The sequence below is a fragment of the Nonomuraea sp. WAC 01424 genome (genome assembly GCF_003947315.1).
In the GTDB taxonomy this organism is placed as follows: Bacteria; Actinomycetota; Actinomycetes; order Streptosporangiales; family Streptosporangiaceae; genus Nonomuraea; species Nonomuraea spiralis.
In genome coordinates, this window is the sequence record NZ_QHHZ01000006.1 from 396681 (window position 1) to 509052 (window position 112372).

General features: G+C 71.6%; 107 protein-coding genes and 1 pseudogene (2 of these 108 only partly in view). 63 read left to right on the top strand and 45 right to left on the bottom strand.

Features of this window, described 5'->3' with window-relative positions; all coding sequences use genetic code 11:
• From DMB42_RS19245 to DMB42_RS19255, 3 genes are all read left to right on the top strand, one after another.
• A protein-coding gene (locus tag DMB42_RS19245) for a GntR family transcriptional regulator (RefSeq protein ID WP_125636339.1) crosses the window boundary here: on the top strand, positions 1-54 show its 3' end. 693 nt of this gene lie to the left of the window's left edge; 54 of the gene's 747 nt are visible here — the last part of the coding sequence; the start codon falls outside the window, past its left edge; it ends in the stop codon at positions 52-54.
• Positions 55-133: 79 nt separating this feature from the next.
• A complete protein-coding gene (locus tag DMB42_RS19250; protein WP_185844741.1) occupies positions 134-400 on the top strand; it encodes a DUF6504 family protein in 267 nt (88 codons plus the stop codon).
• Positions 400-4041, top strand: a complete 3642-nt coding sequence (locus DMB42_RS19255) for a DNA polymerase III subunit alpha (protein WP_185844742.1) — start codon at positions 400-402, stop codon at positions 4039-4041. The genes DMB42_RS19250 and DMB42_RS19255 overlap by 1 nt, the downstream gene beginning before the upstream one ends.
• Positions 4042-4074: 33 nt before the next feature.
• On the opposite strand, the gene DMB42_RS19260 is transcribed toward DMB42_RS19255, so the two are convergent.
• On the bottom strand, positions 4075-4746 hold the full coding sequence (locus tag DMB42_RS19260; protein ID WP_260477779.1) for a DUF4328 domain-containing protein: 672 nt from the start codon (positions 4744-4746) through the stop codon (positions 4075-4077).
• Between the two features lie 115 nt (positions 4747-4861).
• Positions 4862-5509 carry a response regulator transcription factor gene (locus tag DMB42_RS19265; RefSeq protein ID WP_125636341.1) on the bottom strand — a complete coding sequence of 216 codons (648 nt, stop codon included), beginning with the start codon at positions 5507-5509 and terminating at the stop codon, positions 4862-4864.
• A 91-nt stretch (positions 5510-5600) separates the two neighbouring features.
• Between DMB42_RS19265 and DMB42_RS19270 the strand changes: the two genes are divergently transcribed.
• Positions 5601-6278, top strand: a complete 678-nt coding sequence (locus DMB42_RS19270; protein ID WP_125636342.1) for an ABC transporter ATP-binding protein — start codon at positions 5601-5603, stop codon at positions 6276-6278.
• Positions 6275-8209: an FtsX-like permease family protein gene (locus tag DMB42_RS19275; RefSeq protein WP_125636343.1), complete on the top strand. Its 1935-nt coding sequence runs from the start codon at positions 6275-6277 to the stop codon at positions 8207-8209. The genes DMB42_RS19270 and DMB42_RS19275 overlap by 4 nt, the downstream gene beginning before the upstream one ends.
• A 52-nt stretch (positions 8210-8261) precedes the next feature.
• On the opposite strand, the gene DMB42_RS19280 is transcribed toward DMB42_RS19275, so the two are convergent.
• The gene (locus DMB42_RS19280) at positions 8262-9263 is read right to left on the bottom strand and encodes an LLM class F420-dependent oxidoreductase (RefSeq protein ID WP_125636344.1); all 1002 of its coding nucleotides are present in this window, start codon (positions 9261-9263) and stop codon (positions 8262-8264) included.
• Between the two features lie 75 nt (positions 9264-9338).
• Between DMB42_RS19280 and DMB42_RS19285 the strand changes: the two genes are divergently transcribed.
• On the top strand, positions 9339-10769 hold the full coding sequence (locus DMB42_RS19285) for a sulfatase (RefSeq protein WP_260477781.1): 1431 nt from the start codon (positions 9339-9341) through the stop codon (positions 10767-10769).
• On the opposite strand, the gene DMB42_RS19290 is transcribed toward DMB42_RS19285, so the two are convergent.
• A complete protein-coding gene (locus tag DMB42_RS19290; protein WP_260477782.1) occupies positions 10763-11443 on the bottom strand; it encodes a FadR/GntR family transcriptional regulator in 681 nt (226 codons plus the stop codon). The genes DMB42_RS19285 and DMB42_RS19290 overlap by 7 nt on opposite strands.
• An 84-nt stretch (positions 11444-11527) precedes the next feature.
• Between DMB42_RS19290 and DMB42_RS19295 the strand changes: the two genes are divergently transcribed.
• The 3 genes from DMB42_RS19295 to DMB42_RS19305 are packed head-to-tail and all read left to right on the top strand — an operon-like array spanning position 11528 to position 14254.
• Positions 11528-12259, top strand: a complete 732-nt coding sequence (locus DMB42_RS19295) for a (Fe-S)-binding protein (RefSeq protein ID WP_125636346.1) — start codon at positions 11528-11530, stop codon at positions 12257-12259.
• Complete coding sequence (locus DMB42_RS19300; protein WP_125636347.1) at positions 12256-13650, top strand: lactate utilization protein B; 1395 nt, start codon at positions 12256-12258, stop codon at positions 13648-13650. Before DMB42_RS19295 ends, DMB42_RS19300 begins: the two co-directional genes overlap by 4 nt.
• Positions 13637-14254, top strand: coding sequence for an LUD domain-containing protein (locus DMB42_RS19305; protein ID WP_125636348.1), 618 nt, complete (start codon positions 13637-13639; stop codon positions 14252-14254). The genes DMB42_RS19300 and DMB42_RS19305 overlap by 14 nt, the downstream gene beginning before the upstream one ends.
• Here the strand turns inward: DMB42_RS19305 and DMB42_RS19310 are convergent.
• Positions 14244-15254, bottom strand: coding sequence for a Vms1/Ankzf1 family peptidyl-tRNA hydrolase (locus DMB42_RS19310; RefSeq protein WP_125636349.1), 1011 nt, complete (start codon positions 15252-15254; stop codon positions 14244-14246). The genes DMB42_RS19305 and DMB42_RS19310 overlap by 11 nt on opposite strands.
• A gap of 3 nt (positions 15255-15257) precedes the next feature.
• Complete coding sequence (locus DMB42_RS19315) at positions 15258-15665, bottom strand: DUF2795 domain-containing protein (RefSeq protein WP_125636350.1); 408 nt, start codon at positions 15663-15665, stop codon at positions 15258-15260.
• A 76-nt stretch (positions 15666-15741) separates the two neighbouring features.
• Between DMB42_RS19315 and DMB42_RS19320 the strand changes: the two genes are divergently transcribed.
• The 10 genes from DMB42_RS19320 to DMB42_RS19365 all read left to right on the top strand — a co-directional run bounded on the left by DMB42_RS19320 (position 15742) and on the right by DMB42_RS19365 (position 30138).
• Positions 15742-16821 carry a GNAT family N-acetyltransferase gene (locus DMB42_RS19320; RefSeq protein WP_125636351.1) on the top strand — a complete coding sequence of 360 codons (1080 nt, stop codon included), beginning with the start codon at positions 15742-15744 and terminating at the stop codon, positions 16819-16821.
• A gap of 81 nt (positions 16822-16902) precedes the next feature.
• On the top strand, positions 16903-18078 hold the full coding sequence (locus DMB42_RS19325) for a bifunctional cobalt-precorrin-7 (C(5))-methyltransferase CbiE/decarboxylating cobalt-precorrin-6B (C(15))-methyltransferase CbiT (RefSeq protein WP_125636352.1): 1176 nt from the start codon (positions 16903-16905) through the stop codon (positions 18076-18078).
• Between the two features lie 67 nt (positions 18079-18145).
• Complete coding sequence (locus tag DMB42_RS19330; RefSeq protein ID WP_125636353.1) at positions 18146-18991, top strand: sirohydrochlorin chelatase; 846 nt, start codon at positions 18146-18148, stop codon at positions 18989-18991.
• 14 nt (positions 18992-19005) lie between these two features.
• Positions 19006-20073: a nicotinate-nucleotide--dimethylbenzimidazole phosphoribosyltransferase gene (cobT, locus tag DMB42_RS19335; protein WP_125636354.1), complete on the top strand. Its 1068-nt coding sequence runs from the start codon at positions 19006-19008 to the stop codon at positions 20071-20073.
• A 37-nt stretch (positions 20074-20110) separates the two neighbouring features.
• Positions 20111-21124 (top strand): agmatinase, encoded by a 1014-nt coding sequence (gene speB, locus DMB42_RS19340; protein WP_125636355.1) that lies wholly within the window; start codon positions 20111-20113, stop codon positions 21122-21124.
• A gap of 79 nt (positions 21125-21203) precedes the next feature.
• The gene (gene cobA, locus DMB42_RS19345) at positions 21204-22436 is read left to right on the top strand and encodes a uroporphyrinogen-III C-methyltransferase (RefSeq protein WP_125636356.1); all 1233 of its coding nucleotides are present in this window, start codon (positions 21204-21206) and stop codon (positions 22434-22436) included.
• Positions 22437-23122: 686 nt separating this feature from the next.
• A complete protein-coding gene (locus DMB42_RS19350) occupies positions 23123-25558 on the top strand; it encodes a dynamin family protein (RefSeq protein ID WP_260477783.1) in 2436 nt (811 codons plus the stop codon).
• Positions 25555-27180 (top strand): GTP-binding protein, encoded by a 1626-nt coding sequence (locus DMB42_RS19355; RefSeq protein ID WP_125636357.1) that lies wholly within the window; start codon positions 25555-25557, stop codon positions 27178-27180. Before DMB42_RS19350 ends, DMB42_RS19355 begins: the two co-directional genes overlap by 4 nt.
• Positions 27181-27318: 138 nt before the next feature.
• Positions 27319-28050, top strand: a complete 732-nt coding sequence (locus tag DMB42_RS19360) for a single-stranded DNA-binding protein (protein ID WP_125636358.1) — start codon at positions 27319-27321, stop codon at positions 28048-28050.
• 972 nt (positions 28051-29022) lie between these two features.
• Positions 29023-30138 carry a GGDEF domain-containing protein gene (locus DMB42_RS19365; RefSeq protein ID WP_260477784.1) on the top strand — a complete coding sequence of 372 codons (1116 nt, stop codon included), beginning with the start codon at positions 29023-29025 and terminating at the stop codon, positions 30136-30138.
• 334 nt (positions 30139-30472) lie between these two features.
• Here DMB42_RS19365 and DMB42_RS19370 read toward each other — a convergent pair whose 3' ends face one another.
• Positions 30473-30685, bottom strand: coding sequence for a hypothetical protein (locus DMB42_RS19370; protein WP_125636360.1), 213 nt, complete (start codon positions 30683-30685; stop codon positions 30473-30475).
• The gene (locus DMB42_RS19375; protein ID WP_125636361.1) at positions 30682-31200 is read right to left on the bottom strand and encodes a carboxymuconolactone decarboxylase family protein; all 519 of its coding nucleotides are present in this window, start codon (positions 31198-31200) and stop codon (positions 30682-30684) included. The genes DMB42_RS19370 and DMB42_RS19375 overlap by 4 nt, the downstream gene beginning before the upstream one ends.
• 90 nt (positions 31201-31290) lie before the next feature.
• On the opposite strand from DMB42_RS19375, the gene DMB42_RS19380 reads away from it, so the two are divergent.
• Together DMB42_RS19380 and ettA are read left to right on the top strand one after the other, a co-directional pair.
• Complete coding sequence (locus tag DMB42_RS19380; protein ID WP_125636362.1) at positions 31291-31851, top strand: TetR/AcrR family transcriptional regulator; 561 nt, start codon at positions 31291-31293, stop codon at positions 31849-31851.
• 244 nt (positions 31852-32095) lie between these two features.
• A complete protein-coding gene (gene ettA / locus DMB42_RS19385) occupies positions 32096-33760 on the top strand; it encodes an energy-dependent translational throttle protein EttA (RefSeq protein WP_125636363.1) in 1665 nt (554 codons plus the stop codon).
• A gap of 74 nt (positions 33761-33834) precedes the next feature.
• Here the strand turns inward: ettA and DMB42_RS19390 are convergent, their stop codons facing one another.
• The gene (locus tag DMB42_RS19390) at positions 33835-35151 is read right to left on the bottom strand and encodes an MFS transporter (RefSeq protein WP_125636364.1); all 1317 of its coding nucleotides are present in this window, start codon (positions 35149-35151) and stop codon (positions 33835-33837) included.
• 169 nt (positions 35152-35320) lie between these two features.
• Here DMB42_RS19390 and DMB42_RS19395 point away from each other — a divergent pair, with 169 nt between their 5' ends.
• The 5 genes from DMB42_RS19395 to DMB42_RS19415 all read left to right on the top strand — a co-directional run bounded on the left by DMB42_RS19395 (position 35321) and on the right by DMB42_RS19415 (position 38726).
• Entirely contained in the window at positions 35321-35833 is a 513-nt protein-coding gene (locus tag DMB42_RS19395; RefSeq protein ID WP_185844743.1) for a VOC family protein, read from the top strand.
• A gap of 323 nt (positions 35834-36156) precedes the next feature.
• Positions 36157-36564 (top strand): Zn-ribbon domain-containing OB-fold protein, encoded by a 408-nt coding sequence (locus tag DMB42_RS19400; protein WP_125636366.1) that lies wholly within the window; start codon positions 36157-36159, stop codon positions 36562-36564.
• The gene (locus tag DMB42_RS19405; RefSeq protein WP_125636367.1) at positions 36561-37688 is read left to right on the top strand and encodes a thiolase C-terminal domain-containing protein; all 1128 of its coding nucleotides are present in this window, start codon (positions 36561-36563) and stop codon (positions 37686-37688) included. The genes DMB42_RS19400 and DMB42_RS19405 overlap by 4 nt, the downstream gene beginning before the upstream one ends.
• Before the next feature lie 134 nt (positions 37689-37822).
• Complete coding sequence (locus DMB42_RS19410) at positions 37823-38074, top strand: SCO4226 family nickel-binding protein (protein ID WP_125636368.1); 252 nt, start codon at positions 37823-37825, stop codon at positions 38072-38074.
• Positions 38075-38246: 172 nt separating this feature from the next.
• Positions 38247-38726 carry a hypothetical protein gene (locus DMB42_RS19415; protein WP_125636369.1) on the top strand — a complete coding sequence of 160 codons (480 nt, stop codon included), beginning with the start codon at positions 38247-38249 and terminating at the stop codon, positions 38724-38726.
• A 10-nt stretch (positions 38727-38736) separates the two neighbouring features.
• Here DMB42_RS19415 and DMB42_RS19420 read toward each other — a convergent pair whose 3' ends face one another.
• Positions 38737-40893, bottom strand: a complete 2157-nt coding sequence (locus DMB42_RS19420; RefSeq protein ID WP_125636370.1) for an acetate--CoA ligase family protein — start codon at positions 40891-40893, stop codon at positions 38737-38739.
• Positions 40894-40896: 3 nt separating this feature from the next.
• Positions 40897-42051 (bottom strand): acyl-CoA dehydrogenase family protein, encoded by a 1155-nt coding sequence (locus DMB42_RS19425; protein WP_125636371.1) that lies wholly within the window; start codon positions 42049-42051, stop codon positions 40897-40899.
• Positions 42052-42157: 106 nt separating this feature from the next.
• Between DMB42_RS19425 and DMB42_RS19430 the strand changes: the two genes are divergently transcribed.
• A complete protein-coding gene (locus tag DMB42_RS19430) occupies positions 42158-42769 on the top strand; it encodes a TetR/AcrR family transcriptional regulator (RefSeq protein ID WP_125636372.1) in 612 nt (203 codons plus the stop codon).
• On the opposite strand, the gene DMB42_RS19435 is transcribed toward DMB42_RS19430, so the two are convergent.
• Both DMB42_RS19435 and DMB42_RS19440 read right to left on the bottom strand, forming a co-directional pair.
• The gene (locus DMB42_RS19435; protein WP_125636373.1) at positions 42756-43580 is read right to left on the bottom strand and encodes a MaoC family dehydratase; all 825 of its coding nucleotides are present in this window, start codon (positions 43578-43580) and stop codon (positions 42756-42758) included. The genes DMB42_RS19430 and DMB42_RS19435 overlap by 14 nt on opposite strands.
• A gap of 1 nt (position 43581) precedes the next feature.
• Complete coding sequence (locus DMB42_RS19440) at positions 43582-44481, bottom strand: SDR family oxidoreductase (RefSeq protein ID WP_125636374.1); 900 nt, start codon at positions 44479-44481, stop codon at positions 43582-43584.
• A 76-nt stretch (positions 44482-44557) separates the two neighbouring features.
• On the opposite strand from DMB42_RS19440, the gene DMB42_RS19445 reads away from it, so the two are divergent.
• From DMB42_RS19445 to DMB42_RS19455, 3 genes are all read left to right on the top strand, one after another.
• Entirely contained in the window at positions 44558-45991 is a 1434-nt protein-coding gene (locus DMB42_RS19445) for an MFS transporter (RefSeq protein ID WP_125636375.1), read from the top strand.
• Positions 45992-46068: 77 nt separating this feature from the next.
• On the top strand, positions 46069-46452 hold the full coding sequence (locus tag DMB42_RS19450; RefSeq protein ID WP_125636469.1) for a thioesterase family protein: 384 nt from the start codon (positions 46069-46071) through the stop codon (positions 46450-46452).
• Positions 46453-46502: 50 nt separating this feature from the next.
• Positions 46503-47657: an MFS transporter gene (locus tag DMB42_RS19455; protein WP_312024747.1), complete on the top strand. Its 1155-nt coding sequence runs from the start codon at positions 46503-46505 to the stop codon at positions 47655-47657.
• On the opposite strand, the gene DMB42_RS19460 is transcribed toward DMB42_RS19455, so the two are convergent.
• The 4 genes from DMB42_RS19460 to DMB42_RS19475 all read right to left on the bottom strand — a co-directional run bounded on the left by DMB42_RS19460 (position 47652) and on the right by DMB42_RS19475 (position 51210).
• On the bottom strand, positions 47652-49160 hold the full coding sequence (locus tag DMB42_RS19460; protein ID WP_125636377.1) for a glycoside hydrolase family 13 protein: 1509 nt from the start codon (positions 49158-49160) through the stop codon (positions 47652-47654). The genes DMB42_RS19455 and DMB42_RS19460 overlap by 6 nt on opposite strands.
• A gap of 16 nt (positions 49161-49176) precedes the next feature.
• On the bottom strand, positions 49177-49557 hold the full coding sequence (locus DMB42_RS19465; RefSeq protein ID WP_185844744.1) for a globin: 381 nt from the start codon (positions 49555-49557) through the stop codon (positions 49177-49179).
• A gap of 9 nt (positions 49558-49566) precedes the next feature.
• On the bottom strand, positions 49567-50454 hold the full coding sequence (locus DMB42_RS19470) for a mechanosensitive ion channel family protein (RefSeq protein WP_260477785.1): 888 nt from the start codon (positions 50452-50454) through the stop codon (positions 49567-49569).
• Between the two features lie 543 nt (positions 50455-50997).
• Positions 50998-51210, bottom strand: a complete 213-nt coding sequence (locus DMB42_RS19475) for a hypothetical protein (RefSeq protein ID WP_229824284.1) — start codon at positions 51208-51210, stop codon at positions 50998-51000.
• 342 nt (positions 51211-51552) lie between these two features.
• On the opposite strand from DMB42_RS19475, the gene DMB42_RS19480 reads away from it, so the two are divergent.
• The 5 genes from DMB42_RS19480 to DMB42_RS19500 all read left to right on the top strand — a co-directional run bounded on the left by DMB42_RS19480 (position 51553) and on the right by DMB42_RS19500 (position 57611).
• On the top strand, positions 51553-53109 hold the full coding sequence (locus tag DMB42_RS19480; RefSeq protein WP_125636381.1) for a helix-turn-helix transcriptional regulator: 1557 nt from the start codon (positions 51553-51555) through the stop codon (positions 53107-53109).
• A complete protein-coding gene (locus DMB42_RS19485) occupies positions 53106-53594 on the top strand; it encodes a GNAT family N-acetyltransferase (RefSeq protein WP_125636382.1) in 489 nt (162 codons plus the stop codon). Before DMB42_RS19480 ends, DMB42_RS19485 begins: the two co-directional genes overlap by 4 nt.
• Positions 53595-53978: 384 nt before the next feature.
• Positions 53979-55250: a DMT family transporter gene (locus DMB42_RS19490; protein ID WP_260477786.1), complete on the top strand. Its 1272-nt coding sequence runs from the start codon at positions 53979-53981 to the stop codon at positions 55248-55250.
• A gap of 249 nt (positions 55251-55499) precedes the next feature.
• Positions 55500-57140 (top strand): tetratricopeptide repeat protein, encoded by a 1641-nt coding sequence (locus DMB42_RS19495; protein WP_260477787.1) that lies wholly within the window; start codon positions 55500-55502, stop codon positions 57138-57140.
• Positions 57141-57158: 18 nt separating this feature from the next.
• Entirely contained in the window at positions 57159-57611 is a 453-nt protein-coding gene (locus DMB42_RS19500) for a hypothetical protein (protein ID WP_125636384.1), read from the top strand.
• A 27-nt stretch (positions 57612-57638) separates the two neighbouring features.
• On the opposite strand, the gene DMB42_RS19505 is transcribed toward DMB42_RS19500, so the two are convergent.
• Genes DMB42_RS19505 through DMB42_RS19520 form a run of 4 tightly spaced genes read right to left on the bottom strand, consistent with a single transcriptional unit; the run spans position 57639 to position 61478 of the window.
• On the bottom strand, positions 57639-58658 hold the full coding sequence (locus DMB42_RS19505) for an ABC transporter ATP-binding protein (protein ID WP_125636385.1): 1020 nt from the start codon (positions 58656-58658) through the stop codon (positions 57639-57641).
• A complete protein-coding gene (locus DMB42_RS19510) occupies positions 58655-59479 on the bottom strand; it encodes an ABC transporter permease (RefSeq protein ID WP_125636386.1) in 825 nt (274 codons plus the stop codon). The genes DMB42_RS19505 and DMB42_RS19510 overlap by 4 nt, the downstream gene beginning before the upstream one ends.
• Entirely contained in the window at positions 59476-60396 is a 921-nt protein-coding gene (locus DMB42_RS19515; protein WP_125636387.1) for an ABC transporter permease subunit, read from the bottom strand. Before DMB42_RS19515 ends, DMB42_RS19510 begins: the two co-directional genes overlap by 4 nt.
• Complete coding sequence (locus DMB42_RS19520; protein ID WP_125636388.1) at positions 60393-61478, bottom strand: extracellular solute-binding protein; 1086 nt, start codon at positions 61476-61478, stop codon at positions 60393-60395. The genes DMB42_RS19515 and DMB42_RS19520 overlap by 4 nt, the downstream gene beginning before the upstream one ends.
• A gap of 230 nt (positions 61479-61708) precedes the next feature.
• On the opposite strand from DMB42_RS19520, the gene DMB42_RS19525 reads away from it, so the two are divergent.
• From DMB42_RS19525 to DMB42_RS19545, 5 genes are all read left to right on the top strand, one after another.
• Positions 61709-63166 carry an aldehyde dehydrogenase gene (locus DMB42_RS19525; protein WP_125636389.1) on the top strand — a complete coding sequence of 486 codons (1458 nt, stop codon included), beginning with the start codon at positions 61709-61711 and terminating at the stop codon, positions 63164-63166.
• Entirely contained in the window at positions 63151-64047 is an 897-nt protein-coding gene (locus DMB42_RS19530) for a CoA transferase subunit A (RefSeq protein WP_221762235.1), read from the top strand. Before DMB42_RS19525 ends, DMB42_RS19530 begins: the two co-directional genes overlap by 16 nt.
• Positions 64044-64829 carry a CoA-transferase subunit beta gene (locus tag DMB42_RS19535; protein WP_125636391.1) on the top strand — a complete coding sequence of 262 codons (786 nt, stop codon included), beginning with the start codon at positions 64044-64046 and terminating at the stop codon, positions 64827-64829. Before DMB42_RS19530 ends, DMB42_RS19535 begins: the two co-directional genes overlap by 4 nt.
• Positions 64826-65644 (top strand): citrate/2-methylcitrate synthase, encoded by an 819-nt coding sequence (locus tag DMB42_RS19540; RefSeq protein WP_125636392.1) that lies wholly within the window; start codon positions 64826-64828, stop codon positions 65642-65644. The genes DMB42_RS19535 and DMB42_RS19540 overlap by 4 nt, the downstream gene beginning before the upstream one ends.
• A 111-nt stretch (positions 65645-65755) precedes the next feature.
• Positions 65756-66907, top strand: a complete 1152-nt coding sequence (locus DMB42_RS19545; RefSeq protein ID WP_125636393.1) for a pyridoxal phosphate-dependent aminotransferase — start codon at positions 65756-65758, stop codon at positions 66905-66907.
• 7 nt (positions 66908-66914) lie between these two features.
• On the opposite strand, the gene DMB42_RS56000 is transcribed toward DMB42_RS19545, so the two are convergent.
• Positions 66915-68660 carry an NmrA family NAD(P)-binding protein gene (locus DMB42_RS56000; RefSeq protein WP_125636394.1) on the bottom strand — a complete coding sequence of 582 codons (1746 nt, stop codon included), beginning with the start codon at positions 68658-68660 and terminating at the stop codon, positions 66915-66917.
• Between the two features lie 82 nt (positions 68661-68742).
• Here DMB42_RS56000 and DMB42_RS19555 point away from each other — a divergent pair, with 82 nt between their 5' ends.
• Genes DMB42_RS19555 through DMB42_RS19565 form a run of 3 tightly spaced genes read left to right on the top strand, consistent with a single transcriptional unit; the run spans position 68743 to position 70915 of the window.
• Positions 68743-69369, top strand: coding sequence for a TetR/AcrR family transcriptional regulator (locus DMB42_RS19555; RefSeq protein WP_260477788.1), 627 nt, complete (start codon positions 68743-68745; stop codon positions 69367-69369).
• Positions 69370-69384: 15 nt separating this feature from the next.
• On the top strand, positions 69385-70164 hold the full coding sequence (locus DMB42_RS19560) for a hypothetical protein (protein WP_125636395.1): 780 nt from the start codon (positions 69385-69387) through the stop codon (positions 70162-70164).
• Positions 70165-70174: 10 nt separating this feature from the next.
• A complete protein-coding gene (locus tag DMB42_RS19565; RefSeq protein ID WP_125636396.1) occupies positions 70175-70915 on the top strand; it encodes an MBL fold metallo-hydrolase in 741 nt (246 codons plus the stop codon).
• Between the two features lie 7 nt (positions 70916-70922).
• On the opposite strand, the gene DMB42_RS19570 is transcribed toward DMB42_RS19565, so the two are convergent.
• Positions 70923-71372 (bottom strand): NUDIX domain-containing protein, encoded by a 450-nt coding sequence (locus DMB42_RS19570; protein ID WP_125636397.1) that lies wholly within the window; start codon positions 71370-71372, stop codon positions 70923-70925.
• Between the two features lie 113 nt (positions 71373-71485).
• Between DMB42_RS19570 and DMB42_RS19575 the strand changes: the two genes are divergently transcribed.
• Positions 71486-73051, top strand: a complete 1566-nt coding sequence (locus tag DMB42_RS19575; RefSeq protein ID WP_125636398.1) for an alkaline phosphatase family protein — start codon at positions 71486-71488, stop codon at positions 73049-73051.
• Positions 73052-73091: 40 nt separating this feature from the next.
• Here DMB42_RS19575 and DMB42_RS19580 read toward each other — a convergent pair whose 3' ends face one another.
• Complete coding sequence (locus DMB42_RS19580; protein ID WP_125636399.1) at positions 73092-73565, bottom strand: TspO/MBR family protein; 474 nt, start codon at positions 73563-73565, stop codon at positions 73092-73094.
• A gap of 30 nt (positions 73566-73595) precedes the next feature.
• Positions 73596-73952: a helix-turn-helix transcriptional regulator gene (locus tag DMB42_RS19585; protein ID WP_125636400.1), complete on the bottom strand. Its 357-nt coding sequence runs from the start codon at positions 73950-73952 to the stop codon at positions 73596-73598.
• Between the two features lie 32 nt (positions 73953-73984).
• Here DMB42_RS19585 and DMB42_RS19590 point away from each other — a divergent pair, with 32 nt between their 5' ends.
• Entirely contained in the window at positions 73985-74866 is an 882-nt protein-coding gene (locus tag DMB42_RS19590; protein WP_125636401.1) for a TIGR03620 family F420-dependent LLM class oxidoreductase, read from the top strand.
• A gap of 56 nt (positions 74867-74922) precedes the next feature.
• Entirely contained in the window at positions 74923-75882 is a 960-nt protein-coding gene (locus tag DMB42_RS19595) for an SDR family NAD(P)-dependent oxidoreductase (protein ID WP_125636402.1), read from the top strand.
• A gap of 3 nt (positions 75883-75885) precedes the next feature.
• Here DMB42_RS19595 and DMB42_RS19600 read toward each other — a convergent pair whose 3' ends face one another.
• Positions 75886-76518, bottom strand: a complete 633-nt coding sequence (locus DMB42_RS19600; protein ID WP_125636403.1) for a DUF47 domain-containing protein — start codon at positions 76516-76518, stop codon at positions 75886-75888.
• Positions 76515-77465: an inorganic phosphate transporter gene (locus DMB42_RS19605; protein ID WP_260477789.1), complete on the bottom strand. Its 951-nt coding sequence runs from the start codon at positions 77463-77465 to the stop codon at positions 76515-76517. Before DMB42_RS19605 ends, DMB42_RS19600 begins: the two co-directional genes overlap by 4 nt.
• A 139-nt stretch (positions 77466-77604) precedes the next feature.
• On the opposite strand from DMB42_RS19605, the gene DMB42_RS19610 reads away from it, so the two are divergent.
• From DMB42_RS19610 to purU, 4 genes are read left to right on the top strand one after another with little or no spacing between them, the layout of a single operon-like run.
• On the top strand, positions 77605-78705 hold the full coding sequence (locus DMB42_RS19610; RefSeq protein ID WP_125636404.1) for an alanine--glyoxylate aminotransferase family protein: 1101 nt from the start codon (positions 77605-77607) through the stop codon (positions 78703-78705).
• A 7-nt stretch (positions 78706-78712) separates the two neighbouring features.
• Positions 78713-79636 (top strand): LysR family transcriptional regulator, encoded by a 924-nt coding sequence (locus DMB42_RS19615; RefSeq protein WP_125636405.1) that lies wholly within the window; start codon positions 78713-78715, stop codon positions 79634-79636.
• Positions 79633-82017, top strand: a complete 2385-nt coding sequence (locus tag DMB42_RS19620) for an FAD-dependent oxidoreductase (RefSeq protein WP_221762236.1) — start codon at positions 79633-79635, stop codon at positions 82015-82017. Before DMB42_RS19615 ends, DMB42_RS19620 begins: the two co-directional genes overlap by 4 nt.
• Positions 82014-82868 (top strand): formyltetrahydrofolate deformylase, encoded by an 855-nt coding sequence (purU, locus tag DMB42_RS19625; protein ID WP_125636406.1) that lies wholly within the window; start codon positions 82014-82016, stop codon positions 82866-82868. The genes DMB42_RS19620 and purU overlap by 4 nt, the downstream gene beginning before the upstream one ends.
• 18 nt (positions 82869-82886) lie before the next feature.
• Here the strand turns inward: purU and DMB42_RS19630 are convergent, their stop codons facing one another.
• The 3 genes from DMB42_RS19630 to DMB42_RS19640 are packed head-to-tail and all read right to left on the bottom strand — an operon-like array spanning position 82887 to position 86102.
• A complete protein-coding gene (locus DMB42_RS19630; RefSeq protein ID WP_125636407.1) occupies positions 82887-83237 on the bottom strand; it encodes a glyoxalase/bleomycin resistance/extradiol dioxygenase family protein in 351 nt (116 codons plus the stop codon).
• Positions 83234-84034 (bottom strand): AraC family transcriptional regulator, encoded by an 801-nt coding sequence (locus tag DMB42_RS19635; protein WP_125636408.1) that lies wholly within the window; start codon positions 84032-84034, stop codon positions 83234-83236. Before DMB42_RS19635 ends, DMB42_RS19630 begins: the two co-directional genes overlap by 4 nt.
• A 10-nt stretch (positions 84035-84044) precedes the next feature.
• On the bottom strand, positions 84045-86102 hold the full coding sequence (locus tag DMB42_RS19640; RefSeq protein ID WP_125636409.1) for a prolyl oligopeptidase family protein: 2058 nt from the start codon (positions 86100-86102) through the stop codon (positions 84045-84047).
• A 280-nt stretch (positions 86103-86382) separates the two neighbouring features.
• On the opposite strand from DMB42_RS19640, the gene DMB42_RS19645 reads away from it, so the two are divergent.
• From DMB42_RS19645 to DMB42_RS19655, 3 genes are read left to right on the top strand one after another with little or no spacing between them, the layout of a single operon-like run.
• Entirely contained in the window at positions 86383-86892 is a 510-nt protein-coding gene (locus tag DMB42_RS19645; RefSeq protein WP_125636410.1) for an HNH endonuclease, read from the top strand.
• A gap of 43 nt (positions 86893-86935) precedes the next feature.
• On the top strand, positions 86936-87763 hold the full coding sequence (locus tag DMB42_RS19650; protein ID WP_185844746.1) for a GNAT family N-acetyltransferase: 828 nt from the start codon (positions 86936-86938) through the stop codon (positions 87761-87763).
• 10 nt (positions 87764-87773) lie between these two features.
• Positions 87774-87992: a zinc ribbon domain-containing protein gene (locus tag DMB42_RS19655; RefSeq protein ID WP_125636412.1), complete on the top strand. Its 219-nt coding sequence runs from the start codon at positions 87774-87776 to the stop codon at positions 87990-87992.
• 102 nt (positions 87993-88094) lie between these two features.
• On the opposite strand, the pseudogene DMB42_RS56005 reads toward DMB42_RS19655, so the two are convergent.
• From DMB42_RS56005 to DMB42_RS19670, 4 genes and pseudogenes are all read right to left on the bottom strand, one after another.
• Positions 88095-88853: pseudogene (locus DMB42_RS56005) on the bottom strand (serine hydrolase); the annotation flags it as partial.
• Positions 88854-88916: 63 nt separating this feature from the next.
• Complete coding sequence (locus DMB42_RS19660) at positions 88917-89414, bottom strand: YafY family protein (RefSeq protein ID WP_125636413.1); 498 nt, start codon at positions 89412-89414, stop codon at positions 88917-88919.
• A gap of 74 nt (positions 89415-89488) precedes the next feature.
• A complete protein-coding gene (ilvD, locus tag DMB42_RS19665; protein ID WP_125636414.1) occupies positions 89489-91327 on the bottom strand; it encodes a dihydroxy-acid dehydratase in 1839 nt (612 codons plus the stop codon).
• Positions 91328-91412: 85 nt separating this feature from the next.
• Entirely contained in the window at positions 91413-92222 is an 810-nt protein-coding gene (locus DMB42_RS19670; RefSeq protein WP_125636415.1) for a thioesterase family protein, read from the bottom strand.
• Between the two features lie 68 nt (positions 92223-92290).
• On the opposite strand from DMB42_RS19670, the gene DMB42_RS19675 reads away from it, so the two are divergent.
• Positions 92291-93052 (top strand): TetR/AcrR family transcriptional regulator, encoded by a 762-nt coding sequence (locus DMB42_RS19675; protein ID WP_125636416.1) that lies wholly within the window; start codon positions 92291-92293, stop codon positions 93050-93052.
• On the opposite strand, the gene DMB42_RS19680 is transcribed toward DMB42_RS19675, so the two are convergent.
• The gene (locus DMB42_RS19680; RefSeq protein ID WP_125636417.1) at positions 93049-93876 is read right to left on the bottom strand and encodes a nuclease-related domain-containing protein; all 828 of its coding nucleotides are present in this window, start codon (positions 93874-93876) and stop codon (positions 93049-93051) included. The two genes, DMB42_RS19675 and DMB42_RS19680, sit on opposite strands and share 4 nt — an antisense overlap.
• Positions 93877-94015: 139 nt before the next feature.
• Between DMB42_RS19680 and DMB42_RS19685 the strand changes: the two genes are divergently transcribed.
• From DMB42_RS19685 to DMB42_RS19695, 3 genes are all read left to right on the top strand, one after another.
• Positions 94016-95422, top strand: a complete 1407-nt coding sequence (locus DMB42_RS19685) for an amidase (RefSeq protein WP_125636418.1) — start codon at positions 94016-94018, stop codon at positions 95420-95422.
• 99 nt (positions 95423-95521) lie between these two features.
• Complete coding sequence (locus DMB42_RS19690) at positions 95522-95773, top strand: hypothetical protein (RefSeq protein WP_125636419.1); 252 nt, start codon at positions 95522-95524, stop codon at positions 95771-95773.
• 7 nt (positions 95774-95780) lie between these two features.
• Positions 95781-96152 carry a DUF5130 family protein gene (locus tag DMB42_RS19695; protein ID WP_125636420.1) on the top strand — a complete coding sequence of 124 codons (372 nt, stop codon included), beginning with the start codon at positions 95781-95783 and terminating at the stop codon, positions 96150-96152.
• Between the two features lie 30 nt (positions 96153-96182).
• Here the strand turns inward: DMB42_RS19695 and DMB42_RS19700 are convergent, their stop codons facing one another.
• The 3 genes from DMB42_RS19700 to pepN form a co-directional block, all read right to left on the bottom strand.
• On the bottom strand, positions 96183-97133 hold the full coding sequence (locus DMB42_RS19700; RefSeq protein WP_125636421.1) for a hypothetical protein: 951 nt from the start codon (positions 97131-97133) through the stop codon (positions 96183-96185).
• 29 nt (positions 97134-97162) lie between these two features.
• Positions 97163-98578, bottom strand: coding sequence for a serine/threonine-protein kinase (locus DMB42_RS19705; RefSeq protein ID WP_125636422.1), 1416 nt, complete (start codon positions 98576-98578; stop codon positions 97163-97165).
• Between the two features lie 94 nt (positions 98579-98672).
• Complete coding sequence (pepN, locus tag DMB42_RS19710) at positions 98673-101237, bottom strand: aminopeptidase N (protein WP_125636423.1); 2565 nt, start codon at positions 101235-101237, stop codon at positions 98673-98675.
• 90 nt (positions 101238-101327) lie between these two features.
• Between pepN and DMB42_RS19715 the strand changes: the two genes are divergently transcribed.
• Both DMB42_RS19715 and DMB42_RS19720 read left to right on the top strand, forming a co-directional pair.
• Positions 101328-101948, top strand: a complete 621-nt coding sequence (locus tag DMB42_RS19715) for a disulfide bond formation protein DsbA (RefSeq protein ID WP_125636424.1) — start codon at positions 101328-101330, stop codon at positions 101946-101948.
• A gap of 130 nt (positions 101949-102078) precedes the next feature.
• Positions 102079-103482 carry an aldehyde dehydrogenase family protein gene (locus DMB42_RS19720; RefSeq protein WP_125636425.1) on the top strand — a complete coding sequence of 468 codons (1404 nt, stop codon included), beginning with the start codon at positions 102079-102081 and terminating at the stop codon, positions 103480-103482.
• Between the two features lie 9 nt (positions 103483-103491).
• Here DMB42_RS19720 and DMB42_RS19725 read toward each other — a convergent pair whose 3' ends face one another.
• Positions 103492-104223 (bottom strand): SDR family oxidoreductase, encoded by a 732-nt coding sequence (locus DMB42_RS19725; RefSeq protein ID WP_125636426.1) that lies wholly within the window; start codon positions 104221-104223, stop codon positions 103492-103494.
• A gap of 9 nt (positions 104224-104232) precedes the next feature.
• Positions 104233-104718: a peptide deformylase gene (gene def / locus DMB42_RS19730; protein ID WP_125636427.1), complete on the bottom strand. Its 486-nt coding sequence runs from the start codon at positions 104716-104718 to the stop codon at positions 104233-104235.
• A 90-nt stretch (positions 104719-104808) separates the two neighbouring features.
• Here def and DMB42_RS19735 point away from each other — a divergent pair, with 90 nt between their 5' ends.
• Complete coding sequence (locus DMB42_RS19735; protein WP_125636428.1) at positions 104809-105276, top strand: ribose-5-phosphate isomerase; 468 nt, start codon at positions 104809-104811, stop codon at positions 105274-105276.
• Here the strand turns inward: DMB42_RS19735 and DMB42_RS53270 are convergent.
• Together DMB42_RS53270 and DMB42_RS19740 are read right to left on the bottom strand one after the other, a co-directional pair.
• Complete coding sequence (locus DMB42_RS53270; protein ID WP_185844747.1) at positions 105273-105419, bottom strand: hypothetical protein; 147 nt, start codon at positions 105417-105419, stop codon at positions 105273-105275. The genes DMB42_RS19735 and DMB42_RS53270 overlap by 4 nt on opposite strands.
• A 24-nt stretch (positions 105420-105443) precedes the next feature.
• Positions 105444-106676, bottom strand: a complete 1233-nt coding sequence (locus DMB42_RS19740; RefSeq protein WP_125636429.1) for a GNAT family N-acetyltransferase — start codon at positions 106674-106676, stop codon at positions 105444-105446.
• A 118-nt stretch (positions 106677-106794) separates the two neighbouring features.
• Here DMB42_RS19740 and DMB42_RS19745 point away from each other — a divergent pair, with 118 nt between their 5' ends.
• Positions 106795-107910, top strand: a complete 1116-nt coding sequence (locus tag DMB42_RS19745) for a PP2C family protein-serine/threonine phosphatase (RefSeq protein WP_125636430.1) — start codon at positions 106795-106797, stop codon at positions 107908-107910.
• Positions 107911-108041: 131 nt separating this feature from the next.
• On the opposite strand, the gene DMB42_RS19750 is transcribed toward DMB42_RS19745, so the two are convergent.
• The gene (locus tag DMB42_RS19750; RefSeq protein ID WP_125636431.1) at positions 108042-108638 is read right to left on the bottom strand and encodes a response regulator transcription factor; all 597 of its coding nucleotides are present in this window, start codon (positions 108636-108638) and stop codon (positions 108042-108044) included.
• A gap of 155 nt (positions 108639-108793) precedes the next feature.
• Here DMB42_RS19750 and DMB42_RS19755 point away from each other — a divergent pair, with 155 nt between their 5' ends.
• Complete coding sequence (locus tag DMB42_RS19755) at positions 108794-110110, top strand: RIP metalloprotease (RefSeq protein WP_125636432.1); 1317 nt, start codon at positions 108794-108796, stop codon at positions 110108-110110.
• A gap of 7 nt (positions 110111-110117) precedes the next feature.
• On the opposite strand, the gene DMB42_RS19760 is transcribed toward DMB42_RS19755, so the two are convergent.
• Entirely contained in the window at positions 110118-110759 is a 642-nt protein-coding gene (locus DMB42_RS19760; RefSeq protein WP_125636433.1) for a TetR/AcrR family transcriptional regulator, read from the bottom strand.
• 77 nt (positions 110760-110836) lie between these two features.
• On the opposite strand from DMB42_RS19760, the gene DMB42_RS19765 reads away from it, so the two are divergent.
• The gene (locus DMB42_RS19765; RefSeq protein ID WP_125636434.1) at positions 110837-111766 is read left to right on the top strand and encodes a zinc-binding dehydrogenase; all 930 of its coding nucleotides are present in this window, start codon (positions 110837-110839) and stop codon (positions 111764-111766) included.
• A 7-nt stretch (positions 111767-111773) separates the two neighbouring features.
• Here the strand turns inward: DMB42_RS19765 and DMB42_RS19770 are convergent, their stop codons facing one another.
• Positions 111774-112372, bottom strand: partial view of a hypothetical protein gene (locus tag DMB42_RS19770; protein ID WP_125636435.1) — the 3' portion only. The gene runs 355 nt beyond the window's last position; the window shows 599 of its 954 coding nt (coding positions 356-954); the start codon falls outside the window, past its right edge; its stop codon occupies positions 111774-111776.

The following is a 112372-nucleotide window of genomic DNA, read 5'->3' on the forward strand; positions in this document are numbered from 1 at the left end:
ATCGGCGCCAACCCGCTCACGAGACGGGCGGGCGACTTGCGCTTCGGGCCGTAAGAACATATGTTCGATACATAAGCGCCCGTCTTCCCCCGGGTGGCTCAGCATACGAACCAGAGCCGCGGGGAGAAGCGTCTTGAGCAGACTCTATGGCGATCCGATAGAGGTGTGGACCAGAGACGGCGAGCCGACCCAGTTCGTCTGGCGCGACCGGCTCTACCTCGTCCGCGGCGTGCTCGACCACTGGGTCGTGGCACGCGAGTGGTGGAAGACCGGCGAGGGCGACCCCGGCGAGCGCCGCTTCTGGCGGGTGGAGGCCAGCCCGGGGCGCGAGGTCGGCTCGTACGAGCTGCGTTACGACACCGCCGGCGACGGCTGGCTGCTGCTGCGGGCGTGGGACTGATGGCGCCCCCGTTCCCGCACCTCAACGTGGCCTCGGCGTACTCGATGCGGTACGGCACCGCCTTCCCGCGCGCCCTGGTGGACCGGGCCTCCGAGCACGGCATGGACATCCTCGCCCTGACCGACCGCGACGGGCTCTACGGCGCGGTCAAGCACGCCCAGGCGTGCGCGGAGGCCGGGATCGCCCCCGTGCTCGGCGTGAACCTGGCGCTCGACGTCCCGGCCTCCGCCCCGGTCGCCGGTCTCCGCCCGCCGCGACCGAGGACCGGGCCCGGCGCCGAGGACCGGGTCACCGTGCTGGCGCGCTCCGGCGGCTGGTCGCGGTTGTGCCGCCTGGTCACGGCCGCCCACCACACCGGCGAGCGGGGCACGCCCAAGGTGACCCGCGAGCTGGTCGGCGCCTGGGCCGGGGCCGACGGCGGCGACCACGGGTTCGGCGCAGAGGACGGGCTCGTCGTACTGCTCGGGCCGCGTTCCGACGTCGGCCGCGCGGTGGCCGAACGCCGCGACGAGCACGCCAGGACGCTGCTCGGCCTGTGGCGCGCCGCGGTCCCCGGCGTGGTGATCGAGCTGGTCGACCAGTACGGATTCCGCGACGCCACCACGGCCGTCCGCATGCTCGGCCTGGCCGAGTCCGCCGGCGTGCCGGCCGTGCTGACCAACGCCGCCCGCTACCTCGACCCGGCCGACCACCAGGTCGGGGACGTGCTCGACGCGGCCCGCGTGCTCGTCCCGCTGCACCCGCGACATCTGGAACGCACCACCTCGCACGCCTACCTCAAGAGCACCAAGGAGATGTGGCAGGTGGCGGCCAAGGTCTGCGGCGCCGACCGGGAACGGGTGGCCCGGCTGCTGTTCACCACCAGGCGCCTGGCCGAGGCGTGCTCGATGGACCCGCTGCGGCTGCTCGCGCTCAGGAACGACCCGCCCGACCTCAACCTGCCCGAGATCGGCCGCGACCCCGTGCCGCTGCTGCGCAACCGCGTCGAGGACGGCCTGGTCAGGCGCGGCCTGGACCGCTCGGCCGAGGCCAGGGAACGCCTGCGGGCCGAGCTGGACGTCATCGAGCGCAAACGCCTGTCGGGCTACTTCATCGCCGTGGCCGGCATCACCGACATGATCCGCGGCATGGACATCCGCTGCGCCATCCGCGGCTCGGGCGCGGGCAGCCTGGTCAACTACCTCATCGGCATCGGCGAGGTGAACCCGCTCGAACACGGCCTGCTCATGGAGCGTTTCCTGTCGGAGGGACGCATCGGCCTGCCCGACATCGACGTGGACGTGGAGTCCGCCCGCCGGCTCGACTGCTACAAGGCCATCTTCGAACGTTACGGCGAGGCCCGCGTGGCCTGCGTGTCCATGATGGAGACCTACCGGGCGCGCAGCGCCATCAGGGACGTCGCCGGCGCGATGGGCCTGCCGCCGCACGAGATCGACGCGATCGCCAAGGCGTTCCCGCACATCAGGGCCAGGCAGATCACCGCGTCCCTGGCCGACCTGCCCGAGCTGCGCGAGAGCCGGCTCGGCGAGGCCGGGCTCGACCGGGTGTTCCGGCTGGCCGAGAAGCTCGACGGGCTGCCCAGGCACATCGCGCTGCACCCGTGCGGCGTGCTGGTCGGCAACTCGGCCCTGCGCGACAGGACGCCGGTGGAACGCAGCCTGCTGGAGTTCCCCATGTCCCAGTTCGACAAGGACGACGTGGAGGAGGCCGGGCTGCTCAAGCTCGACGTGCTGGGCGTGCGGATGCAGTCGGCCATGGCGTACGCGCTGAGCGAGATCAGCCGCGTGGACGACATCGAGGTCAGGCTGGACGAGCAGAGCGGCGACGACCCCGGCATCGAGTACGTCCCGCACGACGACCAGGACACCTACGACATGATCTGCGCCGGCCGCACGCTCGGCTGCTTCCAGATCGAGTCGCCGGGCCAGCGCGAGCTGGTGGCCAAGCTGGAACCGCGCAGGATGCACGACCTGATCGTGGACATCTCCCTGTTCCGGCCGGGGCCGGTCAACTCCGACATGGTCACCCCGTACCTGGAGGCCAGGCACGGGTGGCGGCAGCCGTACTATCCGCACCGGCGGCTGCGCGAGGCGCTGAAGGAGACGCACGGCGTGGTGGTCTTCCACGAGCAGGTGCTGAAGATCATCTCGGTGATGACGGGCCGCGACCTGTCCTTCGCCGAGACGTTGCGGCGCACCCTCGCCACGCCGGAGGGCCGCGACCGGGTGCGTAAGACGTTCGTGCCGATGGCCAGGGCCAACGGCTTCGACGACGCGGCCGTGGAGCGGGCCTGGAAGGTGCTCGACGCGTTCGGCGCCTTCGGGTTCTGCAAGGCGCACGCGGCGGCGTTCGCGCTGCCCACCTACCAGTCGGCCTGGCTCAAACGGCACCACGCGGCGGCGTTCTTCGCCGGGGTGCTCACCCACGAGCCCGGCATGTACCCGCCGCGCGTCATCATCGACGAGGCCCGCCAGTGCGGGGTCGAGATCCTGCCGCTGGACGTCAACAGGTCGGGCCGCGACTGGCGGGTGGAACGGCTCGGCCCGCGCCCGGCGCTGCGGCTGCGGGTGAACCCGTCGGAGCTGAGGGAGGAACGACGCCCGGTGCGGCAGGAGTTCGAGGTCGGGGAGATCGGCCGCGGTTACGCGCTGCGGGTGCCGTTCTCGGCGATCAAGGGGGTGAGCGAGGCGGAGGTCGAACGCATGGTGGCCGGGCAGCCGTACACGTCGCTGGCCGACTTCTGGGACCGGGCCCGGCCCTCGCGCCCGACCATCGAGCGCATCGTCCAGGTCGGCGGCCTCGACGCGCTGCACGACCTGCGTCCGGGCGGGCCGCGCTGGCGGCCCGGCGAGCTGACCCGGCGCGACCTGATCGCCCAGGTGGGCGCGCTGGAACGGGCCTCCTCGATCGGGGTGCGCTCGGCCGCGCCCAGGTCCAGGCGCTACACCGCGCCGCCGCCCGGCCCCCGGGCCGAGCAGCCGTCCACGCAGCTCCCGCTCGGCTTCAGCGAGCACCTGCCGCCCGGCGAACTGCCCGAGATGACGGAGACGGAGATGGTCGAGGCCGAGCTGGAGATCCTGGGCATCGACGTCAGCCGGCACATCATCAGCTTCCATGACGAACTGCTCGACGCGCTCGGGGTGGTGCGCTCCAGAGACCTGCTCGCCCAGCGCAACGGCGCGGAGGTGCTGGTCGCCGGGGTGAAAGTGGCCACCCAGACGCCCGCCGTACGGTCGGGGCAGCGGGTCATCTTCACCACGCTCGACGACTCGACCGGGCCGATCGACCTGACGTTCTTCGAGTCGGTGCAGGGCAGGTGCGCGGCGACGGTGTTCGGCTCGTGGCTCATGCTCGCCAGGGGAGTGGTCCGGCGTACGGGGGCCCGCGCGGTCTCGATGCGCGCCGTGGACTGCTGGAACCTGGCCGACCTGGACGCGCTCTGGCGCGCGGAGGGCGTCGAGGCGGTCCGCGCCCTGCTCGACCAGGCCCCCGAACAGCGGGCGGGCGTCGGCGGACGCCGCATCGAGTACGCCAACGGTTTCAGGCTCTCGCCCTACTCCGACCTCGGCCCGGCCATCGCCACCCCGCCCCGGCAACTCTGGCACGCCAGCTCCGGCAGCTCCGGCCCGACAGCGGCCTGACCCTCCGGGCCGGCCCCCGGTTCGGCGCGATCGCTAGCCGGCGTGGCCGAACGGCGCCGACCCCTGGGCGGGACGGGTGGCCAGGCGGGTCACGACCTCAGGGCCCGCCGCCGCCTCCGCGACTGCCTCGCGCAGGCGGCCGGCCACGTCGAGCCGCTGGACGCGGTTGACCTCGCGTACGGTGGCGGCGCACAGCAGGGCGGCCACCACCGCCGCGCTCAGCTCCAGCACCCCCACCCCGGTCAGCCCGTCGGACGAGGAGTCGAGCGGCAGGCGGACCGTGACCAGCGTCAGCATGGCCAGCCAGCTCAGCCACCATGCCGCCAGCAGCGCGAGCCACCGCCCGCGCCGCCCGGCGGGCGGCTTGGCCCGCCGCCACACGTCGTGGACCAGCAGCGCGGGCGCGACCAGGTTGACGACGGGGATCAGCCAGGCGGCCGCGACCGGCCCGGTGGGGGTGGAACGGTCCTTCATCTGGCGGGCACGCACCAGCCAGGTCACGTACGCCGCCGCGGCCGCGACGGAGGTGCCCGCGACCAGCATCATCAGCACCGCGAACGTCGTCACCGCCCCCACGACCGCCTCCGCCTGCGCCCCTTGGGGACGGCCGCCGAACGAGGCGAGCTGAAGGGCGAGCTGACGGCCGCGGGAACGCTCGAAGACCACGAGGGCGCCCAGGGAGAGGACCTGCGCGGCAAGCGTCACGTATACGGCGGAAGCGGCTCTGGTAGGCGGTGCCTGGGCGTAGCGCACGATGTTCTCCCCCCGGGCCATGCGCTGAGGTTCTGATTCACTTGTATCCCGCGAGCACCGCTGTTAATCAGCTCACCACGCCGGATTCCCACGCCCAAGCTGCGATTCCCACTCGATTTCGGACACCGAGCTTGGCCTGGATGCTGCCGAGATGCGTCTTCACCGTCGACAGCGACACGAACAGCTCGGCGGCCACCTCCTGATTGGTACGTCCCCTGGCCACCAGGCGCACGACGTCCAGCTCGCGGTCGGTCAACGGGCCGTTCGGCGGCTCGGCCACCCGCTTGGGCTGGGTCAGGTGCTGCAACAGCCGTACGGTGACCGACGGCGAGACCAGCGCGTCCCCTCCGGCGGCGGCCCTGACCGCCTCGATGAGCAGCGTGGGCCCGCTGTCCTTGAGCAGGAAACCGGTGGCCCCGGAACGCAGCGCGCCGTAGACGTACTCGTCGAGGTCGAAGGTGGTGACGATGACCACCCGCATCGGGTTCTCCACGCCCGGCCCGGCCAGCACGCGGGTCACCTCCAGCCCGTCGAGCTTGGGCATCCTGATGTCGAGCAGGCAGACGTCCGGCCGCAGCCGCCTGGCCTCGGCCACGGCCTCGGCGCCGTCGGCCACGGCGGCCACGACCTCCATGTCCGGTTGAGCGTCCAAGATCATTTGAAAGCCGGTGCGTACCAGCTGCTGGTCGTCGGCGATGAGAACCCGAATAGTCACCTCACAACTCTAAGGATCAGCCGTTCGGCCGAGGCCGAAATGGACGCACGGCCGATCCGCCGGCACCCCCTCGACCACGAAGGTGGAGCCCATGAACGACGTGCTTGTTGGACGAGCCCTTGCCAAGCGGTTCGGGCAGACGGTCGCCCTGGGCGGCGTGGACATCTCGGTACGGGCGGGAGAGGCCGTGGCCATCATGGGCCCGAGCGGTTCCGGCAAGTCGACCCTGCTCCACTGCCTGGCCGGGATCATGAAGCCGGACGACGGCGAGGTCCACCTGCTGGGCCAGCGCATCGACGCGATGGGCGAGCGCAAGCGCAGCGCCCTGCGCCGCACCCGCTTCGGCTTCGTCTTCCAGTTCGGCCAGCTCCTGCCCGAGCTGCCCGCGGAGGAGAACGTGGCACTCCCGCTCATGCTGGGCGGCCTGCCGCGCGCCCAGGCCGTGCAGCGGGCGCGCGAGTGGTTCCCGCTGCTCGGCCTGCACCAGATGGAGGCCAGGCGGCCCGGCGAGCTGTCCGGCGGCCAGGCCCAGCGCGTGGCCATCGCCAGGGCGCTGGTGAGCAAGCCCGCCGTGGTCTTCGCCGACGAGCCGACCGGCGCCCTGGACCAGCAGACCGGACAGGACACGATGCGCCTGCTCACCGAGGCCACCAGGCACAACGGGGCCTGCCTGATCGTCGTCACGCACGACCCCAACGTGGCCGCCTGGTGCGACCGTACGGTCGAGGTCTGCGACGGCCGCCTGCTCGCCCACGGGGTGACCGCGTGAACCTCGACCTGACCTGGCGGCTGCTCAAGGGCGGCGGACGCAAGGGCATGCTGGGCACCTGGCTCACCTTCGGCGCGGTCGCCGTGGCCACGGCGCTGTTGTTGTTCGCCGTGGCCGCCAACGTCGCCTTCGACGCCAGGGCCGACCGGAGCGCCTGGCGCAACCCCGTGGCGGCACAGAAGGACGCGGTGGCCGTCGAGGCCACCCGCTTCGACTACGTGGGCGACCAGGCGATCACCGTGGTCGACCTGGCCGCGCTCAAGCCGGGGGTGCCCGCGCCGCCCGGCATGCCGCGCTTCCCCGCCCCCGGCGAGGCGTGGTTGTCGCCCGCCCTGTCCGAGCTGGCCGCGCGGCTGCCCGCCGACCGGCTCGCCCGGCGCTACCCGGCCCCGAAGGGCGTGCTCGGCCAGGAGGCGCTGCTCCATCCCGAGGAACTGGTGGCGGTCGTCGGCCACGCGCCGGACGCGCCGGAGATCACCGCCGCGCGCAGCGACGACTGGATCCTCGGCAAGCCGCCGGTCAAGGTCGCGACCCTGGCGGGCACGCCGAGCGAGGACGCCGAGGCGTACCGGGTGCTCGCGCTGATCGCCAGCGTGCTCATGGTGGTGCCGCTGCTGGTGTTCGGCGGCGCGGCGGCCAGGCTCACGGTCGCCCGGCGCGACCAGCGGCTGGCCGCGCTCAGGCTGGTCGGCGCGACGCCGGGCCAGGTGCTCGGCATGACGGTGGCCGAGGCCGTGATCGTGGCCTTCGCCGGGGCCCTGGCCGGGGCGGTCGCGTTCGGGGCAGCCGTGCCGCTGCTGGCACGCATCCCGATCCAGGGCGGCACCTGGTTCGTCGCCGACCTGTTCCCGAACCTGCTGATCCTGGCCGGCGTGCTGGTCGCGGTGCCGCTGCTGGTGGGGTTGTCGGCGGTGGCCGGGCTGCGTCGCGTCGTGGTCAGCCCGCTCGGCGTGGCCAAGCGGGAGACGCCGCCCGGCATGCGGTTCGTCCGCGTCCTCGCCCTGATCGCGGTGCTGGCCGCGTTCCCGCTGCTCACCAGGGGGACCAGCGTGGCGATCGTGGCCGTGGCGCTCGGGCTGGCGTTCCTGTGCCTGAACCTGGCCGGCCCATGGGTGGTCGGGATCATCGGCCGGATCGCGGCCGGGACCGCGCGCCGGCCCGCGCGGCTGCTGGCCGCCCGCCGCCTGATGGACGACCCCCGCTCGGCCTGGCGCACGGTGAGCGGCGTGGCCCTGACCGGCTTCGTGGCCGGCTTCCTCGGCCTGCTCAGCCCGGGGGCGTTCGGCGGGGACACCGGGCCCGCCCAGCTCAGCGTCGCGGCGCCGGCAGGCGAGACGGCTCAGGTGGCCGACCAGGCCCGCGACCGGCTCAAGCGGGCGGGCGTCACGGCCACGGTGAAGAACTCCGGGCGGACCGTGGTCGCGGCGCTCGGCAGCGGCGCCGACGACGCCGTCGTCGACCGGGCGCGGACCGCGCTGACCGGGCTCGTGCCGGGGCACACCCCGACGACGAAGGTCGACGAGCAGCGCTTCGGCCTCCAGATCTTCGCCGACGTGCGCGTGGGCACGATCGTGGTGTTGTCGGTGTCGTTCCTGGTGGCGATCGCCAGTGCCGGGATCACCGCGGCGTCGTCGGTGCTGGACCGGCGGCAGACGTACGCGCTGCTGCGGCTGGCGGGCACGCCTCTGGAGGTGCTGGACCGGGCCCGGCGGGCCGAGACGCTGATCCCGATGGCTGTGATGGGCGGCGGGGCGATCCTGGTGGGCGCGTTCTGCGCGGTGCCGTTCATGATCGGCGGGATCAGCACGACCGGGGTGGTCACGCTGGTGGTCTGCGTGGTCGCCGGCTTCGCGGGCGTGATCGGGGCGGGCGCGCTGAGCAGGCCGCTGCTGCGCTCGGTGACCGCCGACCCGGCCCCGCGGCCGGACTAGCCGCCGGCCCGGCCGCTCAGCCTGGCGCGGCCGCTCAGCTCAGCCCGGTCGCTCAGCCGAGTACGAGGTCGCGGATCGTGCGCAGTGACTGCTCGTCGCGCGGTCCCATGACCAGCAGGCTGGTGACCGGGCTCTTGTGCCACAGGTCGAGCCGTTCCCTGATCCGGCCGGGCGGGCCGACGAGCGAGATGCCGTCGGCCAGCTCGTCGGGGATCGCCTTGAACGCCTCGTCCTTGCGGCCGGCCAGGTAGAGGGCCTGGATGTGCTCGGCGGACTCGGCGAAGCCCATACGGCCGATGATGTCGGCGTGGAAGTTGCGCTGCTTGGCGCCCATGCCGCCGATGTAGAGCGTGAGCATCATCTTGACGCCGTCGAGCGCGGCCTGGACGTCGTCGGAGATGACGACCATCACCATGGCGGCGATCTCGAAGCCGGGGCTCCTGGCCGCCAGCGCGTCGCCGTACATCTCCTCGATCTTGCCGGGGAACGCGAACAGCGGCAGCCAGCCCTGCGCGACCTCGGCGGCCAGGGCGACGTTCTTCGGGCCCTCCGCGCCCAGGTAGACGGGGATGTCGGGGCGCAGCGGGCGGGTGATGAGCTTGAGCGGTTTGCCCAGGCCGCCGGGCAGGGGGAGCGGGTAGTGCTCGCCGTCGCTGGTCACCGGCTCCTCGCGTCGCCACACGCGGCGCATGATCTCGACGTACTCGCGGGTCCTGGCCAAGGGCTTGGCGAACGGCTGCCCGTACCAGCCCTCCACGACCTGCGGGCCGGCGACGCCGATGCCGAGCAGCAGGCGGCCGCCGGTCAGGTGGTCGAGCGTCATCGCGGTCATCGCGGTGGTGACCGGCGGGCGGGCCGAGATCTGCGCCACCGACGTGCCCAGCTTGATCCGGCTCGTACGCGCCCCGTACCAGGCCAGCGGCGTGAACACGTCGCTGCCGTACGCCTCCGCGGTCCACACCGAGTCGTAGCCGAGGCGTTCGGCGGCGAGGACCGTCTCCGTGGCGTCGTCGGCGTGGCGCTGCCAGTAGCCGAGGTTCAGACCGAGCTTCATAACCTACCTCCGGAATAAAGTTCCATTACCGAAGCCGCAGTGTCAATGTGTGATCCTCCGGGGAGATCAGACATTGTGCTCAAGAGTCTCTGCCGTCTCTTCTGCCTGCTGCTCCTGCTGTCGCCGGCGGCCGAGCCGACGATGGCCGTGAGCGCCGCGCGGCCGAACATCGTGTTCGTGATGGCCGATGACCTGGAGAGCGGCACGCTCCCGTACTTTCCCACCATCACCTCCGAGCTGGTCGCCAAGGGCATGTCCTTCGACCGCTTCTTCGTGACCAACTCCTGGTGCTGCCCGTCGCGCACGTCGATCCTGCGTTCCCAGTACGTCCACAGCCATGGCGTCCTGACCAACACCGCCCCCGAAGGGGGATTCGACCGCTTCCATTCGCTCGACCTGGAACGTTCCACGGTCGGCACCTGGATGCAGCAGGCCGGCTACCGCACGGCGCTCATGGGCAAGTTCCTCAACCACTACCCGGGCGCGACCGCCGACGCGGCGTACGTGCCGCCCGGCTGGAACGAGTGGGACGTCCCCGTCCGCAAGCTCTACGAGGAGTACGGCTACCGCCTCAACGAGAACGGCGACCTGTACGACTACGGCTGGGGCGAGCAGGACTACCTGTCCGACGTGCTGGCCGCCAAGGCACGCGACTTCATCACCGGCACGGACGAACCGTTCTTCCTCTACCTGACCCCCATCGGCCCGCACAACCCGTCCAATCCCGCCATCCGGCACGTCACCGACCTGCCCGAGGTCCTCGCGCCGCGCACGCCGTCGTTCAACCAGCCCGACGTGAGCAAGGAGCCGCTGTGGCTGCGCTCCCTGCCCTTGATGACCCCGGAGGACGTCGGCCGGGTCGACGAGCGGCACCGCAGGAGGCTGCGGTCGATGCTGGGCGTGGACGACCTGGTCCGCTCGGTCGTCGACGCGCTGCGCGACTCCGGCAAGCTCGACAACACCTACATCGTCTTCACCTCCGACAACGGCTTCCATCTCGGCACACACCGGCTCACCCAGGGCAAGACGACGCCGTTCGAGGAGGCGATCAAGGTGCCGTTCGTGGTGCGCGGGCCGGGGATCCGGCCCGGCTCCACGATCGGGCAGCTCGGGGCCACCGTGGACATCGCGCCGACGATCGCCGAGCTGGGCGGGGCCGTCGTGCCGGACTTCGCCGAAGGGCGCTCGCTGGTGTCGCTGCTGCACGGCAAGCCGCCCGCCCAGTGGCGCAAGAACGTGCTGGTCGAGTTCAACAGGCCGCTCAACCGGTCGTCGGGGGCCCAGACGCCGGTGCCCGCCTACCAGGCGCTGCGCACCGAGCGCTACACCTACGTCAAGTACGACACGGGGGAGAGGCAGCTCTACGACCTGACCGTCGATCCGTACCAGCTCGACAACCTCGCGGCCACCGCCAACCCCGCGCTGCTGCTCGGCCTGGACACCCGGCTGGAGGCGATGCGGGCCTGCTCCGGCGGCGGCTGCCGGGAGGCCGACGCGCGTCAGTGAGCGGGGAACAGGGTGGGGTAGGCGTGCGCCAGATGGTCGGCGACCGCCCGCTGGGCCTCCTCCGGGTCGCCCGCCTCGATGGCCGCGCGGATGCGCTCGTGATCGGCGCGCAGCACGGACGGATCGCCGAGGCGTTCGACCGCCTCTATGGCGTTCCTGCGCATCGCGTCCCGCAGTGAGCGCATGATGGCGGCGATGAGCCGGTTGCCCGAGGCGTCCGCGATCGCGCAGTGGAAGGCCGTGTCGTGCTCCACGAACTCCTCGGCCGAGCCCGCCCGGTCCATGCCCTCGATGGCGGCGGACAGCGCCGAGGTGCCGGCCCGGGTCGCCGCCGCGTGCGCGGCCGACCAGCGTTCGATCATCAGCCGGGCGTCGACGACCTCGCGCGCCTCCAGGGTGGCCAGGCCCAGGTTGAGCCTGAGCAGGTCGGGCGTCGCGGTGTCGGGCCGCGAGGTCAGTACGGCGCCCGCGTCGGGCCCCCGTCCCGCCTGCGAGGACACCACGCCCAGGGTCTCCAGGACGCGCAGCGCCTCGCGTACCGACGAGCGGCCGACGCCCAGTTGCTCGGCGAGCTGGCGTTCGCCCGGCAGCCGGTCGCCCACGGTCAGGCCGTCCTCGGCGATGCGCCGTTCGATCTGGGCGAGCACGTCCTCGAACGCCCGCGTACGTTTCACCGATGCCTCCCCGGTACTGGCCCCGAACTGTGTGGTTGGGTATGGTCTGACCATACAGTGGTCGGACCATTCATTGGGAGAGTCGTGCGAGTCGCCCTGTTCATCACGTGCGTGAACGACACGCTCTTCCCGGGCACCGGCAAGGCGGTCGTGTCGCTGCTGCGCCGGCTGGGCTGCGACGTGGACTTCCCCGCCGCCCAGACGTGCTGCGGGCAGATGCACGTCAACACCGGCTACCGGGCGGAGGGCGTACGCCTGGCCAGGCGGTTCACCGAGGTGTTCGCCGGCTACGACGCCGTCGTCGCGCCGTCCGGGTCGTGCGCGGCCATGGTGCGCGAGCAGTACCCGAAGCTGGTGCGGCCGGGCAGCAGGGGCGCGGCGGCCGTGGCCGAGGTCGTCCCCAAGGTGTACGAGCTGAGCGAGTTCCTGCTCGACGTCCTGAAAGTCGACGACGTTGGCGCATATTTCCCGCACCGGGTGACATATCACCCGACGTGCCATTCGTTGCGTGGGCTGCACCTGGGCGACCGGCCCACCCGGCTGCTGCGGAAGGTCCGAGGTCTGGAGCTGGTGCCGTTGCCCGGCGCGGAGGAGTGCTGCGGCTTCGGGGGCACGTTCGCGGTCAAGAACCCGGCCGTCTCCGCCGCCATGGGCGCCGACAAGGCGCGCGGGATCCTGGACACCGGCGCCGAGGTGATCTGCGCGGCCGACAACTCGTGCCTGATGCACATCGGCGGCACGCTGAGCCGCCAGAAGACGGGAGTCAGGACCATGCACCTGGCGGAGATCCTCGCAGCCACGGAGGAGACCCCATGAGCGCGACATTCCTCGGCATGCCCGGAAATTTCCCGCAAAATGCGGCGAAGGCCGTGCAGGACTCGCAACTCCGCTTCAACCTCCGGAAAGCCACGCACACCATCCGGGGCAAGCGCGCCGGCGTCGTCGGCGAGCTGCCCGACTGCGCCGGGCTGCGCGAGGCCGGCAAGGCCATCAAGGATCACACCCTCCGCCACCTCGACCGCTACCTGATCCAGCTTGAGGAGGCCGTCCGGCGGGCGGGCGGCACCGTCCACTGGGCGAGGGACGCCGACGAGGCCAACCGCATCGTCGGCGACCTGGTCGCGGCCACCGGCGAGACCGAGGTGGTCAAGGTCAAGTCGATGGCCACCCAGGAGATCGGGCTCAACGAGGCACTGGCCCGGCGCGGGATCACCGCGTACGAGACGGACCTGGCCGAGCTGATCGTGCAGCTCGGGGACGACTTCCCCAGCCACATCCTGGTCCCCGCGATCCACCGCAACAGGTCGGAGATCCGCGAGATCTTCCTCGACCGCATGCCAGGCGCGCCCGCCGACCTGACCGACGAGCCGCGCGCCCTGGCCGAGGCCGCCCGGCTCCACCTGCGCGAACGTTTCCTGCGGAGCAAGGTCGCCGTCTCCGGCGCGAACTTCATGATCGCCGAGACCGGCACGCTGGTCGTGCTGGAGTCGGAGGGCAACGGCCGGATGTGCCTGACCCTCCCCGAGACGCTCATCAGCGTCGTCGGCATCGAGAAGCTCCTGCCGTCCTGGCGGGATCTGGAGGTCTTCCTCCAGCTTCTACCGCGCAGCTCCACAGGTGAGCGGATGAATCCGTACACCAGCACGTGGACCGGCGCCACCGAGGGCCAGGACTTCCACCTGGTGCTGCTCGACAACGGCCGCACCGACGTGCTCGCCGACGAGGTCGGCCGCCAGGCCCTGCGCTGCATCCGCTGCTCGGCCTGCCTGAACGTGTGCCCGGTCTACGAACGCGCGGGCGGCCACGCGTACGGGTCGGTCTATCCCGGGCCGATCGGGGCGATCCTCACGCCGCAGCTCAGGGGCATGTCCTCGGACCTGGACGCCTCGCTGCCGTTCGCCTCCAGCCTGTGCGGGGCGTGCCTGGAGGTCTGCCCGGTGGCCATCGACATCCCCGAGGTGCTGGTGGACCTGCGGGCGAAGGCGCCGCACGCGGCCGCCGAACGCGTGGGCATGAAGGCCGCCGGCTGGGTGCTGGGCGACCAGGCCAGGCTCGCCAGGGCGCAGCGGCTGGCCGGCAAGCTGCGCCGGCTGGTGCCCAAACGGCTTCCCGGCCCGCTGTCGGCCTGGACCGACACCCGCGACGTGCCGGACATCCCGGAAGAATCCTTCAGAGACTGGTGGGAGCGTAACGATGGGCGCGCGTGAGGAGATCCTGGCCAGGGTCCGGGCGGCGGTCGCGGGCGCGCCCGAGGTGGAGATCGTCCGCGGCTACCGCACCGGCGGACACGTGGACGACGTGGTGGAGCTGTTCGCCGAACGGGTGCGCGACTACCGGGCCGTCGTGCACGTGATCCCGGACGCCGAGGTGCCCGCCAGGCTCGCCGAACTGGCCGCGGGCCGCCGGATGATCGTCCCGGACGGCTTCGCCTCCGCCGACGCGACCCAGGACGGCTTCGTCCCGGCGTCCGGCACGGCCCCGCGGCAGGCGGCCGACCGGCGCTGGGACACCCTGGACGCCGCCGACGGCGTGATCACCGGCTGCGCCGTGGCCATCGCCGAGACCGGCACGATCGTCCTCGACCACGGCCCCGGCCAGGGCGCCAGGGCCCAGACGCTGGTCCCCGACCACCACGTGTGCGTGGTGCGCGCCGATCAGATCGTCGCGGGCGTCCCCGAGGCGGTGGGCAGGCTCGACCCCGCCCGCCCGCTCACCTGGATCAGCGGCCCGTCGGCGACCAGCGACATCGAGCTGAACCGGGTCGAAGGCGTGCACGGCCCCAGAACGCTCGAGGTGATCATCAGTACCTGAGCACGGCCGCCACGTCGCGCACGTCGTCGGTGAACCACACCTCGGCGTCCGTCATGGCGGCGGCCCTGACCACGGCCGAGTCCGCGCGCTCCTCGACGGGCTCCTCGACGCCCCAGCGCCGCAGCTCGGCCCGGTCGGTGGAGAGCTGGGTGCCGCCGTCGCCGGTCCACATGTTCCGCTCGAGCGGGCCGGGCATGAGCACCGCGTGCACCCGGCCCTCCCGCAGGGCGTGCGCGACCTGCGACAGGCCCACCGGGCCCGACGACTCCTGGTGGCGTTCGAGCAGTTCGGCGCGGCGGCGTTCGAGCCAGTCGTCCAGGGCGCGTTCCACGTCCTCCTCGAACTGCCCGTGGTCGGCGCGACTGCCGTGCTCGACCATCATCACCCGGTCCGCGGACTTGGTGCTGAGATGTTGCAGCAGGTACGAGCGCGACTTCGGCTCCCCGGCCACGATGATCAGCTCCGCGCCGATCCTGCGGACCTGCTCGTCGATCTCGTGGGCGACGGCGACCGCGTTCTTCTCCCACGTCTCCTCGGCGCCCCGCTCGTACCGCTTCTGCGACCAGCCGCCCTGGGCGGTCTTCTGCAGCGGCCAGTCCGCCGCCTCCACGGTGGTCGTGCGCGGCGCGCCGCCGCCGAAGTCCAACAGCTCGGCCCCGGCGTGGTCCACGATGACCCGCAGGTGCGGCACGTTCTCGCCGCGCTGCACGAGCAGCGGCGTGACGTGCGGCAGCGGCGACACGGTGGCCAGCTCGTACGGCGGCCGCGCCAGCGGCTCGGCCAGCACCACGTCCCCGTGCGTGGCGAACAGCGCCTGGCCCGGCGCGGGCCGGTTGGCGGCCACCTCCAAGGCGTCGATGGTGGCGGCGTCGGTCCCGTCGAGCTGGTCACGCACGCTGTGCCAGTGGGTCTCCCGCTGCGGCTCGGTGAGCGCGCCCAGGTAGACCGAGGCGTACGGGCCGCGGCGCTCGTACAGCGGCCGGATGAAGTCGAGACGCACAGGTCACCACCTCCTCTTCTCCACGCCGAGCCCCAGGGCCTTGGCCACCGCGGCGATGTTCACAAAGCGGCGGTCGGGTAGGGATCGCACCATGTCGGCCACCTCGTCCGGCGCCGCCACGTCCTCGGCGTGCTGCACCAGATCGTCCTTGGACGCCGGCCAGGAGGTGTCGCTGAGCCAGCGGGCGAGGTCGCTGCGGATGTCGACGCCGCGCCGGGTGATGCCTTCGGGGGTTCCGGGCTCGTGCCCTGGGGGGTACGACTGCAATGACTCCTCGCCGGGCCAGGGCATGGACTCGGTCTCTTTCCACTCCTCGGCGTGCGTGCTGCCGCCGCCGCGGACCATGCCCTCGGTCTCGTGTTTCTGCTGATCGTCCAGGCGGGGACCGTGCTTGTCGCTCCCACGTTCCATAGTTCCCTCACTCCTCTCAGGTCGGCCCCTACCCCCGCTTTCGTGGGCAAACATCGTGAGTGTGTAGGGTGCGCACGTGTTCGATCCCGATGCGCGCATCGCCGCCGGGCGGCTCACGCTGCGCCCGTTCGGCCCCCATGACGCCGATCGCGTACGGTCCGTGGTCGAGTCGGGAAACCGCTTCCTCCCGCCGGGCGCGCCCGTCCACGCCTCCGGCGTCGGCCAGTGGCTCTCGCACGGCGTGCACGAGCTGTACCGCTCCCAGCAGGGCCTCCACCTGGCCATGACCGACGCCGACGACCGCATCGTGGGCGCCATCAGCCTGTTCAGGACGTCGTGGAACGCAGGCACCACCGAGGTCGGCTACGGCGTGCACCCGGCCTACCGGGGCCGCGGCTACGCCACCGAGGCCGTACGCGCCCTCACGGCCTGGGTGTTCGCCACCACCGGCCTGCGCCGGATCGACCTGACGGCCAACCTGGACAACCCGGCCTCCCTGCGCGTCGCCTTCAAAGCGGGCTTCACCTGGGAAGGCGTGCTGCGCGCCGCCGTGCTGGAGGAGGACGGCCCGCACGACCTGGTCGTACTCGGCCTGCTGCGCGAGGACTCCGGCGAACCCGCCCCCGCCCTGCCGAGGACCGAACTGCGTACGCCCCGGCTGCTGCTCAGGCCGCCCGCGCCCGCTGACGTCCCCGACCTGGCCGCCACCGGCGCCGACCCCCTCACCCAGGCCAGGACCGGCGTGCCCCGCGACTACACCGAGGACGACGCCCGCGCCTTCATCGACATCTCCGAACGTATGCGGATGAGGGGCGCGGGCATCGCGTTCGCCGCGGAGGAGTTCACCACCACCCGTTTCGTGGCCAACGTGGACCTCAGGGACCTCGACTGGCGCAACCGTACGGCCGAGGTCGGCTACATGACCGCCCCCTGGGCCCGCGGCCAGGGGTACGCGGGCGAGGCCGTGACCGCGATCGCGCGCTGGCTGTTCGAACGCCAGGGCTTCCGCCGGCTGCAACTGCGGGCCGCGGTGTCGAACCCGGCCTCCCAGCGCGTGGCCGAGAAGGCCGGCTTCACCCGCGAGGGCGTGGCCCGCGCCGTGCTCGGCGGCGAGGACCTGGTCGTCTACAGCCTCATCGCGTCCGACCTGGCCTGAGGGCACAGCGGACTGGCCGTCGCGGACCATGGTCAAACCCGCCGTGAACCGTCACCCTGGTGATGAGGACGGTGAGCATTGATGATCACGGTTGTCGGCTGGGACGGCGTCGAGCTGCCGGCCAGGGCCGCGGACAGGCTGCACGAGGCCGAGCTCGTCGTGGGCCCGGCCGCCATTCTCGGCCGGCTCAGGATCGACGGGCGCGCCGCGGACGACGGCGACGTGCTCCAGGCACTCGACGGCCATCTCGAACCCGGCCGGGGCCCGGCCGTCGTGGTCGCCGAGGGCGATCCCGGCTTCTTCGGGGTCGTCCGCGCGTTGCGGGCGCGCGGCCTCCAGCCGGACGTGCTCCCGGCCACCTCGCTGATCACCCGCGCCTTCGCCTGCGCCGGGCTCAACTGGGAGGACGCCCTCGTCGTCGCCCCCACCGGCCCCGCCCAGCTCGGCCGCGTGGTGAACGCCTGCCGCGCCCACCCCAAGGTCGCGCTGCTCGTCGCGCCCGGCGTCGGCCCCGCCGAGATCGCCAGGGAGCTGGCCCCCACCACGCCGCGCGCCCTCATCGTCTGCGAGGACCTCGGCGGCCCCGACCAGCGCGTCACGCACAGCCGCATGGGCGAGGCCACCACCCGGCCGTGGAAGGACCCCGACGTGGTCCTCGTCATCGACCCCCTGCACCGGCCCGGACAGCCGGGCTGGGTGGCCGGGGCGCAGCCGGGCCCGCGGGAGTGGGCGCTGCCGTCCGCGACCGGGCTGCCGGCCGAGGCGCGGGCGTTCATCCTGGCCAAGCTCGGCCCCCGGCTCGGCGACCTGGTCTGGGACGTCGGCGCGGGCGAGGGCCAGATCGCCGTCGAGTGCGCCAGGATGGGCGCGGCCGTCGTGGCCGTCGAACGCGACGAGTCCGCCTGCGCCCGCCTGCGTACCAACGTCCTGGCCCACGGCGTCAAAGTGGCCCTGACCAGGGGACAGGCGCCGCCCGCACTCGAACCGCTGCCCGACCCCGACGCCGTCTTCGTGGGCGGCGGCGGCACCGACGTGGTCGTGGCCTGCGCCGCCCGCCGCCCCCGCGCCCTGGTGTGCGCGCTCAGCACGGTCGAGCAGGTCGCCGCCGTGCTCGACCTGTTGCGCGAGCACGGCTACCGCGGCGAGGGCACGCTGATCCAGGCGTCCGGGCTGACGCTCAACGCCGACGGTTCCCACCGCCTGACCGCCCGCGACCCCGTCTTCGTCGTGCATGCCGGGCCCGTGCACGCAGCGTGACCTGTCCCCCACGGGCACGCATCGGTTATCCTCGCGTGACTTTGTCTACGCACCGGAGAATCCCTCAATGAAGCCGCCGCTCCTGCTGATCGGGCAGGGCTCGAACGATGACGCCTACGCCGCGGAGTTCGGCAGGTTCGTACACCGGCTGCGCTGCCGCCTCGACCACACGGCCGTGGACGTCTCCGGCGGCTACCTCGAACGCTCCACGCCGCGGCTGAGCGACTCCGTGTCGTCCCTGATGGCCAGGGGCCACCACCGCCTCGTCGCGCTGCCGCTCAGCCTCAGCAGGGTGGGGGAGGAGTTCCCCGCCGCGATGGCGCTCGAACAGCAGCGCCACCCCACCCTCATGTACGACTACGGCCGCCCCCTCGGCCCCGACCCGCGCGTGCTGGCGCTGCTGGCCGACCGGCTCGCCGAGGCCGCCGCCGAGATGTCCAGACCGCGGCCGCTGGAGCTGGTCGGCGCCCGTCCCCGGCTGCGCGCCGTCGACGCGCCGGCCGCCGACGACGTCCCCGGGCACGTCGAGCCGGGTGAGACGGCGGTCGTGCTGGTCGGCGAGGGCTCGACCGACGCCGCCGCCAACGCCGAGGTCCACCGGGTGTCGCGGCTGTTCTGGGAGACGCACGCCTACGACTACATGACCGTCGAGACCGCGTTCGTCTCGGTGACGCCGCCCGGCGTGCCAGGTGGGCTCGAACGTTGCCGCCGGCTGGGCGCCAAGCGCGTGATCGTGGTGCCGTACCTGCTGTTCGCCGGCGGGCTGCTGGAGCGCGTGTGGGCGCAGGCGCTGGCCTACGGCGCGGGCCACCCCGACCTCGACATCCGCTGCGCCGAGGTGATCGGCGACTGCGAGACGCTGGCCGACGTCGTGATCGACCGGTACGAGGAAGCGCTCCAGCTCGTTCACTAAGTGGAGGTACGCCCGTGCTCGCCGAGACCCTGGCAGCCATCCGTCCCGCCGATCCCCAGGCACTCGCCGACGCCCGTGCCCACCAGGACCGCCTCACCAAGCCGCGCGGCGCGCTCGGCGCGCTCGAAGAGGTCGCCGTACGCCTCGCCGGGGCGGCCGGCGTCTGCCCGCCGCCCATGCCCGAGCCGGCCGCCCTGGCCATCTTCGCGGCCGACCACGGCGTCCACGCGCGCGGCGTGAGCCCGTGGCCGCAGGAGGTCACGACGCAGATGGTCGCCAACTTCCTGGCCGGGGGCGCGGTCGCCAACGCCTTCGCCGCCCAGGTCGGGGCGTCCGTGACGGTGGTCGACGTCGGCGTCGGCCCCGACCTGCCCGACGCGCCCGGCCTGATCAGCCGCAAGGTCGCGTACGGCACCGCCGACCTGTCCCGCGGCCCCGCCATGAGCGTCGACCAGGCCGTCAGGGCGCTGGAGACGGGCATCGCCGTGGCCCAGGACCTCATCGACGCGGGCGCCCGCTGCCTGATCACCGGCGACATGGGCATCGCCAACACCACCGCCTCGGCCGCGCTGATCTCGGTGTTCACCGGCGCGGACCCGGCCGACGTGACCGGCAGGGGCACCGGGATCGACGACGCGACGCACGCGCACAAGGTGGACGTCGTCCGCGAGGCGCTGCGCGTGAACGGCCTGCCCGGCGGCACCGGCCCGAGCGACGCCCTGCGCGCGCTGGCCGCCGTGGGCGGGTTCGAGCACGCGGCCATCGCCGGGTTCGTGTTGTGCGGCGCGGCCAACCGGGTGCCGGTGATCCTCGACGGCGTCATCGCCGGCGCGGCCGCCCTGGCCGCCGCCGCCCTCGACCCCCACGTCACCGGTCACTGCGTGGCCGGACATCGCTCGGCCGAGCCCGGTCACGCCGCCGCCCTCGACCACCTCGGGCTGCGCCCGCTGGTGGACCTGGAGCTGCGGCTCGGCGAGGGCACCGGCGGCCTGCTCGCGCATCCGCTGGTGTGCGCGGCCGTACGGGTGATGCACGACGTCGCGACGTTCGACTCGGCGGGGGTCACCGAGAAGCCCGTGTGATGATGGGGGACACTCGGAACAGCACGTGAGGTGAGCAGTGTCCCGGTACGGCCCCATGTTCGGCCCCGACATCACGTTCCTCGGCGTCGACCGCTGCGACGTCACGGACCCGGGCAGCTACGCGGACGCCGACGTGGTGATCGTCGGCGCCCCCTTCGACGGGGGCACGTCCAACCGACCGGGCGCCAGGTTCGGGCCGCAGGCGCTGCGCCAGGCGTGCTACCTGCCGCACGACGGGTCCCGGCCGAGCCTGGCGCTGCGCGTCGACGCCCTGCGTGACCTGCGCGTACTCGATGCGGGCGACGTCGAGTGCTACTCCGGCGACGTCGAGGGCTCGCTGGCCGCGATCGAGGACGCCGTGCACAGGATCGCCGCCTCCGGGGCCGTGCCGGTGGTGCTCGGCGGCGACCACACCGTCGCGCTGCCGGACGCGCGCGGCATCGCCAGGGCGTACGCGCCCGGCCGCACCTCGATGATCCACTTCGACGCCCACGCCGACACCGGCGACATCGAGTTCGGCCACCTGCACGGGCACGGCCAGCCGATGCGGCGGCTCATCGAGTCCGGCGCCATCCGCGGCGACAGGTTCCTGCAGATCGGCCTGCGCGGCTACTGGCCCGGCCCCGAGACCCTCGACTGGATGGCGGCGCGGCGCATGCGCTCGTACGAGATGACCGAGATCGTGACGCGCGGGCTGGAGGAGTGCCTGACCGAGTCGTTCGCGATCGCGCTCGACGAGTGCGACCAGATCTTCCTGTCCGTGGACATCGACGTCTGCGACCCCGGCCACGCCCCCGGCACCGGCACCCCCGAGCCCGGCGGCCTGTCGGCCAGGCAGCTCCTCGACGCCGTACGCAGGATCTGTTACGAGCTTCCGGTGGCCGGGATGGAGGTGGTCGAGGTCTCGCCGCCGTACGATCACGCCGACATCACCGCGTTCCTCGGGAACCGCGTTATCCTGGAGGCACTCTCGGCGATGGCCAGACGCCGCAAGGACGATCAGGGCGGGCCTCGCTGGGACCCTTCGCAGCCCCTTCTCGACGGTCGTTGAGTCATGCGCAGCCAACGACACACGGGGAGCCGGTAGGTTTACCTCCGAACACAACCTTCGCGAACGGGAGATTTCCCCCATGGGTCCCTACCTCCTCGGCCTGCGGCTTTCCGGCCGCCGGGTCCTCGTCGTTGGCGGCGGCCGGGTCGCCCAGCGGCGCGTTCCCGCGCTGCTAGAGGCCGGTGCGGAGGTCACCGTCGTGTCGCCCGGTGTCACGCCGGCCCTCGACGACCTGATCGCGGCGGGCCGGGTCACCTGGCATGCCCGGCCGTACGCGGTCGGCGACTGCGACGGCGCGTGGCTCGTCCAGGCCTGCACGGACGACAGGTCCGTCAACACCGCGGTCGCCGCCGAGGCGGAGGCCAAGCGGGTGTGGTGCGTACGCGCCGACGACAAGGACGCCTCCGCCGCCTGGACCCCGGCCTCCGGCCGGGTCGACGAGATCGGCGTGGCCGTCACCGCGGGCGGCGACCCGCGCCGGGCCGCGGGCATCCGCGACGCGATCGTCGAGGCCCTGCGCGACGGCACGGTCGACGCGCGGCGCAGCCGCACCAAGCCCGTCGGCGTGGCCCTGGTGGGCGGCGGCCCAGGCGATCCCGGCCTGATCACCGTACGCGGGCGGCAGCTCCTCGCCCAGGCCGACGTGGTGATCGCCGACCGGCTCGCGCCCCGGGCGCTGCTCGACGAGCTCGCCCCCGACGTCGAGCTCATCGACGCCGCCAAGGTGCCCTATGGCAGGTCGCTGTCGCAGGAGAAGATCAACGAGCTGCTGGTCGACCGGGCCGGACAGGGCAAGTTCGTCGTCCGGCTCAAGGGCGGCGACCCGTTCGTGTTCGGGCGCGGCGGCGAGGAGATGATCGCCTGCGCCCGGGCCGGCATCCCCGTACTCGTCGTGCCCGGCATCACCAGCGCCGTCGCGGTCCCGGTGGCGGCCGGGGTGCCGGTGACGCATCGCGGCGTGAGCCAGGAGTTCCACGTCATCTCCGTGCACGTCGCGCCCGACGACCCCGCCTCCACCGTCGACTGGCCAGGCCTGGCCCGTTCCCAGGGCACGCTGGTGCTGATGATGGCCGTCGAACGGCTGCCGAAGGTGGCCGAGGCGCTGCTTCGAGACGGACGTGCCCCGGAGACTCCCGTAATGGTGGTACAGGACGGTACCCTTCCGACCCAGCGGGCGGTAATCGCACCGCTTTCCGCCGTGGCCGACCGCGTGTCCGCGGCCGGGATACGGCCGCCTGCGATCGTCATCGTCGGCGACGTCGTGCGGGTCGGCCAGGAGGTCGAAATGGTTCGAGCGGAGCGATTGCCGTGAACACGGCCATGGATGACGGGCGGCACGAGTCGCTGGGGGAGCAGACGTTGAGCTTCCGCCCAGTGACGGACGACGACCTGCCCGAACCCGGGAACACCCCGTCCCCGCCCCCCTCACCCGACCCCGAACCCCCCGCGCCCCCGGGCTCCCCTCGTCCTTCCCCGTCGCCTTCCGCCGGTGGCGCGTTCGCTCCGTCCGCATCCTCCGGTCCCGCCGGAGGTCCGTCCTCTCCGGACGCGCCGTCCGCGGGCTCTCCCGGGGGGCGGCCCTCGCTCTTCCAACGACCGTCGTACGCCGCTGATCCCGCCGTACCGAGGGAGCCTGCTGCTGCACCGCGGGAGCCCGCCGCCGTACCGAGGGAGCCGACCGCTGGCCCGCCCACGGGCCCCAGCCTGTTCACCCCGGCCCGCCCCGCCGACCGCCCCAGCCTCTTCACCCCGGCCCGCCCCTCCAACACCCCACCCGGCCGCCCCACCGCGCCCGGGTCACCTGGGTCACCTGGGTCGTCCGGGTCGTCCGGGTCGTCCGAGGGGGACGAAGGGCGTCCGAGGGCGTCCGCCTTCTGGGAGCGCGCCCCCCAGCCCTCAGCCCCCCACCAGGCACCCTCCCCTCAGGAGCCCTCTGCCCACGCGTCCCCGGACGCGGAGCCCGAGCCGGAGGCGCCCGCCGACGCCGCCACGGACGTCGTGCCCGAGCCGGGGCCCCTGAGCGCGAACCCCGAGTCGAACGCCCCGCAAGCCGCCTCCGACCCACCCGCCGCCGAAAACGCGGAACCCCCTGCCGACACCGACGCCGACGTCGCCCTCGACCTCACCCCCGAGCCCGACGCCAACGTCGGCCTCGCCTCCGAGTCCGAGCCCGTCTCCGAGCCGGAGCCGGAGCCGGAGGCCGACCTCGGCCTCGTCCCCGATGCTGGTCTCAGTGGCTTCGACCTCGGCGACTCCGGCTTCGGCGCCCACGCCGACGCCGAGCCCTACGTGTCCGCAGCCGCCTTGGAGACCGCCTCCGACGCGGAGCCCACCGCCGAGACGCATGCCGACTCGGACCCGAGCGCCGATCTGGACGCTGATCCCACCGCCAGCATCCCCGCCGACCTCCAACCCGACGCTGACGCCGTCGCCGAGTCCGCCGATGCCGATCTCGTCGCTGAGTCCGGTGGCGCTGTCGGGTTCCGCGCTGAGGGCGTGCCCGCTGCCGACGCCGACGACAACCCCGCTGCGGTTGGCTCTGGCGGTAGTGCTGAGCCAGAGGGCGCCGACGCCGACCGTACGGACGTTGACGTGGATGCGGCGCTCGGGGACGCGGACCCCGAGCCGGTGGTCGTCGCTGACGGGGGCCCCGGCGTTTTCGCTGACGCCGACTACCCCACCGACCCGGGTGACCCGGCGGACGACGAGGACGGGCGAGCGGACGCGGACGACGTACCGACGTCGGGAGATCCTGAGAGCGGGACCGCCGAAGCGCCTCAGCGGGTCGAGGAGCTGGCCGCCGAGACCGTCGAGGCGTTGACGTCGGCGCTGGGCGCGCTCCGCGAGAGCGTGTCCGACCTGCGGTTCGGCCTCGACCTGCCGGGAGCCGACGAGGCCAGGCAGGCGCGCGCCGACCTGCTGGCCCAGCTGGAGAACTACGTGCTGCCCCGGGTGCGTACCAACACCGCCCCCGCGCTCATCGTGATCGCGGGCTCCACCGGCGCGGGCAAGTCCACCCTGGTCAATTCCTTGGCCGAACGGAACATCTCCCGCACCGGCGTACGCCGCCCGACCACCGGCACGCCCATCCTGGCCTGCCACCCCGACGACAGGAAGTGGTTCACCGAGGGTGAGCTGCTCAGCGGCCTCGAACGGCTGGAGCGGCCGTCCCCCGAGAGTGGCATGGACAGTCTGGTCGTCGTGGCGACCGAGAAGCTCCCGCAGGGCGTCGCGCTGCTCGACACCCCCGACATCGACTCGGTCGTCGAGGAGCACCACGAGATCGCCCACCGTATGCTCGACGCCGCCGACCTGTGGATCTTCGTGACCACCGCCGCCCGCTACGCCGACGCCCCCGCCTGGAGCCTGCTGCGCCTGGCCAAGGAGCGCGGCGCCCGCCTGGCCATCGTGTTGTCGCGGGTGCAGCCCCGGTCGGCCGACGTCGTGCTCAAGCATTTCGTACGGATGTTGACCGAATACGGCCTGGGCGACATCGACCGGTTCGTGATCCACGAGGCGCCCGTCAGCGACGGCAGGCTGCCCGACAGCGAGGTCACCGACCTGCGGCTCTGGCTGGCCGAGCTCTCGGTGGACGAGTCCCGCCGGGCGCAGGCCGTGCACGAGACCCTCAACGGGGTGCTCAACAGCTTCCGCACCCGTGTGCCCGCGCTGGCCAGGCACCTGGAGGGCCAGGTCGCGTTCCGGGGCGAGCTGCGCAGCGACGTGGAGGCCGCCTACCTGGGCGCGCTGGCCGAGATCGACAAGGCGTCCAAGAACGGTTCGCTGCTGCACGGGGAGGTGCTGGCCCGCTGGCAGGACTTCGCGGGCTCCGGCGATCTCATGCGCTCGCTGCAGTTCCGCAAGGGCGGGAAGGCGGCCGGGCAGACGCCCGAGCGGGTGCTGGCGTTCAAGGCGGCGATCCGGACCGGGCTGGAGTCGGTGATCGTCGCCGCCGCCAACCGCGCCGCCGAGGAGGTGGTGGCGCGCTGGCGCCACCGTTCGGAGCTGGGCGTCAAGCTCGCCGAAGGGCTCGACAGCCCGTCGGACAACCTCCTGCGGCACGCCGGGCGCGCCATCGCGTCCTGGCAGGATCACCTGAACGAGCTCGTACGCACCGAGGGTGTGACCAAGCGCTCGGTGTCGAAGCTCGTCTCGTTCGATCCCGACGCGCTCTCCCTGATCTTCACGGTCGCCATGTTCAGCGGCGGCGACGGATCGGGCGTACCGCACCGGCTCGTCAACGCGCTGCTCGGCGCGGAGTCGCTGCGGGGCATCGGCGCCAAGGCGCTCAGTGACCTGCGAGCCAGGATCGGCATGCTGTTCGACGAGGAATCCATGCGTTACGTACACGCGCTCGACTCCGCGGGCATCCCGGACGAGTCCGTCGCAACCCGTCTCTACCAGGCGGCGTACAACCTTGAGGTCGCCCGATGACCACCACCACGCCCCCGAGGGCGGGGCTCGCCCCCAGGCTGTCCGCGCTGAGCAAGGTGGTGGAGCTCGGTCCGGGCCGGCTCGACCAGAAGCTGCTCACCGAGGCCGGCGCGCTGCTGATGCGGGCCGGCGACCGGCTCAAGCTGTCGTCCGAGCACACCGTGGTCGCCCTCGCGGGCGGCACCGGCAGCGGCAAGTCGTCCCTGTTCAACGCCATTTCCGGGCTTGAGTTGTCGCCCACGGGCGTACGCCGTCCGACGACGGCCCGTACCCATGCCTGCGTGTGGGGGCTGGAGGGCTCGGCGCCGCTGCTCGACTGGCTGCAGATCCAGTGGCGTCACCGCTTCTCCCGGGCCAGCGCGCTCGACAAGGGCGACAGCCAGCTCCACGGCCTGATCCTGCTCGACCTGCCCGACCACGACTCGATCCGGGCGCTCACCGACACCGAGGCCGACCGGCTCATCGGGCTGGCCGACCTGGTGGTGTGGGTGCTCGACCCGCAGAAGTACGCCGACGCCTCGACGCACCGGCGCTACGTCACCGAGCTGGCCGGGCACGACGCGGTGACCGTGTTCGCGCTCAACCAGGCCGACAAGCTGTCCGCCGCCGAGCTGGCCGAGCTGGTCATCGACCTCAACGACCTGCTGCGCCGCGAAGGCGTCGAGCATCCGAGCGTCGTACCCACCTCGGCCGTCACCGGGCGCGGCGTCGAGAGCCTCAAGAGCGTGATCGCGACCGCCGCCAGCCGCCGCCGCGCCGCCATCCAGAAGCTGGAGGCCGACCTCCAACGGCTGGAACAGCGGCTCGGCGAGGCCATGCCGCTCGGAGAGTCCCTGCTCGCGCCGTCGTCGGTCGACGAGGCGCGCAGGATGGGGCTGACGGACGCGCTCTGCGACGCGATCGGCGTCCCCGCCGTCGGCGAGGCCATGGAGAACGTCTACGCCGAGCGTTCCAGCCACTGGGTCGGCTGGCCGTATCCGAGGTGGTTCGCGAAGTTCCGTCCTGATCCGCTGAAGAGCCTGCGTCTCGACGACGTCAGCGACGAGATCCGGGGCATCACGACCGGATCGGTGAGCGCGCAGTCCGCCGAGGTGGCCAATGCCGTACAGGCGCTCGCCGACGGGCTGTCGGCCGGGATGGACCCGGTGTGGCGTACCGCCGTCCACCAGGCCGCGCGTTCCAATGCCAGACAGCTTCCGAAGGCGTTGACCGAGGACCTCTCGGAGGTGGCGCCGCGCCTGGACCAGGTGCCCGGCTGGTGGAGCCTGCTCAAGGTGTGGCAGTACCTGCTGGTGGTGGCGTTCGTGGCCGGGGTGGTGCGGCCGGCGGCCGGGCTGACCGTGCCCGCTCAGCTGCCCGCCGCCCTGCAACTGGTCGGCGACGGCGCGGCGCTGCCGTGGGTGGCGCTCATGATGGCGTCCGTACTGGGATTGGGTGCCTTGTCCGGCATCGCCTCGCGCAACTTCGTGGAGCTGGGTGCTTCGCGGGAGCGCGAACGGCTGGAGCGGGAGATGCGGCGCCGGGTGGCGGCGGTGTCGGCGACGATGGTGGTCGAGCCGGTCGAACGCGAGCTGGGCCGTCACCACGCCTTCTACACGGCCCTGCGGGACCTGTCGGGCTGACCGGCCGGTCCGTCCACAGCCTTCCGGCGTCCCGCCGCCGTCATCCACAGAACGGCGTTCGGCCTCGTTGTGGCCGGCCTGCCTCAGGCACCGTGTTCCCAGGTCGCGGGCAGCAGGCCCGCCGCATGGGAGGCACGGATGAACGACATCTACATCACGCTCACCGGCAACGTCGCAGCAGAGCCACGGCAGTACAGCTTCGACGACGGCACGAGGGTCACCTCGCTGAAGGTGTTCACCTCACACCGCTACTTCGACCGGAAGACAGGGCAATGGACGGACGGTGAGCGGGTCTGCTTCACCGTCCGCTGCTGGCGCGCTCTGGGCGACAACGTCGCCGACTGCGTACGGGCGGGGCAGCCCGTCGTCGTGTCCGGCAAGCTCCGCATCCGTGAGTTCGGCGCGGAGGGCGACCGCCGGTTCATGCCGGAGATCGAGGCCAGCGCCGTGGGCCACGACCTGCGCTGGGGCACCGGCGTCTTCACCAAGCCGGAGCGCGGCGGCGGCCTGGGCTCGATGACCAAGGAGATGCGCGAACGCCTCGACGAGGAGACCCAGGATTGGGCCATGGGCGCCAAGCCCGTCCGCACCCCTTCCTCAGCCCTGACCAGCGAGACCGACGACAAGGGCGACAGCCCCGCCCTGGAGCCGTACGTCGAGGCTCTCGTGCCGGACGCCGCTCAGCTGACGACGGCGCCTGCGACAGCGGACACGCCTCCCATCCCTGTAGCAGATGACCCTCATGGCACGGGCACACGAGAGCACCCAGGCCGTGGATCGGGAACGAAGACCGGCACGGTCCGCGTCCTGGGCCCGACCAGCAAAACCCGAACGAAGACGACACAGGTCCCCGAAAAGGCAGCGGCCTGACGTTCCGTGGGCGGTAGGCGCTCGCGTTCACGTTCACAGTGAGCGCCCGCGGACGGCTATCACCCCTGAAGAGGCGCGCGTCCACTGGTGACCTGCTCGGTCGCCGGCAAGACGCGCGCCTCACCGGACCGCACGTATCAGCCCAACCGCGCAGCAGCCGGTCCACGCTGGTGTCCGTCCAGAGGGGTGTGACTCCAGCCGGCGGCGGGGTGATGGGGGGACTACGGCCCGGCAGGTCGCTCTCACCGGCCGCCGAACGCGGTCCACGCCGATGCGCTCGTCAATCGGCAGGACACGTGCCAGGTCCGGCCGGGACACAAGCACGCCTGGACGATTCCCACGGGACGCGAAGGGGTGAACGTCCGGTGAGACAGTCGGCCAGACCTGCGGTGAGGTGCGCCTGCCTGCGGTGAGGTGCGTACGCCCTGCCTGCGGTGAGAGCCCGGCTCGCGGTGAGGGTGCGCGTTCGGAGGGCGGGCCGGGAGGCGGTCGGGCGCAGAGCAGCGGCCGATGAGGTCGGCGTCCCACGTGAGGGGGACAGCCAAGGGGATGGAGGAGGAGGGGGCATCGGCCGTGGCGCGTCTCACCCCTAGGGGGCCGATGGAGTGTTGCCCGAGTCAGATACCCAGGGCATGGGTCATGTCCAAGTCACGCCCCGCACCATGGCTGCTCCTTTCCGGCGCTGCCCGCTCGCGGAGTGAGCAGGCGTAGTCAGTGTCAACGTAGCGGTTCCCATCGCATAACGCACACTCCGCAATTATTGTGTTACACATCGTTAGTCAGGGAGGAGACGAGATGGCGGCGACCAGTCACGCCTCGATCAAGTCTCGCGACGGTGTGTCAAGATTGGCCGGTCGCTGGCCCTTGCTCGGGCAACGCCGCCCGCTTGTGGCTTATTTGTGCGCCATTGTTGCCCTAGATCTCGTCGCGATCACCTTGTTCACGAGATCCACCGATTTCTACTGGCCTGATTTGCTCACTTTCACGGCTCTCATGGCCTGCGGAGCGGTCTGCATCGAGGCCAGCAGGCGACTGGGCATGCCCGCCGGGGTCTCGCGTGACCTGTTGTCGGCGTGGTGGCTGCCGGTCGCACTCCTCCTGCCGCCGGTCTACGCCCTCTTCGCGCCGATCGTGTTGCAGATCCTTCTCCAGGTGCGCGTGCGCGCCACAGTTCTGTACCGCCGGGTCTTCAGTTCGGCGGCCATCGGCCTCGCCGGGTGCACGGCGTCGGTGGCCTTCCATTGGGTCGTCCCCGACCCGTGGGTGCTGACGCGGGGGACCGGGCCGCCGATCGCCTACGCGGTGGCGGCCGCCGTGCTCTTCTCGCTGCTCAACATCGGGCTCATCGCCATCGCGGCGCACACGTCCGACCCTGACGGCTCGTGGCAGGAGGTGTTGTGGAACCGGGAGAGTGTCCTGCTGGACATCGTCGAGCTGTGCCTCGGGGTCACGGTCTCGATCGGCTGCGGGCTCAACCTGGCTCTGCTGGTGCTCGCGTTGCCGCCGGTCGTCCTGCTGCAACGCAGTCTGTTGCACGCGCAGTTGCAGGCCGCCGCCCGTACCGACTCCAAGACCGGGCTGCTCAACGCGGCGGCCTGGCAGCGGGAGGCCGACACCGAGATCCTGCGGGCGCGCCGCAGCGGTGACACCCTGGCGCTGCTGATCATCGACATCGACCACTTCAAGCGCGTGAACGACGCCCACGGTCATCTCGTCGGCGACGAGGTCCTCGCCGGGGTGGCGGCCATGTTGCGCAGGGAGTTGCGAGACTCCGACGTGGTGGGGCGGTTCGGGGGTGAGGAGTTCGTCGTCCTGCTGCCGGGGGCGGACGTCGACGAGGCCCGCCATGTCGCCGAACGTCTTCGCACCCACATCGGACACATGGCCACCCCGGTGGATGATGTGTTGATCAGGATCACGATCTCGGTGGGGGTCGCGCTGATGAGCGTGCACGGTGACGACCTGATCGACTTGCTGGCCGCCGCCGACCTGGCCCTCTACCGGGCCAAGGAGCTGGGGCGGGATCGTGTCTGCATCCCCGTCGTCCAGCCGCCGCAACCACCGTCGCCTGAGGATCAATCGGTCTGACCTGTTTGTCGCCTCGCGTGGGCCTTCGTGATCGTGGCGGTGTACGCCGGACGCCTGCAAGGGAGCTGCGGACGCGCTTGGGGGAGGGGGCTGGCGGTTTCTCTGGGATGGTTCTCGCTTGGGTGGGACGCCCCGTCGGGTCCTCGTGGTGGTTCTCGTTGGGTGGGGTGTTCTGTCGGGTTCTCGTGGTGGGTCTGCCTGAGGTGGGGCGTTCTGGCGGGAGGAGGGGCGGGGCAGGAGTTTAGGGGCGGGGGCAGGCTCCTGGGGGCGTCGCAGGTCAGGGGCCTGCCCTCGTGGTGTTGGTCCGGGAAGCCGGGACGTGCGCCTCGGAGCGTCAGGATGTGAGGACGCCGTCGCAGGTGACGAGCCGTACGGCGGGAGCCGAGACGATCTGGACGTGGGGGACGCCGGGGACCTCGACGTTGAGGTATCCGCCCTCGATCGCGAACCGCACCCCATGCACGGTGGACGTCCGGCGGCCCTCGGAGTCGGTCAGCGTGTAGCCGTCGAGGAGCTCGACCGTGCCGCTGCGCCAGGTGGGATTCATGCCTGTACCTCCGGGAAGTCCAGCTCGGGCTGGGCGAGGTGGTTGAAGTAGTTGGACAGGGTGTTGAGGGCGATGTGGCCCACGATCTCGGCGAGCTCCTCGTCCGTGACGCCGGCGGCCCGTGCGGCGTCAAGGTCGTCGTCGCTCACCGCGCCACCCGTGTTCATGATCGCCCGGGTGATCGCCAGTACGGCGCCCGCGTGCGGGTCGTCGTCGACGCCCTGGCGGGTCCTGGCGAGTTCCTCGTCGGTCATGCCCATGCGCCGGCCGCGCATGGTGTGGGCGCTCACGCAGTAGGTGCAGTGGTTCTCCTGGGCGACCAGAAGGGCGAGCTGCTCCCTGAGGCGGGGGTTGAGCGCGCCCGAGCTCAGGTGGTCGCGTATCGCGAGGTAGCCGGCAAGGGCGGCGGGACCGTTGGCCAGGGCGGCGTACAGGTTGGGGACCCGGCCGAGCTGGCGTTGGGTCTCCACGAGCAGGCCGGCGCTGTCCTCGGTCAGCTGGGGAAGGCGGGGCATGATGTCTCCAAAACGGTACTGGTCGGTTCCATCTGACCAAGACGATACCGAACGGTTCCGTTTTAGGGAAGTTCGGGATAGCGTGGAGGCATGGCCACTCGCGCACGTGAACGACTGCTCGACGCCGCCGAGGACCTCTTCTACGCGGAGGGGATCAGGGCGGTCGGCGTCGAGCGGATCCTGAGCGTCTCGGGGGTCGGACGCGCCTCCTTCTATCGGCACTTCCCGAGCAAGGACGACCTGGTCGTCGCGGTGTTGCGGCGGCGGGACGAGCGGTGGCGGGCATGGCTGGCCGAACGGGTGGACGCCCTCGGCGGCGAGCCGCTGAACGTCTTCGACGCGCTGGCCGAGCGGTTCGCGCGTGCGGATTTCCGTGGTTGCGCCTTCATCAACACCATGATCGAGACGGCGGATCCGGACAGTGCGGCCCATCGGGTGGCGGCCGAGCACAAGGAGCGCGTGCGGGCGTACGTCGCGGGGCTGATCGAGCGGGACGGGCGGGGCGACGCCGGTGAGCTCGCGCACCTGTTCGTGCTGCTGGTGGACGGTGCGATCGTCACGGCGGTACGGGAGCGTTCGATCCAGCCGGCGACGCGGGCGCGCGCCGCCGCCGCGGCACTTCTCGCGACAGCGGGGGCCGCGGTCGCCTGAAGCGGACGCGAGCCCTCGCTCCTCGAGCCCTCGCACCTTGCGAGGTGAGGCGAGGTGAGGGGCGGGCTCCCGCGGCAGGTTCCCGCGGCGGGTTCCCACAGCGGGTTCCCACAGCGGGCTTCTGTGGTGGGCTGCCGCGGCGGGCGTGGGTTGTGGGGGCGGAGGGGTTGCGTGGGGGGAAGTCTGAGGGGCGAAGGGGCTGGGGCGGCGGAAGCCTGTGTGCGCAGCCCCTAAGCTAGGGAGCATGCCGGAGTACATCTACACGCTGCAGCGCGTGCGCAAGGCGCACGGCGACAAGGTTGTCCTTGACGACGTCACGCTGTCGTTCCTGCCCGGAGCCAAGATCGGTGTCCTGGGGCCGAACGGCACCGGAAAGTCGACGCTGCTCCGGATGATGGCCGGCCTGGAGCAGCCGTCCAATGGCGACGCCAAGCTGATGCCGGGCTTCACGGTCGGCATGCTCCAGCAGGAGCCGCCGCTCAACGAGGAAAAGACCGTCCTGGGCAACGTTCAGGAGGGTGTCGCCGAGACCATGGCGATGCTCGAGCGCTACAACGAGATCGCCGAGCAGATGGCCACCGACTACAGCGACGAGCTGCTGGCGGAGATGGGCAAGCTGCAGGACCAGCTCGAGCACCGCAACGCGTGGGACCTCGACAGCCAGCTGGAGCAGGCGATGGACGCCCTGCGCTGCCCGCCGCCCGACGCCGAGGTGAGCAAGCTGTCCGGTGGTGAGCGCCGCCGCGTGGCGCTGTGCAAGCTGCTGCTTGAGGCCCCCGACCTGCTGCTGCTCGACGAGCCCACCAACCACCTCGACGCCGAGAGTGTGCAGTGGCTGGAGTCGCACCTGGAGAAGTACCCCGGCACGGTGCTGGCCGTCACCCACGACCGGTACTTCCTGGACAACGTGGCCACCTGGATCCTGGAGCTCGACCGCGGTCGCTGCTACCCCTACGAGGGCAACTACTCCACCTACCTCGACATGAAGGCCCAGCGCCTCAAGGTCGAGGGCCAGAAGGACGCCAAGCGCAAGAAGCGCCTGGAGGACGAGCTGGAGTGGGTGCGCTCCAACCCCAAGGCCCGCCAGACCAAGAGCAAGGCCCGTCTCCAGCGGTACGAGGAGATGGCGGCCGAGGCCGACAAGTTCCGCAAGCTGGACTTCGAGGAGATCCAGATCCCGCCGGGCCCGCGTCTGGGCACCACGGTGATCAGGTCCGACGAGCTCACCAAGGGCTTCGGCGACCGCCTGCTGATGGAGAGCCTGTCGTTCGACCTGCCGCGTAACGGCATCGTCGGCGTCATCGGCCCCAACGGCGTCGGCAAGACCACGCTGTTCCGCATGATCACCGGTGGCGAGACGCCGGACACAGGGTCGATCACGGTCGGCGACACCGTGAAGATCTCCTACGCCGACCAGAGCCGGGGCGGCATCGACCCGAACAAGAACGTCTGGGAGGTCGTCTCCGACGGGCTCGACCACATCAAGGTCGGCAACGTCGAGATGCCGTCGCGGGCGTACATCGCGGCGTTCGGGTTCAAGGGGCCTGACCAGCAGAAGAAGGCCGGGGTGTTGTCGGGTGGCGAGCGCAACCGGCTCAACCTGGCGCTGACCCTCAAGCAGGGCGGCAACGTGCTGCTGCTGGACGAGCCGACCAACGACCTCGACACCGAGACGCTGTCGTCGCTGGAGAACGCGCTGCTCGACTTCCCGGGCTGTGCCGTGATCACCTCGCACGACCGGTGGTTCCTCGACCGGATCGCCACCCACATCCTCGCCTGGGAGGAAGGGTCCAACTGGTTCTGGTTCGAGGGCAACTTCGCCGACTACGAGAAGAACAAGATCGAACGGCTTGGGGCTGACGCGGCTCGTCCGCATCGGGTGACGTACCGGAAGTTGCACCGCGACTGACGGACCAAGGCGACGAAGAGCGGCGGGCCCCTGGCGGGGCCGCCGCTCTTCGGCTTTTTCGGGGTGGCGGCGGGTCAGCTTTCGGCGTTGCTCAGGGTGGCGGTCGCGGGGGCCGGGGCGGTACGGCGCCAGGGGCCGTTGAACAGCAGGATCGCCGGGATGAACAGCACCAGGCAGCCCAGCGCCACGAACAACCACGTCTGCCAGCTCGTGGCCTCCACGACGTGCGGGATGACCAGCAGCCCCACCACCGCGATGGCCTTGGTCAGGAAACCGAACAGCCCCCAGGCCGTGCCTTGCAGGCGCGGGTCGGCGTCCTCGGCGTCCTCGGAGTAGTTGGCCATCCAGGGGGCGTACGCGACGCCGAGCGAGCCGCCGAGCAGGGCGCCGATCACCATGAGCGTGCCGGTGGAGACGCCTTCCTGGCCGAGCGCGACGGCGAGGTACGCGGTGACCGGCACCGCCGCGATCGTGCCGCCCAGCGAGAACGGTTTGCGCAGTTGCAGGCGGTCGGACAGCCGTCCGGTGACGATCAGCGTGATGAGGTTCAGGCTCCAGAACGCGGCCATGATCGTGGACGCCTGGGCGCTGCTGATGCCGAGCGCGCCTACCAGCATCGTCTGGCCGAACAACGACAACGTGATGTAGAGGACCAGCCAGAGCGAGATGCCGACGACGTGGGCCCAGATATTGCGCCGGGCGAACAGCGACCGGATCGTCGGCGGGCGCTTCAGGTCGACGACCTCCTCGGCGGCCCGTTCGGTGTGCTGGATCCGGGCGCGCAGCTCGGGGGACAGGTCGGCGATGTTGAACGCGATGACCGCCGAGATCACCAGCGAGAAGCAGCCCATGATGACGAACTGGGACCGCCACGACTCGTTGAAGATCGGCAGCGTCCAGCCGGCGACGGCGGCGGCCAGGAAGTTCGCGCCGACCGGGCCCCACGTCCAGAACCCGAACGCCTGCGCCCGGCCGAGCCGCGGCGAGAAGTCGCGGATCAGCGGCGCGGTGGAGGCCATGGCGACGCCGTCCACGAAGGCCAGCAGGATGCGGGCGATCAGCAGGTCGCGTGGGCTGTGCACGAGGGTCATGGCGAAGCAGCACACGGCGGTGAGGGCCATGAGCGGGATGAGCAGGCGGACCCGGCCGACCCGGTCGGTGAGCCGGCCGCCCAAGATGGAGGCGATCGCCCCGGCCACCGCCGCCGCCCCCGACACCGCGCCGTACGTGGCGAGGGACATGTTCAGGTCTTTGAGCAGGAGGGGTACGACGGGCGCGATCTGCCCTTCGTAGGAGCCGATGAGGATGGCCAGGACGGCCATGGTCAGGATCTTCATGCGGCGGGCGCCGGTCGGGTATTCGTCGAGCTCGCGGACGTAGGACAGCCTCATGGCAAGCCTTTCTGGTCGAGCTTAGGCTCCCCGTACTGAGTTCTAGAAGCTAGCTCTAGAATCCATTTCTGAGATGCTGCTCCTCGTATCCGCCGACGTCAAGAGTGCGTACCCGGGATGAGGTGATTAGAATCAAATTCTAGGATTCGCTCTTAGTGAGGAGCCGTGCGTGGACCTGGAACTTGACGGCCTCGACGTGACCTTCGACCACACGGCCGTGGCCGCTCCCCGGATCAGGGATCTGCTGCCGATCTACCGTGACCTGCTCGGCGGACGCCATCTGGGAGGTGGCGGCGACAACCGGGTCGGCGGGTATCGCACGCTGCAGCTCACGTACCGGAACGGGAGCAAGATCGAGCTCATGGAGCCGCTGGCCGGCTCGACGTTCTTCGACAGCTTCTTCGAGCTGACCCGGGGCCGGGGCGGCGTCCATCACCTGAACTTCCACGTCGCCGACATGGACGCGGCCGTCGCGCGGCTCACCGGGCGCGGCTATCGGCTGCACGGGCTCAACAGGGCCGACGTTCGCTGGCAGGAGGTGTTCCTGCACCCCAAGGAGGCGCACGGTGTACTGATCCAGCTCGCCTGCCCGGGTGTGCGCGACCCGGGCGAGCCTCGTCCGACGCTGGACGAGGTCCTGGCCGGCCGCGGCCACAACGGCAATGGCACCCCCAGCCCCTGAACCCCGACCCTCATCCCTTGAAACGCAGGTCCCCCAGGTCCTCAGGTCTCCGGGTGGCTGAGCGTCTGAGGGGCTGAGCGTCTGGGGGCCCGAGCGTCTGGGGGTATTGGGCGTCCGGAGGATCCGGGCGCCTGAGGGGTTCCGGGCGTCCTGGGTCGATGGCCGAGGCTCCGGGCCGCAGGTCGCGGCGGCCTCTGAGGGTGTTCCCGATGGGCGGCCGTCCGGAGTTTCGGGGTGTGGTGACCGGTGGGGTTGATGGATGGGGTTTCCAGGAGGTGAATGGCACTCTAGAGTCACGTTCTAGAAATAGAAGGGGGAGGCTGATGAAGCCGGTACCGAAGCCCACGCCTGAGACCCAGCCGTTCTGGGACGGCACCGCCGCGGGAGAGCTCAGGATCCAGCGCTGCCGGACGTGTGAGCGGCACTACTTCTACCCCCGCCCGAGCTGCCCCCGCTGCGGCGGCGGCGACGTGGAGTGGGTACGTGCGACGGGCCGCGCGACCCTGTACTCGTACGTGATCAACCACCGGCCCGCGCCCGGTTTCGAGGCCGAGGGGCCCTACGCCATCGCCGTCGTGGAGCTGGAGGAGGGCGTGCGGATGATGACGAACATCGTGGGCGTGCCCAACACCCCCGAGGCCCTGCTCCTGGACATGGAGCTGCGGGTGGTGTTCGAGCGGCGCGGCGAGGTGCACGTGCCGCTGTTCGAGCCCGCGGGAGCCGGGCGATGAACATCGTGATCGCCGGCGCGGCCGAGACCGACGAGATCGGCCGCCTGCCGGACCGCTCCACCGTGCAGCTCCACCTGGAGGCCGCGCGCAACGCCCTCGCCGACGCGGGCATGACCAAGCACGACATCGACGGCATCGCCACGGTCGGCACGCCCGGCCCGATCCAGATCGCCCACGCCCTGGGCATCACGCCCTCCTGGCTCGACGGCACCGGGGTGGGCGGGTCGTCGTTCCTGTTCCACGTACGGCACGCGGCCGCCGCCGTCCGGGCGGGTCTGTGCCGTACCGTGCTGATCACCCACGGCGAGTCGGGGCGGTCGCGCGTCGGCGCGGGCCGCTGGGGGCTGGGTGCGGACTCGCTGCTGGGGCAGTTCGAGTTGCCGTACGGGGTGGCCGGGCCGCCGACGTCGTTCACGATCACGGCCCTGCGCTACATGAAGGAGACCGGCCTCACCCACGAGCAACTGGCCGAGGTGGCGGTGGCGCAGCGCCGCTGGTCGCACCGGAACCCCAGGGCGATGTACCGCGACCTGCTCACGGTCGAGGACGTGCTCGCGTCGAAACTCGTCGCCTACCCCTTCCACCTGCTGGAATGCTGCCTGGTGACGGACGGCGGCGGCGCGCTGGTCGTCACCTCGGAGGAGCTGGCACGCCGCTCGCCGGTGTACGTGCTGGGCTCCGGCGAGGCCATGGACGCCCCGATGATCTCGCAGATGGAGGACTTCACCACCTCCAAGGGCTTCCGCCTGTCCGGCGAGGCCGCCTTCGCCGAGGCCAAGATCTCGCACGAGGACGTCGACCACCTGATGGTGTACGACGCCTTCGCCCACGTGCCCATCTACGGGCTGGTGGACCTGGGGTTCGTCGGCCGGGGCGAGGCGGGCGCGTTCATCGCCGAGGGGCACACCTCGCCCGGCGGCCGGCTGCCGATGAACACCAACGGTGGCGGCCTGTCCTACACCCACACCGGCATGTACGGCATGTTCGCCATCCAGGAGTCGGTGCGCCAGCTCCGCGGGGAGGCGGCGGCGCAGGTGCCGGACGTGGAGGTGAGCGTGGTGCTGGGCAACGGCGGCATGTTCGCCTCCGCCGCCACGCTCGTCCTGGCCTCCCGGTTGCCGTAGCGGCCGGCGGCGACCCGCGGAGGTTTCCCGTTCGCACGCCGGGCAGGCGAGCCCGGACGGCTGGTGGAACGGGATGGAACGGAATGGAACGCCTCTCCATCGGAACCGAAACACCATGAGGAGAGGAGACGGCGATGCCGAAGTTCATGGACGTGCACAGTGGTTTCGTCGGTGTCACCGAGGAGCAGTTGCGTGAGGCGCACGAGCGTGATCTCGCGGTCGAGGGCGCCGAAGGGGTGCACTTCGAGCGGGCCTGGCTCGATCCGGACTCGGGCAAGGTGTTCTGCCTGTCCTCGGGGCCGTCGAAGGAGGCGGTGATGCGGGTGCACGAGAAGGCCGGTCACCCCACGACGGAGGTCTACGAGCTGCCGATCGAGGTCGAGTAGCCCTTGAGGTGACGTCCTGACCCGGGGGCGGCGCCCGCGCGGCTGCGGACGCGGGCGCCGTCCCCGAGGCGCCCCGGGCCTCGACGACCCGGTGCCGGGGCGCCGCCAAAGGTTGTCCAGGTGGGCGCGTCGGGGGGGGGGGCGTGGGTGGGGGGCGTACTAGATTTGCCGGGTGAGAGCGGGGGCCGCGCAGTGGCTGGGGCGGTTCGTCAACGGCGAGGCCGTCTACGGGACCATCCTGACGGCCGGGGTCGTGGCCGGGCTCTCGCACTTCATCGACGACGCTTCTGAGCTGCTGCTGACCTCGATCGGCACGGTGATCGTGTTCTGGATCGCGCACGCCTTCGCGGAGATCGTCGGCGACCGGTCGCCGGACGTGCGCCGGGCGGTGAAGGGCGCGGTGACGCGGTCCACGGGCATGTTGTGGGGGCTGGTCCCGCTCACGGTGATCTTGTGTCTGGCGATGACGGGCGTGATGTCGCTGGACGTGTCGGTGAACGTGGAGATCGGGGTGTCGATCGTCCTGCTCACCGTGCTCGGCTTCTTCGCGGCGGTGCCGAAGACGGACCGGCTCTGGATCCGGCTGCTGTGCGGAGCCGGGGCGGGGGCGCTGGGGGCCGTGATGATCGTGCTCAAGGAGTTCGTGCACTGAACGGCGGGTCTCATACCAGGGCGGTCCAGGTGATCAGGGCGTCCAGGGCCTCGATGTGGGAGCCGGTGACCAGCAGCGGGTTGACCTCCAGGGACTCCAGGTTGTCGCCCAGGCTCTCGGCGAATGCGGCGATCCCGGTCACCACGTCGGCCACCGCGTCCAGGTCCGCGGGCTCGGTGCCCCTGGCGCCGTTCAGCAGGGCCGCGCCGCGCAGTTCGGACAGCGCCCGGCGTACCTCGGCGGCGTCCACCGGCAGCACGCGCAGAGCCGCGTCGCGCAGGACCTCCACCCAGACGCCGCCGAGCCCGACGGCCAGGGTGAGCCCCCAGGCCGGGTCGCGTACCACGCCGACGAGCAGTTCGATCCCGCCGCGGCGTTGCGGCTGGATCAGGGCGCCGGCGTCGGGGGCGTGCGTCCGCGCCGCGGCGACCACCTCCTGGTAGGCCCGCCGTACCTCCTCGGGGCCGGACAACCCGAGCCGCACCCCGCCGATGTCGCTCTTGTGCCCGAGCCCTTCGGCGGCGGCCTTGAGCACCACCGGATAGCCGAAGCGCTCGGCCGCGGCCACGGCCGCCGCCTCGTCCGCGGCCGTCTCGGACGGCACCACGGGCAGCCCGGCCGCGGCGAGCAGAGCGGCGGCGCGCCGCTCGGCCCACACACCGCGCGCACCTTCGGGCGCTCCGGCCCACACACCCCGAGCCGCCTCGGGCGCGCCGGTGACCTCGGCCCACGCGCCGCGCGCCACCTCGGGCGCGGCGGGGGCCGCGGTCGCGGCCCTGCGGTGGGCCTCGGACCAGCGCACCGCCGCACCGATGGCGGTCAGGCCGTGCTCGATCCCGCCCGCCACGTACGGGAAGCCGGTCTCCCGCTGCACCCGCCGCCCGAACTCCGTGACGTCGGTCAGTACGTTGCTCACCACCACGACCGGCACCGGCGACTCGGCGATGCGCCGGCTGCTGGCCCGGTACATGGCCAGGACGGGCGCCGGGTCGGGCGGCGCGGCCCTGGGCGGCTCCGACAGGAGCATGACCAGGTCGATGCCGGGATCGGCGGTCACCGCCTCCAGGGCCCGGCCGAGCAGGGTGCGGTCGACGAGGACGTAGCCGGTGACGTCGAGCGGGTTCTGCACGGTCCCGAACGACGGCACGATCGCGGCCAGGCGTTCGACCGTGGCGGGCGCGAACGGCGGCAGCTCCAGGCCCTCGTCCTCGGCGCGGTCGGCGATGATCTCGGAGGCACCGCCGGACGGGGTGACCACGCCCACGCGGCGGCCGGGCAGCGGCCCGGTGGCGGCCAGCAGCCCCGACGTGATGATCAGGTCCTCCAGCGAGCGCACCCTGATCACGCCGAGCTGGCGCATCGCCGCGTCGATGACGTCGTCGTCGCCCACCAGCGCGCCCGTGTGGGCCTGCGCGGTGTGCGAGGCCAGCCTGCTGCGGCCGATCTTGAGCGCCACGATCGGCTTGCCCGCGGCCAGCGCCCGGCGCGCGACCCGGGAGAACTCGGCCGGGTTCCTGACCGTCTCAAGGAACAGCGCGATGACCCTGGTCGCCGGGTCGTCCACGAGGTGGTCGACGACGTCGGTGACCGTGACGACCGACTCGTTGCCCATCGAGGTCAGCAGGCTGACGCCGACGTTGCGGGCCTGGGCGAAGGCCAGCACCGAGCTGGCCAGCGCGCCGCTCTGCAGCACCACGCCGACCGAACCGCGCAGCAGCGGCTCGGGGATGGGCAGTCCGTACGGGGTCACGCCGGCGGCGGCGTTGATGTACCCGTTGCCGTTCGGCCCGAGGATCGTCAGGCCGTTCTCGCGGGCGAAGGCGGCGATCTCCGACTCCAGCCGCGCGCCCTCCTCGCCCGCCTCCCCGAACCCCGCCGTGAGGATCACGTAACAGCGGATCCCGAGCTTGGCGCCCTCCTTCAGCACGCCGAGCACGGCCGCCGTCGGCACCATGACGTAGGCCAGGTCGACCGGGGAGGGGATCTGGCTAAGGCTGCGGACGGCGGGGGAGCCGTGCACGACCCCGCCCCTGGGGTTGACCAGGTGGACGGGCCCGGAGAAGCCGTGGGTACGCAGGTTCAGCAGCGTGCTGACCGACCAGCCCGACTTGTCCGTGGCCCCCACCAGGGCGATCGAGCGCGGGTTGAACAGTGCCTCGACCGACATGGATCACTCTCCGATCAGGCCGAGCCTGGCGTGGCCCTTGATGAGGTTGCGGGCGATCGTGCGGCGCTGGATCTCGTCGGTGCCCTCGAAGATGCGCAGCAGGCGCAGCTCGCGGTACCACCGCTCGACCGGCAGTTCCTTGGTGTAGCCCATGCCGCCGTGGATCTGCAGCACCCGGTCCACGACCTGGTTGGCCATGAGGGCCCCGTTGAGCTTGGCGATGGAGGAGGCGTGCCGGGCGTCCATGCCCTGCTGCACCTGCCAGGCCGCGTACAGCGTGAGCCACTTGGCCGCCTCGATCTCCACCTGGGAGTCGGCGATCATCCACTGGATGGCCTGGTACTCCGAGATCGTCCGGCCCATCGACTTGCGTATCTTGGCGTAGTCGATCGCCATCTGGAGCATGCGCTCGGCGGAGCCGATGGCACGGGCCGGGATCATGTAACGGCCCTGCCCGATCCACTGCATGGCAAGCTCGAAACCCTTGCCGAGCTCGCCCAGGATGTTCTCCTCCGGCACCCGTACGTCCTCGAACACCAGCGCCGCCGGGCCCCACTCGCCCATGGTCGGGATCGGCTCGGACTTCCAGCCCATGTCCCGGTCGACCAGGAAGCAGGTCACGCCGTGGCCCTCGGCGACCGCGAAGACCATGACGAAGTCGGCCTCGCTGCCGCCGGTGATGAACGTCTTCTCGCCGTTGATCACCCACTCGGCGCCGTCGCGGGTGGCGCGGGCGCGGATGTTGCGGGCGTCGGAGCCGGCGCCCGGCTCGGTGATCGCGAAGCAGGAACGCCGTTCGCCCTCGATGGTGGGGATCAGGTAGCGGCGCTTCTGCTCGTCGGTGCCCGCGTACAGGATGTTGTCGGCGCTGCCGCCGAACGAGAACGGCACGAACGTACGGCCCATCTCCATGGCGATGATCGCGGACATGGTCGGGCCGAGGGCGGCGCCGCCGTACTCCTCGGGGGTGTTGATGCCCCAGAATCCGGACTTCCTGGCCTTGGCGCGCAGATCGCGTACGACCTCGGCGTCGAGCCCCGGACGCCCGTCGCGCTCGTTGCGCAGCACCTCGGGCTCCAGCGGCATGATCTCTTTCTCGACGAAGGAACGCACGGTGTCGCGGATCTGCCGTTCTTCCGGGCTGAGTGAGAAGTCCACGGCCGCCTCCTGAATTTCTAGAATCGTTCTCTAGTAACAGATTCTAACTCCGGTGGCGACCTGTCAAGAATCTAATTCTAGAATTCGGCGGGATAGAATGGCCGTCATGGCACGCAAGTCCTCATGGGAATGGAGCCGTACGGCTCAGACGCGCAAGAGCATGTTGCAGGCCGCCCGTGAGGTCTTCAGCGAGCACGGCTTCGCCGACTCCAACGTCTCGGAGGTGGTGGCCCGCGCCGGTTCCAGCGTCGGCAGCCTCTACCACCACTTCGGCGGCAAGACCGAGTTGTTCCTCGCCCTCTACGAGGACCACCAGGCGGCCCACGAGCAGGCGTCGGCCGCGAGCGTCGCCAAGGCCAAGAAGGCCGGTGTCAGCGACCCGCTCGAGCTGCTGATCGCCGGCGCCCGCGCCTACCTCGACGGCGCCTGGCACCGGCGCGACCTGGTCAGGCTCTTCATCGACGGCGACGGCCCGCCCGGCTTCGAGCTGATCCGCCGCACCCGCGGCCGCGAATGGGTACGCCAGAACGCCGTCCTGCTCGGCGCCGGGGGCGACCCGCTCGACCGGTTCACCGTGGCGGCGCTGACCAGCATCATCGGCGAGGCCGCCCGCGAGGTGGCCACCTCCGACACCGAGGAGGAGGCCAGGGAGATCATCGAGGCGGCGATGAAGCTCATCCACCGCCTCGATCCCCTCAGGGGGCTCAGCGACGACTGATCGTCGCCCGCCCGCGGTCGATCACCACCGTCCCGTCGTCCTTGGCGGTCCTGAACAGCACGTCGTCGCCGTCCGTCCAGATGGAGACGGTCAGCGGCTCGCCGGGGAACACCGGGCTGCTGAACCGTCCCGACATCGCCCTGAACCGGGACGGGTCCGACCCGGCGAGCGTGTGCAGCAGCGCCCGCCCGGTCACGCCGTACGTGCACAGCCCGTGCAGGATCGGCCGGTCGAACCCGGCCCGCGCGGCGAACTCCGGATCGCTGTGCAGCGGGTTGCGGTCGCCGGACAGCCGGTAGATCAGCGCCTGGTCCGGCCGGGTCGGGTAGGTCACCTTGTGGTCGGGCGCCCGGTCCGGGACCGTCCACTCGTCGCGGGGGCCCCGGTCGCCGCCGAAGCCGCCCTCGCCCCGGATGAAGACCGAGCCGCGCGAGGCGATCACCAGCTCGCCGCTCTCCAGGTCCACGGCCCTGGCCTCGGTGGTCACCAGCGCGCCCGAGCCCTTGTCGTAGATGCCGGTCACCTTCGACACGGTCCGTACGCCGCCACCGGCCGGCCGCTCCCGGTGCAGTTCGAAGCCCTGCTCGGCGTGGACCAGCAGGGCCGGGTCGAAGTCGCCGAGCCGCCGCCCCGGCGACTGCGCGGCCAGCACCGCGAACGTCGGCAACACCCGCTGCCCCTTCTCGGTGGCGAACTCCAGCTCCTCCAGGCCCGAGCCGCCGCCGAGCGCGTACAACATGGTGTCCTCGGCGGTCCACGTACGCTCGTGGGCCGGGCCCTCGACGCCGATCAGCGAGTGGTCGAGCGGCATGTCAGTCCTCCCGCCCGGGAACACGGCCGTTGGTGAGGGCGTTCGGGGCGGCCTTGTCCACCAGGGCGGGGATGACCGCGCCCAGCTCGGCCGGGTCCCAGCGGCCGCCCTTGTCCACACCCGGACCGGCGTGCCAGCCCTCGGCCACGCTGATCATGCCGCCGCGCACGTTGAACACCCGTCCGGTGACGCCCCGCGCCTCGGCGCTGGCCAGCCAGACCACCAGCGGCGCGATGTCGTCGGGGTCGGCGCCGGTCGCCCCGGCCGGGATCAGGTTCTCCGTCATACGGGTGAGCGCGGCGGGGGCGACGGCGTTGACGGTCACGCCGTAGCGCTCCAGCTCCCTGGCGGCGATCACGGTCAGCCCCGCGATGCCCGCCTTGGCCGCGCCGTAGTTGCCCTGCCCCGGGTTGCCGTAGATGCCGGAGGACGACGTCGTGTTGATGATCCGGGCATCGAGCCGCTCGCCGGACTTCGCCCTGGCCCGCCAGTACGCGGCGGCATGACGCAGGGGCGCGAACGTGCCGCGCAGGTGCACCCTGATCACCGCGTCCCATTCGTCGGCGGTCATGTTGACCAGCATGCGGTCCCGCAGGATCCCGGCGTTGTTGACCAGGACGTGCAGATCGCCGAAGTGGTCGACGGCCGACCTGATCAGGCGCTCGGCGCCGTCGAAGTCGGAGACGTCCTCGCCGTTGACGATCGCCTGGCCGCCCATGGCCTCGATCTCGGCCACCACCTCGGCGGCGGCCCCGGACGACCCGGTGCCGTCCACCTCCGCGCCCAGGTCGTTGACCACGACCTTCGCGCCCTGCCTGGCGAACTCCAGCGCGTGCCCCCGCCCGATCCCTCTGGCCGCACCCGTGACGATCACCACGCGACCTTCGACAATCCCGCTCATCCGACACCTCGATCCTTGACCGGCCGACGTCTTGAATTGGATTCTAGTATTAAAATCTAGAAAGGACAGGCCCTTGGTGACGACGACCACCACCGCCGCCGCCGGCCACGCCTGGCGCACGCTGTCGGTCGTGAGCCTGGCCAGCGTGCTGACCGGGCTCGGCGGCAGCTCGATCAACGTCGCGCTGCCCGAGATCGCCCGGCACACCGGGGCCGACGCCACGGCCGCGGGCTGGATCCTGCTGGGCTTCCAGTTGACCACGACCGTCCTCATGGTGGTGTTCGGTCGTCTGGCCGACATGTTCGGCAGGCGCAGGATGTACCTGCTGGGGCTGGCGGTCTACACCGGGGCGGCGTTATCGGCCGGGTTCGCGCCCGGCGCGTGGGTGATCGTGGCCCTGCGGGTCGTACAGGCCGTCGGCGCCGCGATGTTGCTCACCAACAGCGCCGCCCTGGTCAGCGACGCCTTCCCGCGCGAGCGGCTGGGCGAGGGCATGGGCGTCTACGTGGCCTCCTTCTCCATCGCCGGGCTGATCGGGCCGACGCTCGGTGGCGTGCTCGCCGCGAACCTGGGCTGGCGCTGGGTGTTCTGGTTCAACGTGCCCATCGGGCTGATCTGCCTGGCGTGGGGCGCCGTCACGCTGCGGCGGGTCGAACCGGCCGGGCGCGAACGCGGGCTCGACCTGCCGGGCAGCGTGCTCGTACTGGTCACGCTGGGCGGGTTGCTGCTGGCGCTGTCGGAGTTCGGCAGGCTGGGCTGGGGGCATCCGGCCGTGCTCGCCGGGCTCGCCGCGTTCGCGGTCGGGCTGCCGCTGTTCCTGGCCAGGGAGAGGCGGGCCGCCCATCCGGTCGTGGACCTGCGCCTGTTCCACGACCGCGCCTTCGCCTTCGGCACGCTGGCCTCCTTCCTCAACGCCGTGGCGCGGATGGGCATGGTCTTCCTCGTCGCGCTCTACTTCCAGGCCGTTCGGGGGGACGATCCCGTACAGGCGGGGCTGAAGGTGTTGCCGCTGGCGGTGGCGGCCATGATCGCCTCGGCGACGTCGGGCTTCGTCCAGCGGCTGACCAGCGCGCGCACCCTGGCGGTGGCCGGGGCGGCCACCACGACCTGCGGGCTGCTGGTCCTGCTCGCCACGATGTCGCCGGACACGCCGTACGTGGCGGTGACGGCCGGGCTCGTGCTCATCGGGCTCGGCTCGGGCGTCTTCCTGCCCTCCAACACCACCGCCATCCTGGACGGCCTGCCCTCCGAGCGCCTCGGCATCGTCAACGCCATGCGCCTCATGCTCCAGAACACCGGCAACGTGGTCGGCACCGGGCTGGTGTTGTCCGTCATCACCGCGCCGCTGCCCGCCGTGCTGCACCAGCGTGTCTTCGCCGGCACCCTCTCGCAGGTCTCCGGCGAGGCGGTCGGCCTGCTCGTCACCGGCTACCGCTGGGCGCTGGCCTGCATGGCCGCCGTCTCGGTGCTGACCGTGCTGGCCTGCCTGGCCCGCCGCAAGGCCCGGTGACCAGCGGGTCGAGCGGTACGGGTACGGTGGCGGACGTGGCAGAACCCTCCCCGGCGTACCGGCATGTCTTCCCCCGCATGGTCAGATTCGCCGACATCGACTCCCAAGGGCATGTGAACAACGTGCGTTTCCTCGATTATCTGGAGGACGCCCGCTTCGGCATGTTCGCGATCGATCCGGCCAGGGCGGGAGACAAGCCCTTCGGAGGGCTCGTGGTGACCCGCCACGAGATCGACTACCGGCGTCCGCTCGGCCTGCGCGCCGAGCCGGTCCGGGTCGAGACCTGGGTGACGCAGATCAGGCCGGTCCGCTTCACGCTGGCCTACGAGATCCGCGACGACGACGAGGTCTACGTGACCGCCACCTCCGTGATCGTGGCCTACGACGTCGAGCGGGCCGCGCCGCGCAGGCTCGCCGAGGACGAACTCGTCCTGCTCAAGCGTTACGCGGTTCAGAACTGACCGCCCCGGAACCACAGCGTTCCTCCGGCCCCGGCAGGAAGCGCTGGGTGATGCTCGGGCTGGGCGTCAACGCCCATGCGAGCGTCGCCTTAGGACTCTTCGGCCTGCCGCTCGTCATGCCAGAAATTGAGCGACATTTCGGTGTTCCGCTGGCAGTGGCCGGAATCATTGGGAATGCCCCGGGAATCGGGGTTCTGGTGGCACTCGTCGCCTGGGGCGCGCAGGCCGACCGGCACGGCGAGCGCATCGTGCTCGGCATCGGCGTGGGCCTGGCGGCCGTGCTGCTCGCCGCCGTCGCGTTCGCCGGGCCCGCCTGGGCCGTGATCGCGCTGCTCGCGCTGGCGGGCGCGGCCGGCTCGGCGGCCATGGTCGGCGGCGGCCGGATCGTGCTGCGCTGGTTCCAGCCGCCCGAACGCGGGGTCGCCATGGGCCTGCGCCAGGTCTCCTACACCCTCGGCATGGCCGTCGCGGCGTTCGTGTTGCCGCCGGTCGCGCGGGCGCACGGGCTGCCCGGCGTGCTGCTCGTCTGCGCCAGTGTGAGCCTGCTGGCCGCCGTCCTGGCCGCGCTGTTCCTGGCCGAGCCGCCGCACTCGATCTCCGGGGCGGGCGCGGAGCCGGCGCGGTCGCCGTACCGGCAGCCGGCGCTGTGGCGGGTGCACGCGACCAGCGGCCTGCACGCGGTGCCGCAGATCGTGGTCAGCACGTACGGCGTCACTTGCCTGGTCGGCCTGTACGGCTGGGACGCCGTCGCCGCCGGGCAGCTCTTCGGCCTGTCGGCCGTCGCCGGGGCCGTGGTCCGCGTGGCCGTCGGCCGCTGGTCGGACCGGGTCGGCCTGCGGATGCGTCCCCTGATGATGCTCACCTGCGCCTGCCTGGTCGTGCTCGCCCTGCTGGTCGTGGGAACGGCGACGGGCGGGTGGCTCGGGCCGGTCGCGCTCGCCACGGCGTCGGTGCTCACCGTGTCCGGCAACGGGCTGGCCTACCTGACGGCGGGCGAGCTGGCCGGACCCGCCTGGGCGGGCAAGGTGCTGGGCACCCACAACACCGTCCAGAACGTCGTCGCCCTGGCCGTGACCCCGCTGGCCGGCACGCTGATCACCGGGACGGGGTACTGGGCGGCGTACGCGGCGGGCCTGGCCTTCGCGCTGATCTCGCTGCCCGTCATCCCCGTCCGCGGTGAGCGGCGGGCCGGCTCCCGGTCATGACTCCCGTCGCAGCCACACGGCGGTGTCCGGCGGCAGCAGCCCCGACTGGACCGGGCCGCTGGACAGCAGCAGGCCGTCGTGGTCCGGCAGTCGTACCGTCTCCATGCCGCAGTTGATCGCGCAGATCAGCGGGCCGCGGGTGAAGAAAAGTGCTCCCTCGGGAGAATCCAGCCACTCCAGGGTGTAAGGAATCACACCCGCCAGGTCGCGGCGGCAGGCCAGGGCCCGGCGGTAGAACTCCAGCGTCGAGTCCGCGTCGCCCTCCTGCTTCTCGGCCGTCAACTCGGCGAAGGCGGCCGGCTGCGGCAACCACGGCCGGACCCCCGGCGGCGAGAACCCGTACGAAGGGGACTCCGCCGACCACGGCAGCGGCACCCGGCAACCGTCGCGCCCCGGCAGCTTGCCCTCCGACTGGAAGAACACCGGGTCCTGCCGGGCCTCGTCGGGCAGGTCGACCACCTCGGGCAGGCCCAGCTCCTCACCCTGGTAGAGGTAGGCGGACCCGGGCAGGGCCAGCATCGTCAGCAGCGCCGCCCTGGCCCGTGCCAGGCCCGTTCCGGGATCGGCGGTCCCGTACCGGGTGCGATGGCGTACGACGTCGTGGTTGGACAACACCCACGTCGCGTACGGCACCGAGGAGAGCGTGTCGTCGATCACCTTCCTGAACGCGGTCGGCGACCACGGCGCCTGCAACCAGGCGAAGTTGAAGCTCTGGTGCAGCTCGTCGGGGCGGACGTACAGGGCGAGGTCCTCCGCGCTGTCCGTCCACACCTCGCCGACGGCCATGCGCTCGCCCGGGTAGGCGTCCAGCACCTCGCGCCAGGCGCGGTAGACGCCGTGCACCTCGGGCTGACCCCACACCGGTGAGACCGACTTGAACGACTGGTCGCCGACGTCCGGCAGCCCCTCGGCCTTGTACAGGCCCATGGCCACGTCGATGCGGAACCCGTCCACGCCCTTGTCGAGCCAGAACCGCAGGACGTCCAGGAACTCCTGGTGCACCTCGGGGTTGCGCCAGTTGAAGTCGGGCTGCTCGGGGGCGAACAGGTGCAGGTACCACTGCCCGTCGGGGACCTGGGTCCACGCCGGGCCGCTGAACGTGGACTGCCAGTTGTTGATCGTGTCGCGGAAGATGTAGCGGTCGCGTCCCTCGCCCCGCAGCGCGGCCTGGAACCAGGGATGCCCGGAGGAACTGTGGTTGGGCACGACGTCCACAAGCACCTTCAGCCCGTGCCCGTGGGCCTCGGCCACCAGCGCGTCGAAGTCCTCCAGCGTGCCGAACAGCGGATCGACGCCGCGGTAGTCCGCGACGTCGTAGCCGCCGTCGGCCATGGGGGAGGGGTAGAAGGGCGTCAGCCAGACGGCGTCGACCCCCAGCCTCTTCAGGTACGGGATGCGCTCCCGTACCCCGGCCAGGTCGCCGACGCCGTCTCCTGAGGCGTCGGCGAAGCTCCGAACGTAGATTTCGTAGACGACGGCATCACGCCACCAGGGGATATCCATGTGGGCGTCATGCCCGTTATGTTGGCGAGTTCACCAAGCTTTGGGCCGCGTAGACCAGATAGTCCCAAAGCCTGGTGGCCTGCTCCTCGGGCAGGTCGAGCGAGTCGACCGCGTCACGCATGTGGCGCAGCCAGGCGTCACGCTCGGCCTCCCCGATCACGAACGGCACGTGGCGCATGCGCAGCCTGGGGTGGCCGCGTTCCTGGCTGTAGGTGTTGGGGCCGCCCCAGTACTGGATGAGGAACCCGCGCAGCCGGTCCTCGGCTCCCGTCAGGTCGGGCTCGGGGTAGAGCGGCCGCAGCAGGGGGTCTTCCGCGACACCTTCGTAGAAGCGGTGGACAAGGCGGCGGAAGGTCTCCTCGCCGCCGACGGCGTCGTAGAAGGAGGTCTCTGTCACGGTCACAGCTTATGCAAGCGCGACCATGGGGATACCGGCGGCATCCAGGGCCGACTTCACCCTGAGCCGGATCTCCCGGGCTACCTCGGCCTGGCGGGAGGGCAGCGTCTTGGCGGTGATGCGGAACACCAGCGCGCTGTCGGACAGCTGCTCCACGCCGTACACCTGCGGTTGCTCCACGATCACGCTCTCGCGGTACTCGGGATCGGCCCAGATCTCCTCGGCCACGATCTCCAGCACCGCGCGTACGGCGGTGATGTCGGCGTCGTAGGCCACCGGGACGTCGAAGTAGGCCCGCGACCAGCCCTGCGACTCGTTGCCGACGCGGGTGATCGTGCCGTTGCGCACGTACCAGACGCGGCCGTCGGCGTCGCGCAGGCGGGTGACGCGAAGGGTGACCGCCTCGACGGTGCCGACGGCGGCGCCCGCGTCGATCACGTCGCCGACGCCGTACTGGTCCTCCAGGAGCATGAACATGCCGGCGATGAAGTCCTTGACCAGCTCCTGGGCGCCGAAGCCGATCGCCACGCCGAGGATGCCGACGCTGGTCAGCAGGGGTGCGATGGGGATGGTCAGCCGGTCGAGCACGGTGAGCACGGCGGTGCCGAGGATGACGATCGAGGCGACGTGCTTGAGCACCGAGCCCATGGTCTCGGCCCGCTGCTTGCGGCGTTCGTGCAGCAGCGCGTCGATGCCGTCGGTGGCGGCGCCCCGGCGGAACCTGCTGGCCAGCGAGCCGCCGGTGGCCGCGCGGTTGACCACCTTGGTGATCACGCGGTGGGCGACGTTGCGCACGATGAACCCGAACACAAGGATCAGGGCGATCGTGATCACGCTGGCCAGTAACGGCGCCCACGAGGCGTTGTTCAGCCAGTCGACCAGGGGACCGCAGATCACGGTGTCACCCTGACATGCCTGCGCCATCTGCGCACTCATCTTGTCCAAGTCCTGCACGAGCGACGTATCCGTCGGCGTCGGCGTCGGTGATGGCCCTGATGTCACCAACAGGAACACTGGGTGGATCCCCCTCAGGAAGCGGTTCGGTCAGCGGCAAATCAGTCCAATTGGATCTAAAAATACCGCCGACCGAACCGGCCGCCGTCACATCACGCCGGGGAAGACGGGGTCGCCTGGTCTCTGGGCCGCGGAGGGAGAGACCGGACGCTCCGATGACGGACGGCTCGGAGGGGACACGCACCCGGAAGCGTGTCCCGTTCCGGTTCCGAGGGGGGAGGTGATCCCCCCGACACCCGGCGGGCGTACCCGCCGGGCCGCTGTGCGCGCACGGGCGCCCGCCCGCGCGAAAGGGCCGGAACCGGCGAGACGATCAGGGCTCCGGAATCCCGGACGCCCTCCGCACCGATCGTCCCGCCGGCCCCGTGAGGCCGCCGTGGGGGCGGTGAGCCGTGGTGGCTGCGCTCCACCCGGATCACCGCGCCGTCACTCTCCCACCGCGGCGAGCACGCGTGCGACCTTGGTCGCGGCACCGGCCGGGTCGTCGGCCGTGTGCATGGGTTCGCCCCAGGACCAGCAGTACCACCAGTCGGGCAGCTCGGAGGCGGCCGCCGGCCGGCAGGTGACGTTCTCGGACAGGCTCGTCGCCTTCGGGTTGATGACGCGTACGAACTGCCGGCCGCTCTGGGTCTGGACCACTCGTGCGAGCAGACCGCGAGCGCCGAGCTCGGATACGAGGCGCTGTAGATGTCCGATCTTGTCGTCCGCCACCTTCTCGTCCTCCCTGGGAATCGTTGCTGGTGGGCCAAAGATGGCCCAAGTCAGCAGCGCGCGCAATCCGCTACGTCGATCACGGGGAGTGGCTATTTCCTCATGGGTTGTAAGAATCAGTCCCTCGGAGGACGATCCTTAACCGTAGGCTTGATGAGCACGTTTCCAAACGGTCCTCACTGCTTCATAGTCATCTCTAGGCGAAGAGCTACCTGAGGGCTACGCTGAGTCACCAGTCGCGACCGGTCAGACATCGGGAGAGGGGCCGGGATGTCCGGCAGACAGCACAGGGAAACGGAGATCGCCCGGCGGATCAGGGCCAAAGGCCTTGCCACCGGGCGTACGTCCGCCCAGATAGCTGAAGAGATCCACGAGGCGTGTTCACCGCAGTTCAGCACGACCCGCATCAAGGCGCATCGCCTCTCCTACGGCATCGCGCTCGCGGACGTGATCGAACAGGTGCGGGCGCTCTTCGAACGGGACGCGAAGGCGCCGCCGGGCATCGGCGAGACCCTGCTGTCGGCGTACGAGAGCGGGCTCAAGCGTCCGGGGCCCGAGTACCTGCACTACCTGTGCACGGTCTACCGGGTCGAGCCCGTCGAGCTCGGCTTCGACGGGCCCTGCATCTGCGGCCACGGCCACCGCAATTCCGGTGTGCTCGGCGAGCCCGCCATTCGCAAGGGCTCGGCGTCGATCCACCGCGACCTGGTCATCCATCCGATGGTCGCCGAGGCCGACGCCCAGGAGGACGAGAACATCCTGCGGCGCACGTTGTTAAATCTGCTCAACAACACCGACGCCTCGCACCGCCAGGAGTTCGACGGGCCGGTGGTGGGGGCGTGCGAGGGCATCCGGCGGCGGATGGACGAGACGCTGGTGTCGGCCACCGTCTCGGGCGGGATGCTCGACCAGTGGGAGGAGGCGACGCTCGCCTTCGGCCGCCAGTACACGACGACGCCCCCTCTGCGCCTGTTGTGCGACGTCCTGCTGGAGCTGAGCGCGGTCCGTACGGCGTTGTCCCGCCGCCAGCCGATCGACCTCCAGGACCGGCTGTGCCGCATGGCCGCGCAGCTGTCCGGCCTGAGCGGCATGGTGATGATCAACCTCGGTGACCACCGGCTGGCCCGGTCCTTCTTCCGTACCGGCCGCATCGCCGCCGACGAGACCGGCGACCGCGCGCTGCGGGCGTGGATCACGGCCAGGGAGTCGCTCGTCCCCCTCTACTACGGCGACGCCCGCGAGGCGCTCAACCTGGCCAAGAAGAGCCGCGACCTGGCGGGCGCCACGCCGTGCGTGGCCCAGGCCATGGCACCGGTCGTCGAGGCGCGGGCGCTGGCGATGCTCTCCGGCACCGACAGCAAGAAGGAGGTCGTCGACCAGGCCAAGCGCGCGCTGGCCCGGGCCAGGAACGCCTTCTCCGCCATGCGCAGCGACGAGCAGGAGGACATGGCCTTCGGCTACACCGAGAAGCAGCTCTACTTCTACCAGGGCGACGTGCTCACCAAGCTGGGCCAGACCCTGGAGGCCGAGGTGGTGCTCGACCAGGCGCTCGGCAAGTACGAGGACCACGTACTCGACCAGACCCTGATCAGGCTCGACCAGGCCCAGTGCCGCCTGCTGGAAGGTGACATCGCTGAAGCCCTCACCATCGGCACGAACGCCTTGCGCATGTTGGGGGATGAATACCTTACGGACCTCATCATCCGCCCGGCGCTCGCCCTGGAGCAGGCGATCATGAAAAAGGTCGACAAACATCCCATGTTGCCGGACTACAGCGCCCAGCTGCGGCGCCGGAGGACGGCCCAGAAGGAAGGGAGCGGTGGATGACGTTGAAGATCCGGCGGTACCGCTGGTCCGATCTCGACACCATCCTCGCGCTACACCGGATCTGCCTCGCCGAGGTGGGCCTGTCGCCCGGCGACGGCGTCTACTACGACGACGACTTCCCCCGTATCCAGGAGATCTACCTGGCCTGCGGCGGTGACTTCCTCGTGGGCGAGAGCGCCTCGCGGGTGGTCGCCATGGGCGGGCTGAAGCCCGTCGACCGCGACACGGTCGAGGTCTGCAGGCTGAGGGTGCATCCGGAGTTCCAGCGGCGCGGCTTCGGCGCCGCCATGCTCTCGGCCCTCGAAGAGCGTGCGCTGGAGCTCGGCTTCAACAGCCTGAGAGGCGACACCACGCTCAACCAGGGCGCCGCCCTCGCGCTGTACGCCCGCCAGGGCTGGCGTGAGCTGTCACGCAGCCAGGTGGGCGATCTCGTCGTCGTCTACGGCGAGAAACGGCTGGAGCCCGCGCCGGCTCTGGAGTTCTAGATCCACGAAGTACCGGGTCCGGCTGGTCGTCGGTCCGAGGCCGTGCCCCACCCCCTCCTGGGGCTCTTGGCTTGTTCTCCCTTTCGGCCCCCGGCCGGCTCCCGCGCCCCTTACGCTCAGGCGTGGCCACACCGCCTCGGCGCTCGCTGTGAGTGACGGCCTTCCATGCGCGTTCGCACCGTACGCGATCGTGTCCGTACGCGGTGCGAATGGGGAGATCCTCTGCTGTACTAGGCAGTAACCGCTGTAGAGAGCCCATTTCGCCGCCGCTGGTATGGATGTTCGAACCCGCGAATGAGGCTCTTACCTCTGAGTGGAACAGGAACCTCACCAGCTTCGCCGCGTGCTCTGGCGGATGCTCTTAGTAGTGGCATGCTCTCCTCCATGGCAGTCGTGCCCGCTCCCCGACCCCTCCTGGGAGCCGTGCTTCTGTTGTTCGTCAGCGCCGCTTGGGGGTCGGCGTTTCCGCTGATGAAGGATCTCATCCTCCGGTTACCCGTAGAGGATCTGCTCGCCGAGCGCTATCTCATCGCGGCGGTCACGTTGCTGCTCATCCGGCCCGGTTGCCTACGGAGGCTGTCGCGCCGGACGTGGATCAACGGGGTCGTGCTGGGGCTGCTGTTCGGCGTGGGGCAGACCGCCCAGGCGCTGGCGCTGCACAGCCTGCCCTCGGCGGTGTCGGGGTTCGCCGTCGGGTGCAGCGTGCTCATCACGCCCGTCATGGCCCTGGTGATGTTCAGGAGCCGGGCGCCCCGGCGGGTGTGGGCGGGCGTGGTGCTGGCCATGGCGGGGATGACCGTGTTCACGCTGCTGCGCGGGATCGAGGACCACGAGGTCTCGCTGCTCGCGCTCGGTGTCACGCTCTCGGCCGCGGCGCTCTACTCGGGCCACACGCTCATGCTCGCCCAGCTCTCCGGAACGGGGGAGCGGTTCCCCGCGTACGCGCTGACCGTGATCCAGCTCTTCACGATCGGGGTGCTCACCGGGGTGTTCGCGCTGCGCGGCGGGATCACGCTGCCGTCCAGCCTGCCCGACTGGGTGATCCTGGCGCACCTGGCCGTGGTGTCGTGCGCCCTGGGGTTCCTGGCCCGCTCGTACGGGCAGAAGCACGTACCGGCCGTGCCGAGCGCGATCATGATGTCCTCGCAGCCCATCTGGGTGGCCGCCATCGCGGTGATCTGGTTCAACGAGCAGGTGGGCTGGAGCATGGTGACAGGCGGCGGCCTGATGGCGGTGGCGATGCTCCTGGCCCTGCCGGAGCGGGGCGCCGCCAAGGGAACACAGGACCGGTCGGGCAGGCGCGACCTGCTGGCGGTCTCCCGGCGCGCGGCGCTCGTCCTGGCCGACCTGCGGATCAAACGTGAGGACCGGCTGCGGTTCGAGGCCGGGCCCGCGCCGTTCATCGCCAAGAGCGCGTGCCGGGACGTCGAGGCGTGCCCGTGGAACGCCCACGCGCTGAAGGGCGGCGGGGAGCCGAGCCTGGAGCGGCTGATCGGGCGGGCTACCGCGATCGTACGGGCCAAGAAGTTGCCGGGGCCCGGCTGTTGTCAGTCCGTCACGTTGGTCGGGCGGTGTCTGTGCGCATTGATGGAGGAATCCGAACAGACGCGGGTCGCGGCGGTGGAGCACTGGTTTCGGTCTCAACAGGCTGAGTGACGCGGCCAAATGTCAGGTGCTTCTAATTCGCTATACCGCCACGTAATTCACCATAAATCTTGATATTCGGTTGGGTGTCCGAATAATGGTGAATCTAACCCAATGGAGGGGGCGCGTCATGAAGCGCATCGTCGTTCGAAAGCCTGGCACCGCGCGGCTCACAGGGACCTCCAGCGTCATCCACAAGGGGTGACAGAGGCGAGGGCCCACCTCGCGGTCCGGGGCGGGCCACCTGTCCGATGGGGGGCCGTGCGGCTGCTGATGCCGGTCATAGACGCGCATCGCCGGCCGCGCGGCCCCTACTCCGTGGGGGCCGCCCTGCTGCGGCACCTGGTGCCGGCCGCACCGCCCGAACTGGTCGCGGCGCACGACATCGAGATCCGGGCGGCCGCGCCCGACCTGGCCGGGCGGGTGCCCGCCCGGCGGGTGACCCTCGACGCCGCGCTGCCCGACGAGGAACGCATCCTGGTGCCGGCGCCCCGCCGTACGCTGAGGCTGGCCAACGGGATCGCCGAGTTCGTCCGCGACGCCGTACGGCCCGGCGCGGCGCTCGCGGTGTGCAACGGCGCGCACGCCGACCCCACCGACACCGAGCTGCTGGATGTCATGACGCGGCGCGTCCCGCCCGGCACGCTCACGATCATGATCTACGCGGACGGCCCCGAGCCGCCCGCCGACGAGCGCACCCCCGACGAGCTGTGGCCTCTGGTGGACCGATGCATGCGCGATGGTTTCCTGCCCGCCGCCGTCGAGCTGGGGCAGCTCGGCCTGGCCCGGACCGAGCCCGGTGAGGCCCTGTGGTGGCCCTTCGCCCAGCGCACCGCCACCGCGCTCGGCGGGCTCGGCCGCATCCGGGAGGCGCGGGCGCTGTGGCACCGGGTACGCGCGGCCAGCCAGGACCCGGTCATGCACGCCGCCGCCGCGTACGGGACGGCCATGCTCGACGCCCGGCACCCCGACCCGGCCCGCCGCGACCTGGGCCGGGCCAGACGCTGGATCAACGAGGCCATCGCCATCTCCGGCCTGCTGCCCGACCCCCTGGAACGGGCCTTCAAACTCGGCTTCGACCGCAACGGCCTGGCACTGATCGAGCTGCGGCACGGACGCCTGGAAGCGGCGTTGTCACTGGTCGAGTCGGCCGTCGAGCTGGCCGGCGAGCTGGGCGAGCGGCACCCGCTGCACCGGATGGTGCTGCTGACCAACCGGGCCCAGCTCCTCGCCGCGCTCGGCCGCGCCAAGGAGGCCCTGGAGGACTACGCCGCCGCCGTCGCCATCGACCCGGCCTTCCCCGACACCTACCTCGAACGCGGGAACCTGCTGTTCGGGCTGGGCCGGACCGAGGAGGCGCTGGCCGACTACGAACGGGCCATGCGGGCCGGGCCGCCGCTGCCCGAGGCGTACTACAACCGGGCGGAGCTGCGTACGGTGCGGGGGGACGTCGAGGGGGCGCTCGCGGACCTGGGCACGGTGATCGAGCTGGACCCCTCCTGCCTGGACGCCTACATCAACCGCGCCGGGCTGCTGGCGGCCTCCGAACGGGACGAGGAGGCCAGGGCCGACGTGACGGCCGGGCTCGCCCGCGCGCCGGGCAACCCGCACCTGCTCACCGTGCTCGGCCAGCTGGAGACGGCGGCGGGCCGCTTCGAGGAGGCCGGGGCGGCACTCGACCTGGCTGTGGAGCACGCCCCCGAGCTGGCCGCCGCCTGGGGCAACCGGGGAGTGCTGCGCCACGCCACGGGCGACGGGGAAGGCGCGGTCGCGGACCTGACCCGCGCCATCGAGCTGGACCGGCAACCCGACCTGTACGCCAACCGCGCCGTCGCCCTGCGCGCCCTCGGCAGGACCGCCGAGGCCGAGGCGGACGACCGCCGCGCGGCCTGTTCGTCCTGATGGTGGCACGATTGATGCATGACGGGGCGTATGGGGCGAGCCGCGGCGGTGTGCGGGGCACTGGGGTTGTTGTGGTGGGCCACCGTCCGGCTGGTGTGGGCGGGCGTCGGCTGCTCGGACTGGGACTGCCTGGCCCCGGCCCTCGGCACCCTCCTGGTGATCAGCCTGGTCATGCTCGCCGGGACGGCGTTCGCCCTGGAACGTGTGGACGTGCGGCCCGGGTGGCGGGCGGCGCCGGTGACCGCCTGGGCGGCGGTGGCGTTCTGGGCCGCCGGGAAGACGTTGCCGTCGTGGCCGTCCACCGCCGCGCACGCCGTGGGCGCGGCGGCGGTCTTCGCCGCGTCGGGGGCCGTCGCGGCGTTCGTGACCGGGCCGGGGCCCTCGCTGTGGTGGAAGGTGCCGACGGCGCTGGCCCTGACCGGCGTGCCGGTCGGCGCGCCCGCCGCGGCCTGGTTCGGGATCGGTGGCTGAGGGCCGGGGGCGGTCAGGCGGGGGCGGTCAGGCGGGGAACACCTGGACGTGGTCGGCGGCGACCCGCAGGCGCACCTCGTCCCCGGGGGACAGGCCCGCGGCGGCCCTGGACGGTACGTCGGCGAAGATCACCGAAGGGCCGGCCTGGGCGTACACGCGGGTGGTCGCGCCCAGGAACACCGTCACGTCGACGACCGCCCGCGCGCCCGGCCCGTCCTTGGCCAGCTCGACGTCCTCGGGGCGGAACATGCACAGGACGCGCGGCGCGGGCGCCTCGACGTCGAACGCGCCGCCCGCGGTGACGCGGCCCGCCACCGCGTCGAGTTCGAGGGTGTTGCGGTTGCCGACGAAGCCGGCGGCGAAGCGGGTCGAGGGCGCGGTGTAGATCTCGGCGGGCGGGCCGCACTGCTCGATGTCGCCGGCGTTCATCACGGCCACCCGGTCGGAGATGGCGAGGGCCTCGGCCTGGTCGTGGGTGACGAAGACGGTGGTGATGCCGAGCTGGTGCTGGATGCGGCGCACCTCGTCGCGCAGGCGGTGGCGTACCTGGGCGTCCAGGGCGGACAGCGGCTCGTCGAGCAGCAGCACCTCGGGGCGGGGGGAGAGCGCGCGGGCCAGGGCGACGCGCTGCTGCTGGCCGCCGGAGAGCTGGTTCGGCAGGCGGTCGCCGAGGTGTTCCAGGCCGACGAGGTCCAGCATCTCGGCCACGCGGGCCCTGACCTCCTCCTTCGGCCGTTTCCTGACGGTCAGGGGGAAGGCGACGTTCCCGCGTACGGTGAGGTTGGGGAACAGCGCGTACGACTGGAAGACCATGCCGATGGGCCGCTTGCGCACCGGCACGCCGGCCATGTCGGCGCCGCCGATCGTCAGCTGCCCGCCGTCGAACCCGGTCAGGCCCGCGATGCAGCGCAGCAGCGTGGTCTTGCCGCAGCCCGACGGGCCGAGCAGGGCCAGCAGCTCACCCTGCTCGACGCTGACGCTCACGCCGTTCAGCGCGGTGTGGCCGGCGTAGCGCTTGGTGATGCGGTCGAGTACGACGTGGCTCATGGAGTGGTGCCCTTCTGGACCGGAGCGGTGGCCATGGACGCGCTCACCCGGCCGCGGCCGAGCCAGACGACCAGCGCGGACAGCGCGAACAGCAGGCCGAAGGTGAAGATGGTGACGACGGCCAGCGCGTTGGGGTCGCCCAGCGTCCTGGAGACGAACTGCCGGGCCGACCAGAGCGGCAGCGTCTCGTAGCTGACGCCGGTGAGGATCTTGGCGAGCGCGAACTCGTTCATGGCGGTCGCGATCACGAGCAGCGCGCCGGAGACCACCCCGCCGCGGATCGCCGGGAAGATCACCCTGACCAGCGTGGCGGCGGGCCCGGCGCCGCACGTGGCGGCGGCCTCGCTGAGCCGGACGCCGCCCGCGGCCAGCAGCGAGCTCTCCACCGCCCGGTACATGAACGGGAACGCGATCGCCGCGGTCGCGGCGGCCAGCAACCAGAACGTGCCGAACAGCTCGGGCGCGACCGACTTGGTGACGAGCTGGAGGCCCGCGCCGACGACCACCCACGGGATGGCGAACGGGATCACCGAGATCGTCTGGACGATCGACCCGATGCGCGGGTTGTGCACGACCGACCAGTACGCCGCGGGCACGACCAGCACGATCTCGATCACCACGACGACCGCCGAGAGCACGAGCGAGCGGCCGAGCGCGGCCATGACGTCCGGCTTGGCGAACACGCCGGTCCAGTGGGCCAGGGTGTAGCCGTCCGGCAGGGGCGTGTCGGTCCAGCGGGTGGCCAGGGAGTACAGCAGGGCGGCCAGCAGCGGCAACCCGAAGTAGACGGCGAGCAGGCCGAGGAAGACACGACGTCTCACAGCCACCTCGCCGCGCGCCTGAGCGAGAGCCGGTAGAGCGCGGTCGCCCCGACGGCCAGGATCATCAGCAGCACCGACAGCACGGCGGCGCGGCCGAGGCCGAACACCGAGGTCTCCAACGTGGTGCCGATCTGCAGGGTGATGAGCTTGGTCGCGCTGGGGGAGGAGCCGATGGCGTACGCGACGGCGTAGACGCCGATCGTCCAGGTGAAGACCAGGAGCCAGCCCGCGATCACGAACGGCGCGAGCACCGGCAGGCCGACGTACCGCCAGAACTGCCACCTGGTGGCGTGGCAGACCGCGGCGGCCTCCTGCCAGTCGTCCTTGAGCACGCTCAGCGCGGGCAGCGTGAGCAGCACGAACATCGGGATGTTGAAGTACAGGTAGACGATGTTCATGCCGTTGAAGGAGCCGAGCGAGGGGAACGGGTTGTCCTCGATCCCGAACAGGCCCTTGAGCACGAGCGTCAGCATGCCGGTCGAGCCGATCAGCGCGACGAACCCGAAGGCCAGGCCGATGCCGGCGAAGTTGGAGGCCACGTTCATCAGCGACAACCAGAAGGCCCGGCCGCCGAGGCGCATCCGGGTGATCAGCCATGCCGCGGGGGCGCCGAGCGCGGTGGCCAGCGTGGCCTGGGTGAGGCCGAGCGCGAGCGAACCGCCGATGGCCTGGCGGTCCACCGGGTTTCCGGCCACCTTGACGATGTGGTCGAAGCCGTAGCCGCCGCCGGGCAGGGCGAAGGTGTCGTGCAGCAGCCGCAGCGCCGGCAGCACCAGCGTGGCCAGCGTGAACAGCAGCAGCGGCAGGGCCGGTCCCCAGGCGGCCAGGAGCTTCGCCGGCGGCCTGCGACGGCGCGCCGCGGACGGCGGAGAGACCGCTCTCTCCGCCGTCACGGGCTGGGGTACTGAGGAAGTCACGCGAGGACCTTGGCCTCCCAGTCGGCGACGATCTGCTCGGGATTGACCTTCGTGATCTCGATCTCCTTGACCGGCGCGTACGACTCCTCGGGCAGCCAGTTGGCCTTGGCCTCGGCCGGGAGCTGGAGGTCGCCGTTGAGCGCGCGGATCGGCCGGGCGCCGAACTTGGCGAACAGGGTCTGGGCCTCGTCGGAGAGCACGTAGTCGAGCAGACCCTTGAGGAAGTCGCCCTTGGCGGTGTTGTACTTGTTGATCATCATCCCGGACGGCGACCAGACCGAGCCGTCGGAGGGGATGATCACGTCCACGTTGACGTTCTTGGCCTTCAGGGCGGACTTCTGGGCCAGGCCGTTGAAGTCGTAGTTGATCTGGATGGGGGCCTCGCCCTTCTCCAGGGTCTCCTCGCTCATCTTGACGTCGCTGAGGTTGCCGGCGTCCTTGAGCTTCTTGAAGTAGGCGTAGGCGGGGGTCAGGTCGTCCACCGAGCCGCCGCCCGCGACCGCGGCGGCCACGACCATGGCCTGGCCGGTGCCGGACGAGGCCGGGTTCTTGATGGCGATCTGGCCCTTGTACTCGGGCTTGAGCAGGTCCTGCCAGCTCTTGGGCGGGTTGGTCACCTTGTCGGTGTTGACCACGAACGCGGGCGCGCCCACGAACGTGGCGACCCACCCGCCCTTGCCCTTCTGCCAGTCCTTGAGCTTGCCCGCCGAGGGCGGCAGGTACGCCGGGACCACGCCCTTGGCCTCGGCCACCGGTCCCCACATGAGGCCGATGTCGCTGGCCGTGCCGATCGGGTTGTCCTTCTCGGCGTCGAACTTGACGATCTCCTCCGAGGAGGACATGTCGGTGTCCTTGTGGGCGCAGGTGCCCTGGTGCTTGGCGCAGAACGTCTTGACGACCTCGCCGTAGTTGGCCCAGTCGGGAGCCAGGCCGTAGGTCGGCAGTTCCTTGCCCTGGGCGGCGATCTTGGCGGTGTCCGGGGCGGCGGACCAGTCGTATTCACCGGCGCCGGCCGAACTGCCGCACGCGGTGAGGGCGAAAAGGGATGAGGCGGCAATTACCGCCCATGTGCGATTCTTCATATGGACCCTCGGTTAATTCCGGGTGAATTCGACAAGTGCCGTGAGCAGGTCTTTTCCCCGGCATGTCTAGTGCAGAGGAACGGTTCGGCCAACGTGTGATTTGCCTATCGCCGCCATAGGCAGACTCATATAACGGCTGTCTATCGGGGGCATCGGTCTTATCCCCCTTGTCCGGAACATCCCGGCCCGTGAGGCTTTGCCGTACTAGAAGTTGACCGGAAAGGAACCCGATGGCGACGATCCCGAGTCGCTACCTGCTCAACCACATCGGCGGCGAATGGCGTGCCCCCGAGAGCGGGCAGACCCGGCCGAACATCAACCCCGGCGACCTCTCCGACCACATCGGGGACTTCGCCGAGTCCGGTGGCGCGGACGTCGAGCTGGCCGTGGAGGCCGCCGCCGCCGCGATGCCGGAGTGGAAGGGACTCGGGCCGATCAAGCGCGCCGAGTACCTGCGCGCCGCCGAACGCCTGATCGAGGAGCGGGCCGAGGACTTCGCCCAGGCGATCACCCGCGAGCAGGGCAAGCTCATCAAGGAGGCACGCGGCGAGGTCAAGCGCGCCCTCGCCATCCTCGACTTCACGGCGGGCGAGGGACGCAGGCTGAAGGGCGAGACGCTGCCCGCCGAGGAGCCGCGCACGTTCTCCTACACCTTCCGGGCGCCCATCGGCGTGGTCGGGCTGGTGACGCCGTGGAACTTCCCGCTGGCCATCCCCATGTGGAAGGTCGCCCCGGCGCTGCTGGCCGGATGCGGGGCGGTGCTCAAGCCGTCGCCGTTCACGCCGCTGACCTCCGCGCTGCTGGTGGAGGCGTTCGTGGACGCGGGTGTGCCCGCCGGGGTGCTCAACCTCGTACAGGGCGACGTCGCGGCGGGCCAGGCGCTGGTGGCGCACCCGCGCGTGGCCGGGATCAGCTTCACCGGCTCGCTGCCCGTGGGCCTGTCCATCCACCAGGCCGGAGCGCCGCGCCTGCTGCGCACCCAGCTCGAACTCGGCGGCAAGAACGCGGTCCTGGTGCTCGCGGACGCGGACCTGGACAAGGCGGTCAAGGCCACCGTGTTCGGCGCGTTCGGGCAGTCGGGGCAGCGGTGCAGCGCCACTTCCAGGGTGATCGTGGACCGCGCGGTCAAGGAGGAGTTCCTGGCCAAGCTGGTCGCCGAGGTGGCCGGGCTCAAGGTGGGACCGGGGCTGTCCGGCGAGGCCACGATCGGCCCGGTCGTGAACGAGACCCGCATGCGCGCCTGCCTGGACGCGGTCAAGGCGGCGCAGGAGGCGGGCGCCAAGGTCGCCATCGGCGGCGAACGGCACACCGAGGGCGTGCCCGAGGGCTGCTACGTGCAGCCGACCGTGCTGCGCGACGTGCCCTGGGACAGCGAGATCGCCCAGGAGGAGATCTTCGGGCCGGTGTTGTCCGTGGTGGACTGCGACGGCTTCGACGACGCCATGCGCATCTCCAACTCCGTCCGGTACGGCATGAGCGGCACGATCTTCACCCAGGACCCGGCGACCATCTTCGAGGCCCTGGACCGCTTCGAGGCGGGCATGCTGCACGTCAACCGGCCGGGTGTCGGCGCGTACGCGCATCTGCCGCACATGGGCGCCAAGCTGTCGCAGTTCGGCCCGCCCGAGTGCTCGCCGCAGGTCTGGGACTTCTACACCGAATGGCGGTCGGCGTGCATAAGTTACTGACGGCGGCAGAGGCCGTCGCCCGGTACGTCCCCGCCGGGGCCGTCGTCGGGATGGGCGGCCAGAACATCAACCGCTGCCCGATGGCGCTGGTGCACGAGGTGATCAGGCAGGGGATCGGCGGGCTGACCGTGGTCGGCTGCAACCTGTCGCTGCCGCTCGACATGCTGGTCGCGGCGGGCCTGGTGGTCCGTACCGAGCAGGGCACGGGCAACCTGGAGCGCTACGGCACGCTGTTCGCCTGGCGCCGGGCCGTGGAGCGCGGCGAGGTCGCCGTCGGCGACCACTCGCACCTGGCGATGGCCACCCGTTTCGCGGCGGGTGCCATCGGGGTGCCCTTCCTGCCGACGCGCAGCCTGCTGGGCACCGACCTGCTCGCCGACCTGGTGTCGGCCGGGGTGGCGGTGGAGTCGGCCGATCCGTGGACGGGGCAGCCGGTGGTGCTGCTGCGGGCGATGACGCCGGACGTGGCGATCATCCACGCGAACCGCGCCGACCTTTCCGGAAATGTCGTGATCGAGGGGGTTACCTCCCATGAGGTGGACATGGTCAGGGCCGCGCGGGCCACGATCGTGTCGGCCGAGGAGGTGCTGCCCGCCGGGGCGTTCGCCGACCGGCCCGAGCAGGTCACGATCCCGGAGGCGTACGTGAGCGCCGTCGTCCACCGGCCCTTCGGCGCCTTCCCGACCTCGGTCTACCGCGAGTACGACTTCGCCGAGCCGGAGATCAAGGAGTACCAGGCGCTGGGCCGGGCCGGGGACGCCGAGCTGCGCGAGTGGATCGCCGCCAACCTGGGCGCGTCCTTCGACGACTACCTCAAGGCCCGCGACCCCGCCGGGACGCTGCGGAACGGGCTGGCCGAGCAGATGGGGAGGCTGGTTTGAGCGCACCGGGGGAGCAGGGCGCCCTGCCCAGGGAGCTGCTGGTGGTCGAGGGCGCGCGGCAGATCCGCGACGGCGACCTGGTGATCGTCGGCACCGGGCTGCCGCTGCTGGCCGCCACGCTCGCCCAGCGCACCCACGCGCCGGAGGCCAAGCTCGTCATCGAGTCGGGCGTGATGTTCCCGAAGGTCGTGCCGACGCCGGTCTCGGTCGTCGATCCCCGGCTGATGCACGGCGCCGCGCGGCACGGGTCGCTGTTCGAGGCGCTGGGCGGGCTGGTGCAGCGCGGGCTGGTCCGTACGGGGTTCCTCGGCGGGGCCCAGGTGGACGAGTACGCCAACATCAACTCCACCTGGGTGCCGAGGCCGGACGGCTCGCGGGTGCGGCTGCCCGGCAGCGGCGGGGCCAACGACATCGCCAGCCACTGCCGGCAGGTGGTGATCCTGACCGACCACGAACGGCGGCGGTTCCCCGCCCGGTGCGACTACGTCACCAGCCCGGGGTTCCTGGGCGGGCCGGGGGAGCGGGCCAAGGCCGGGCTCGGGCCGCTGCGCGTCAAGGTCGTCACCGACCTGTGCGTGATGGAGGCCGAGGATTCGGCGCTGACCGTGACGGCCCTCATGCCGGGCGCGAGCGTTGCGGACGTACTGGAAAACACAGGTTTTACCCCGAAATTTCGGGACTCGTTGGAAATTGTGGTGCTGCCGGATCCCGAGGAGCTTCGCCTGCTGCGCGAGGAGATCGACCCGGCGTGCGTCTACTTCCCTGAAAGGAAAGGCCGTTGACCGACAAGAAGCCGTTCGCCTGGGAGACGGCGATCGCCTGGAAGAACAAGGACCGGATCGTCGTACGCGGGTACGACGTCAACGAGCTGACCGGCAACATCTCCTTCGCCGAGCACTTCCACCTGGTGTTGCGCGGTGAGCTGCCGACGCCGGAAGTGGGCCGGATGACCGAGGCGATCCTGGTGAACATGGCCGAGCACGCCATGTCGCCCTCCTCGGCCACCGTCCGCTTCGCCACCTCCGGCGGCGCCGAGCTGAACGCGGCCGTCGCGGCGGGCGTCGCCGGTATCGGCCGCCTGCACGGCACCGCCGACCGGCCGGCCGAGATGTTCCTCGCGGTCGGCGAGCGGGCCGAGCGTGACGGGCTGAGCGACCGGGAGGCCGCCGCCAAGGTCGTCGCCGAGATGCGCGAACGCCGCGAGCGCATGCCCGGATTCCACCACGCCCAGCACATCCGCGACCCGCGCACCGCCCGCCTGCTGGAGCTGTCGGACGAACTGGGCGTCACCGGCCGGTACGTCGGGATCGCCCGTGCCATGGAGGACGCCACCGAGGACGTCTTCGGCCGCCGGATCTGGATCAACGGCCCCGGCTCGATGGGCTGCGTCGGGCTCGACATGGGCTACGAGCCGCTGCAGCTCAAGGCCATGTTCATCGTGTGCAGGTCATTGTCGTTGTGCGCGCACTCGATCGAGGAGGCGACCAGGGAGAAGGGCTGGCGGGCCTCCACGAACTCCGACATGGTCCAGCCGCTGGACCTGTCGATGCAGGGCCCGGACCACTACGACGGCCCGGCCGACCGCAGCCTGACCTGACCGCAACCTGAGCTGACCGCCGCGGGCACCTCCGTGCCGGCCCTTGACACCCGTGTTCCCCGGGATTCAAGGTGGTGTTCCATATACGGAACGAGGCATGGAGGTGCAGTCATGCGGCCCAACTCGCGGTTCGCGCAGGTGCAGCCGTTCGACATCGACAAGGTGGCGTCCGCCGCCGGGGCCGACCCCGACGTCCTGCGCCTGGAGAACCTGGACACCGACGTCCCGCCCCCGCCGGTCGCCGTGGCCGCGACCAGGCGGTCCCTGGAGGAGGGGACGGGCAACAGCTGGCTGCCGTTCACCGGCCTGCCCGTGTTGTGCGAGGCGATCGCCGCCGAGCTGCGGGCGCGTACCGGGATCGACTACGACCCGCTGCGGCAGATCTGCGTCACCTCCGGCGGCACGTCGGCGGTGATGCCCGTGTTGCTGGCCACGACCGAGCCGGGCGAGCCCGTGGTGCTCACCGACCCCACGTACGCCGGTCTGCTCCAGCGGGTGCGGTTGTCGGGCGCGCGCCCGCACCTGGTGCCCCTGCGGGTGGACGGCGGGCTCTGGCGGCTGGACCGCGAGGCGCTGGGCCAGGTGCCCGCGGCGGCGGCGCTGCTGCTGATGAGCCCGTCGATGCCGTCCGGCGTGGTGCTCGACCGGGAGGACTGGGAGGCGGTCGCGCGGGTCTGCGAGCGTACGGGCGCGTACCTGATCTACGACGCCGCCATGGAGCGCATCGTCTTCGACGGCCACCCGCGGATCAGCCCGTGCCAGGTGGACGGCCTGGCCGAGCGCACGATCATCATCGGGTCGATGTCGAAGGAGTACCGGATGATCGGCTGGCGGATCGGCTGGGTCGCCGGCCCGGCCGACATCATGTCCCGGATCATGGTCGCCACCATCTACAACACCACCGTGGCCAGCGGTTACCACCAGTACGGCGCCGCCGTCACCCTCACCGACCCGGCCGGCGCGGGCGTGGCGGAGGCGGCGGCCGAGTACCAGGCCCGCCACGACACCGTGCTCGCCCAGCTCGATGGGCTGCCGGTGGTACGGGCGGGCGGCGGCTGGTCCGTCCTGGTGGACGCCGAGGCCATGGGCCTGACCGCCGCCGACCTGTCGGCCCGCCTGCTGGAGCGCGGGCGGATCGCCGCCACCCCCATGACGGCCTGGGGCGAGGACGTCGCCCCCCGCTACGTCCGCCTCGTCTACAGCGCCGAGCCGGTCCAGCGCCTGTCGGACCTGCGGGCCCGCTTCACGGCGGCGCTCGGCTGACCCGGGCTCAGCGGGCCAGGCGGTCGCGCAGGAAACCCTCGAACGTGCGCAGGCCGGGGTGCCGGGCGCGGAGCGCGGCGACGTCGGCCCGGTAGCCGCTCTCCAGGAACCACTCGTACATGCGTTCCCCGCCGGTCGGGGTCTGCTCGAACCGGGTGGGGACGCCGGTGACGCGCTGGTAGATCTCGGCGAGCTCCGGGCCGGTGCGTTCGTCGCCCGCGAGCTCCAGCGCCCGGCCCGCGTACTCGTCGGGATGCTCGAACGCCTCCGCCACGAAGTGCGCGATGTCCTCGGGCGCGACGAGCTGCATGTGCCGGAACGGCAGCGCGATGACCCGCTCGTCCCCGGCGGGCTCGGCGTAGTACAGCAGGTTCGTCATGAAGAACACCGGTCGCAGGACGGTGGCCCGCAGGCCCAGCTCCGCGATGTGCCGCTCGACCGCCCACTTGCTCGCGAAGTGCTCGATGCCGGTGTCGCGCTCGGCGCCGCCGACCGAGCTGTAGACCAGGTGGGCCAGGCCCAGCCCGGCGGCCAGGTCGGCGACCGCGATGCCCTGGCGCACCTCGCGGGCCGGCCCGTCCTCGGTCAGGGCGAGGGCCTGCACGCTGAACACGCCGTGCACGCCCGTCATGGCGGCCCGCAGCGAGGCGGGGTCGTCCAGGTCGCCCTTCGCCAGAGTGGCGCCGAGCGCGGACAGGGCGCGGGCGGCGGCCGAGGCCGGGTCCCTGACCAGGGCGCGGACCGTCCAGCCGCGTTCCAGCAGCGTCCTGGCCACCGCGCCGCCCTGGTTGCCGGTGGCGCCGGTGACCAGGATCGTCCTGGCGCGGGCGGGCAGCAACAACGACTTCCCGAGGACCGTACGGGCCTCCACGGCGGCGTGCGCGTCGGCCGCCGACTCCAGGGGGAGCACGTTGCCGACCGTGGGACGCAGGCGGCCGGTAGCGGCCAGCTCCAGGGCCTCGCGGGCCAGCTCGCGTGGGTTGGCCGAGGGCCAGGCGACGGCGGTCAGGCGGGGATCGGGGGTGGTCATCGGGCCGCCGGCCATGCCGTACACGCTGAGCCGCCCGCCGTCCTTCAGCAGGGCCTGCGCCTGGGCGCCGACCTCGCCGCCCACGCCGTCGAAGACGACGTCGAGGCCGCCGGTCGCGGCGCGTACCTCGTCGGCCCAGCCCGGGGCGGTGTAGTCGACCGTCAGCTCGGCTCCGAGGCGTACGGCGAGGTCGCGTTTGGCGGCGCTGCTCGCCGCGCCGACCACGCGCGCCCCCGCGGCGCGGGCGAGCTGCACCAGCAGGCTGCCCACCCCGCCTCCGGCGGCCTCCACCAGCACCCACTCGCCGGGCCGCGGCGCGGCGGCGCGGGCCAGCCCCACGGCGGTGCGCCCGTCGGCCAGCAGCGCCACGGCGTCCCGCGCCGACAGTCCCGGCGGCACCGGGATCAGGTCCTCGGCGGCGGCCACCGCCAGCTCGGCGTAGCCGCCCCGGCCGCCGAGCGTGGTGACCACCCGGGTGCCCACCAGCGCCGCGTCCACGCCTTCGCCCACCGCGAGGACGGTGCCCGCCACCCCGTTGCCCAGGATCGCGGGCAGCTCGGCCCGGCGCGGCCCCCGATCGGCGCGCACCTGCGTCTCCACGAACGTGATGCCCGCGACCGCCACCTCGACCAGCACCTGCCCCGGCCCCGCGACGGGATCGGGCACCTCCTCCACGACCAGCGACTCGGGACCACCGAACCGCCGCAGAACCACCGCACGCATGACAAGCCTCCTTAGTCGGAGCGCTACGCTCCGACTAAGCACGGTATATCGGAGCGCAGCGCTCCGCAATATCCTGTACGGCATGGCAGGACGCGGCAGGCAGGCCGAGGCGGCGCGGAACGATCTGCGCCTGCTCCAGGCGGCCCACGAGGTGTTCACGACGCAGGGGTTCGACGCGCCGGTGTCGGCCATCGCCAAGCAGGCGGGCGTGGGCATGGGGAGCCTCTACCGCCGCTACCGCACGAAGGAGGAGCTGCTCCAGCGGTTGTGCCTGATCGCCATGGAACGCGTGGTCGACGCCCTGGAGTCCGCCCTGGCCGAGCCCGACCCGTGGACCGGGCTGGAGGCGTACGTACGGGCCTGCGTGGAGGGCCGCTCCGGCGCGCTTGCCCCGGTGGCGGGCACGATCGAGGTCACCGACGAGATGTGGCGCACCTCCCGGCGGGCCACCGAGCTGGCCGACCGGCTCGTCGCGAGGGCCCGCGAGGCCGGCGCGCTCAGACCCGACGTCACCACGCTCGACGTCTCGCTGCTCATCGAGCAGTTCAGCAGGCCGGCCCCCGGCCCGCCCAGCGAGGAGCACCAGCGGGTCAAACAGCGCCTGCTGGCCATCACGCTCGACGGCCTGCGCGCCCCCGGCACGACCCCGCTGCCCGGCGCGCCACCGAGCGCGGAGTGGTACGAAGGACGCTGGGGGAGTGCCCCGTAGGTCTACGGTGGGACGGTGGCGTTCAATGACCTGCTGGAAGACCTCGACCACAGCGCCGGCGCGCAGGCCGCGGGCATCAGGCGCGGCTACGGCGGCCCGCCCGCCCGCACGGTGAGCGTGCGCTCGGGCCCCGCCAGGCTGCGCTGTGCCTCGCTGCTCAAACCCCTCTACGCCTGGGTGGCCGCCGACCACATCGACGACGCCGGCCGCTGGCGCCGCCACGCCGAGCCGGCCGTGGTCGTCTCCTCGAACGCCGACACGCTCAGCCTGTGGTTGTCCATCGGCCCCCGCGTCCTGCTGGACGACCTCTACCGGCGCACCGGCGTGCGCTGGGCCCAGCCGGGCGGCGACCCGTCGCGCTTCGGCTCGGTGGAGGTCTCCGCCGACGAGGTCGCCGCCGCGTACGCCGTGTTCGCGCAGGCCGCGGCGGCGGGCGACCCGGTGGCGGCCACCATCCTCGACTGGATGCGGCAGGTGGCGGGGGAGCAGACGTTCGGCGCCCGCGAGGCGCTCGGCTCGCCCGACGCCGGCGTCAAGTGCGGCTGGTACGGCGCCCCCGACGAGACCTGCCTGCGCACCCACGCCGTGGCGGTGCTCCCGCGCGGCGGCACCCGGGCCACCGTGGTCGTGGCGATGACCGCGCTGCCCTACACCGGCGAGCACGACCGCGAGACCTACCAGGCCCGCATCGCCAAGGGCCTGCCGGTCGAGTCCGTGCACGAGGGCCTGGCCGGGGCGCTGCTGCGCGGCCTCATGTCCACCACGCTGTCGGAGCTCGGTCACCGGTCACGCTAGAGTCGGCGCCGTGCGGATCACGGTGCTGGGCGGATGTGGGGCGTGGCCGGCGGCGGGCCAGGCGTGCAGCGGCTATCTGGTCGAGCACGACGGGTTCCACGTGCTCGTCGACCCCGGCTACGCCACGCTGCCGCGGCTGCTCGACCTCATGCCCGCCGAGCGGGTGGACGCCGTCCTGGTCAGCCACGGGCATCCCGACCACTGCTCCGACCTCAACCCGCTGCTGCGCGCCCGCGCCCTGGGCGACGCGCCACCGGCCGCGCTGCCCGTGCACGCGCCGCCCGGCGCGCTCGACGCCGTGCTCGCGCTCGACAACGCCCGCATGCTGGCCGGCAGCTTCACCCTGCACGACCTGGAACCGGGCACGCCGCGCGAGATCGGGCCCTTCCGGCTCGACGCCTTCGCGCTGCCGCACCACGTGCCCAACGCCGGGCTGCGGCTGACCGCGGGCGGCCGGGTCGTGGCCTACACGGGCGACACCGGGCCGTCCGCCGACCTGGTGACGCTGGCCGCGGGCGCCGACCTGCTGGTGGCCGAGGCCACCTATCCGCTGCGGGTGCCCGACGAGGACGCCCCCTACCTGTCCAGCGCGCTCGACGCGGGCCGCACCGCCGCGGCGGCGGGCGTCGCCCGGCTGCTGCTCACCCACCTGTGGCCCGGCACCCCGCCCGAGCCCGCGCTCGCGGCGGCGGCCGAGTCCTACGACGGCGACCTCGACGTGGCCACGGCGGGTCTCACCACGGAGGTGTAGCGCCGGTTCAGTGTGGCGGTGCGGCGGCGCTGCGCAGGGCGGCCACCACGTCGGCGAGCTCCGGCGGCTCGACGCCGTACGGCATCTCCTCGGCCCACGTATGACCGCGGTAGACGCCGAGCTCCTCCTCGGTGAGCGCGGCGGGGGTCACCCGCGGGCGCGCCTCCTCGAACGTGGCCAGGAAGAACGGCTCGGTCTTCACGTAACGCACACCCAGCCAGGAGAAGTCGCGCTCGACGTCCACCCAGTGCTCGCGGACGGCCGAGCCGGGCAGCCCGGTCTCCTCGGCCAGTTCGCGCCTGGCCGCCTCCAGCGGAGTCTCGCCCGGGTCGAGGCCGCCGCCCGGCGGTTCCCAGACGTCCTTGCCGCTGACCGGGTCGTACCAGTGCATGAGCAGGACCCGCCCGTCGCGGTCGAGGCAGACGACTCGGGCGGCGGGACGCCGGCTACTGCCCATTTGGGCCCCCTTTTTCCTCTATGGCGCCCATCGGAAAGACGTTATTCACGCGCTCACCTGACGCTGGAGATCCTTCAGCCGGATCATCCCAGCACTCAGCGAGGAGTACGTCCATGCATCGATGGCGCATCCTGCCCGCTCTCGTGGCCGCGGCCGTGTTGGTCCCCGCGCCGGCGGCCCTGGCCGATCCCGCACCCGTTCCCGAGGGCAAGATCTTCAACGGCGCGACCGCCCCGGCCGCGCCCGTGCCCGTCCCCGACGTCCCGAACGGCATCAGCGCCGACAAGGTCCTGGTCATCGGCCTCGACGGGCTGCGCCACGACCGCATCGCCCCCGCCGCCGCCCCGAACCTCGACGCCCTGATCAGCGGCGGCACGTTCGGGCCCAGCCTGCTCTACACCAACCCGATGGCCGCCACCTCCAGCGGCCCCGGCTGGTCCACGATCGCCACCGGCGTCTGGCCCGACCTGCACGGCGTGAAGGACAACACCTTCGCCGGCAAGCACTACGACCAGTACCCCGACTTCCTGACCAGGCTGGAGAACACGAACGCCGCCTACTCCACCTACGCCGCGCTCGACTGGCGGCCGCTCGGCGACCAGGGCACCTTCGGCCCCCGGATCGACGCCAGGGTCGTGCTGGACGGCGACGCCGCCGGCTACCCCGCCGAGGACGAGCGTGTCACCCAGGTCTCCGAGACCGTCCTGCGGACCAGGAACCCGGACGCCTCCTTCGTCTACCTGGGCGCGATCGACATCGCCGGGCACAACAGCGGCGCCGCCTCGGCCGCGTACCTGTCGGCCGTCCATGACGCCGACGCCCGGATCGGCCGGCTGCTCGCGGCGGTCAGGGCCAGGCCGTCGTACGCGAGCGAACGCTGGACCGTGATCGTGGCCACCGACCACGGCCACACCGACGCGGGCGGGCACGGAGGCTCCTCCATCGAGGAACGCCGCACGTTCGTCCTGGCGTCCGGGCCCGGCATCGCCGCCGGGGCGCGGCCGGCCGACACCCGCCTGGTGGACGTGACGGCCGCGGTCTTCACCGGGTTGCGGCTGGGCGTACCGGCCGGGGTGGACGGCAGGCGGGTCGACACCAGGACCGGCGATCCCTTCGAGGGCGTCACGCTGTCCGGCAGGACCGACGAGACCGGGATCCCGGCCGGCGTGCTCGGCTACACGCACACGCCGCCGTCCGGATGGTCGGCGGACGTGTCCAGGATGCCGTCCGGGGGCGTGCAGGAGTGGCGCGGCTGGGCGTTCACGACGGACGAGTTCTGGTCGCGCGCGGCCCGTGACCAGCAGCGGGAGCTGAACGTCCGGTCCAGGGGCATCTTCGCGGTCGCCGACTCCGACGAATGGGACGACAAGTCGCACGGCACCGGGACGTTCGACTCGACCCTGGTCTCGCCCGCCTACACCGTGGCCGGACGCGCCTCCGTCACGCTGTCCTACGCCACCCACTACCGGGCGGAGGGCGCCCAGAAGGCGCAGGTGCTGGTGTCGTTCGACGGCGGCGCGGACACCCTGGTGCGGAACTACACGGCCGACGCGGTCGCCAGGAACGAGTCGTTCCAGGTCAGCGTGCCGGCGGGGGCAGCGTCGATGAAGGTCAGGTTCCACTACTTCGACGCGAGCAACAACTGGTACTGGGCGGTGGACGACCTGCGCGTCTCCTGACCGTGCGGCCTGGGCCCCGTCCGTCGTGGCGGGGCCCCGGTCAGGGGTTGCGGGCGGCGATGGAGGCGTTGAGCGCGGTGGCGAAGGCCGTCCAGCCGACGTAGGGCAGCAGGGCCAGCCCGGCGCGGCGGTCGGCGCGCAGGAATCGTCGCAGGAGCACGAGGTTGGCCGCGTCGAGCGCCACGATGTCGGCCAGGGCCAGGCGCGGGGCGCGGGCGCGGAAGAACAGCGGTGTCCAGGCGGCGTTGAGCGCGAGGTTCACGCCCAGGGCGCGGGCCAGGCCCGCCCGGTCGTGGCCCGAGGTCAGCGCGCGGGCGCCGGCGTAGGCGATCAGGCCGTAGATCGGGGTCCAGACCAGGCCGAACGCCTGCGCGGGCGGCTGCCAGCGGGGCTTGCGCAACGTGCGGTACCAGGCCGTGCCCGAGGCGGTGGCCAGGCTGCCGAGCGTGGCCGTGGCGGCGACCGCGGCGGTGGTGGCGATCAGATTGCGGGCGAACGGGCGTCGGATCTGCATGCGCCACCCCCTACCCACCGGTCTGCCCGCCTAGGCGCTCTCCGGCTCCTCGACCACGAGGGTGAGCAGCCCGGGGAAACGTTCGTCGAACTCCGCGCGGCGCAGCCGGTTGAGCCGCCGGGTGCCCTCGTTGCGCTGCTCCAGCAGGCCGACCTGGCGCAGCACCCCGAAGTGGTGGCTGAGCGTGGACTTGGCCACCCGCAGGTGGGCGAACGTGCCGCAGGCGCGGGACCAGTCGGCCTCCCGCGCCAGCTCGCGGACGATACGGCGGCGGACCGGGTCGCCGAGCGCGTCGAGCGCGGCCTGGAGCGAGACCTCGGCGGGAGAGGTGTGGGTCAGGGCGCGTGTCCTGTTCGATGGCGGTCGAACATTGGTGTAGTGTTCCATCTCGATCGAACATTCTAGTCGAGGGAGCGGTCATGGAGGCCGGGCACTTCGGGGTGTGGCACCCTCTGTTCAGCAAGGTCCCCGCCGAGCGGGCGCGGCGGGCGGCGGCCGAGATCGAGCGGCTGGGCTACGGGTCCGTCTGGATCAACGAGGGCTGGCAGAGCAAGGAGCCGCTCACCACCGCGACCGGCATGCTGGCCGCCACCGGCCGCATCGCGGTCGCCACCGGCATCGCCAGCATCTGGGGCCGCGACGCGACGGGCATGACGGCGGGCGCGGTGGCGCTGGCCGACGCCTTCCCCGGCCGTTTCCTGCTGGGCATCGGCGTCAGCCACGGCCCGCTGGTCGGCCGCCGCGGCCACGACTACGCCAAGCCGCTGAGCGCGATGCGCGCCTACCTCGACGGCATGGACGACGCCAAGGAGGGCCTGGTCGAGGCCGAGGCCCCGCGGCTGCTGGCGGCGCTGCGGCCCCGGATGCTGGAGCTGTCCAGAGACCGGGCCGACGGTGCCCACACCTACTTCGTGCCGCCCGAGCACACCGCGCAGGCCCGCCGGATCCTCGGCCCCGACCGGCTGCTGGCGCCCGAGCAGGCCGTGGTCCTGGCGAGCGCCCCGGCCAGGGCCCGCGAGATCGCCCGCACCCACATGGCCTACTACCTGACCCTGCCCAATTACCTCAACAACCTGCGGGCCCTCGGGTTCACCGACGACGACTTCGCGGGCGGCGGCAGCGACCGGCTGACCGACGCCGTCGTGGCCTGGGGGGACGAGGGGCGGGTGGCCGAGCGGTTGCGTGCCCACCTCGACGCGGGCGCCGACCACGTGGCCGTTCAGCCGCTCTCGCCGGGTGCTCCCGACCTCGACGACGCCCTGGGACAACTCCGGCGCCTGGCCCCGGTCCTCGGTCTCTGAGCCGCCGGGCGCGTCGGTTTGACTTAGAGCGCACTTCAATTCGTAACGTCGGTGCCATGACAACGCCTCAGCACAAGATCGGTTCGGGTTTCGGCGCCAGAAGCACGGCGGACGAGGTGCTCAAGGGCATCGACCTCACCGGCAGGCTCGCGCTCGTCACCGGCGGCTACTCCGGCCTCGGTCTGCAGACCACGCGCGCGCTCACCAGGGCGGGGGCCCGTGTCATCGTCCCGGCCAGGCGTCCGGCGGCGGCGGCGGAGGCGGTGGCCGACATCGACGGCGCCGAGGTGGGCGAGCTCGACCTCGGCGACCTCGACAGCGTGCGGCGCTTCGCCGAGGAGTTCCTGGCCACCGGCCGCGACCTCCACCTCGTGATCAACAACGCCGGGATCATGGCCTGCCCCGAGACGCGGGTCGGCCCCGGCTGGGAGGCGCAGTTCGCGACCAACCACCTCGGCCACTACGCGCTGGTCAACCGCCTGTGGCCGGCCGTCGAACGCGGCGGCCTCCGGGTCGTGGCCGTCTCGTCCGCGGGCCACCGGCGCTCCGGCATGCGCTGGGACGACGTGATGTTCGAGCACGGCTACGACAAGTGGCAGGCCTACGGCCAGGCGAAGACCGCCAACGTGCTGTTCGCCGTGCACCTCGACGAGCTGGCGAAGGACGCGGGCGTACGGGTCTTCGCGGTGCATCCCGGCGGCATCCTCACCCCGCTCCAGCGCCACCTGAGCAAGCAGGAGATGGTCGAGGCGGGCTGGATCGACGAGCAGGGCAACCAGCTCAACACCAGCTTCAAGACGCCGGAGCAGGGCGCGGCCACCCAGGTGTGGGCGGCCACCTCGCCGCAGCTCGCCGACATGGGCGGCGTCTACTGCGAGGACTGCGACATCGCCGAGCAGGCCGGCGGCGCCGGAGGCGGGGTCTACTCCTACGCGACCGACCCCGAGCAGGCCGCCCACCTGTGGCGGCTGTCGGCCGAGCTGACCGGCGTCGACGCGTTCGCCGGGCGGGCCTGAGGGTCAGCGTTTCATCGCGCCGTCGGCGATGGCGTCCGCCGCCTCGCCGATGGCCATGCCCACGATCTCCAGTCGGCGTACCAGTTCGCGCTGTTTGAGGGCGTTCGCGGTGACCTCGCCGGAGAAGATGCGCGAGATCTCGTACTGGTACATGCGCCGGATCGCGCCGCCGGCCTTCTTGGCCTCCAGGGCGTCCTGGACCACCGCCGAGGGCCGGGCGGCGAGGCCGCGCACGGCGCTCTCCAGGGCGTCGATGCCCACGATGACCTGGTCGAGCAGCGGCGTGAAGCGGATCTGGTCGGGCACCCGGTACAGGTGCGACTCGCGTACGAAGTCCCGCAGCGAGTCCAGCACGTCGTCGATCGAGCGCGACAGGCGGAACAGGTCCTCGGGGTCGATGGGCGTGACCAGGGCGGTCTTGAGCTCCTCGACCAGCCGGGCGCGTTCCTCGTCGCCGAGGTGCTCGATCGCGCGCATCTGCTCGTGCGCGCCGGTCCTGCCGACCTCGCCGCCGATCATGGACATCGCCAGCCAGGCGCCTTCCTTGGTGGCCTTGAGCTGGCCGAGCAGGGCGTCCGTGAGCGCGCCGTCCATGCGGCCGGTCATGAGGTCCCGGATCCGGCGCCATCGCTTCACCACGTCCCCCTCAGTGCCTTCAGGACGAACGCCGCGGTCGCGGCCAGCAGCGCGCTCATCGGGAGCGTCAGCAGCCAGGCCACGACGATCTTGACCGCGGCGTACCAGCGGACCCGGCCGCCGCCCTGCGCCACTCCCGCGCCGACCAGCCCACCGGCCACGGCCTGGGTCATGCTCACCGGCATACCCACGGCGGCGCAGGCGGTCACGGCGGTGCCCGCGGCCAGTTCGGCCGCGACGCCGTGCGCGGGACGGGAGACGATGATCTCGCGGCTCAGCGTACGGCCCGCCCTGGGCAGCCCGTACAGCGCGCCGAGCCCGAACAACACCGCCACCAGCGACGTGCACGCCAGGGGCACACCCTGGAAGCCGAGCGCGATCATGAAGACGGCCAGCATCTTCTGCCCGTCGTTGGCCGCGTAGGCGAGCGTCTGGAGCAGGAACCCGGCGCGGTGCCAGCGCGTCAGCCCGGGGGCGTCGGTCACCCGTACGAGCAGCCGGATGAGCACCCACGACAACAACGCCCCCACGAACGGCGCCGCCAGCCCGAAGGCCAGCACGAGCGCCACCGAGCCGCCCGACACCGGCAGCCCCCACCCCAGCCCGGCCCCGGTGAGCCCGCCCACCACGGCCAGCGTGAGGCTGGTCGGCCGCCCCCTCGCGCTCAGCGTGAACACCACCGCCAGCGCGCAGAGCACGCCGACCGTCATCGCGGCCTGGCCGCCCGGGGCGTGGAAGCCCGCCAGCCGGTGCTCGAACGTCAGCGCCACCCGGTGCGTGACCAGCGGGACCAGCGCGACGAACAGCACCAGCGCGAGAATGCCGACGACCGGCCGGATCACCGGCAGTTTGAGCCCCGTCGCGAGCAGCGCCCCGCCGTCGTTGATCCCGGACACGACGGCGAACAGCCCCGCCACCACGATCAGTACGACGGTCTCCAACGGCACGTGCCCCATCCCAGTCGGCGCGGTTCAGCACGGACAAGCCCGATTCCCTTATGGCCCTCATAGGTGAAAGGCGGCTGTCCCGTGCGGCGCCACCCCGGATAGCGTCCGTAATGCCCGATACCTACCCAAGATCGAGTGGATGATGGACGAAGAGCTCATTCTGTTGAATCCCGGGCCCGCATGTACATCGAAGCGGGTCAAGGACGCCCTGCTTCGCGGCGACCTCTGCCACCGCGAGCCCGAGTTCACGGAGTTGCTGTTCAGGATCCGTGAGGCCCTGCCCCGGTGCCTGAACCTCGGCGGCACGCACGAGGCGCTGCTGGTCACCGGTTCTGGAACCGCGGCCATGGAGATGGCGGTCATCAGCTCCGTCCGCGCGGGACGTGGCGTGCTCGTCGTGAACAACGGGGTCTACGGCGACCGGATGATCAAGATCGCCAAGGCGCACGGCATCCCGTTCGACGAGGTCAGGAGCGACTGGACGGTCCCGGCCGACCCCGAGGCCGTCCGCGCCGCGCTGGCCGGGCGGGACGACGTGGACGCCGTCGTCTGCGTGCACCACGAGACCACGACCGGCCTGATCAACCCGATCAAGGAGATCGGCGAGGTCGTGGCCGAGTCCGGCGCGCTGTTCGTGATCGACGCGATCAGCGGCACCGCGATCGAGGACCAGGACCTGGCCGAGGTCAAGGCCGACGTCATCTGCGGCACCGCCAACAAGGGCCTGCACGGGCTGCCCGGCATGTCGTTCATCCTGTGCAGCGAGGCGGCGATCGAGCGTGTCCAGGAGGCGCCCGTGCGCAGCCTGTACCTCAACGCCGCCGGCTACCTGGCCGGGCAGCGCAAGGGCGACGTGCCGTTCACTCCGGCCGTACAGGTCTGCTACTCCCTCGACGAGGCGATCAAGGAGTACGAGGAGGCGGGCGGGTTCGCGGCGCGTACCCGGCTCTACCGCGAGCGGGCCGCCCTGGTCCGGGGCCAGTTCGAGCGACTGGGCCTGAAAATCCTCGTTGATGAACAATTCCGGTCAAACACCGTAACAATGCTTCATCTGCCAGAAAACGTCACTTATGCGGCGCTTCACGATGAGCTCAAGAAGCGTGGCTACGTTGTCTACGCCGGTCAGGGGCAACTCTCGGCGGACTTCTTCCGTATCTGCACGATGGGGGAGATCCCCTGGCACCGGCTTGAACAGCTTGAGGACGCGCTCCGAGAGTCGATCGAGGCAGCTAGGGGTTAACAACGACATGCAGCTCAACCTGCACCGGCTCTGGATCTTCATGACGGTCGTGGAGTGCGGCGGCTTCTCGGCCGCCGCGCAGAAGCTCTACCTCAGCCAGCCGTCCGTCTCCCACCAGGTCAGGCAGCTTGAGCAGTCGCTGCGCGCCACGCTGATCGACCGCAGCGGCGCCCGGATCAGGCTCACCCCCGAGGGTGAGGTGATGCTGGAGTACGCCAAGCGCGTCTTCCTGCTGGCCGACGAGGCCGTGGCCGCGATCCGGCAGGTCTCGGGGCTGCAGACCGGCAAGCTGGTCGCGGGGGGCACCACCACCGTCGGCACGTACCTCCTGCCGCCGTTGCTGGCCGCCTTCCGCGACCGTCACCCCGGCATCGAGCTCGGCATCCAGGTCGGCAACGGCCAGCGGGTCGAACGCGGGCTCGTGGACGGCGAGATCGGCGTCGCGGTGCTGGCCGGGGAGCCCGGCGCGGCGCAGCTCGTCAGCGAGCCGATCCTGGAGGACCGGCTCGTCCTCATCACCCAGCCGGGCCACCGGCTGTCCAGCAGGGGCCGCGCCGAGCCCGCGGACCTGGCCGGCGAGCTCTTCCTCATCCGCGAGCCGGGCTCCTCCACGCGCGAGCTGCAGGAGCAGGCCCTGGAGACCTGGGGGCTGGAGGAGGCGGGCCGTACCGAGATCTGGGGCCCCGAGACGATCAAACAGGCGGTCGCCGCCGGGCTCGGCGTCTCGCTGGTGTCCGAGCACTGCGTCGAGCAGGAGCTCGCCGACGGGCGGCTGGCGGCCCTGGAGGTGCTGCCCGCGCCCAAGCCCCGCCCCATCGTGCTGGCCCACCGCCGCGACCGCCTGCTGGGCCCCGCCGAACAGGCATTCATCGCCATGCTGCGCAACGTGCGGAGCTGGCCGGGGATCAACCGCTTGAGGAGCATCTCTTGACATCCCTGCCCTCCCGGGCACAGGTCGTGATCATCGGTGGCGGCATCGCCGGCTGCAGCGTGGCCTACCACCTGGCCGAGCTGGGCTGGACCGACGTCGTGGTGCTCGAACAGGGCCGGCTGTCCTGCGGCACCACCTGGCACGCCGCCGGGCTCGTCGGCCAGCTCCGCGGCACCGAGAGCATGACCAGGCTGATCAAGTACAGCACCGACCTGTACGCCCGGCTGGAGGCCGAGACCGGCTTCGGCACCGGCTGGAAGCAGTGCGGCAGCCTCAGCGTGGCCCGTACCCCCGAGCGCATGACCCAGCTCAGGCGCACCGCGGCCAGTGCCAGGAACTACGGCGTCCAGGCCGAGGTCGTCACCCCGCGCGAGGCCGGGGAGTTGTGGCCGGTCATGCGTACCGACGACCTGGTGGGCGGTGTGTGGCTGCCCGGCGACGGCAAGGCCAACCCGTCGGACCTCACCCAGGCGCTCGTGCGGGGCGCGCAGCGGCGCGGCGTGCAGGTGATCGAGCGGGTCCGCGTCACCGGCGTCACCGTACGCGACGGCGCCGTGCGCGGCGTGGACACCTCCGAGGGCCACATCGAGACCGAGGTGCTGGTCAACTGCGCGGGCCAGTGGGCCAAGGAGATCGGCAGGATGGCCGGCGCGACCGTCCCGCTGCACTCGGCCGAGCACTACTACGTCGTGACCGAGCGGATCCCCGGCGTCCGCCCCGACCTGCCCGTGCTGCGCGACCCCGACGGGTACGCCTACTTCAAGGAGGAGGTCGGCGGCCTGGTCGTGGGCGGCTTCGAGCCGGACGCCAAGCCGTGGGGCATGGACGGCATCCCCCACCCGTTCGAGTTCCAGCTCCTGGACGAGGACTGGGACCAGTTCGCGATCATCATGGAGAACGCGATCCAGCGTGTCCCGGCCCTGGAGAGCGCCGGGGTGCGGATGTTCTACAACGGGCCGGAGAGCTTCACGCCGGACAACATGTTCCTGCTGGGCGAGACGCCCGAGGTACGCGGCCTGTTCGTCGGCGCCGGGTTCAACTCCGCCGGGATCGCCTCGGCGGGCGGCGCCGGCCGCGCGCTGGCCGAGTGGATCGTGAACGGCGCGCCGACCGGCGACCTGTGGCCCGCCGACGTCCGGCGCTTCGCCCGCTGGGCCGACAACGACACCTGGCTGCGCGACCGCGTCACCGAGACGCTGGGGCTGCACTACGCGATGTCCTGGCCGGACAGAGAGTTGCGGACGGCCCGGCCGCTGCGCCGCTCCCCGGTGCACCACCTGCTGGAACGGGCGGGCGCGTACTTCGGGTCGAAGATGGGCTGGGAGCGGGTCAACTACTTCGGACCCGCCACGCCGCACACGTTCGGGCGGCCCGAGTGGCAGCCGTACGTGGACGCCGAGGTGGCGGCCTGCCGGAACACGGCGGCGCTGTTCGACCAGACGGCCTTCTCCAAGTTCGTACTCAAGGGCCCCGAGGCCATGGAGGCGCTGCAGTGGCTCTGCACCGCCGACGTGGACGTCGAGGTCGGCCGCGTCGTCTACACCGGCCTGCTCAACGACCGGGGCGGCTACGAGTCGGACCTGACGGTGACCCGGGTGGCCGCCGACGAGTACCTGATCGTGACGGGCTCGGCCCAGACGACCAAGGACTTCGACCACATCTCCAAGGGCCTCGGCGACCGGCGGGCGGTCCTGGTGGACGTCACCGGCGCGTACGCCGTCTTCGGGGTGATGGGCCCGTCCTCGCGGGCGATCCTGCGGTCGGTGTCGAGGGCAGATTTCTCCGCCTTCGACTTCGGCACGTCCCGCCTGGTCGACCTCGGCCACGCCACCGTACGAGCCACCCGCGTCACCTACGTCGGCGAACTGGGCTGGGAGCTGTACGTGCCCGCCGAGTTCGCCGTCACCGTCCACGAGACCCTCATGGGCACCGGTGAGCTGACCCAGGCCGGCCACTACGCCATCGAGGCCATGCGCATCGAGAAGGGTTACCGCGCGTGGGGTCGCGAACTGGGCCCCGAGATCACCCCCGCCGCCGCCGGACTGCGTTTCACCTGCAAGAAGAGCGGCGGCTTCCGCGGCGCGCGGCACGCCCTGGAGACCCCGTCACGCAGGGTAGTCTCGATCGTGCTGGACGATCCCGCCGCACACCTGTGGGGCGGCGAGTCCCTGCTGTCCGACGGCGCCCCGGTGGGCTACGTCACCTCGGCCGCCCACAGCCCGACGCTCGGCAGGTCCGTGGCGCTCGGCCTGGTCACCGAGCTCTCACCGGAGGGCCGCACGCTGGAGAAGGTGGAGGTGGACGTGGCCGGCGACCTGTACTCTGCCCAGATCAGCCTCAAGGCGCCCTACGATCCCACCTCCGCGAGAGTGAAGGCATGAGCAGCCACGCCGAGTACATCCTGACCCTGTCCTGCCCCGACCGCCCCGGCGTGGTGGCCGCCGTCTCCGGCCTGCTCGCCGGGCACGGGTGCAACATCATCGAGAGCCAGCAGTTCGGCGACCGGGTCGCCCAGAGGTTCTTCATGCGCGTGCAGTTCTCCGGCCCCCTCGGATACGACGAGCTGGGCGCCGCCTTCGCCGCCCTCGCCCCCGACTTCGCCATGGAGTTCAGGCTGCGCGACGTGGCGCGGAAGCCGCGCGTGCTGATCATGGTCAGCCGGTTCGACCACTGCCTCAACGACCTGCTCTACCGGGTCAGGTCGAAGACCCTCGACATCGAGATCGTCGCGGTCGCCTCCAACCACCCCGACCTGCGCCCGCTCACCCAGTCCTACGGCATCGACTACCACCACCTGCCGATCACGTCCGAGACCAAGCCCAGGCAGGAGGCCGAGGTGCTGGCGCTGGTCGAGCACTACCAGGTCGACCTGGTGGTGCTGGCCCGCTACATGCAGGTGCTCTCGGAGGACCTGTGCGAGAAGCTGGCCGGGCGGGCGATCAACATCCACCACTCGTTCCTGCCGTCGTTCAAGGGCGCCAAGCCGTACCACCAGGCCCACAACCGGGGTGTCAAGCTGATCGGGGCGACCGCCCACTACGTGACCTCCGACCTCGACGAGGGGCCGATCATCGAGCAGGAGGTCGCCCGGGTCAACCACAGCCACTCGCCCGACGACCTCGTGCGGATCGGCCGTGACGTGGAGTGCGTCGCGCTGGCCCGCGCGGTCCAGTGGCACGCCGAGCAGCGTGTCCTGCTCGACGGCCACAAGACCGTCGTCTTCCCCCGCTGACGGCCCGCCGGCCCACGACTACGGGCGATAGGTCCCGAAGAACCAGCGATTGCCCTCGGGGTCCTCGCACGCGTACTCGCGCGAGCCGTACGACTGGTCGGTGAGCTCCATGGTGATCACGGCCCCCGCGGCCCTGGCGCGATCGTGATGGGCGTCCACATCGTCGACCGCGATGTAGACGCCGGGCCCGCCCGGGTCGCCGCGGCCGATCATGATCAGGTCGTCCCCGACGAACAGCTCGGCGTGCTTGACGACGCCGTCGGCGTCCTTCGACGACTCGTGCAGGCGGAACCCGAACGCCTCGGACAGGAAGTCGATCGCCGCCCGCGCGTCCTCGTAGCGGGCCAGTGCGTAGACAGTGCGTTTCATGGGTTCAGGATGCCCGCGGGGTCGTCGGCGGGTCTTGGACGAATCTGACCGGGCGTGGCGCCGCCGAGCGCCCGGAACTCCCGGTTCATGTGGGCCTGGTCGTAGAAGCCGCATTCGGCCGCGACCGCGGCGATCGACCGGCCCGAACGCAGCAACCCCGCCGCACGGCCGAACCTGATCACCCGGGCCGCCGCCTTCGGGGGCAGCCCGACCTGGTCGTGGAAGCGCGCCACGAGATGGCGGTGGCTCCAGCCCAGCGACTCGGCCAGCGACGACACGGCGAGCCGCCCGCCCGACTCCAGCAGCCGCGCCCACGCCCACGGCAGCTCGGGCCCCACCTCGGGCCCGGCGAGGATGCGCCGGGTCAGCAGCCGGTCGGTCAGGGCCAGCCGCTCCCGCCAGGACGGCGTCGCGGCCAGCCGGTCGAGCAGCTCCCCGGCCCACGGCCCGAGCACCGCCTCCACGGCGATCACCCGGTTCGTCAGGTGCCGCATCGGCAACGCGTGCAGCCGCCGCGCCCCGAACGGCGTGAGCACCACCTCCACGCCCTCGCAGGGCCCGGTGACGCGGGTGAGCGTGGACCGGTCGGAGAGTCCGCCCGTGAACGCCCTGACCCGCTCCCCGCCCGCCTCCATGGGCGCGCCGACGCCCAGGATGAGCACCGCGCCGGGCATCGCCGCCTCGGTGCGCGTGACGGGCGCGGGATAGTGCTCGCTGTACGCGCACAACCTCGTGACGTACGGCCTCAGCGCAGCGCTGGGGACGGCCTCCACCATGACCGGCCCCGGCGCGCTCATGCCATCGACACTACAGACCGGTGTGCTCGGCGAGGAAGGTCAGCGTGTCGGCCGACAGATCGACCGTACGGCTCACCGACCGGGCGCCGTGGCCCACCTCGGTCTCGTTGCGCAGCAGCACCGGCCGCCCGCCCTCCGAGGCGTGCTGCAACGCCGCGCACATCTTCCAGGCGTGCAGCGGGTGCACACGCGTGTCGGACTGGAAGACGGTGAACAGCGTCGCCGGGTAGGACACCGACTCCTCGACGCGGTGGTAGGGCGAATAGTCCCACAACCAGCCGAACTGCTCGGGGTCGTCGGCGCTGCCGTACTCGACGTTCCAGGTGGCGCCGAGGCCGAACTTCTCGTACCTGATCATGTCGAGCAGCGGCGCCGAGCAGACCACGGCCGCGTACAGGTCGGGGCGCTGGGTCAGCGCGGCGCCGACCAGCAGGCCGCCGTTGGAGCCGCCGGAGATGCCGAGCCGGTCGCGGGTGGTGATACCGGTCTCGACCAGGTGCTCGGCCGCCGCGTGGAAGTCGTCGAACACGTTCTGCTTGTTGGCCAGCATGCCCGCGCGGTGCCAGTCCTCGCCCTCCTCGCCGCCGCCGCGCAGGTTGGCGATGGCGTAGACGCCGCCCGCCTCGACCCAGGCCAGGATCGAGGCCGAGTAGCCGGGGGTCATGGACAGGCCGAAGCCGCCGTAGCCGTACAGGATGGTGGGCCGGGGGCCGGGGGTGTCGTCGTCGGGGGCGATGATCAGCATGCGGACGTCGGTGCCGTCCTTCGACCGGTAGACCGCCTGCGACGTACGCACCGGCGGCACCTCGACCGCACCGGGGGAGGCGGCCCACAGCGTGGTCTCGCCCGTCCTGGCGTCGTAGCGCTGGATCGTCGGCGGCGTGGTGTTGTCGGTGTAGCCGAACCAGGCCTCGAAACCGCCCTCGGGACGCTCGGAGATGCCGCCGATCGTGCCCAGGCCCGGCGTCGGCACCGTGCCCAGGCGCTCACCGGTCGCCAGGTCGTGCACGGTGATCTCGCTGATCGCGTGCCGGGTCCAGCCCACCAGCATGACCGGGCGTTCGAGGTCGTCGAGGATCGCGAAGTCGGACAGCACCGCCTCGGAGTCCTCGGGGATCAGGTCGCGCCAGGTGTCGTAGCCGGGGTCGGCCGGGTCGGTCACGCACACCCGGCCGCGGGGGGAGTCCCGGTCGGTGTGCACGTAGAGCCGGCCGTCGCGGCCGAACACCAGGGCGGTCTGCGCGTCGACGCCCTCCTGGACGACCTTCAGGTCGGGCTTGTCGGCCGGGGAGGCGGTCAGGTCGGCCACCCACAGGTCGTTGCGCGGCGCGGTGCCCTCGTGCGCCGAGACCTGGAGCCAGTGGCCGTCGCGCGAGACCGACACGCCGTAGTAGTTGGTCATCTTCAGCCCCTGGCCGAAGATCATCGTGTCGTCCTCGGTCGAGGTGCCGACGCGGTGGAGGTATACGCGGCGGTGGAACTGAGCCTCGTTCTCCGGCACCTCGGTGCGCGGCAGCCTGCGCACGTAGTAGAACGCCTCGCCGCCCGGCAGCCAGGCGATGGGGGAGTAGCGGCAGCGGTCGATCGGGCCCTCGACGCGCAGCCCGGTCGTGACGTCCATCACGTAGAGGATCGACTCCTCGTCGCCGCCCACCGAGATCTGGTACGCCAGCAGCCGCCCTTCCTTGTCGGGCTGCGCGGCGTCGAGCGTGGTGAGACCGGACGGGTCGATCTCCATCGGGTCGATCAGCGCCCGCTCGGTGCCGTCGGGCTCGACGACGTAGTAGACCGCGTGCTCCTGGTCGGGCGTACGGCGGCTGAAGAACTGCCGGCCGCCGCGCCAGGCCGGGGGCCCCACCGAGCCGGACCGCAGCAGCTCGGCGATGCGGTCCTTGAACCGCTGCTCGCCGCGCCGGGCGCCGTACTGCTCGGCCTGCGCGAGCAGCCATTCCTTGGTGTCCGGGCCGTCAGGGTCCTCCAGCCACCGGTACGGGTCTGGAACGGGCGTTTCGTGCAGGATGTCGACGACGTCTTCGCGGCGTGCCGTCGGATAAGGCTCTCGCGTCATGCCAGGAACCCTACTGCCAAGGTGGGGGCGTAAAGCGCTGGTGAAGCGGGCATAAAACGTAACGTGTGTCCCTCTGGTCATTCCGGCTTGAAGATTATGGGGTGGCGGGGACGCTCCGGCTAACGCCAGACTTGGTGACAGGACGGTGCCGTGGTGACCATCCGCTGGACCGTCCGGCGGAGGTCCATGTGACGGAAGCACCAGTGCCCCAGGAGGGCCCGACAGGCGGGACATGCCACGGCATGTCCCCTTTGATACGCGCGCAGCAGGGAGAGGCCCGATGACGCGCCAAGTCCTGCTGCTCAACGCCACCTACGAGCCGCTCACCACCCTCTCGCTCCACCGGGCCATCGTGCTCGTGCTGCGGGAGAAGGCCGACGTCGTGCACCGCGACGGGCGGGGCGCCCAGCTCCGCTCGGCGAGCTGCACCCTCGACGTGCCCTCGGTGATCCGGCTCCGCAGATACGTCCGCATCCCCTACCGATCTCGCATCCCGCTGACCAGGGCCGCCCTCATGCGACGCGACGACTATCGCTGCGCCTACTGCGGGCTGCGGGCCGAGACCATCGACCACGTCATCCCGAGGTCGCGCGGCGGCACCCACACGTGGGAGAACTGCGTCGCCTCGTGCACGACCTGCAACCACCGTAAGGCCGACAAATATCTGGAGGAGCTGGGCTGGACGCTGCGCGTCAGCCCGGCGGTGCCGAGGGGCGCCCACTGGCGGCTCATCGGCGCCTCGCTGGTGGGCGATCCTCAATGGGCGCCCTACCTGGAGGCGGCGGCCTGAAAGCCTTTGAAGCCGGAGGCTGCGGCCTGTCACCATGACGGGTATGTGGACCTTCACCTCTGATCCGGAGGAATTCGCCGAGGTCGCCGAGCCGTTCCTGCTCGGCCACCAGGTCGGCGACACGGTCCCGCTGACCGTCCTCGCCGAGCTGCGCGCCGGCCGGCCCGCCAAAGACGCCTTCTTCGCCTGGTGGAGCGCCGGCGGCCGGGTGTGCGGCGCCGCCTTCCGTACCCCGCCCGCCCCCGTGGCCCTCACCCGCATGCCCGCCGAGGCCGTCGCCCCGCTGGTCGAGGCGCTGAACGGCGACCTGCCCCGGGTGGTGGGGCCGGTGGAGGTGACGTCCGAGGTCGTACGGCAGCTCGGGGAGCCCTCCCGGGTGGTGTCCGAACGGCTCTACCGCCTCGGCGCGCTCGCCGTCCCCTCGGTGCCCGGCCGCGGCCGGCTCGCCGGGCCCGGCGACTTCCCGCTGATGGTGAGCTGGTACCAGGCGTTCGGGGACGAGGTCGGCCTCGGCGAGGCGCACGACGTCGCCGAGCGGGTCGCCCAGCGAGTGGCCGGGCGCGAGCTGTTCGTCTGGGAGGCCGGCGGAGCGCCGGTCTCGCTGGCCGGGCTGGGCCGCGCCGCCGGCGGGGTGTGCCGCGTCGGCCCGGTCTACACGCCCCCGTCGTGCCGCAGGAAGGGCTACGGCGCCGCCGTCACCGCGTACGCCAGCGAGGTGGGCCTGGCCGAGCGGTGCGACCAGGTCGTGCTCTTCACCGACCTGGACAACCCGACGAGCAACGCCGTCTACCGGTCGATCGGCTACGTGCCCGTCTCCGACCATGCGCACCTGGCCTACGACGGCTCCCGCCGACCGCCCGCCGCAGGTTAGGCTTGTCGGCATGCCGCGTTACGACTTCCGCTGCCGCGCCTGCGGCTCCACGTTCGAGGTCTCCCGTCCCATGTCGGCCTCAGACGACCCGGCGACCTGCCCGGACGGCCATGGCGACACGGTCAAGCTGCTGTCCACGGTCTCCGTGACCGGTGGCGCCGCCGCTCCCCGCGCTACCGGTGGTGGCGGCGGCGGGGGCTGCTGCGGCGGCGGTTGCTGCTCGTCCTGACCGCCGTGCGCGGGTGAGCACCTCCACCGCGGCCCGCGCCGCCTCCTCCACGGTCGTCACGCCCGTGCTCAGGTCCGGGCTGCGCTCCGACAGCACGGCGATCAGCAGCTCGTGCCCGTTCAGCACGATCCGGCCCACGCTGTTGACCGTCCACCGACCGCCGTGCGCCCCGACGGGCAGCCAGCCGTCCTTGAGCGCGACCTCGCCGCCGGCGGCGCTGACGCCCCACGCCTGCTCCTTGTTCACCGACGACATGAGCCCGAGGGCCCAGCGGCGGCTCGCGGACGACACCGGCCCCGCGGGGTCGGTGAGCTTCTCCAGCACCTTCACCTGGTCCGACGGGTGGCTGAGGGTCATTCCCCACGACAGCCCCGATCCCGGCTCGGTGTGCCACACGTCCAGGCCCTGGAGGACGCGGGTGAGCCCGTACTGGCCGCCGACGGTCATGTAGAGCTCGTGCGCGCTCTCGTTGTCGCTCTCGCGGATCATCCGGGAGGCGAGCCTGCGTTCGTACGCGCTGAGCCGCCGGTGCTCGCTCTGCCTGAGCAGCAGCAACGCCAGCAGGATGTCCACCTTGGCCACGCTGGCCAGCACGAACGGCCTGCCCTCGCCGTAGGCGTACCGCACGCCGGTCGTGCGGTCGTACAGCGCGAGGGCCGTCCGCCCCGGACGGCCGCGCAGGCGGCGCTCCAGCGCCCGGTCGAGCGCCCGCCGCGTGGCCGGCAGCAGGCTGTCCACGGTCATCGCCCTGGCCTCCCGGTGCGCCACGACCGGCAGTGAGGCCACGGGCACGGCCGTCGAGCAGGCGCACACGACGACGGGCAGCAGGGCGGCGATGAGCGAGATCCCCCGGACGCGCATGTGCGCGAGCCTGTCACGCCCCGCACCAACGCCCGGGGGCCCGAGGGTCAAGCTTCCGGCAGCTTATGCCGCCCTGGAACGCCGGCGGCGGCGCTGGAACGGCAGGAACCGGTCGGCCAGGTGGGGCCGCGACGGGGTCAGCGTGGGCTCGACCGCGATGATCCGGTCGAACCTGAACGCCCTGATGCCCCGGCGCAGCCTGCACACGCCGACCAGGTACCAGAACTCGCGGTGGACCAGGCAGGTCACCGGCTCGACGTCGCGGGAGGTGACGGTCCCCGAGGCGTCGCGGTAGTGGAGACGGATCATGAGACGGCTGGTGATGGCGTCGGCGATGAGCCTGGCCCGGGAGGCGACGTCCACGGGCAGCGGCTCGGTCAGCGTCGCGAGCGTGGTCGCGATGACGTCGTCGTCGAGTTCCAGGTGTTCGAGCGCGTGTTGCAGGGCGCGCCGTGCGGTGACGGCCTGCGGGCCCGCCCCGAGGTGGGCGAGGGAGAGGGCGATGGCGGCGATCTCGGCGGTCGTCAGCGGGCGAGTCTCGTCCTTCACGACTGTCGTCATACCCCAAGAATAGGGACGACCACCGACAATTTTCGAAAATCTGTGCGGTGGACCGGGGGTCCACCGCACACTAACTATCGGGACAGCTGCGACAGGTCGCGCGAGGCGCCGGTCGAGGCGGACGTGGTCATCGCCGCGTACGCCTGCAGCGCCACACTCACCGGACGGTTGCGGTCACGCGGCCGGTAGCCGCCCAGGTCGGCCAGCAGCCGCTCGCGCCGCGCGGCCAGCTCGGCCTCCGGCACCCGCAGCTCCATCGAGCGGCCGGGGATGTCGATGTCGATGATGTCGCCGTCCTCGACCAGCGCGATCGCGCCGCCCTCGGCCGCCTCGGGCGAGGCGTGCCCGATCGACAACCCGGACGTGCCGCCGGAGAAGCGGCCATCGGTGACCAGCGCGCACGCCTTGCCCAGGCCCCTGCCCTTGAGGAACGAGGTCGGGTAGAGCATCTCCTGCATGCCGGGGCCGCCCTTGGGGCCCTCGTAGCGGATGACCACCACGTCGCCCTCCTTGACCTGCCCGCCGAGGATGCCCTCGACGGCCTGCTCCTGCGACTCGAACACCACCGCGGGCCCGCTGAACTTCCAGATCGACTCGTCGACCCCCGCGGTCTTCACCACCGCGCCGTCGCGCGAGATGTTGCCGTAGAGCACGGCCAGCCCGCCGTCGGCGCTGTAGGCGTGCTCACGGTCGCGGATGCAGCCCTCGGCGCGGTCGAGGTCGAGGGAGTCCCAGCGGTTGTCCTGCGAGTACGGCTTGACCGTGCGCACGTTGCCGGGGGCCGCGTGCCACAACTCCTGGGCCTCGGGCGACGCGGACGGCGACTTGACGTCCCAGGCGGCCAGCATGTCGGCGATCGTGCCGCCGTTGACGGTGGGCACGTCGCGGTGGAGCAGCCCGGCCCGGTCGAGCTCACCCAGGATGCCCGGGATGCCGCCGGCGCGGTGGACGTCCTCGACGTGGTACTTGTTCGTGGCCGGGGCGACCTTGCACAGGCACGGCACCCGCAGCGAGATCTCGTTGATCTCCTTGAGTCCGAAGTCGACCTCGGCCTCGCGGGCCGCGGCCAGGATGTGCAGGATCGTGTTGGTCGAGCCGCCCATCGCCACGTCGAGGGCCATCGCGTTCTCGAACGCCTCGCGGGTGGCGATCGAGCGCGGCAACACCGACTCGTCGCCGTCCTCGTAGTAGCGGCGGGTGATCTCGACGAGCTGGCGGCCGGCGTCCTCGAAGAGCTGCTTGCGCCTCTTGTGGGTGGCCAGGATCGTGCCGTTGCCCGGCAGCGCCAGGCCCATGGCCTCGGTCAGGCAGTTCATGGAGTTGGCGGTGAACATGCCCGAGCAGGAGCCGCAGGTCGGGCAGGCGTTCTCCTCCATCTCCAGCAGCTCGGCGTCGGACACCGAGTCGTCGGCCGCGGCGATCATCGGGTCGACGAGGTCGAGCTTGCGAGTGGGCGTCTTGCCGGCCTCCATCGGGCCGCCGGAGACGAAGACCGTGGGGATGTTCAGCCGGAAGGCCGCCAGCAGCATGCCGGGGGTGATCTTGTCGCAGTTGGAGACGCAGATCAGCGCGTCGGCGCAGTGGGCGTTGACCATGTACTCGACCGCGTCGGCGATCAGCTCGCGGGACGGCAGCGAGTAGAGCATGCCGCCGTGGCCCATCGCGATGCCGTCGTCGACCGCGATCGTGTTGAACTCGCGCGGGATCGCCCCCGCCTCGCGGATCGCGGCCGAGACCACGTCGCCGACCTCGCGCAGGTGCACGTGACCCGGGACGAACTGGGTGAAGCTGTTGGCCACCGCGATGATGGGTTTGCCGAAGTCGCTGCCGGCTACACCGGTCGCCCGGAGCAGGGCCCGGGCACCGACCATGTTCCTGCCGTGGGTGACCGTACGTGACCTGAGGGCCGGCATTGTGCTTCTCCCATCATGAGGTGAGTCTTCACATGTTACGGCCACCCGCCCGGCGGCTGAGACACGTGTCCACTCACCGGACACCTCAGTCCGGAACCCGTACGGCCGCGAGCTGGGTCGCCTGGGCCACCAGCCGCCCCTTGGAGTCCCATACGTGGGCCACCTCGTCCATACGGTCGCCTCCGACGTCCGTGGCCGTCAGGCGGACCCTGATCGGGCCGGGCGCGGGCAGCCGCCGGACGTAGGCGGAGAGCTGGATCGTCGGCACCCAGCCCGGCAGCCCCAGGTCGAACGCGACCGGCGGCACGGGGTCGAGCGCGACCAGCAGGCTCAGCGGGTCCCAGTCGGAGCCGTCGGCGAGGCGCTGCCAGCTCGCGATCTCGCCCCGCCGGCTCGGCGCCCCGAACGCGAAGGCCAGGTGGGCGGGATCGACGCGTTCCTCGACGACGCCCATCAGCGGCACGGGAAAATCGGCGCCGGGCGGGTCGGTGGGCGCGAGGAAACAGTCCTCCTCGGGCGGGAGCTCGACCATCGGCAGCGAGGACCACCACGGGTCGGCGTCGTCCAGGACGCCGAGCGTGACGTGCGCCTCCAGGAGGATCCGGCCCTCCTGGGCCAGCGTGGCCCTGACCTGGGCCACGCTCTTGCCGATCCGCAGCGGCTCCACGCGCACGTCGGCCGGCCCCGGCTCGGGCGGCTCGACGAAGGCGCCGCTCACGGCCGTCACGTGCGGGTGCCGCTCGCCCGCGCTGCTCTCGCAGGCGGCTCGGGCCAGCACCGCCAGCAGGTAGCCGCCGTGCAGCTTGGTCCCCACGCTCCACTGGGCGTCCAGCGTGGCGCCGAAGTCGCCCCCGCCGTGGGCGATCAACGCGGTCGCGTCCCGGAAAGTCCCCATTTTTCGCAATATCCTTCCGTAGAAGGTCAGGTTGACATCGTCAACCTGACGGCGTCAACCTGAGAACCATGACCAGTACGAGACGGGTGCGCGCCCGGCGCGGAGAGGGCGGCCTGCTGCGGGAGGAGATCCTGCGCGCGGCCGAGGACCTGCTGACCGAGTCAGGCAGCGAGGACGCGCTGACGTTGCGCGCGGTCGCCCAGCGCGCCGGGGTGTCCACGCCGTCGGTCTACCTGCACTTCGCCGACCGGGAGGCATTGCTGGAAACGGTCTGCCTGCGCGTGTGGGACGAGTTCGGCCGCATGTTCCGCGAGAACCTGACCGGCGACCCGTTCCTCGCGCTGGGCCGGTGCGCGCGGGCCTACGCGCGTTTCGCCCTGGCGCATCCCGTGCAGTACCGGGTGCTGATGATGCGCCCCGCGACCGGGCAGGGCGTGGCGGCCGCCGCCGCCGAGTGCATCCGCCACATGGTGGACGCCGTCGCCGCCTGCGTGGCGGTGCGCGTGCTCGAAGGCGATCCCGAGGAACTGGCGCTCGGCCTGTGGTCGGCCGTGCACGGCTGCGTGTCGCTGCTCATCGCCCAGCCGTCGTTCCCGTGGCCCGAGGACCGGGAGGCGCTGATCGACCGCGTCGTACGCATCGCCGGGGTCGGCACGGCGTTGCTGACCCGCCTGCCGGACACGTTGCCCCCAAGCGGCGTGCTGGCCGACGAACTGGACGGCTTCGGCGCCCGGCTGGCGGGCGGTCCGGCGGGCAGTTCGGCGGGCGGTTCGGCGGGCATGGAAGAACCCCGCGGGGCGGAACCCCGCGGGGATCGTCGGCCGTCCTAGCCCTCGCCGTACCTGGCGGGCAGGACCTGGGCGGCGATGTCGTAGAGCCGGTCGATCTCGGCCGGGGTCAGCGCCCGTTCCCGCTTGGTGATCCACTTGCGGGCCCGGTCGCCCTGGTAGACGTCCACGTCGCGGATGGTCATGATCTTCCACGGGACGGGCGGCCCGTAGATGGCCAGCGACGGCACGACCACGACCTCGCGGCCGTAGGCCTTGCTGATCAGCTCACTGGCCTGGGACGCCTCCCACTTGGCCTCGGTCAGCCTCGGCTTCATGTCGAAGGGGCCGTGGAAGAGCTTCTTGCCCATCTGCACGCGGACGGGCAGCCGTTTGTCCCACTTCTCGGAGTCGACCGCGTACACGCCGGTCGGGCCCACCACGAGGTGGTCGATCTGGGCCTCGCTGCCCGGGATCGCCCTGGCGTGCAGGGTGCGGTAGCCGCTGCGCTCCAGCCTGCGAAGCTGCCCCTCGGTACGCCGTTCGGCCACCGACGCGCGTCGCCACGCGGGCACGGTGGAATGGGAACGCGCGCGGTAGACCGCTTCGAGGATGGCCGCGATGACGCCCGCGGTGACTCCCATGCGCCAGTCGCGCAGCAGGAAACCCACCACCACGGCCACGCCGATCGCCACGAGGGCACGGTTGCGCAGGCGGCGGAACCGCGGCTGCTCAAGCAGACTGCGCAGGGACGCGCGCTCCACGGGCGCGTACGTGGAGGTGGGCGCCGATGGGGTCGGGGCGGCGGTCTGCTCGCTCTCCGGCCGGTCGCTCACCCAGATGGGTGACGCGTTGTGACCGTCTTCTCGCTGGTTGTCGGAGTCCACGTAACTCACCGTAGCTCGGAGATCGGAATGATTCCTAGTGTTGACCTGTCCATAGTTTTATGGCCCAGCTCATCGTGTTCCACTCATGTTTTCGGGGTATGTCTTACGTTCCTCTCTAGAGATGCCTAGTGTGCCGATCGTGCGAGAACTTCATGAGCTTTCCGCCCTTGAGCAGGCTCGGGCAGTCCGCGACCGTGAGATCTCACCGGTCGAGCTCACCCGCCACTACCTCGACCGCATCGAGCGGATCGACCCGCAGGTCGGCGCGTACGTCACCGTGACCGCGGAAGCGGCGCTCGACCAGGCGCGCCGCCTGGAGAAGGATCTGCCCGAGGGCCCGCTGGCCGGGGTGCCGATCCCGGTGAAGGACCTCAATCTGGTCAAGGACGTGCCGATCATGTTCGGCTCGGCGGTCTACCGGGGGTTCGTCGCGCCGGTGGACGACACGGCCGTGACGCGGCTGCGCGAGGCCGGCACGGTCATGCTGGGCAAGACCGCCACCCCCGAGTTCGGATTGCCCTGCTACACCGAGACCGACGTCTCGCCGCCCGCCCGTTCGCCCTGGGACCTCGGCACGTCGGCGGGCGGGTCCAGCGGGGGAGCGGCCGCCGCCGTCGCCGCCGGGCTGGCGCCCGCCGCCCACGGCAGCGACGGCGCGGGCTCGATCCGCATCCCCGCCTCGGCCTGCGGTCTGTACGGCATCAAGCCCACCCGCGGCCGCATCAGCTTCGCCCCGATCATCCCCGACCTGGCGGGCATGTCCACGAACGGCCCGATCGCCCGTACCGTGGCCGACGCGGCGGCCCTGCTCGACGTGATGGCGCACAACGAGCCCGGCGACCTCTACCTCGCACCCCGCCACGAGGGCACGTTCCTGGCCTGCGCCGGCCCCGACCCCGGACGGCTGCGCATCGCCCGGTACGCCGATCCCGTCGTACCGGGGGCCGAGGTCCATCCCGAGGTGAGGGCCGCGTACGAGGAGGCCGCCGAGACCCTGGCCGCCCTCGGCCACGACGTCGTCGAGATCCCGAGGCCGTTCGGGCCCGAGCTCGTACCGCAGTTCGTCACCCTCTGGTACACCTTCGCCTGCATGCACCCGGTCGCCGACGAGCAGCGGCACCTGCTCAGGCCGCTCACCCGGTGGCTGCGCGAGCGCGGCCACGCGACCCCGGCTCCTGCCTTCCTCCAGGCCCAGGCCGCCCTCCAGCTCGCCACCCGGGGCGCGCTCACGATCACCGACGCCTACGACGCGGTGCTCACTCCGACTCTCACTGAGCCGCCCAGGCCCGTCGGCTGGTTCGAGGACGTGGACGACGTCGAGGAGACGTTCGAACGCATGAAGCGCTTCGCCGCTTTCCCCGCGATCTACAACGTCAGCGGCCAGCCAGCGGTGAACCTGCCGCTGCACTGGACCGCCGAGGGCCTGCCGATCGGCGTCATGCTGGCCGGGCGGATCGGCGGCGAGGGCACTCTGATCTCGCTGTCGGCCCAGGTGGAGGCGGCCCGGGGCGGCTTCTGGGGCGAGCGGCGGCCGGTCGTCTGGTAGGCGGACGCCGCCACAGGGCTGGCCGGACCCGTGCGCGAGGTTTACGTTCGTCATGTGGACAGCGCGGCGGAAAGTCTGCTCTTTCTCATCGGAGTGTCTTTGGGGCTGTTCGTACTGATCAGCCTGCTGGTCATGGTGCCGGGGCGCGGCAGGGCCGTACGGGCGGAGCCGGGCCCGGTGTGGCTGGGCGGCCCGTCCGGGAGCGAGCACGGCGTGAGCACGTCGGGGCTGGTGCTGACCGGCGGCGCCGCGCCCTGGGCGACGGTGCCCGAGCGCGACTGGGTGGCCGAGGCCGAGGCCGAGACCGCGGAGCCGGACCGGCACCTCGGCGGCGCTTCGGCGGGCTGGTGACGCGGCCATGGGGAGCCTGCGGACACTGACGACGGCCCAGGCCGACGACCTCAGGAAGGCCCTCCAGGGCGCCGAGCGGCGCAGCGGGCTGCGCTTCGGGGTGTTCCTCGGCGAGCCGTCCGGCTCCCGGCGGCACTTCGCCGAACGCCTGCACACCGCGCTCGGCGAGGAGAGCGCCGACGCCGTGGTGGTGTTCGTCGACCCGGGCGGGCGCGCCCTGGAGATCGTGACGGGCCGGAACGCCAGGCGGCGGCTGAGCGACGGCGCCTGCCGGCTCACCGCCATGTCGATGGCCACCGCCTTCAGCGCCGGCGACCTGGTCGGCGGCCTCCTGTACGGCATAGCCGCCCTCGGCGAACAGGCCACCACAAGACGCTGACCCGCCCTCGAACGCGCCGGGCCTCGTCGGTCAGGTGCGGCGCAGCAGGGTGACGACGTGGTCGCTGACCCCGGCGAGCAGGGTGGACGGCTCGATCGGCGCCCCGGCCACGGCCGAGAACAGCGCGGGCAACCCGGGCAACGGGAAGTCGTCGTCCTTCACCGCCGCGGCGCCCACCGCGTTCTTGTCCAGCGCCGTACGGCTGCGCTCCCAGGCGTCGAGCACCTCCTCGGGCGAGGGCACCCCGAACCCGTGCCCGACGGGCGCCGCGTGCCGCAGCCGGACGAGCGGCGTCTCGGCGAACGTCAGCGCCGTGCGGGCGCGTACCTGGAGGTCGGCACGGGGCTCCGGGGCGATCCAGTCCATGGCCGTGCACGGGTTGCGGCAGGTGGCGACGCAGACCCCGAGCGCGCCGGCGACCTGGCTGTGCTGCCGGTCGAAGTAGGCCCGCCACCCCTCGGCGGGCTCGACCGACACCCGCAGCGTGCGGTTGGTGGCCGACTGCTCGGACTTGGTGTGGTCGCACTCGCGGTCGCCGATCACGCCGAACCTGCTGCCCGGCGCGCTCAGCCCGGCGGGCCAGCTGGTCGGGTCGCCGGCGTGGCCGAGCTGCGGCTCGAAGGCCAGCAGCGGCAGGTATTCGCTGGCGATGTGCACGGCGGCGATCATCGGGCTCAGCTCGCGCCGGTGCCAGCGGGCCGCGATCACCTCAAGCAGCAGGGCGTAGGCGGGCTTGAGCGACTCCAGGGCCCCGCGCGGCTGCTCGCGCGGCGTCTGCGGCATGTGGCAGGCGCGGGCGAGCCGGCGCAGGTCGGCGGGCACGGACCTGGCCTCGGCCGCGAAGTCCTCGGCGTCGAGCGAGAGCAGCCGCTGCCCGAACTCGCACACGTCGGAGATCTCGGCCGTGGGCGCGAGCGCACCGAGGTCGGCGAAGGCGTACCGGCGGGCGAGGGCGATCAGCAGGTCACGAGTCGAATCCACGCGATGACTTTCTCACGATCTTGGAGCGGTCACGGACACGGGGCGCGCACGCACTGGATGTCCTCGGGCGGACTGGTGACCGTGGGCTCGGCCGTGGGCTCCTCGGGGCCGGGCTGGCTGGGCTCCTGCGACGGCTCCGGCTCGGCGGTGGTCGCGGTCGGCGTGGGCTTCGGCGACGTGGTGGGGGTGGCGCTCGGGGTGGTGGGCGCCACGGTCGGGCCGGGCGTCGCGCTGGTGGTGCCGCTCGGCCTGGTGCTCGGCGCGGCCTTGGTCGGCGGCGCGGGCTGCCTGGTGGTGTGCGTGGTGCCGCTCGGGCTGCGCGCCGGCGTGGTCTCGCCCGCGGGCGTCAGCACCTCGCCGCCCGTGCTCGCGGGCTCGGCCGGACGCAGCCACACCGACCCCGCCACGGCGGCCGAGACCACGACGGCCCCGGCCATGGTGATCAGGGCCGTCAGCGTGCGCCGCCTGCGGGATCCGCCGGTCGGGGCCGAGGGCACGGTGAGCGGCGAGCCGGTGTCGCCCGCGGGCATGACGCCCGTCGCCAGGGGACCCGTCATCATGGGCGCGGGCACGGGAGGCGCCGCCATGGAGGACGTGGTCACCGGCGACGCCGGGAGGGCCGCACCGCTGATCGAGGCGCGGGCCGCCCGCGCCATGTCGGAGGCCGACGGCCAGCGCTGCGCCGGGTCCTTCTGCAGGGCCCGGACCACCACCTGGCGAACGGCCTGGGGCAGCTCGCCGGGCAGCTCCGGCACGGGCGCGTTGAGATGCTTGAAGATGATCTGTACGGGGGTGTCCCCCTGGTACGGCAACCGCCCGGTCAGGCACTCGTAGGCCACCACGCCCAGCGCGTAGACGTCGACCGCGGGCGTGACCTCGCTGCCCGCGGCCATCTCCGGCGCGCAGTAGGCGGCCGAGCCGAGCATGGTGCCCGTGGCCGTCAGGTGACCGGCCGAGCCCGAGTGGGCGACGCCGAAGTCGGTCAGCGCGACCTGCCCGTCGGGCCTGACCATGAGGTTGGCCGGCTTGACGTCACGGTGGACGATGCCCTGGGCGTGGGCCGCGGCCAGCGCGTCGGCCACCTCGGCGACCAGCCGCATGGCCTCCTGCGCGTCGAGCGGGCCACGGCGCAGGACGCGGTCGAGCGACTCGCCCCGCACGTATTCCATGACCAGGTAGCTGACCCGGCGGCCGTCGGCCTCGTGGACGCCGTAGTCGTAGACGCCGACCACGCCGCGGTGCCGGAGGGTGGCCATCGCCCTGGCCTCGTTCTGGAAGCGCTGGGTGAAGGTGGGGTTCTCCGACAGGGCGGGCATCATCACCTTGACCGCGACGGCCCGGCCGAGCACCAGATCGTCGGCACGCCAGACCTCGCCCATGCCGCCGCCGCCGAGGCGGTCGGCCAGCACGTAGCGGTCGTTGAGCGTGGTACCGGCGCCTAGCACGTCCTTGAGGCTAACACCCGGTCTCCATGCTCAGGCCGTATTCGGCGCAGCGCGGAGCCAGGTCCCCGCCGGGCACGGCGGGGACCCGCGGAATTCAGGCCGACGCGGCGTCGGTCTCCTGGTTGCGCAGAGCCCGGCTGACGCCGTCGGCGCCCTCCAGGATCAGCCTGCGCAGGGCCTGCGGCGGCTGCTCGGAGGCCAGGAAGTCCTGTGCCGCCTTGACCGTCGCCGGCTCGATGAGCAGCGTGGGGAAGCAGCCCACCGCGAACGTCGACGCCTTCTCGAACGTCCACTCCTGGTAGACGCGCCCCACCTCGGCGAAGTACTTCTCCCGGTACGGCTCCAGCAGCTCGGCGTGATGCGGGTCCTGGAAACCGGTGATGGTGGCGCGGGCGATGTGGTTGGCCAGGTCGCCGCCCACGATCCGGTCCCACGCCGCCGCCTTGCCCCCGGCCGTCGGGATCGCGGCCCGGCACAGCGCCGCCGACCGCTCACCCGTCGCCGTAGGGTCGCGCTCCAGCTCGGCCTCGATGTCGGCCTCGGCCAGCCGGCCGCCGGAGACCAGGGCGGTCACCAGCGTCCAGCGCAGGTCGGCGTCGACGGTCAGCCCCTCGGGCACGTCGGTGCCGTCGAGGATGGCCTGCACCAGGTCGAGGTCGGCGTCGGAGACCGCCACCGGGGCGAACGCCTGGAGGAAGGCGAGCTGGTGGTCGGAGCCGGGCGGCCGCGCGCCGAGCAGCGAGCGCAGCTCGGCGGCCAGCACCGCCAGGCCCTCGGCCCGCCAGGCGGGGGCGGCGTACTGCTGGACGGCCTGGCGGGCCTGGCGCAGCACCGCCTGAAGGACCGTGATGTCGGAGACCGTGCCCGCGCCGGAGATGACCAGCTTGACGTAGTCGCGCGTGGACATCTCGCCGTCGCGGGTCATGTCCCAGGCGGCCGACCAGCACAGGGCGCGCGGCAGCGACTCGGTGAAGGCGGCGATGCCGCCCGCCACGAGCGTGTTCAGGGAACGCTCGTCCAGCCTGATCTTGGCGTAGGTCAGGTCGTCGTCGTTGAGCAGCACCAGGTCGGGCTGCTCGACGCCGAGGAACTCGGCCACGCTCGTACGCGCCCCCACCACGTCGAGCTCGACCCGCTTGGTCCGGGTGAGCACGCCGTCGACCAGCGAGTACAGGCCGATCGCGATGCGGTGCGAGCGCAGCGTCGGGTAGTCGGCCGGGGCCTCCTGCAGCACCTCGAAGGAGGTGAAGCGGCCGTCGGACACCTCGAAGGAGGGCCGCAGCGTGTTGACCCACGAGGTCTCCAGCCACTCCTTCGACCACGACGACAGGTCGCGGCCCGAGGTGCGCTCCAGGGCGGCGAGCAGGTCCTTCAGCTCGGTGTTGCCCCAGGCGTGCTCGGCGAAGTAGTCGCGCACCCCGGCCAGGAAGTTGTCCAGGCCGACATAGGCGACGAGCTGCTTGAGCACCGAGGCGCCCTTGGCGTACGTGATGCCGTCGAAGTTGACCTCGACCGCCTGCATGTCGGGGATGTCGGCGGCGATCGGGTGGGTGGAGGGAAGCTGGTCCTGGCGGTAGGCCCAGGACTTCTCCACGTTCGCGAACGTGGTCCACGCGCCGTTGCCCCACCGGGTGGCCTCGGCCTGGGCCAGCACGGAGACGTACGTGGCGAACGACTCGTTCAGCCACAGGTCGTCCCACCAGCGCATGGTGACCAGGTCGCCGAACCACATGTGGGCCATCTCGTGCAGGATCGTCTCGGCGCGCCGCTCGACGACCGCGTCGGTGACACGGGAGCGGAAGACGTAGTCCTCCAGGAACGTCACGCAGCCCGCGTTCTCCATCGCGCCGGCGTTGAACTCGGGCACGAAGAGCTGGTCGTACTTGGTGAAGGGGTAGCGGACCCCGAACACCCGGTGGAAGAAGTCGAAGCCCTGCCTGGTGACCTCGAAGAGGTTGTCGGCGTCGAGGTGCTCCCCGAGCGAGGCGCGGCAGTAGAGGCCGAGGGGGATGCCGTCGTGCTCGGAGGTGACCTTGAAGTACGGCCCGGCCACCAGCGCGGTGATGTACGTGGAGATCACCGGCGTCGCCTCGAACTCCCAGCGCTTGGCGGGCTGGACCCCGCCGTGGCGGCCGGTCTGCCCGCCGAGGTCCTCCACCTTGGCGGCGGAGGCGTTGGAGACGACCTCCCAGTCGGCCGGGGCCAGCACGGTGAGCTGGAAGACGGCCTTGAGGTCGGGCTGGTCGAAGCAGGCGTACATGCGGTGGGCGTCGGCCGTCTCGAACTGGCTGTGCAGGTAGACCTTCTGGTCGACCGGGTCCACGAACCGGTGGAGGCCCTCGCCCGTGCGCATGTAGCTGCAGTCGGCGTCGATCAGGAGCTCGTTGGACTCGGCCAGCGAGGGAAGGGGGAAACGGCCCTTCTCGGCGTCGTAGTCGGAGACGTTGAGGTCCGTGCCGTTGAGGGTGACCTTGCGCACGTTGGCGCCATGGAGGTCGATGAAGGTGGAGGCGCCCGGGTTGGTGCTGGTGAAGCGCACCGTGGTGACGCTCTCGAAGCGCTCGTCCCCTTCCGTCAGGTCGAGTGCGACCTCGTACGACTCGACCTTCAACAGCCGGGCGCGCTCACGAGCCTCGTCCCGGGTCAGGTTGCCTGCCAAGTTGCGCTCCTTTTCACCACTTCGTTGTAGTTTGTCGGTATCCTGCCACGCCGGGAATAGGACCTCGACACCCTCAGGTTATGGCCCCACGTGACTGAGAAGATTCCCGTGGACCTGTGGTTCGATCCTTTCTGCCCATTTGCCTGGGCGACGTCACGATGGCTTCTCGAAGTGGAGAAGGTTCGTCCCATCGAGCCGCGCTGGCACGTCATGAGCCTCAACGTCCTCAACGAGGGCAAGGACGTGCCCGAGTCCTACCGCGAGGCGATCGCCAGGGCCATCGAGCCCGTACGCGTGGTGGCCGCCGCCCGCGCCAAGCACGGTGACGAGGTCGTCGGCCCGCTCTACACCGAGCTCGGCACCCGCCTGCACAACCGGCGCGGGAGCAAGGACCTCAGCCGCCTCGGCGAGCTGATCGAGGACTCGCTGGAGGCGATCGGCCTCAGCCGCGACCTCGCCGCCGCCGCGCACTCCACCGAGTGGGACGACGCCGTACGCGGCTCCCACGAGGAGGGCATCACCCTGGTCGGCCAGGAGGTCGGCACCCCGGTCATCCGCGTCGGCGCCAACGCGTTCTTCGGTCCCGTGATCACATCCATCCCGAAGGGGGAGGACGCGGGCAGACTGTGGGACGGCGTACTTCTCGTCACCGAGTTCGAGGACTTCTTCGAGCTGAAGAGGACTCGTACCAGACAGCCCACCTTCGACTAGATATGTCCTCCCTGGCCGGGGGAAGACTCATACCCTGGCGGTAGGTTCCCGGGCGTGCCGAGGATAAGGATTCTCCTCTGCCCGATTTGTGCTCTCGCCAGGTCACGACGTGCACGCGAGGATGGGCCCCATGCGCCAGCTGTATATCGGCGGTTCCTGGAACGCCTCTACGTCAGACGAGTCCATCGAGGTCGCCAACCCGGCCACGGAGGAGATCATCGATCGGGTGCCCGCGGGCACCCCCGACGACGTCGAAGCGGCGGTGTCAGCGGCGCGCGGAGCCTTCCCCGCCTGGGCCGAGACCTCGGCCACCCAGCGCGGGAAGCTGCTGAGCGACGCGGCCGAGCTGCTGAAACAGCGCGCCGACGACGTCGCCCGGACGATCGCGACCGACATGGGGTCGCCCCTCGCGTTCGCGCTCAAGGTGCAGACGCTGATGCCCGCCACCGTCCTGTCCTCCTACGCGCAGATGGCCGAGAGCTATCCGCGCGAGTCCCGTATCGGCAACTCCCTGCTGGTCAAGGAGCCGATCGGGGTCGTCGCGGCGATCACGCCGTGGAACTATCCGCTCCACCAGATCATCTGCAAGGTCGGCCCCGCCCTGGCCGCCGGCTGCACGGTGGTGCTCAAGCCGAGCGAGGTGGCGCCGCTCGCGGCGTACGCGCTGACGGAGATCTTCGACGAGGTCGGCCTGCCGCCGGGGGTGTTCAACCTGGTCAGCGGGCGTGGCCCGGTCGTCGGCGAGGCCATGGCCGCCCACCCCGAGGTGGACATGGTCTCCTTCACCGGCTCCACGGCGGCCGGCCGCAGGATCGCCGCGCTCGCCGCCGAGACCGTCAAGCGGGTGGCGCTGGAGCTCGGCGGCAAGTCGGCCAACATCATCCTGCCCGACGCCGACCTGGCCACCGCCGTCAAGGTCGGCGTGGCCAACTGCTTCGTCAACGCCGGCCAGACCTGCTCGGCCTGGAGCCGCATGATCGTCCACCGCGACCAGTACGACGACGCCGTCCGCCTGGCCGTCGAGGCCGGCCGCAAGTACACCGTCGGCGACCCCTTCGACGCGGCCACCAGGGTCGGCCCCCTGGTCTCGGCGGCCCAGCGCGACCGCGTGGTCCGCTACATCAACCGGGGTCAGGAGGAGGGCGCCAGGCTCGCCTCCGGCGGCACCGAGCGCCCCCACGAGCGCGGCTTCTACGTCGAGCCCACCGTGTTCGCCGGGGTCGAGCCGGGCATGACGATCGAGCAGGAGGAGATCTTCGGGCCGGTGCTGGCGCTGATCCCGTACACGAGCGAGAGCATGGCCGTGCAGATCGCCAACGACACCAGGTACGGCCTGGCCGGCGCGGTCTGGTCGAGCAGCCAGGAGCGCGCGGTCGCCGTCGCGCGCAGGCTGCGCACCGGGCAGGTCGCGATCAACGGCGGCCAGTTCAACCCGCTGGCGCCCTTCGGCGGCTACAAGCAGTCGGGCGTGGGCCGCGAGCTGGGCGAGTTCGGCCTGGAGGAGTACCTGGAGATCAAGTCGATGCAGCTGTAGGCCCGGCGGTCACAGGATCATCCCGCCGGTGGCCAGCAGGTTCTGGCCGGTGATCCACCGCCCGTCGGGCCCGGCCAGGAACGCCACCACGGCCGCGATGTCGTCGGGCCGGCCCAGCCGGCCCAGCGCGGTGAGCGGGATCATCCGCTCCGCCGCGCCCGGCGGGTTGGCGCTGTGGAGCATGTCGGTGTCGGTCGCGCCGGGCGAGACGGTGTTGGCGGTGATGCCGCGCCCGCCCAGCTCGCGGGCCGCGACCATGGCGAACTGCTCGATCGCCGCCTTGCTGCCCTGGTAGAGGGCGAGCGTCGGCGCGGAGATCTTGGTGTTGAGCGTGGAGACGTTGACGATGCGGCCGCCGTCGCGCATGACCCGGCCGGCCCATTGGATGGCCAGGAAGACCGCGCGGGTGTTGACCGCGAACACCCGCTCGTACTCGTCGTCCGTGATGTCGGTGATGAGCTTCTTGCCGGTCATCCCGGCCGCGTTGTTGACCAGGATGTCCAGGCCGGGCAGCCGTGACTCCGCCGCGGCGAACAGGCGCTCCAGGGCGGCCCGGTCGCCCACGTCCGCGCGTACGGCCAGGGCGCCCGTCTCCTCGGCGATGCGCTCGGCCGCCGCGTCGTCGTCGCGGTAACTGAAGACGACCTCGGCCCCGTCGGCGGCGAGCCGGCGTACGACGGCCCTGCCGATGCCACGTGACCCACCGGTCACCAGCGCGCCCTTGCCGGAGAACACATCCATGCCGCCAACCTACGCCCTGAGCATGATCTTGCGTGCCTCGTCCTTCGGCAGGCGGTCCACGTAGAGCTTGCCGTCCAGGTGCTCGGTCTCGTGCTGGAAACAGCGCGCCAGCGAGCCACGGGCCTTGATGCGCACCGGCCGCTGCAGCCGGTCGAGCCCCTCGACCGTGACGCCCGCGGCCCGCGCGACCGAGGCGTAGATCGGCCGGCCGTTCTGGCGGTCCGGCACCGACAGGCAGCCCTCCTCGTCGGCGACCTCCTCGGCGTCGTCCACGGTGAGCACGGGGTTGGCGACATGGCCCTTGCGCCCGGCGATGTCGTAGACGAACAGCCGCCGCGACACGCCGATCTGCGGTCCGGCCAGGCCCACGCCGTTGACCGCGTACATCGCCTGGAACATCTCCTCGATCAGGCGGCGCAGCTCGCGGTCGAAGTCGGTGACGGGCTCGGCGGTGGTGCGCAGCACCGGATCACCGATGACGCGGATCTCACGCATGCGGCTCCACTTTCGTAAGGACTGGGGAACGGTAGGAGTCCTTACTCTAGCCAGCGAGTGGGATCGGCGGGGCTGTGGAAGACTGGACGGGTGCGTGTCTACATCGGTGCCGACCATGCCGGCTATGAGCTCAAGAACCACCTCGTGTCCTGGCTCAAGGACCACGGCCACGAGGTGACCGACTGCGGTCCCTTCGTCTACGACGCCGAGGACGACTACCCGGCGTTCGTCCTGCGGGCGGCCGAGGGCGTCGCCGGCGACCCCGGGAGCCTCGGGGTGGTGATCGGCGGCTCGGGCAACGGCGAGCAGATCGCGGCCAACAAGGTGCGCGGCATCCGCGCGGCCCTGGCCTGGAGCGAGGAGACCGCCACCCTGGCCCGCGAGCACAACAACGCGAACATCGTCAGCATCGGCGCGCGCATGCACACGACCGAGGAGGCGACCAGGTTCGTGGAGGTCTTCCTGGCCACCCCCTTCACCGGCAGCGAGCGCCACAGCAGGCGCATCGCGCAGCTGACCACGTACGAGACGATCGGCCAGTTGCCCTCGCTGCCCTAGGTCTTGCGCCTGGCCTCGCGTTTCGGCGTCTCGTCGCGCAGGGGCCGCCGGTCGGCGGCCTCCTGCTGCTCCTTCGACGGCCGCGACACGTCGCGAGCCCTCATGGCGGTGATCGCGGTGATCTGCAGACTTTGCAGCGCCATGCCTCTGAGCCTACGTCCTGAGCCTCAGAACACCAGACCGGCGAGCGGCTTGGGGCTCCACGCCATGGCGGTGGCCAGCGCCAGCGCCGCGCCCGGCGCGTGCTCGCGCAGCAGGCCCGCGTCGAGCTGCGCGCCGAGCAGGCCGTCCCCCATGTACGCCGAGCCGAGCGCGGCCACCGGCACCGTCAGGTCCGGCTCGTCGTCCACCGCCTTGCACTCCGCGCCCGAGGTGTCGGCGGTGAGCCGCCAGCGGCCGGCGTTCCAGGGGCACACGTCGTCCTCGACCTCGACGACCACGTCCACGGGGGCCGCGTACGCGCGGGCGGTCAGGGCCTTGTCCACCTCGACCAGGCGTACCCACAGCTCGTCGGACCAGGTCGCGCGCAGCTGGCGGGAGTCGGCGAGCAGCGCGACCAGGCCGTCGTCCACCGGACGGGCGTGCGCCTCCACCTTGGTGATCAGGTCGCGGTCCAGCACGTTGCGCCACAGCAGGGCGTAGGCCGCCGGGTCGGCCGCCTCCAGCTCGATGAGCCGCAGCTCGCCGCTGGGCACGCCGTCGCGGTCCCACGCGGACTTGGTGCGGAACAGCGCGTAGCCGCGCACGCCCCGGTCGTCGCCGGCGAGCACCGCGCGCAGCGAGCCCCAGCCATCCCTGTCGTGCTCCTCGTCGGCCAGGATGCCGTCCCAGACGTGCTGATCGCGCTCGTACCGGCCCGGACGCCGCGTCACGACCGCGGCGAAGAGCCGTTCGAAATCGGCCCGCGCCGCGGCGGGGGAGACCACCCTGAGCCGGAGCGCGGGGTCGGCAGGGGTGTCCCGCACGAAGGCCGAGCGGTGCTTGTCGATGCGGTACGACAGCTCGCTGGCGGCCCTTCCGTACCCGAACCTGCCGTAGATGAGCGACTCGGAGGCGTAGAGGGCGGCCACGGACTCGCCGCGCTCACGGATGTCGGACAGCTGCCGGCGCATGAGGGCGGACAACACGCCGCGGCGGCGGTGGGAGGGGAGCACGCCGACCGCGGTCACGCCGCCCACGGGGATCTGGCGTCCGCCGGGGACCGTCATCGTGAGGCTGAAGACGGACGTCACGCCCGCCATGGTGGTGCCGTCGAAGGCGACCAGGGTGCGGTCGAACTCGGTCGCCGCCTTGAACCGCTCGTCCTGGGCGGGTTGCGGCGTCCAGCCGAACCCCTCCGCGAGCACGCCGGCAAAGCCCGGCCACTCGGATTCGTCAATGGGACGGATCGGATACGTCATCCGTCCACGGTAGGAGCGGGCAAAGGGGGACGGCCACCCAATATCCGTGCTTAATGATCAAGGCCTTGGTCAAGTGGGCTGCCCAAACACGGGTCAGACCGATACAGTCACACGCATCATGAGTTCCCGTCCGGCGCCGTTGATTCCGCCACGGGTCCGCGCGGTCCTGGTGAGGGTGCCGTTCCTGGTGTCCGCCGTCCGGTTCGTCCGGAGAGGGCCGCTGGCCCGTGATCGCAACCTGCTCATCACGCTGACCGTGGTCTCGCTCGTCATCGGGCTGCTGGCGGCGAAGGTGTCCACCGAATGGTTCTCGCCGTCGCTGCTGATCCTGGTCACCCTGATCGGCGGGTTGCAGCTGCGCCTGCGCAGCCTGGTCAAGCTGCTGGTGGTGGTGGGGGTCGCGCTGGGCTACATCGCGGCCACGCTCGGGGTCGCGCGGGTGGGGCTGGGGCTCACGGTGACGATCGTGTTCACCACCGTGCTCGCCGTGCTGATGGCTCGTACCAGGGGCAAGCTGGGCGTTCAGGGGCTGCGCGGCGACGCGATGCTGCTGGAGCTGCGCGACCGGCTCAAGAGCCAGGGCGAGCTGCCCCCGCTGCCCAAGGACTGGGGCGGCAAGGTGGTGCTCAAGCAGGCCGGGGGCTCGTCGTTCGGCGGCGACTTCCTGGTCTCCATGCGCGACGGCGACTCCGTGGAGATCGCCCTGGTCGACGTCTCCGGCAAGGGCGTCGACGCCGGCACCCGCGCGTTGTTGTTGTCGGGCACGTTCGGCGGGCTGCTCGGCTCGGTCGACGACTTCCTGCCCGCGTGCAACGCCTACCTCCACCGCCAGCGCGGCGACGAGGGCTTCGTCACCGCCGTCCACGTACGCCTCGACCTGGCCACGGGCGACTACACGATCACCTCGGCCGGCCATCCGCCGGTGGTCAAGCTCGACTCGGGCACCGGCAACTGGCAGGTCGCCTCGGCCAAGGGCGTGGTCCTCGGTGTGGTGCCCGACCTGCACTGCGAGCCCGACAGCGGCACCCTCCGCAAGGGCGACGCGCTGCTGCTCTACACCGACGGCCTGATCGAGCAGCCGGGGCGCGACATCGACGCGGGGCTCGACCGGCTGCTCGGCGAGGCGGAACGACTGCTGCCCTCGGGATTCCGCGACGGCGCGCGGGCGCTGGTCAACGCGATGTCGTCCGGGCACAACGACGACTGCGCGCTGGTGTTGATCTGGCGTCCGTAGTGACGTTTCACATGGATCAGGTCGTGATGACGGTCACTGGCAGGGGCTTCGGCGGGGCTGAGATCATCTGACTGTTCGGGTCCCGGCGGAGCGGCGCGGCTCCACCGGGCCCGTCACCCCATCCGGGTCGTTCACAACCAGCCGCTGTCACTGGCGATGCGTACGGCGTCGAGCCGGTTGCGGGCGCCCGTCTTGCACATGATCCGCGACAGATGGTTGCGCACGGTGCCCACCGACAGGAACAACTGGTCGGCGATCTCCGTCGATCTCGCCCCGCCGGACGCGGTGCGCAGCACGTCGAGCTCCCGCCGGGTGAGCGGGTTGGCCGCCGACTGCAGGGCCGCCACCGCCAGCTCGGCCTCGACCGCCCGGCCGCCGGCCGCGACCTGGCGCACCCCCTCGGCCAGCCGCTCCGGCGCCACCCGCAGGCTCATGAACCCCAGCACGCTCCCGTTGAACGCCCTGCGCAACTGGCCGGGGCTCGGCCGCGCGGACAGGATCAGCACCGCGCACCGGGGCACCTGCTCGGTCAGATGGGTGGCCACCGGCAGGCCCGGCAGGTCGAGGTCGACGATCGCGACGTCAGGTTCGCACGACCGCGCCGCGGCCAGCACCTCGTCGGGGCGGCCCGTCTCGGCGACCACCCGCAGGTCAGGCTCGGATTCGAGCGTGGCCTGCAGACCGCGTCGCACCAAGGGAAGGTGTTCGGCGATGAGTATGCGGATCAAGACGTCCCCCTCCGTCGTCTCCCAGAGTGATCGTCTGATCGCTGACTGTCAACGTGGACCGTTGCTTCGCCAAAGTGCCGACAAGCCCGAGGGATGTGATGAGTTCGACTAGTCTGGGTCTGTCAAGACCGTCTGTCTGCCTGGAGCGCGCGTAGATGAACTGGCTCTTTGTCGCCGGGATAGTTCTCTTCCTGGTGGGGTTGATGGTCTCCGTCGGCCTGCACGAGGTCGGCCATCTCGTGCCCGCCAAGATCTTCGGCGTACGGGTGACCCAGTACATGGTGGGCTTCGGCTCGACGGCCTGGTCGATCCGCCGGGGCGAGACCGAGTACGGCATCAAGTGGATCCCGCTGGGCGGTTACATCCGCATGATCGGCATGCTGCCGCCGCGCCCGGGTGACGCCTCGGGCAAGCTGCGCAGCGCTTCCACCGGGCCGTTCCAGGGGCTGATCGAGACCGCCCGCGACGCCGCCATGGAGGAGGTGCGGCCCGGCGACGAGGAGCGCGTCTTCTACCGCAAGAAGTGGTGGCAGAAGATCATCATCATGTCCGGCGGGCCGCTGATGAACTTCGTGCTCGCGTTCATCTTCTTCAGCATCCTGCTGGTCGGCATCGGCCTGCCCAAGACCGCCCCGATCGTGTCGCCCGACACCAACACCTGCGTGATCCCCACCAGTGAGGTCCGCAAGACGTGCGCGCCCACCGACGAGCGCACCCCGGCCGCCAAGGCGGGCGTCAAGATCGGCGACCGCATGGTCTCCCTCGACGGCCAGAAGATCGAGACCTGGCAGGACGCCACCCGCCTGATCCGCGGCCACGGCGCCGGCCCGGTCAAGCTCGGCATCGTCCGCGACGGCCGGCCGATGACGCTCGACGTCACCCTCATCAGCCGCGACATGCAGAGTCTCACCGCCGATGGCAAGGTCGAGGAGGGCAAGGTCGACAAGGGCGTCGGGTTCCTCGGCGTGGTGCCCTCCCAGGTCTTCGAGCAGCAGAGCATGGGGCACGTGCTGGGCTACATGGGCGACCTGACCGGCCGGGTCGTGGGTTCGATGGTCAACCTGCCGCAGAAGATGGTCGGCGTCTGGAACGCCGCCTTCTCCGGCGACCAGCGCGACCCCGAGGGCCCGGTCGGCGTGGTCGGCGCGGGCCGTCTCGGCGGCGAGATCCTGGCCTCCGACATGTCGAACAAGAGCAAGCTGTTCACCTTCGTCAGCCTGCTGGCCGGGTTCAACCTGGCGATCGGCCTGTTCAACCTGATCCCGCTGCTGCCTCTCGACGGCGGCCACATCGCCGGCGGCATATGGGAGGGCATCAAGCGCGCCTACGCCAAGATCATGCGCCGCCCTGAGCCCCGCCACGTCGACATCGCCAAGGTGTTGCCGCTCACGTACGCGATGGCGTTCGTGCTGATCATCATGGCCGGTCTGCTGGTCTACGCCGACCTGGTCAACCCGCTCACCCTGGGCTGATCCGCCCTCAGGAGTCCGGCCCGTCGCCGGTGAACGTCACCGCGGCGGGCACGACCGCGAACACGGCGCGCAACTCGGTGACGAGGCCGTCGAGCGTGGGCTCGGCCGATCGTGCGGCCCAGCCGCGCAGCGCGGCGTGGAAGGCCGCCACCAGCAGGTCGAGCGCCAGCCGGGGACGCTGATCGCGGGCGTCGAGGCCCAGCCTCCGCCGCAACGTCGCCTCGAAGGCCGCGCTCGTACGGTCGCAGAACTGCAGCCCGTGCGCGGCGATGGACGGCGTACGCTGCGACAGCTCATGGCTCAGCCGTACGCGGGCCACCCACTCGGGCCCGCCCTCCGCCATCCGTTCGACCGCCGCGAGCATCGCGTCCTGCAACACCGCGAGGACGGGACGGCCGCCGAGCGGCGCCTGCTCGACGTCGCCCAGCAGGCCGGTCCACAGGGCCTCCAGCGGTGCCGAGGCGACCTCCTCCTTGCTGGCGAAGTTCCTGAAGAACGTGCGCTTGGAGACCTCGACCTCCGCGCACAACTCGTCGAGGGTCACCTGGTCGAACCCGCGCTCGGCGAACAGCGTGAGCGCGGTGTCCACGAGCGTGGCCCTGGTCTTCAGCTTCTTGCGCTCGCGGAGCGGCAGCAGATCGGCGGTCATCGCCCCCGAGTGTACCCGGAGAGCAGATGCCTCCTATAGGCTTATGCCACTCAGTGGCACTTTGAGAGGACGTCGCCATGCGCACACTGATCGTCGACCGTTCCGTTCCCGGTGGCCTGCGGGTGGCCGAGGCGCCCGAGCCGGTGCCCACGCCCGGCCAGGCGCTGATCCGGGTCACGGCCACGTCGCTCAACTTCGGCGAGGTCCGGCACGGCATCGACTCGGCGCCCGAGGGCGCGGTGCTCGGCTGGGACGCCGCGGGCGTCGTCGTACGGGCGGCCGCCGACGGTTCGGGGCCCGCCGTGGGCACGTCCGTCGTGACCCTCGGCGAGAACGGCGGCTGGGCCGAGCTGCGGGCCGTCCGCACCGACTGGATCGGGGTGGTGCCGGAAGGCGCGGACCCCGGCGCGATCAGTACGATCCCCGTCGCCGGCGCCACCGCGCTGCGCGCGCTCGACCGCGTTGGGCCGCTGCTGGGCCGGCGCGTCCTGGTCACCGGCGCGACCGGCGGCGTCGGCCGCTACGCCGTGCAGCTCGCCAGGCTCGGCGGCGCGTACGTGATCGCCGCCACCGGCGACCCCGCCCGGCACGGCGACGGCCTGCGCGCGCTCGGGGCGCACGAGGTCGTCGAGAGCCCGGCCCAGAGCGGCGGGCGGCTCGACGGCGTTCTGGACATGCTCGGCGGCGCGCCGCTGGTGGAGGCGTTCGACCAGCTCGGCGAGGGCGGCCTGCTGGTCGCCGTCGGCCACTCGACCGGCGAGGGCGAGAGCTTCCCGTTCGGCGCGCTGTTCGGCGGGGCCGACCGGCACGACCGCTCGCTGGTGACGTTCCTCCTGCTGTGCTGCGACGGGCTGCACCGCGACCTGACCTGGCTGGCCGGTCAGGTCGCGGGCGGCACGCTGAGCCCGGAGATCGCCTGGCGCGGCGGCTGGGACGACGCCGCCGAGGCCGTGACCGCCCTCCTCGAACGCCGCCTGCACGGCAAGGCGGTGCTCGACCTGGCGTGAGGGCGGTCTAGTTCATCGAGATGTGCACGTGGTCGTAGTGGTTCTCGGTGACGCTGCCGCGGTCGGACATCGCGCGCCAGCCTGAGCCCTGGTTGATGCGCTGCTTCCAGATCACGTACTTGATACCGAGTTTGGCCTTGTTCTTGAGCGCCCAGTCGGCCAGGCGGTCGCCCAGGGCGTTGTTGGTCGCGTTCGGGATGGTTCCGCCGGTGCTCATCATGAAGTCGCAGGCCCGGCCGAGCGGGTGCTCGCCGCTGGAACCGGAGCGGAAGCAGCCCACCTCGTGCGGCAACGAGAAGTTCTTCTGCACCTGCGCGCGCATCAGCCGCGTGCGCGGGGTGATGTTGTCCGAGCCGGACGGCAGCTCGGGGGCCCAGCTCCCGTCGGACTTCTTGCCCGGCCCGAACGGCACGAGGTCCTGGAGCTTCTTCTTGATGTCGTCGATGACGTCCTGGGCCTCGTCGCGCTGCTCGGCCACCTCGGCCGCGTCCGCCTTCAGCCCGGTCGCCAGGGCGGCGGCGGCATCGGCGGCCTTCTTCTTCTCGTCGCGGGCCCTGGCCACGCTGTCGACGACGGCCTGCTGCTCGGAGGTGAGCTGTTCGAGCA

What these genes read in the sequence shown, in the direction of transcription:
- DMB42_RS19255 (WP_185844742.1), top strand. Translation starts at nt 400, where the DNA reads ATGGCGCCCCCGTTCCCGCACCTCAACGTGGCCTCGGCGTACTCGATG.
- DMB42_RS19270 (WP_125636342.1), top strand. Translation starts at nt 5,601, where the DNA reads ATGAACGACGTGCTTGTTGGACGAGCCCTTGCCAAGCGGTTCGGGCAG.
- DMB42_RS19280 (WP_125636344.1), bottom strand. Translation starts at nt 9,263, where the DNA reads ATGAAGCTCGGTCTGAACCTCGGCTACTGGCAGCGCCACGCCGACGAC.
- DMB42_RS19300 (WP_125636347.1), top strand. Translation starts at nt 12,256, where the DNA reads ATGAGCGCGACATTCCTCGGCATGCCCGGAAATTTCCCGCAAAATGCG.
- DMB42_RS19305 (WP_125636348.1), top strand. Translation starts at nt 13,637, where the DNA reads ATGGGCGCGCGTGAGGAGATCCTGGCCAGGGTCCGGGCGGCGGTCGCG.
- DMB42_RS19315 (WP_125636350.1), bottom strand. Translation starts at nt 15,665, where the DNA reads ATGGAACGTGGGAGCGACAAGCACGGTCCCCGCCTGGACGATCAGCAG.
- DMB42_RS19325 (WP_125636352.1), top strand. Translation starts at nt 16,903, where the DNA reads ATGATCACGGTTGTCGGCTGGGACGGCGTCGAGCTGCCGGCCAGGGCC.
- DMB42_RS19330 (WP_125636353.1), top strand. Translation starts at nt 18,146, where the DNA reads ATGAAGCCGCCGCTCCTGCTGATCGGGCAGGGCTCGAACGATGACGCC.
- cobA (WP_125636356.1), top strand. Translation starts at nt 21,204, where the DNA reads ATGGGTCCCTACCTCCTCGGCCTGCGGCTTTCCGGCCGCCGGGTCCTC.
- DMB42_RS19355 (WP_125636357.1), top strand. Translation starts at nt 25,555, where the DNA reads ATGACCACCACCACGCCCCCGAGGGCGGGGCTCGCCCCCAGGCTGTCC.
- DMB42_RS19360 (WP_125636358.1), top strand. Translation starts at nt 27,319, where the DNA reads ATGAACGACATCTACATCACGCTCACCGGCAACGTCGCAGCAGAGCCA.
- DMB42_RS19370 (WP_125636360.1), bottom strand. Translation starts at nt 30,685, where the DNA reads ATGAATCCCACCTGGCGCAGCGGCACGGTCGAGCTCCTCGACGGCTAC.
- DMB42_RS19375 (WP_125636361.1), bottom strand. Translation starts at nt 31,200, where the DNA reads ATGCCCCGCCTTCCCCAGCTGACCGAGGACAGCGCCGGCCTGCTCGTG.
- DMB42_RS19380 (WP_125636362.1), top strand. Translation starts at nt 31,291, where the DNA reads ATGGCCACTCGCGCACGTGAACGACTGCTCGACGCCGCCGAGGACCTC.
- ettA (WP_125636363.1), top strand. Translation starts at nt 32,096, where the DNA reads ATGCCGGAGTACATCTACACGCTGCAGCGCGTGCGCAAGGCGCACGGC.
- DMB42_RS19390 (WP_125636364.1), bottom strand. Translation starts at nt 35,151, where the DNA reads ATGAGGCTGTCCTACGTCCGCGAGCTCGACGAATACCCGACCGGCGCC.
- DMB42_RS19400 (WP_125636366.1), top strand. Translation starts at nt 36,157, where the DNA reads ATGAAGCCGGTACCGAAGCCCACGCCTGAGACCCAGCCGTTCTGGGAC.
- DMB42_RS19405 (WP_125636367.1), top strand. Translation starts at nt 36,561, where the DNA reads ATGAACATCGTGATCGCCGGCGCGGCCGAGACCGACGAGATCGGCCGC.
- DMB42_RS19410 (WP_125636368.1), top strand. Translation starts at nt 37,823, where the DNA reads ATGCCGAAGTTCATGGACGTGCACAGTGGTTTCGTCGGTGTCACCGAG.
- DMB42_RS19420 (WP_125636370.1), bottom strand. Translation starts at nt 40,893, where the DNA reads ATGTCGGTCGAGGCACTGTTCAACCCGCGCTCGATCGCCCTGGTGGGG.
- DMB42_RS19430 (WP_125636372.1), top strand. Translation starts at nt 42,158, where the DNA reads ATGGCACGCAAGTCCTCATGGGAATGGAGCCGTACGGCTCAGACGCGC.
- DMB42_RS19435 (WP_125636373.1), bottom strand. Translation starts at nt 43,580, where the DNA reads ATGCCGCTCGACCACTCGCTGATCGGCGTCGAGGGCCCGGCCCACGAG.
- DMB42_RS19440 (WP_125636374.1), bottom strand. Translation starts at nt 44,481, where the DNA reads ATGAGCGGGATTGTCGAAGGTCGCGTGGTGATCGTCACGGGTGCGGCC.
- DMB42_RS19450 (WP_125636469.1), top strand. Translation starts at nt 46,069, where the DNA reads ATGGTCAGATTCGCCGACATCGACTCCCAAGGGCATGTGAACAACGTG.
- DMB42_RS19455 (WP_312024747.1), top strand. Translation starts at nt 46,503, where the DNA reads ATGCTCGGGCTGGGCGTCAACGCCCATGCGAGCGTCGCCTTAGGACTC.
- DMB42_RS19460 (WP_125636377.1), bottom strand. Translation starts at nt 49,160, where the DNA reads ATGGATATCCCCTGGTGGCGTGATGCCGTCGTCTACGAAATCTACGTT.
- DMB42_RS19480 (WP_125636381.1), top strand. Translation starts at nt 51,553, where the DNA reads ATGTCCGGCAGACAGCACAGGGAAACGGAGATCGCCCGGCGGATCAGG.
- DMB42_RS19485 (WP_125636382.1), top strand. Translation starts at nt 53,106, where the DNA reads ATGACGTTGAAGATCCGGCGGTACCGCTGGTCCGATCTCGACACCATC.
- DMB42_RS19490 (WP_260477786.1), top strand. Translation starts at nt 53,979, where the DNA reads ATGGCAGTCGTGCCCGCTCCCCGACCCCTCCTGGGAGCCGTGCTTCTG.
- DMB42_RS19500 (WP_125636384.1), top strand. Translation starts at nt 57,159, where the DNA reads ATGACGGGGCGTATGGGGCGAGCCGCGGCGGTGTGCGGGGCACTGGGG.
- DMB42_RS19505 (WP_125636385.1), bottom strand. Translation starts at nt 58,658, where the DNA reads ATGAGCCACGTCGTACTCGACCGCATCACCAAGCGCTACGCCGGCCAC.
- DMB42_RS19520 (WP_125636388.1), bottom strand. Translation starts at nt 61,478, where the DNA reads ATGAAGAATCGCACATGGGCGGTAATTGCCGCCTCATCCCTTTTCGCC.
- DMB42_RS19525 (WP_125636389.1), top strand. Translation starts at nt 61,709, where the DNA reads ATGGCGACGATCCCGAGTCGCTACCTGCTCAACCACATCGGCGGCGAA.
- DMB42_RS19545 (WP_125636393.1), top strand. Translation starts at nt 65,756, where the DNA reads ATGCGGCCCAACTCGCGGTTCGCGCAGGTGCAGCCGTTCGACATCGAC.
- DMB42_RS56000 (WP_125636394.1), bottom strand. Translation starts at nt 68,660, where the DNA reads ATGCGTGCGGTGGTTCTGCGGCGGTTCGGTGGTCCCGAGTCGCTGGTC.
- DMB42_RS19555 (WP_260477788.1), top strand. Translation starts at nt 68,743, where the DNA reads ATGGCAGGACGCGGCAGGCAGGCCGAGGCGGCGCGGAACGATCTGCGC.
- DMB42_RS19570 (WP_125636397.1), bottom strand. Translation starts at nt 71,372, where the DNA reads ATGGGCAGTAGCCGGCGTCCCGCCGCCCGAGTCGTCTGCCTCGACCGC.
- DMB42_RS19575 (WP_125636398.1), top strand. Translation starts at nt 71,486, where the DNA reads ATGCATCGATGGCGCATCCTGCCCGCTCTCGTGGCCGCGGCCGTGTTG.
- DMB42_RS19580 (WP_125636399.1), bottom strand. Translation starts at nt 73,565, where the DNA reads ATGCAGATCCGACGCCCGTTCGCCCGCAATCTGATCGCCACCACCGCC.
- DMB42_RS19585 (WP_125636400.1), bottom strand. Translation starts at nt 73,952, where the DNA reads ATGGAACACTACACCAATGTTCGACCGCCATCGAACAGGACACGCGCC.
- DMB42_RS19590 (WP_125636401.1), top strand. Translation starts at nt 73,985, where the DNA reads ATGGAGGCCGGGCACTTCGGGGTGTGGCACCCTCTGTTCAGCAAGGTC.
- DMB42_RS19595 (WP_125636402.1), top strand. Translation starts at nt 74,923, where the DNA reads ATGACAACGCCTCAGCACAAGATCGGTTCGGGTTTCGGCGCCAGAAGC.
- DMB42_RS19610 (WP_125636404.1), top strand. Translation starts at nt 77,605, where the DNA reads ATGATGGACGAAGAGCTCATTCTGTTGAATCCCGGGCCCGCATGTACA.
- DMB42_RS19615 (WP_125636405.1), top strand. Translation starts at nt 78,713, where the DNA reads ATGCAGCTCAACCTGCACCGGCTCTGGATCTTCATGACGGTCGTGGAG.
- purU (WP_125636406.1), top strand. Translation starts at nt 82,014, where the DNA reads ATGAGCAGCCACGCCGAGTACATCCTGACCCTGTCCTGCCCCGACCGC.
- DMB42_RS19630 (WP_125636407.1), bottom strand. Translation starts at nt 83,237, where the DNA reads ATGAAACGCACTGTCTACGCACTGGCCCGCTACGAGGACGCGCGGGCG.
- DMB42_RS19635 (WP_125636408.1), bottom strand. Translation starts at nt 84,034, where the DNA reads ATGAGCGCGCCGGGGCCGGTCATGGTGGAGGCCGTCCCCAGCGCTGCG.
- DMB42_RS19640 (WP_125636409.1), bottom strand. Translation starts at nt 86,102, where the DNA reads ATGACGCGAGAGCCTTATCCGACGGCACGCCGCGAAGACGTCGTCGAC.
- DMB42_RS19645 (WP_125636410.1), top strand. Translation starts at nt 86,383, where the DNA reads ATGACGCGCCAAGTCCTGCTGCTCAACGCCACCTACGAGCCGCTCACC.
- DMB42_RS19650 (WP_185844746.1), top strand. Translation starts at nt 86,936, where the DNA reads ATGTGGACCTTCACCTCTGATCCGGAGGAATTCGCCGAGGTCGCCGAG.
- DMB42_RS19655 (WP_125636412.1), top strand. Translation starts at nt 87,774, where the DNA reads ATGCCGCGTTACGACTTCCGCTGCCGCGCCTGCGGCTCCACGTTCGAG.
- DMB42_RS19660 (WP_125636413.1), bottom strand. Translation starts at nt 89,414, where the DNA reads ATGACGACAGTCGTGAAGGACGAGACTCGCCCGCTGACGACCGCCGAG.
- ilvD (WP_125636414.1), bottom strand. Translation starts at nt 91,327, where the DNA reads ATGCCGGCCCTCAGGTCACGTACGGTCACCCACGGCAGGAACATGGTC.
- DMB42_RS19670 (WP_125636415.1), bottom strand. Translation starts at nt 92,222, where the DNA reads ATGGGGACTTTCCGGGACGCGACCGCGTTGATCGCCCACGGCGGGGGC.
- DMB42_RS19675 (WP_125636416.1), top strand. Translation starts at nt 92,291, where the DNA reads ATGACCAGTACGAGACGGGTGCGCGCCCGGCGCGGAGAGGGCGGCCTG.
- DMB42_RS19695 (WP_125636420.1), top strand. Translation starts at nt 95,781, where the DNA reads ATGGGGAGCCTGCGGACACTGACGACGGCCCAGGCCGACGACCTCAGG.
- DMB42_RS19720 (WP_125636425.1), top strand. Translation starts at nt 102,079, where the DNA reads ATGCGCCAGCTGTATATCGGCGGTTCCTGGAACGCCTCTACGTCAGAC.
- DMB42_RS19725 (WP_125636426.1), bottom strand. Translation starts at nt 104,223, where the DNA reads ATGGATGTGTTCTCCGGCAAGGGCGCGCTGGTGACCGGTGGGTCACGT.
- def (WP_125636427.1), bottom strand. Translation starts at nt 104,718, where the DNA reads ATGCGTGAGATCCGCGTCATCGGTGATCCGGTGCTGCGCACCACCGCC.
- DMB42_RS53270 (WP_185844747.1), bottom strand. Translation starts at nt 105,419, where the DNA reads ATGGCGCTGCAAAGTCTGCAGATCACCGCGATCACCGCCATGAGGGCT.
- DMB42_RS19740 (WP_125636429.1), bottom strand. Translation starts at nt 106,676, where the DNA reads ATGACGTATCCGATCCGTCCCATTGACGAATCCGAGTGGCCGGGCTTT.
- DMB42_RS19745 (WP_125636430.1), top strand. Translation starts at nt 106,795, where the DNA reads ATGAGTTCCCGTCCGGCGCCGTTGATTCCGCCACGGGTCCGCGCGGTC.
- DMB42_RS19755 (WP_125636432.1), top strand. Translation starts at nt 108,794, where the DNA reads ATGAACTGGCTCTTTGTCGCCGGGATAGTTCTCTTCCTGGTGGGGTTG.
- DMB42_RS19760 (WP_125636433.1), bottom strand. Translation starts at nt 110,759, where the DNA reads ATGACCGCCGATCTGCTGCCGCTCCGCGAGCGCAAGAAGCTGAAGACC.
- DMB42_RS19765 (WP_125636434.1), top strand. Translation starts at nt 110,837, where the DNA reads ATGCGCACACTGATCGTCGACCGTTCCGTTCCCGGTGGCCTGCGGGTG.